This window comes from Pararhizobium sp. PWRC1-1 (assembly GCF_049897905.1).
Taxonomy (GTDB): Bacteria; Pseudomonadota; Alphaproteobacteria; order Rhizobiales; family Rhizobiaceae; genus Pararhizobium.
In genome coordinates, this window is sequence record NZ_JAFCXE010000003.1 from 226,087 (window position 1) to 340,550 (window position 114,464).

Annotated in this window: 105 protein-coding genes, 1 tRNA gene, 1 pseudogene and 1 riboswitch (2 of these 108 only partly in view); of the genes and pseudogenes, 59 read left to right on the plus strand and 48 right to left on the minus strand. The window is 59.8% G+C overall.

The window, feature by feature from the left end:
• Positions 1–104: the 3' portion of a capsular biosynthesis protein gene (locus tag ACP7E0_RS07045; RefSeq protein WP_426124127.1), read on the plus strand. It extends 871 nt beyond the left edge of the window; 104 of the gene's 975 nt are visible here — the last part of the coding sequence; its start codon lies beyond the left edge, outside the window; the stop codon is at positions 102–104.
• 26 nt (positions 105–130) lie between these two features.
• Here the strand turns inward: ACP7E0_RS07045 and ACP7E0_RS07050 are convergent, their stop codons facing one another.
• Positions 131–1,210, minus strand: a complete 1,080-nt coding sequence (locus tag ACP7E0_RS07050; RefSeq protein ID WP_426123874.1) for a hypothetical protein — start codon at positions 1,208–1,210, stop codon at positions 131–133.
• A gap of 267 nt (positions 1,211–1,477) precedes the next feature.
• Between ACP7E0_RS07050 and rfbB the strand changes: the two genes are divergently transcribed.
• Positions 1,478–2,539 carry a dTDP-glucose 4,6-dehydratase gene (rfbB, locus tag ACP7E0_RS07055; protein WP_426123875.1) on the plus strand — a complete coding sequence of 354 codons (1,062 nt, stop codon included), beginning with the start codon at positions 1,478–1,480 and terminating at the stop codon, positions 2,537–2,539.
• 74 nt (positions 2,540–2,613) lie between these two features.
• On the opposite strand, the gene ACP7E0_RS07060 is transcribed toward rfbB, so the two are convergent.
• Positions 2,614–4,626, minus strand: coding sequence for a glycosyltransferase family 2 protein (locus ACP7E0_RS07060; protein WP_426123876.1), 2,013 nt, complete (start codon positions 4,624–4,626; stop codon positions 2,614–2,616).
• 115 nt (positions 4,627–4,741) lie between these two features.
• Here ACP7E0_RS07060 and rfbC point away from each other — a divergent pair, with 115 nt between their 5' ends.
• Genes rfbC through rfbA form a run of 3 tightly spaced genes read left to right on the plus strand, consistent with a single transcriptional unit; the run spans position 4,742 to position 7,100 of the window.
• Complete coding sequence (gene rfbC / locus ACP7E0_RS07065; RefSeq protein ID WP_426123877.1) at positions 4,742–5,314, plus strand: dTDP-4-dehydrorhamnose 3,5-epimerase; 573 nt, start codon at positions 4,742–4,744, stop codon at positions 5,312–5,314.
• A gap of 17 nt (positions 5,315–5,331) precedes the next feature.
• Positions 5,332–6,237, plus strand: coding sequence for a dTDP-4-dehydrorhamnose reductase (rfbD, locus tag ACP7E0_RS07070; protein WP_426123878.1), 906 nt, complete (start codon positions 5,332–5,334; stop codon positions 6,235–6,237).
• On the plus strand, positions 6,234–7,100 hold the full coding sequence (rfbA, locus tag ACP7E0_RS07075) for a glucose-1-phosphate thymidylyltransferase RfbA (RefSeq protein WP_426123879.1): 867 nt from the start codon (positions 6,234–6,236) through the stop codon (positions 7,098–7,100). Before rfbD ends, rfbA begins: the two co-directional genes overlap by 4 nt.
• 375 nt (positions 7,101–7,475) lie before the next feature.
• On the opposite strand, the gene ACP7E0_RS07080 is transcribed toward rfbA, so the two are convergent.
• Complete coding sequence (locus ACP7E0_RS07080) at positions 7,476–8,456, minus strand: polysaccharide biosynthesis/export family protein (protein WP_426123880.1); 981 nt, start codon at positions 8,454–8,456, stop codon at positions 7,476–7,478.
• 1,032 nt (positions 8,457–9,488) lie between these two features.
• On the opposite strand from ACP7E0_RS07080, the gene ACP7E0_RS07085 reads away from it, so the two are divergent.
• The 5 genes from ACP7E0_RS07085 to ACP7E0_RS07105 all read left to right on the plus strand — a co-directional run bounded on the left by ACP7E0_RS07085 (position 9,489) and on the right by ACP7E0_RS07105 (position 22,383).
• Positions 9,489–17,075: a type I polyketide synthase gene (locus ACP7E0_RS07085; protein WP_426123881.1), complete on the plus strand. Its 7,587-nt coding sequence runs from the start codon at positions 9,489–9,491 to the stop codon at positions 17,073–17,075.
• Complete coding sequence (locus ACP7E0_RS07090; protein ID WP_426123882.1) at positions 17,072–18,487, plus strand: aminotransferase class I/II-fold pyridoxal phosphate-dependent enzyme; 1,416 nt, start codon at positions 17,072–17,074, stop codon at positions 18,485–18,487. The genes ACP7E0_RS07085 and ACP7E0_RS07090 overlap by 4 nt, the downstream gene beginning before the upstream one ends.
• A 57-nt stretch (positions 18,488–18,544) precedes the next feature.
• Complete coding sequence (locus tag ACP7E0_RS07095; protein ID WP_426123883.1) at positions 18,545–19,345, plus strand: SDR family oxidoreductase; 801 nt, start codon at positions 18,545–18,547, stop codon at positions 19,343–19,345.
• A gap of 82 nt (positions 19,346–19,427) precedes the next feature.
• Positions 19,428–21,053, plus strand: coding sequence for an LTA synthase family protein (locus tag ACP7E0_RS07100; protein ID WP_426123884.1), 1,626 nt, complete (start codon positions 19,428–19,430; stop codon positions 21,051–21,053).
• A 31-nt stretch (positions 21,054–21,084) separates the two neighbouring features.
• Positions 21,085–22,383 (plus strand): capsule biosynthesis protein, encoded by a 1,299-nt coding sequence (locus ACP7E0_RS07105; RefSeq protein WP_426123885.1) that lies wholly within the window; start codon positions 21,085–21,087, stop codon positions 22,381–22,383.
• Positions 22,384–22,450: 67 nt separating this feature from the next.
• Here ACP7E0_RS07105 and ACP7E0_RS07110 read toward each other — a convergent pair whose 3' ends face one another.
• From ACP7E0_RS07110 to ACP7E0_RS07150, 9 genes are all read right to left on the minus strand, one after another.
• Positions 22,451–23,461, minus strand: coding sequence for a KpsF/GutQ family sugar-phosphate isomerase (locus tag ACP7E0_RS07110; RefSeq protein WP_426123887.1), 1,011 nt, complete (start codon positions 23,459–23,461; stop codon positions 22,451–22,453).
• Between the two features lie 144 nt (positions 23,462–23,605).
• Complete coding sequence (locus ACP7E0_RS07115; RefSeq protein WP_426123888.1) at positions 23,606–24,070, minus strand: RrF2 family transcriptional regulator; 465 nt, start codon at positions 24,068–24,070, stop codon at positions 23,606–23,608.
• Positions 24,071–24,222: 152 nt separating this feature from the next.
• Positions 24,223–24,453 (minus strand): hypothetical protein, encoded by a 231-nt coding sequence (locus ACP7E0_RS07120; protein ID WP_426123889.1) that lies wholly within the window; start codon positions 24,451–24,453, stop codon positions 24,223–24,225.
• 497 nt (positions 24,454–24,950) lie between these two features.
• Entirely contained in the window at positions 24,951–27,482 is a 2,532-nt protein-coding gene (gene secD, locus ACP7E0_RS07125) for a protein translocase subunit SecD (RefSeq protein WP_426123890.1), read from the minus strand.
• A gap of 106 nt (positions 27,483–27,588) precedes the next feature.
• A complete protein-coding gene (locus tag ACP7E0_RS07130; protein WP_426123892.1) occupies positions 27,589–28,017 on the minus strand; it encodes a hypothetical protein in 429 nt (142 codons plus the stop codon).
• A gap of 147 nt (positions 28,018–28,164) precedes the next feature.
• Positions 28,165–29,775, minus strand: a complete 1,611-nt coding sequence (locus ACP7E0_RS07135) for a 5-guanidino-2-oxopentanoate decarboxylase (protein WP_426123893.1) — start codon at positions 29,773–29,775, stop codon at positions 28,165–28,167.
• Positions 29,772–30,962: a pyridoxal phosphate-dependent aminotransferase gene (locus tag ACP7E0_RS07140; RefSeq protein ID WP_426123894.1), complete on the minus strand. Its 1,191-nt coding sequence runs from the start codon at positions 30,960–30,962 to the stop codon at positions 29,772–29,774. Before ACP7E0_RS07140 ends, ACP7E0_RS07135 begins: the two co-directional genes overlap by 4 nt.
• A gap of 156 nt (positions 30,963–31,118) precedes the next feature.
• Positions 31,119–31,754: a TetR family transcriptional regulator C-terminal domain-containing protein gene (locus ACP7E0_RS07145; protein WP_426123896.1), complete on the minus strand. Its 636-nt coding sequence runs from the start codon at positions 31,752–31,754 to the stop codon at positions 31,119–31,121.
• Entirely contained in the window at positions 31,751–32,629 is an 879-nt protein-coding gene (locus tag ACP7E0_RS07150; protein WP_426123897.1) for a dimethylarginine dimethylaminohydrolase family protein, read from the minus strand. Before ACP7E0_RS07150 ends, ACP7E0_RS07145 begins: the two co-directional genes overlap by 4 nt.
• 210 nt (positions 32,630–32,839) lie before the next feature.
• Between ACP7E0_RS07150 and ACP7E0_RS07155 the strand changes: the two genes are divergently transcribed.
• The 5 genes from ACP7E0_RS07155 to ACP7E0_RS07175 all read left to right on the plus strand — a co-directional run bounded on the left by ACP7E0_RS07155 (position 32,840) and on the right by ACP7E0_RS07175 (position 37,336).
• Positions 32,840–33,613, plus strand: coding sequence for an ABC transporter ATP-binding protein (locus ACP7E0_RS07155; RefSeq protein WP_426123899.1), 774 nt, complete (start codon positions 32,840–32,842; stop codon positions 33,611–33,613).
• Positions 33,614–33,648: 35 nt separating this feature from the next.
• Positions 33,649–34,431 carry a transporter substrate-binding domain-containing protein gene (locus ACP7E0_RS07160; RefSeq protein ID WP_426123900.1) on the plus strand — a complete coding sequence of 261 codons (783 nt, stop codon included), beginning with the start codon at positions 33,649–33,651 and terminating at the stop codon, positions 34,429–34,431.
• Positions 34,432–34,600: 169 nt separating this feature from the next.
• Positions 34,601–35,329, plus strand: coding sequence for an ABC transporter permease (locus tag ACP7E0_RS07165; protein ID WP_426123902.1), 729 nt, complete (start codon positions 34,601–34,603; stop codon positions 35,327–35,329).
• The gene (locus ACP7E0_RS07170) at positions 35,326–36,165 is read left to right on the plus strand and encodes an ABC transporter permease (protein ID WP_426123904.1); all 840 of its coding nucleotides are present in this window, start codon (positions 35,326–35,328) and stop codon (positions 36,163–36,165) included. The genes ACP7E0_RS07165 and ACP7E0_RS07170 overlap by 4 nt, the downstream gene beginning before the upstream one ends.
• A 1-nt stretch (position 36,166) precedes the next feature.
• Positions 36,167–37,336, plus strand: a complete 1,170-nt coding sequence (locus ACP7E0_RS07175; protein WP_426123905.1) for a M20 aminoacylase family protein — start codon at positions 36,167–36,169, stop codon at positions 37,334–37,336.
• Positions 37,337–37,512: 176 nt separating this feature from the next.
• Here the strand turns inward: ACP7E0_RS07175 and ACP7E0_RS07180 are convergent, their stop codons facing one another.
• Positions 37,513–37,737 carry a hypothetical protein gene (locus tag ACP7E0_RS07180; protein WP_426123906.1) on the minus strand — a complete coding sequence of 75 codons (225 nt, stop codon included), beginning with the start codon at positions 37,735–37,737 and terminating at the stop codon, positions 37,513–37,515.
• Between the two features lie 116 nt (positions 37,738–37,853).
• Here ACP7E0_RS07180 and ACP7E0_RS07185 point away from each other — a divergent pair, with 116 nt between their 5' ends.
• The 8 genes from ACP7E0_RS07185 to ACP7E0_RS07220 all read left to right on the plus strand — a co-directional run bounded on the left by ACP7E0_RS07185 (position 37,854) and on the right by ACP7E0_RS07220 (position 46,459).
• Entirely contained in the window at positions 37,854–39,272 is a 1,419-nt protein-coding gene (locus ACP7E0_RS07185; RefSeq protein ID WP_426123907.1) for a cytochrome ubiquinol oxidase subunit I, read from the plus strand.
• A complete protein-coding gene (cydB, locus tag ACP7E0_RS07190) occupies positions 39,262–40,266 on the plus strand; it encodes a cytochrome d ubiquinol oxidase subunit II (RefSeq protein WP_426123908.1) in 1,005 nt (334 codons plus the stop codon). The genes ACP7E0_RS07185 and cydB overlap by 11 nt, the downstream gene beginning before the upstream one ends.
• A 322-nt stretch (positions 40,267–40,588) precedes the next feature.
• Positions 40,589–41,716, plus strand: coding sequence for a hypothetical protein (locus ACP7E0_RS07195; RefSeq protein ID WP_426123909.1), 1,128 nt, complete (start codon positions 40,589–40,591; stop codon positions 41,714–41,716).
• The gene (locus ACP7E0_RS07200) at positions 41,713–42,867 is read left to right on the plus strand and encodes a DegT/DnrJ/EryC1/StrS family aminotransferase (protein WP_426123910.1); all 1,155 of its coding nucleotides are present in this window, start codon (positions 41,713–41,715) and stop codon (positions 42,865–42,867) included. Before ACP7E0_RS07195 ends, ACP7E0_RS07200 begins: the two co-directional genes overlap by 4 nt.
• Positions 42,868–42,938: 71 nt before the next feature.
• A complete protein-coding gene (locus ACP7E0_RS07205) occupies positions 42,939–43,691 on the plus strand; it encodes a cephalosporin hydroxylase family protein (protein ID WP_426123911.1) in 753 nt (250 codons plus the stop codon).
• A gap of 31 nt (positions 43,692–43,722) precedes the next feature.
• Positions 43,723–44,448: a WbqC family protein gene (locus tag ACP7E0_RS07210; protein ID WP_426123912.1), complete on the plus strand. Its 726-nt coding sequence runs from the start codon at positions 43,723–43,725 to the stop codon at positions 44,446–44,448.
• The gene (locus ACP7E0_RS07215) at positions 44,445–45,305 is read left to right on the plus strand and encodes a phytanoyl-CoA dioxygenase family protein (RefSeq protein WP_426123913.1); all 861 of its coding nucleotides are present in this window, start codon (positions 44,445–44,447) and stop codon (positions 45,303–45,305) included. The genes ACP7E0_RS07210 and ACP7E0_RS07215 overlap by 4 nt, the downstream gene beginning before the upstream one ends.
• Positions 45,302–46,459, plus strand: coding sequence for a methyltransferase domain-containing protein (locus tag ACP7E0_RS07220; protein ID WP_426123914.1), 1,158 nt, complete (start codon positions 45,302–45,304; stop codon positions 46,457–46,459). The genes ACP7E0_RS07215 and ACP7E0_RS07220 overlap by 4 nt, the downstream gene beginning before the upstream one ends.
• 62 nt (positions 46,460–46,521) lie before the next feature.
• Here the strand turns inward: ACP7E0_RS07220 and ACP7E0_RS07225 are convergent, their stop codons facing one another.
• Both ACP7E0_RS07225 and ACP7E0_RS07230 read right to left on the minus strand, forming a co-directional pair.
• Entirely contained in the window at positions 46,522–47,157 is a 636-nt protein-coding gene (locus tag ACP7E0_RS07225; protein WP_426123916.1) for a formyltransferase family protein, read from the minus strand.
• 29 nt (positions 47,158–47,186) lie between these two features.
• Positions 47,187–48,404, minus strand: coding sequence for a glycosyltransferase (locus ACP7E0_RS07230; protein WP_426123918.1), 1,218 nt, complete (start codon positions 48,402–48,404; stop codon positions 47,187–47,189).
• Between the two features lie 172 nt (positions 48,405–48,576).
• Here ACP7E0_RS07230 and ACP7E0_RS07235 point away from each other — a divergent pair, with 172 nt between their 5' ends.
• The gene (locus ACP7E0_RS07235) at positions 48,577–48,882 is read left to right on the plus strand and encodes a chorismate mutase family protein (protein ID WP_426123919.1); all 306 of its coding nucleotides are present in this window, start codon (positions 48,577–48,579) and stop codon (positions 48,880–48,882) included.
• 100 nt (positions 48,883–48,982) lie between these two features.
• Here ACP7E0_RS07235 and ACP7E0_RS07240 read toward each other — a convergent pair whose 3' ends face one another.
• The 7 genes from ACP7E0_RS07240 to mscL form a co-directional block, all read right to left on the minus strand.
• Positions 48,983–50,212, minus strand: coding sequence for a methyltransferase domain-containing protein (locus ACP7E0_RS07240; protein ID WP_426123920.1), 1,230 nt, complete (start codon positions 50,210–50,212; stop codon positions 48,983–48,985).
• The gene (locus ACP7E0_RS07245) at positions 50,209–50,772 is read right to left on the minus strand and encodes a dTDP-4-dehydrorhamnose 3,5-epimerase family protein (RefSeq protein WP_426123922.1); all 564 of its coding nucleotides are present in this window, start codon (positions 50,770–50,772) and stop codon (positions 50,209–50,211) included. The genes ACP7E0_RS07240 and ACP7E0_RS07245 overlap by 4 nt, the downstream gene beginning before the upstream one ends.
• Positions 50,769–51,854 carry a CDP-glucose 4,6-dehydratase gene (gene rfbG, locus ACP7E0_RS07250; protein ID WP_426123924.1) on the minus strand — a complete coding sequence of 362 codons (1,086 nt, stop codon included), beginning with the start codon at positions 51,852–51,854 and terminating at the stop codon, positions 50,769–50,771. The genes ACP7E0_RS07245 and rfbG overlap by 4 nt, the downstream gene beginning before the upstream one ends.
• A complete protein-coding gene (gene rfbF / locus ACP7E0_RS07255; RefSeq protein ID WP_426123925.1) occupies positions 51,854–52,624 on the minus strand; it encodes a glucose-1-phosphate cytidylyltransferase in 771 nt (256 codons plus the stop codon). The genes rfbG and rfbF overlap by 1 nt, the downstream gene beginning before the upstream one ends.
• A 309-nt stretch (positions 52,625–52,933) precedes the next feature.
• Positions 52,934–53,926 (minus strand): UDP-glucose 4-epimerase GalE, encoded by a 993-nt coding sequence (gene galE, locus ACP7E0_RS07260; RefSeq protein WP_426123927.1) that lies wholly within the window; start codon positions 53,924–53,926, stop codon positions 52,934–52,936.
• 94 nt (positions 53,927–54,020) lie between these two features.
• Positions 54,021–55,187, minus strand: coding sequence for a pyridoxal phosphate-dependent aminotransferase (locus tag ACP7E0_RS07265; RefSeq protein ID WP_426123929.1), 1,167 nt, complete (start codon positions 55,185–55,187; stop codon positions 54,021–54,023).
• 223 nt (positions 55,188–55,410) lie between these two features.
• Positions 55,411–55,839, minus strand: a complete 429-nt coding sequence (gene mscL / locus ACP7E0_RS07270; protein WP_426123931.1) for a large conductance mechanosensitive channel protein MscL — start codon at positions 55,837–55,839, stop codon at positions 55,411–55,413.
• Between the two features lie 240 nt (positions 55,840–56,079).
• Between mscL and ACP7E0_RS07275 the strand changes: the two genes are divergently transcribed.
• From ACP7E0_RS07275 to ACP7E0_RS07285, 3 genes are read left to right on the plus strand one after another with little or no spacing between them, the layout of a single operon-like run.
• Positions 56,080–59,580: a PAS domain-containing hybrid sensor histidine kinase/response regulator gene (locus ACP7E0_RS07275; protein WP_426123933.1), complete on the plus strand. Its 3,501-nt coding sequence runs from the start codon at positions 56,080–56,082 to the stop codon at positions 59,578–59,580.
• Between the two features lie 51 nt (positions 59,581–59,631).
• On the plus strand, positions 59,632–60,060 hold the full coding sequence (locus tag ACP7E0_RS07280) for a type II toxin-antitoxin system RelE/ParE family toxin (RefSeq protein ID WP_426123935.1): 429 nt from the start codon (positions 59,632–59,634) through the stop codon (positions 60,058–60,060).
• 9 nt (positions 60,061–60,069) lie between these two features.
• Positions 60,070–60,423, plus strand: coding sequence for a helix-turn-helix domain-containing protein (locus ACP7E0_RS07285; RefSeq protein WP_426123937.1), 354 nt, complete (start codon positions 60,070–60,072; stop codon positions 60,421–60,423).
• 7 nt (positions 60,424–60,430) lie between these two features.
• Here ACP7E0_RS07285 and ACP7E0_RS07290 read toward each other — a convergent pair whose 3' ends face one another.
• Both ACP7E0_RS07290 and ACP7E0_RS07295 read right to left on the minus strand, forming a co-directional pair.
• Positions 60,431–61,078, minus strand: a complete 648-nt coding sequence (locus ACP7E0_RS07290; protein ID WP_426123939.1) for a response regulator transcription factor — start codon at positions 61,076–61,078, stop codon at positions 60,431–60,433.
• Between the two features lie 84 nt (positions 61,079–61,162).
• Entirely contained in the window at positions 61,163–61,600 is a 438-nt protein-coding gene (locus ACP7E0_RS07295; RefSeq protein ID WP_426123941.1) for a hypothetical protein, read from the minus strand.
• Between the two features lie 133 nt (positions 61,601–61,733).
• On the opposite strand from ACP7E0_RS07295, the gene ACP7E0_RS07300 reads away from it, so the two are divergent.
• Together ACP7E0_RS07300 and ACP7E0_RS07305 are read left to right on the plus strand one after the other, a co-directional pair.
• Positions 61,734–62,081: a DUF952 domain-containing protein gene (locus tag ACP7E0_RS07300; protein ID WP_426123943.1), complete on the plus strand. Its 348-nt coding sequence runs from the start codon at positions 61,734–61,736 to the stop codon at positions 62,079–62,081.
• On the plus strand, positions 62,078–63,163 hold the full coding sequence (locus ACP7E0_RS07305; RefSeq protein WP_426123945.1) for a quinone-dependent dihydroorotate dehydrogenase: 1,086 nt from the start codon (positions 62,078–62,080) through the stop codon (positions 63,161–63,163). Before ACP7E0_RS07300 ends, ACP7E0_RS07305 begins: the two co-directional genes overlap by 4 nt.
• A 178-nt stretch (positions 63,164–63,341) precedes the next feature.
• Here ACP7E0_RS07305 and ACP7E0_RS07310 read toward each other — a convergent pair whose 3' ends face one another.
• Together ACP7E0_RS07310 and ACP7E0_RS07315 are read right to left on the minus strand one after the other, a co-directional pair.
• On the minus strand, positions 63,342–63,845 hold the full coding sequence (locus tag ACP7E0_RS07310) for a CAP domain-containing protein (RefSeq protein WP_426123947.1): 504 nt from the start codon (positions 63,843–63,845) through the stop codon (positions 63,342–63,344).
• Between the two features lies 1 nt (position 63,846).
• Positions 63,847–64,113, minus strand: coding sequence for a DUF6460 domain-containing protein (locus ACP7E0_RS07315; RefSeq protein ID WP_426123949.1), 267 nt, complete (start codon positions 64,111–64,113; stop codon positions 63,847–63,849).
• Between the two features lie 162 nt (positions 64,114–64,275).
• Between ACP7E0_RS07315 and ACP7E0_RS07320 the strand changes: the two genes are divergently transcribed.
• Together ACP7E0_RS07320 and ACP7E0_RS07325 are read left to right on the plus strand one after the other, a co-directional pair.
• Positions 64,276–65,214, plus strand: coding sequence for a tetratricopeptide repeat protein (locus ACP7E0_RS07320; RefSeq protein ID WP_426124128.1), 939 nt, complete (start codon positions 64,276–64,278; stop codon positions 65,212–65,214).
• 204 nt (positions 65,215–65,418) lie between these two features.
• Complete coding sequence (locus tag ACP7E0_RS07325; RefSeq protein ID WP_426123950.1) at positions 65,419–66,051, plus strand: YitT family protein; 633 nt, start codon at positions 65,419–65,421, stop codon at positions 66,049–66,051.
• 209 nt (positions 66,052–66,260) lie between these two features.
• Here ACP7E0_RS07325 and ACP7E0_RS07330 read toward each other — a convergent pair whose 3' ends face one another.
• Positions 66,261–66,722 carry a carboxymuconolactone decarboxylase family protein gene (locus ACP7E0_RS07330; RefSeq protein ID WP_113317503.1) on the minus strand — a complete coding sequence of 154 codons (462 nt, stop codon included), beginning with the start codon at positions 66,720–66,722 and terminating at the stop codon, positions 66,261–66,263.
• Positions 66,723–66,745: 23 nt separating this feature from the next.
• Complete coding sequence (locus ACP7E0_RS07335) at positions 66,746–67,246, minus strand: RrF2 family transcriptional regulator (protein WP_426123953.1); 501 nt, start codon at positions 67,244–67,246, stop codon at positions 66,746–66,748.
• Positions 67,247–67,389: 143 nt separating this feature from the next.
• Between ACP7E0_RS07335 and ACP7E0_RS07340 the strand changes: the two genes are divergently transcribed.
• Entirely contained in the window at positions 67,390–68,031 is a 642-nt protein-coding gene (locus ACP7E0_RS07340; protein WP_426124130.1) for a YitT family protein, read from the plus strand.
• Between the two features lie 13 nt (positions 68,032–68,044).
• Here ACP7E0_RS07340 and ACP7E0_RS07345 read toward each other — a convergent pair whose 3' ends face one another.
• Complete coding sequence (locus ACP7E0_RS07345; RefSeq protein WP_426123955.1) at positions 68,045–68,647, minus strand: TetR/AcrR family transcriptional regulator; 603 nt, start codon at positions 68,645–68,647, stop codon at positions 68,045–68,047.
• Positions 68,648–68,699: 52 nt separating this feature from the next.
• On the opposite strand from ACP7E0_RS07345, the gene ACP7E0_RS07350 reads away from it, so the two are divergent.
• From ACP7E0_RS07350 to ACP7E0_RS07370, 5 genes are all read left to right on the plus strand, one after another.
• Entirely contained in the window at positions 68,700–69,149 is a 450-nt protein-coding gene (locus tag ACP7E0_RS07350) for a VOC family protein (RefSeq protein ID WP_426123957.1), read from the plus strand.
• Between the two features lie 137 nt (positions 69,150–69,286).
• The gene (locus ACP7E0_RS07355; protein WP_426123958.1) at positions 69,287–70,489 is read left to right on the plus strand and encodes a GGDEF domain-containing protein; all 1,203 of its coding nucleotides are present in this window, start codon (positions 69,287–69,289) and stop codon (positions 70,487–70,489) included.
• 94 nt (positions 70,490–70,583) lie between these two features.
• A complete protein-coding gene (locus tag ACP7E0_RS07360; protein WP_426123959.1) occupies positions 70,584–73,118 on the plus strand; it encodes a ligase-associated DNA damage response DEXH box helicase in 2,535 nt (844 codons plus the stop codon).
• Between the two features lie 42 nt (positions 73,119–73,160).
• Complete coding sequence (pdeM, locus tag ACP7E0_RS07365) at positions 73,161–73,886, plus strand: ligase-associated DNA damage response endonuclease PdeM (RefSeq protein WP_426123961.1); 726 nt, start codon at positions 73,161–73,163, stop codon at positions 73,884–73,886.
• A gap of 278 nt (positions 73,887–74,164) precedes the next feature.
• Positions 74,165–74,416: a PilZ domain-containing protein gene (locus ACP7E0_RS07370; RefSeq protein WP_426123963.1), complete on the plus strand. Its 252-nt coding sequence runs from the start codon at positions 74,165–74,167 to the stop codon at positions 74,414–74,416.
• A 1-nt stretch (position 74,417) separates the two neighbouring features.
• Here ACP7E0_RS07370 and ACP7E0_RS07375 read toward each other — a convergent pair whose 3' ends face one another.
• Positions 74,418–74,981, minus strand: a complete 564-nt coding sequence (locus tag ACP7E0_RS07375; protein WP_426123965.1) for a dihydrofolate reductase family protein — start codon at positions 74,979–74,981, stop codon at positions 74,418–74,420.
• A 154-nt stretch (positions 74,982–75,135) separates the two neighbouring features.
• On the opposite strand from ACP7E0_RS07375, the pseudogene ACP7E0_RS07380 reads away from it, so the two are divergent.
• The 3 genes and pseudogenes from ACP7E0_RS07380 to ACP7E0_RS07390 all read left to right on the plus strand — a co-directional run.
• Positions 75,136–75,286, plus strand: a pseudogene (locus tag ACP7E0_RS07380) (ligase-associated DNA damage response endonuclease PdeM); the annotation flags it as partial.
• A gap of 74 nt (positions 75,287–75,360) precedes the next feature.
• Positions 75,361–75,627 (plus strand): type II toxin-antitoxin system ParD family antitoxin, encoded by a 267-nt coding sequence (locus ACP7E0_RS07385; RefSeq protein ID WP_113318498.1) that lies wholly within the window; start codon positions 75,361–75,363, stop codon positions 75,625–75,627.
• Between the two features lie 2 nt (positions 75,628–75,629).
• On the plus strand, positions 75,630–75,941 hold the full coding sequence (locus ACP7E0_RS07390) for a type II toxin-antitoxin system RelE/ParE family toxin (protein ID WP_426123967.1): 312 nt from the start codon (positions 75,630–75,632) through the stop codon (positions 75,939–75,941).
• Positions 75,942–75,977: 36 nt separating this feature from the next.
• Here ACP7E0_RS07390 and ACP7E0_RS07395 read toward each other — a convergent pair whose 3' ends face one another.
• Both ACP7E0_RS07395 and ACP7E0_RS07400 read right to left on the minus strand, forming a co-directional pair.
• Positions 75,978–77,039 (minus strand): type I restriction endonuclease, encoded by a 1,062-nt coding sequence (locus tag ACP7E0_RS07395; protein ID WP_426123969.1) that lies wholly within the window; start codon positions 77,037–77,039, stop codon positions 75,978–75,980.
• A gap of 212 nt (positions 77,040–77,251) precedes the next feature.
• Entirely contained in the window at positions 77,252–77,692 is a 441-nt protein-coding gene (locus ACP7E0_RS07400; protein WP_426123971.1) for a winged helix-turn-helix transcriptional regulator, read from the minus strand.
• Positions 77,693–77,788: 96 nt separating this feature from the next.
• Here ACP7E0_RS07400 and ACP7E0_RS07405 point away from each other — a divergent pair, with 96 nt between their 5' ends.
• A complete protein-coding gene (locus ACP7E0_RS07405) occupies positions 77,789–79,027 on the plus strand; it encodes an MFS transporter (protein WP_426123973.1) in 1,239 nt (412 codons plus the stop codon).
• Here the strand turns inward: ACP7E0_RS07405 and ACP7E0_RS07410 are convergent.
• The 4 genes from ACP7E0_RS07410 to ACP7E0_RS07425 all read right to left on the minus strand — a co-directional run bounded on the left by ACP7E0_RS07410 (position 79,024) and on the right by ACP7E0_RS07425 (position 85,329).
• The gene (locus ACP7E0_RS07410; RefSeq protein ID WP_037104964.1) at positions 79,024–79,260 is read right to left on the minus strand and encodes an Lrp/AsnC ligand binding domain-containing protein; all 237 of its coding nucleotides are present in this window, start codon (positions 79,258–79,260) and stop codon (positions 79,024–79,026) included. The genes ACP7E0_RS07405 and ACP7E0_RS07410 overlap by 4 nt on opposite strands.
• A 66-nt stretch (positions 79,261–79,326) precedes the next feature.
• Positions 79,327–80,115, minus strand: coding sequence for a TIGR02186 family protein (locus tag ACP7E0_RS07415; RefSeq protein ID WP_426123974.1), 789 nt, complete (start codon positions 80,113–80,115; stop codon positions 79,327–79,329).
• Positions 80,115–81,041: a sulfite exporter TauE/SafE family protein gene (locus ACP7E0_RS07420; RefSeq protein WP_426123975.1), complete on the minus strand. Its 927-nt coding sequence runs from the start codon at positions 81,039–81,041 to the stop codon at positions 80,115–80,117. Before ACP7E0_RS07420 ends, ACP7E0_RS07415 begins: the two co-directional genes overlap by 1 nt.
• Positions 81,042–81,297: 256 nt before the next feature.
• Complete coding sequence (locus ACP7E0_RS07425; protein ID WP_426123977.1) at positions 81,298–85,329, minus strand: peptidoglycan-binding protein; 4,032 nt, start codon at positions 85,327–85,329, stop codon at positions 81,298–81,300.
• A gap of 406 nt (positions 85,330–85,735) precedes the next feature.
• On the opposite strand from ACP7E0_RS07425, the gene ACP7E0_RS07430 reads away from it, so the two are divergent.
• The 10 genes from ACP7E0_RS07430 (at position 85,736) to ACP7E0_RS07475 (ending at position 96,005) form a co-directional block, all read left to right on the plus strand.
• The gene (locus ACP7E0_RS07430) at positions 85,736–87,532 is read left to right on the plus strand and encodes an acyl-CoA dehydrogenase C-terminal domain-containing protein (protein ID WP_426123978.1); all 1,797 of its coding nucleotides are present in this window, start codon (positions 85,736–85,738) and stop codon (positions 87,530–87,532) included.
• A 60-nt stretch (positions 87,533–87,592) separates the two neighbouring features.
• A complete protein-coding gene (locus ACP7E0_RS07435; RefSeq protein ID WP_162743601.1) occupies positions 87,593–87,853 on the plus strand; it encodes an AbrB/MazE/SpoVT family DNA-binding domain-containing protein in 261 nt (86 codons plus the stop codon).
• The gene (locus tag ACP7E0_RS07440) at positions 87,811–88,182 is read left to right on the plus strand and encodes a type II toxin-antitoxin system PemK/MazF family toxin (RefSeq protein ID WP_426123980.1); all 372 of its coding nucleotides are present in this window, start codon (positions 87,811–87,813) and stop codon (positions 88,180–88,182) included. The genes ACP7E0_RS07435 and ACP7E0_RS07440 overlap by 43 nt, the downstream gene beginning before the upstream one ends.
• 46 nt (positions 88,183–88,228) lie before the next feature.
• Complete coding sequence (locus tag ACP7E0_RS07445) at positions 88,229–89,437, plus strand: acetyl-CoA C-acetyltransferase (protein ID WP_426123982.1); 1,209 nt, start codon at positions 88,229–88,231, stop codon at positions 89,435–89,437.
• A gap of 183 nt (positions 89,438–89,620) precedes the next feature.
• On the plus strand, positions 89,621–91,834 hold the full coding sequence (locus tag ACP7E0_RS07450) for an FAD-dependent oxidoreductase (RefSeq protein WP_426123984.1): 2,214 nt from the start codon (positions 89,621–89,623) through the stop codon (positions 91,832–91,834).
• Positions 91,835–91,944: 110 nt separating this feature from the next.
• The gene (locus ACP7E0_RS07455; protein ID WP_426123985.1) at positions 91,945–92,484 is read left to right on the plus strand and encodes a hypothetical protein; all 540 of its coding nucleotides are present in this window, start codon (positions 91,945–91,947) and stop codon (positions 92,482–92,484) included.
• 66 nt (positions 92,485–92,550) lie between these two features.
• Positions 92,551–93,591 (plus strand): hypothetical protein, encoded by a 1,041-nt coding sequence (locus ACP7E0_RS07460; protein WP_426123987.1) that lies wholly within the window; start codon positions 92,551–92,553, stop codon positions 93,589–93,591.
• Between the two features lie 319 nt (positions 93,592–93,910).
• Entirely contained in the window at positions 93,911–94,201 is a 291-nt protein-coding gene (locus ACP7E0_RS07465; protein ID WP_426124131.1) for a GIY-YIG nuclease family protein, read from the plus strand.
• A gap of 359 nt (positions 94,202–94,560) precedes the next feature.
• On the plus strand, positions 94,561–95,124 hold the full coding sequence (locus tag ACP7E0_RS07470) for a YdeI/OmpD-associated family protein (protein ID WP_426123989.1): 564 nt from the start codon (positions 94,561–94,563) through the stop codon (positions 95,122–95,124).
• Positions 95,125–95,630: 506 nt separating this feature from the next.
• The gene (locus tag ACP7E0_RS07475; RefSeq protein ID WP_426123991.1) at positions 95,631–96,005 is read left to right on the plus strand and encodes a hypothetical protein; all 375 of its coding nucleotides are present in this window, start codon (positions 95,631–95,633) and stop codon (positions 96,003–96,005) included.
• Positions 96,006–96,086: 81 nt separating this feature from the next.
• Here ACP7E0_RS07475 and ACP7E0_RS07480 read toward each other — a convergent pair whose 3' ends face one another.
• Together ACP7E0_RS07480 and ACP7E0_RS07485 are read right to left on the minus strand one after the other, a co-directional pair.
• A complete protein-coding gene (locus ACP7E0_RS07480) occupies positions 96,087–97,163 on the minus strand; it encodes a Tim44 domain-containing protein (RefSeq protein ID WP_426123993.1) in 1,077 nt (358 codons plus the stop codon).
• 239 nt (positions 97,164–97,402) lie between these two features.
• Positions 97,403–98,761 carry an Nramp family divalent metal transporter gene (locus tag ACP7E0_RS07485; RefSeq protein ID WP_426123995.1) on the minus strand — a complete coding sequence of 453 codons (1,359 nt, stop codon included), beginning with the start codon at positions 98,759–98,761 and terminating at the stop codon, positions 97,403–97,405.
• A gap of 223 nt (positions 98,762–98,984) precedes the next feature.
• Here ACP7E0_RS07485 and mntR point away from each other — a divergent pair, with 223 nt between their 5' ends.
• The gene (gene mntR, locus ACP7E0_RS07490) at positions 98,985–99,434 is read left to right on the plus strand and encodes a manganese-binding transcriptional regulator MntR (protein WP_113313703.1); all 450 of its coding nucleotides are present in this window, start codon (positions 98,985–98,987) and stop codon (positions 99,432–99,434) included.
• On the opposite strand, the gene ACP7E0_RS07495 is transcribed toward mntR, so the two are convergent.
• Entirely contained in the window at positions 99,431–100,309 is an 879-nt protein-coding gene (locus ACP7E0_RS07495; RefSeq protein WP_426123997.1) for a DMT family transporter, read from the minus strand. The genes mntR and ACP7E0_RS07495 overlap by 4 nt on opposite strands.
• 169 nt (positions 100,310–100,478) lie before the next feature.
• Complete coding sequence (locus tag ACP7E0_RS07500) at positions 100,479–101,516, minus strand: calcium:proton antiporter (protein ID WP_426124132.1); 1,038 nt, start codon at positions 101,514–101,516, stop codon at positions 100,479–100,481.
• 273 nt (positions 101,517–101,789) lie between these two features.
• On the opposite strand from ACP7E0_RS07500, the gene ACP7E0_RS07505 reads away from it, so the two are divergent.
• The 4 genes from ACP7E0_RS07505 to ACP7E0_RS07520 all read left to right on the plus strand — a co-directional run bounded on the left by ACP7E0_RS07505 (position 101,790) and on the right by ACP7E0_RS07520 (position 104,679).
• Positions 101,790–102,455: a S24 family peptidase gene (locus ACP7E0_RS07505; protein ID WP_426124134.1), complete on the plus strand. Its 666-nt coding sequence runs from the start codon at positions 101,790–101,792 to the stop codon at positions 102,453–102,455.
• 13 nt (positions 102,456–102,468) lie between these two features.
• Positions 102,469–103,305 (plus strand): thermonuclease family protein, encoded by an 837-nt coding sequence (locus tag ACP7E0_RS07510; protein WP_426123998.1) that lies wholly within the window; start codon positions 102,469–102,471, stop codon positions 103,303–103,305.
• 53 nt (positions 103,306–103,358) lie between these two features.
• Positions 103,359–103,769: a tellurite resistance TerB family protein gene (locus ACP7E0_RS07515; RefSeq protein WP_426124000.1), complete on the plus strand. Its 411-nt coding sequence runs from the start codon at positions 103,359–103,361 to the stop codon at positions 103,767–103,769.
• A 91-nt stretch (positions 103,770–103,860) separates the two neighbouring features.
• The gene (locus ACP7E0_RS07520) at positions 103,861–104,679 is read left to right on the plus strand and encodes a sterol desaturase family protein (protein ID WP_426124002.1); all 819 of its coding nucleotides are present in this window, start codon (positions 103,861–103,863) and stop codon (positions 104,677–104,679) included.
• 10 nt (positions 104,680–104,689) lie between these two features.
• Here the strand turns inward: ACP7E0_RS07520 and ACP7E0_RS07525 are convergent, their stop codons facing one another.
• The gene (locus tag ACP7E0_RS07525; RefSeq protein WP_426124004.1) at positions 104,690–105,562 is read right to left on the minus strand and encodes a transporter substrate-binding domain-containing protein; all 873 of its coding nucleotides are present in this window, start codon (positions 105,560–105,562) and stop codon (positions 104,690–104,692) included.
• A gap of 92 nt (positions 105,563–105,654) precedes the next feature.
• On the opposite strand from ACP7E0_RS07525, the gene ACP7E0_RS07530 reads away from it, so the two are divergent.
• Positions 105,655–107,616: a glycosyltransferase family 2 protein gene (locus ACP7E0_RS07530; RefSeq protein ID WP_426124005.1), complete on the plus strand. Its 1,962-nt coding sequence runs from the start codon at positions 105,655–105,657 to the stop codon at positions 107,614–107,616.
• Here ACP7E0_RS07530 and ACP7E0_RS07535 read toward each other — a convergent pair.
• From ACP7E0_RS07535 to ACP7E0_RS07545, 3 genes are all read right to left on the minus strand, one after another.
• Entirely contained in the window at positions 107,583–107,894 is a 312-nt protein-coding gene (locus ACP7E0_RS07535; protein ID WP_426124006.1) for a hypothetical protein, read from the minus strand. The two genes, ACP7E0_RS07530 and ACP7E0_RS07535, sit on opposite strands and share 34 nt — an antisense overlap.
• A 31-nt stretch (positions 107,895–107,925) precedes the next feature.
• A tRNA-Gly gene (locus ACP7E0_RS07540) sits at positions 107,926–107,999 on the minus strand.
• Positions 108,000–108,066: 67 nt separating this feature from the next.
• Positions 108,067–109,164 carry a 2'-deoxycytidine 5'-triphosphate deaminase gene (locus tag ACP7E0_RS07545; RefSeq protein ID WP_426124007.1) on the minus strand — a complete coding sequence of 366 codons (1,098 nt, stop codon included), beginning with the start codon at positions 109,162–109,164 and terminating at the stop codon, positions 108,067–108,069.
• A gap of 108 nt (positions 109,165–109,272) precedes the next feature.
• Positions 109,273–109,351, plus strand: a riboswitch (SAM riboswitch).
• 44 nt (positions 109,352–109,395) lie between these two features.
• On the opposite strand from ACP7E0_RS07545, the gene ACP7E0_RS07550 reads away from it, so the two are divergent.
• Positions 109,396–110,580 (plus strand): O-succinylhomoserine sulfhydrylase, encoded by a 1,185-nt coding sequence (locus ACP7E0_RS07550; protein ID WP_426124009.1) that lies wholly within the window; start codon positions 109,396–109,398, stop codon positions 110,578–110,580.
• A 49-nt stretch (positions 110,581–110,629) separates the two neighbouring features.
• Here ACP7E0_RS07550 and ACP7E0_RS07555 read toward each other — a convergent pair whose 3' ends face one another.
• The gene (locus ACP7E0_RS07555) at positions 110,630–111,250 is read right to left on the minus strand and encodes a CDP-alcohol phosphatidyltransferase family protein (RefSeq protein ID WP_426124010.1); all 621 of its coding nucleotides are present in this window, start codon (positions 111,248–111,250) and stop codon (positions 110,630–110,632) included.
• Between the two features lie 95 nt (positions 111,251–111,345).
• Between ACP7E0_RS07555 and apaG the strand changes: the two genes are divergently transcribed.
• Positions 111,346–111,738, plus strand: coding sequence for a Co2+/Mg2+ efflux protein ApaG (apaG, locus tag ACP7E0_RS07560; RefSeq protein WP_426124011.1), 393 nt, complete (start codon positions 111,346–111,348; stop codon positions 111,736–111,738).
• 13 nt (positions 111,739–111,751) lie between these two features.
• Here apaG and ACP7E0_RS07565 read toward each other — a convergent pair whose 3' ends face one another.
• The 3 genes from ACP7E0_RS07565 to ACP7E0_RS07575 all read right to left on the minus strand — a co-directional run.
• Positions 111,752–112,735 carry an Hsp33 family molecular chaperone gene (locus tag ACP7E0_RS07565; protein WP_426124012.1) on the minus strand — a complete coding sequence of 328 codons (984 nt, stop codon included), beginning with the start codon at positions 112,733–112,735 and terminating at the stop codon, positions 111,752–111,754.
• Positions 112,736–113,108: 373 nt separating this feature from the next.
• Positions 113,109–114,026 carry an ornithine carbamoyltransferase gene (argF, locus tag ACP7E0_RS07570; RefSeq protein WP_426124013.1) on the minus strand — a complete coding sequence of 306 codons (918 nt, stop codon included), beginning with the start codon at positions 114,024–114,026 and terminating at the stop codon, positions 113,109–113,111.
• 46 nt (positions 114,027–114,072) lie between these two features.
• A protein-coding gene (locus ACP7E0_RS07575) for an aspartate aminotransferase family protein (RefSeq protein ID WP_426124015.1) crosses the window boundary here: on the minus strand, positions 114,073–114,464 show its final stretch. The gene runs 808 nt beyond the window's last position; the window shows 392 of its 1,200 coding nt (coding positions 809–1,200); the start codon falls outside the window, past its right edge — the gene reads right to left on this strand; it ends in the stop codon at positions 114,073–114,075.

A 114,464-nucleotide genomic window follows, 5' to 3' on the forward strand; every position in this document is an offset into this window, starting at 1 on the left:
TCTTCTCGGTCTATCCCTCCTACAGGAATCCGGCGACCTGGCAACCGATCCACGTGCTGCAGGCGATCGATCTGCTTGTCGAGGAAATGACATCCCGGAAATAGACGAGCCGCTTGGACAACGCTGTCGCTTACGATGGATTGAGCCCGAGCCCCGCTTGGGCTTGCAGTGACATACGCGCCACGATATCGCGTGTTGCCTGCGCTGCCGCCCGTCTCTTTGCTGGTTCATCGATCAGGGTGATAAGTGTATTCCGCCACACCGTTGCATCGAGCGGAAGCCTGATTTCGCCGCTATCGTCTGCGGATCCGTAGGCTTCGGATATCGAAAATATCCCCGCTGCGCCCGCCCGCGCCACATCTATTCTTTTGGTTGCAGAACGGCAGTCATTAACGCGTGAGGAGCCGAGTGGCACCAGCATGATGTCAATCCGCCGCGTCAATGCTTCGGCAAGGTAGTCAGACCAGGAGACCTGCTGGCGGAATACGACACGGTCCATTCCCTGCCAGAGATATGCGGAAGCCTTACCGGCGAAGACCTCGAAGCGAGCGTGCGGCCGGGCCGCTAGTACGTCCTTGATAATCGGTTGGAGGAAACGGTGTTCATCCACGTGAATGGCCGTGGCGTGATAGGCGATCAGCAACTGATCCTCGTGGCCGGAGGCGTTCGGGTGAGGACCATTCCACAGGCTTGCGGGGGGAGCAGGCGGCAGAACGCGCGCATTCGCGCTCTTCAAGCGGTCAGCGAGCTTCGGCGTCGAGGCCCATACGATATCGAGATGCCGGTTGAGACGCCGCAACGGCATAAGTCCCAGCAACAGAAGCGACAATCGATAACCGATAGCTGCTTCCCGGCCGGTTACGATACCGGGGATATCGTCATCCAGAAACAAACCGACTCCGGCAAGCTTTGAACGCTCCTGCTCGATCCATTTCAACGCAGTGGCTGAAGCATACCGGCAGAGAATGACGAAGGCTCCCTCTGCATCAAGACTGCTGAAATCATTGCTCTTGATATCCACCATTTGGTGTGGAGGCATGCCGGGGGCTGCAAGGCGAGCGGCAAAATAGTAGTCGGATGTCGGGTTGGGATGACGTCCGATAAGGATGATGCGACGAACAGCCGTGCGGGGGCCGCCGGTCGCACCTGCGCGAAGCTGCGGCGTCGGCAAGGCCTGCGCGAATATCCGTCTCAACCAGCCGTCACGCATTCTTGCAGGCCCTTGCTTTCGCTCATTGCCGCACGGCTGATATCGGCCGTACGCTCGCATGGTCCTTGCAATAGGATGCACCCGTACCTGTGTCAAAGCTGACGACGTCCGAACTGAGCGGCTGTGGCCAAAACATTCCCCCTCACAGTTGCAGGAAGCTCAACCTCCGGGCTACAGCAATGTTGCCGGATGGGGACCTGACGAATATTACTGTCCATCATATCGAATCAGTGTCCGTTATTGACGGACGCAAGTGGAGGATTACCGATGCGCGTATTGGTGACTGGTGGTGCCGGCTTCATCGGGTCTGCTGTGGTGCGTTACCTCATTCTCGAAAAGGGATATGAGGTCCTCAACGTCGACAAGCTGACCTACGCAGGAACGCTGACATCGCTGCAGGCCGTGGAAGGAAATCCGCTTTACCGGTTCCTGAAGGCCGACATTTGCGATGGGCAGGCAATTTCGCAGGCGCTTGCCAGCTTTAAGCCGGACCGCATCATGCATCTCGCCGCGGAAAGTCACGTGGACCGCTCGATTACCGGTGCCCGTGATTTCGTCGAGACCAACGTGCTGGGTACATTCACCATGCTGGAATGCGCCCGTGCCTATTGGCAGTCGCTTGCGGCGGCCGAGAAGGAGGCCTTTCGCTTTCTGCACGTCTCGACGGACGAGGTTTACGGTTCGCTCGGAGATGACGGACTTTTCGAAGAAACCACGCCTTACGACCCGAGCTCGCCTTATTCCGCCTCCAAGGCTGCGTCCGATCATCTGGCCAAGGCCTGGACACGCACCTATGGCATGCCGATCGTGGTCTCGAACTGCTCGAACAATTACGGGCCGTTCCACTTTCCCGAAAAACTCATTCCGCTGGTCATCATCAGCGCACTCGAAGGCAAACCGCTGCCGGTTTACGGCACTGGCGCCAATGTCCGCGATTGGCTGTTCGTCGAAGACCATGCGCGCGCGCTGGATATCGTTACCGAGCGCGGCCGGATCGGCGAGACTTACAATGTCGGCGGACGCAACGAGCGCCGCAATATCGACGTGGTCAATCGCATTTGCGCGCTGATGAACGAACTGCATCCTTCAGGCCGTCCGCATGAGAGCCTGATTACCTATGTGCAGGACCGTCCGGGACATGATGCGCGCTATGCCATCGATGCGACGAAACTTGAAACCGAACTCGGCTGGAAAGCGCAGGAAAATTTCGATACGGGCATCGAAAAGACGGTGAAATGGTATCTCGAAAACGAATGGTGGTGGGCCCCCTTGCGCAAGGGCTACGATGGCAGCCGCCTCGGGCTGCTAAAGTCCAGTAAATCAGGATAGACCGCGCTCCGACTTGTAGTCATTGTTTTCTTCGATGGGTCGGCGAATGGTGTTCGCCGCCCCTGATATCTGCGTCAGCCCGCTGCGTTGTTCGGGAACGATGACTGCAGGCTTGGTAGTCTCGCAGAGAGATTGGATGGCACAGCACTGAGCGTCCAATCAGCTGCGGTCAGCGACAGATTGGGATTGTAGAACGGGTCGTTGCGCAGGGCATCGCCCCACCGTTCGTGCATGTACCGCTCCTCGTTTGCGAAACGGGCGAGTTTTTCCGGCGTGTTATCGCCACCGCGCGACACGGATTCGCGATGGATCAGCCGGGCATGCGGGGTCCACAGGATGGCTTTGCCGATTTCCCGCAGTCTCAGACAGTAATCAACATCGTTGAAAGCGACGGCGAGTTGCTCTTCGTTCATCCCCCCCACCCGCTGCCATAGGCTTTGGCGTGTGAGCAGGCAGGCGCCCGTGACCGCGCTCATTTCCTGCCGCTGGGCCATCAGGCCGCAATCTTCTCCAGCGCGGGGATGACGGAAATGAAAACTGTGGCGCGCGACCGACCCGGAGCCGAGCGTGACGCCCGCGTGCTGGGCATAGCCGTCCGGGAAAAGCAGAAAGGCTCCCGCCGCTCCCGCGCGCGGATCGTTGAGTTCCGCCACCATCTGATCCAGCCATCCCGGCTCGATCGGGTTGACATCATTGTTCAACAGCAGGGTCAACTCATAACGGGCCTGAGCGACACCCAGATTGCAGGCCTTGGAGAAGTTGAAGGGACCGGGCATGGGAATTCGCCGCAAGCGGCGATCGGCGGCGTATCGCTCAAAAAGAGCCTCGGTTTCGGGTTCCCGGCTCTCATTGTCAATCACGATTACGTCGAGATCGTCGGCGCGCGTTTCGTTGAAAAGCCCATGGAGGCAGACCGAAAGCAGGTCAGCGCGGTCACGAGTCGGAATAATGACGCTGACCTTGGTCTCCAGCCGAGGAGTTTTCGGCCGGGAAGGTTGGGCGGGCAGCCTTGCAACGGAGCGGTGCAGGAGCACGCGCGGCACATGCGCGATTTGGCCATGCCGCGAAGCTTCAATCAAGAGCAGGCCCGATGCGGTTCCAGCAAGATCGGTGAGATCTTTCAAAGCGTCCAATCGAATGAGCGCCCCGTCCGGCGCCAGCCAACCGGTTTCTGCAAGTGGTGGGTTCCATGCCGGCTTGAAGAAAGGCTGGAAATGCCAGCCGCGTGTATCAATTCGGTCTTCGTCGCAATAAGCGGCTGCAAGCATCGGATCGGCGATGAGAGGCTGCATCAGATGCGCGATCGCAGCTTTATCAAGCAGCATCCCGGCCGGGAGCCGCATCCAGTAGGCGGCCTCCTTCGTTTTCACGCCGGACGCATACGCTTCTTCGGCCGGAACCTCCTGAACATGTGGATAGGTTTGCTGCGTGACAGACCGGCGCGTTGAAGCGACTTGCGAAGGATCGGCCCCGACAATCGTGACCAAGACGCGCGGCCCCACGTCGCGCGCCGGGGGAAACGCTGGACCGGATGGCGCCGTCTCTGACATAGCCTTGATCCACGCCGGATAGGATGGCGCGTTGAGGGCATCGTAAAAACGGGCGAAGCGGTATTCGAAGCCCTTGACATTTCCGACGAGAAGCAGCCGTAGCGCACGAAACGCAGCAAGCGGTGCGTTGATTGCAATAATTGCTGCCAGCCTGGCGTAGGATATCCGGCGGACGCGAATAACCGGCAGCGCTCCCGTTGTCAGGGCAGGCCGATTTGGCTGAACCGAAAGTTTGTGTAAGCTGACCGGCATCCACCCATAAAAGCGCCCTCGTCCCCTGTCATCCAGGAGCATGGGACGCGTAAGAAGGGCCGGAAACCGATCTCGTCTATGCAGGCAAACAGTAGCGGTGAGCCCCAGAACTCTACCCGGGTCGGCTACATCCATTATGATCGGGTAGCCAGCAACATGGCCAGCATCATCGCCATCAAGAACAACAAAATGGCCGTTCGCTTCCTGTGTCATGCCGCCATATTCCAACCTTCCGTTGCCGGTCATTTCAATATATACGCTTCCCGGTACGAGGCTGCCGGTCACGATGAAGTGCGGGCTCGGGTAGGTGCATGTCTGGCACAGGCAGATGCGCGCCGCAATCAAGCATCGACGGGTTCGCAACCTAATCCAGCGAAAGCATTTTAAACAGGGTTTGCATATGTCATCGAAAGTTACGCTGATCAATCCGAAGCGATTCGGCGATGATCGTGGATGGTTTACCGAGGTTTACAGCACGAAGAAATTTTCGGATATCGGCATTGCTGATGAATTCGTACAGGACAATCACTCGCTTTCCGTTCCCGTGGGGACCTTGAGAGGGTTACACTTCCAGACACCTCCCTATGGTCAGGCAAAGCTTGTCCGCTGTATCCGCGGAAAGATATTCGATGTAGCCGTTGATCTACGACGCGGATCGCCAAGCTATGGGAAATGGGTCGGAGCCGAACTGTCGGCGGAAAACGGCCGGCAACTCTATATTCCGGTTGGTTTTGCGCACGGGTTTCTGACGCTGGAGCCATCGACGGAAGTGACCTACAAGGTGACGGATTTCTACGCGCCGGCCAACGACGGCGGGATTGCTTGGAACGACCAGCAGGTCAATATCGATTGGCCTCTTGCGGATGGCGTCGAGCCGCTCCTCAGCCCCAAGGACGAAAACCAGCCTCTGCTCTCCGCGTTCGACAGTCCGTTCGCCTATGATGGCGAGCCGCTCCAGCTGCACGAAATATGAGAGAGGGAGCTCGCAGTATGCGGATTCTGGTGACGGGCGGGACTGGACAGGTCGGAAGGGCGCTTTCTTTGTTCCCCTGGCCCGCCGGCGTTGAGATTGTGTGCCCCTCGCGGCACATGCTGGATCTTACCGATCCGGCTGCGGTCGAGGCTTTCATTGTTGATGGCGGGTTTGATGCTGTCATCAATCCTGCAGCCTATACCGCTGTCGACAAGGCCGAGAGCGATTGGCTGGCAGCCTGGACGGTCAATGTGCTTGGCCCCGCTGCCATCGCCGCCGCGACCCGGAAGGCAGGCATTCCCATGCTGCATGTTTCCACGGATTATGTGTTCGACGGTTCGAAGGCCGGCGCGTATCACGAGGACGATCCAATCCATCCGGCCGGTGCCTATGGCGCTTCAAAAGCCGCAGGTGAGCTGGCCGTTCGCACTGGAAACCCGCGTCATGTCATCCTGCGGACATCCTGGGTCTTCTCCTCGCACGGCAACAATTTTGTCAAGACGATGTTACGGCTGGCAGCGGACCGGCCGCTGCTACGCGTCGTTGACGACCAGTATGGTTGCCCTACTGCAGCTGGCGATATCGCCGCCACGCTGGCGACGATCGCGCTGCGCATGATCGGGGACCCGAACGCGCCTACAGGGACCTATCATTTTTCAAATGAGGGACCGGTGACATGGTGCGGTTTCGCACGCGAAATCTTCCGTCAGCGCTCATCGGCCGGTCTTACTGCGCCGAATGTCGAAGGCATCACCACAGCGGATTACCCCACCCCGGCCAAGCGCCCTGCCAATTCCGTATTGAGTACTAAGAAACTCGTGGAAGACTACGCCATCCGCCCCCGCCCTTGGACAACCGCACTTGCGGAAACACTGGCCGAGATTGACCAGAGAGAAAACAATTCTGCGGAGACAATTCTATGAAGGGTATTATCCTTGCCGGCGGTTCCGGAACTCGACTTCATCCGGCAACGCTGGCCGTCAACAAGCAGCTGATCCCGATCTACGACAAGCCGATGATATACTACCCGCTGTCGGTTCTGATGCTGGCGAATATCCGCGATATCCTGATCATCTCCTCTCCGGAGTACATTGAAAGCTACCGGCGCCTTTTTGAGGACGGCTCACGCTGGGGGCTGAACATCTCCTACGCCGAACAGCCAAGCCCCGATGGCCTGGCGCAAGCCTTTACAATCGGAGCAGAATTCATCGGCAGTGACCATGTCGCGCTGGTTCTCGGTGATAACATTTTCTTTGGCGCCGGGATCAGCGAGCTTCTGGCCAATGCGCGCGAGCGCAAGACCGGCGCAACGGTGTTTGCCTATGAGGTAACGGACCCGGAGCGCTATGGTGTTGTGGAGCTCGATGCGACTGGCAAAGCGCTGTCGCTTGAGGAAAAACCGGTAAAGCCGAAATCCAGCATGGCCGTCACTGGTCTCTACTTCTATGACAACAAAGTCGTAGAATATGCCCGCAATCTGAAGCCATCCGCACGTGGCGAATATGAAATCACCGATATCAATCGCATCTACATGGAATCGGGAAGTCTCTTCGTCGAACGCATGTCTCGCGGCTACGCCTGGCTCGATACCGGAACACACGACAGCCTGCTTGAGGCAGCGGAGTTCGTTCGCACAATCCAGCACCGCCAGGGCACCAGCGTGGCCTGCATCGAAGAGATCGCTTATCTCAACGACTGGATTTCACGCGACAAGTTGATCGAGTATGGCAAGCTGTATTCTAAAACGGCTTATGGCAAATATCTGCTGAGGCTGGCGGAAGATTGAGTTCACTTAAAGATCGGCTGCCGATCCCGGCGGAATAGAAGCGCTATTATCACTTTTAGAGGTGAGATTCTGCCGGTTTAGTTGGTCCGGGCAATGACAAAGTCTACCAGTGACCTTCGTCATTTGCCTGGTTGGGCGGAGGAAAATCCACCCAGCAGGCAGGCTGCTTTCCTTTTGAAAACGGGCTGGGATGTTTGTCGTCGAGATTTGCGCCACCGTTCGCCGACTTGTTTTTGTCGAGGGTCAGAGCCTTTGGGAGGCGTGTCGGGGCTTCGGCTTAAACCGGCAGACGGTTTCCAAGATTTGCCGTTTGCCGCTCCCGTCGGGGGATACGCGCACCAAACGAGTTGATAAGCCGCTTCACGACTACTGAGCCTAATTACCCAAATCGTTAATATTCGCAGCGAACGATGCACCCTGTGCGACCGGAGCCACGGTCGTGCTCACGAGTGTCGAGAATTTCCTGATTTCGGCGAGGGACGAGTTGGCGATGTAGATCAGGTCGCGGTTCTTGATTCTGAAGTTCTTCAGGATGAAGAATCCGCTCGGGTCCTTCAAATCCACCTGATAGATGACATTGACCGTACCGTCGGCATGCATGGAACGCGCATTCGGCGCGAAAGGGCGAACGAGCTCGACTGGCTCCTGACGATAGACGAAAACGCCCTTGGCGTTTGCTCTCTCGTCATTGAGGCCGCCCACCTTAGCCAACCCCTGATTGAGATACAGCTGCGACTCATCGAACTGCAGGGAGGCATTGGCCATTGACGCACCAAAAACTGTGAAACTCCGCGGCTGCCGGATCAGCGTGACAACGTCGTTGGATTGAACGTAGATGTTCTCACGCGGGTCCGAAATCAGCTGTTCCATCGGGATGGTTTCAGTTTTCATGCCGCGCGTGATCTGCACGGCCAGCTGATGCAATTCCATCCGCGGACCGCCTGCGGTCGCAATGATATCGAGCAGACGCTCGCCACCAGGCGTCAGCGGAATACGGCCGCTTGCCGCAACCTCGCCGGTTACGGTCACCGTGTTCGAGTTGTTCTTGACGACATTGACGAGCACCTGGGGCTCGACGGCCATCCTGCTCAACGCCTTCTCGATCGTTACCTTTACATCTTCCGGGCTTTGGCCAGCAACCTTGATGGTGCCTGCATACGGAACCGAGATCGTTCCCCTCTCCGATACAAGCTGCACAGGAATTTGCGCGCCGCCTTGCTGACTCGTCCCAGCCGAAAACAACCCATTTTCAGAGGCTTCCCATATCGACACGGTCACCGCATCGCCGACGCCGATACGCGAGGAACTCTGCTTGCGCGCACCACCGAATGCCGCCGATAGCGGCCGCTCCTGCACGCGCGCAAGCGAATCTGCGACGGCCTGCGTTACCGGAATCAGGACATATGGGGTTTCAGCGGCCTTAGAGCCCGATTGAATGGTCCCCGCACTTGGCCCAGAACTGGGCAGACCGGTGCAAGAGGATAACACCAAAAGCGATGATGCTGCGCCGGACAGGAGTAAAAATCGGATAGAAGGTCGCATTCAATTCAACTTTCAGCCTTGATCATCAAGGTGTCTCACGGGATTTCGCCAGCATGACTAGCTTAGCAAGGGCTGCCGATCAAGAGCGCATCCCCGTTCCTTTCTGGATCAGAATTATGTCAAAGAGTTTAAGGAATTCACTAATGCTAATCGGCAACACTTCCGCCGATATCCATCACCTGAGACCAGGTCTGCAACGGCCGGCGTTCAGATTTGACAATGATGATAGCCGTGATCGATGGTTGAAAACGTTCGGAATCAATGCCTCATCGCTCTTGAGATTTCCTTTATCCGATAAATGATCTCGGCGTCATCCCGGATGAGCTCTTTGCCCCAAAAGGATCGGCTCCCCTTTTTGATCCGCAAGAATTTTGGCTTTCGACAGCGACAGCTTGGCCATCGCACCGGCCTGCTACGGTACAATTTAGAACTTTCTCCAAAAAAACACTCTTAAATTGACCATGTGGATGATATTTGAAATACTTTGCTACCGTAGCATTCCAAACAGTCGGATTTTCAGGTCCGCATAAAGCGCTATCACGCCTCAATAATAGACGGTCAACACTCGTATCAGCCTTGAATATTCGCAGCTGCCTTCCGCTAATAGTTTGCTCACAATGGTTATCGTGTGTTTCTATAATTGTATTGGAGTGCGGACTACCCTGTGTATGGTCGCATATGGGGGTTGAAAGCCGGTGAACATGGGGTAAAAGGGCCGCAATATAGCTGGCATTGAAGTCATGACGAGACGATCCGACTGATCGGGGAAGAAGTTCCAATTGCTTTTTCGCGTATCACGTGCAATCAGCGAAACAACTCACAGCAGTTTAGAGCGTTCGATAAAATATGACAGTTGAAATCATAGGGCGCGCTTGTCTCGCCCCGGGGGCAAATTCACCACAGGCGTTGTTTCGTGTTTTGCGCCAAGGCAAATGCACCGTCACGCGCATACCGTCGGATCGTTGGGATCTTGCTCGCTTCTGGCATCCCGTCATTGGCAATCCGGGCAAGACCTATTCCTTCGCCGCCGGCGTGCTCGACAGTATCTATGATTTCGATCCGGCTGCCTTCGGCATGTCGCAGCGCGAAGCCATGTATATGGACCCGCAGCAGCGGGTGCTTTTGCAGTTGGCCTGGCGGGCGCTTGAGGATGCCAATATTTCCGTGCCGTCGCTGCATGGTGAAAATGTCGGCGTCTATATCGGTGCATCAAGCCTCGATCATGCCAACCTGACCGTCGAGGATCCAGCTGCCGCCGGCCCGTATTTCATGACCGGAAACACGCTTTCGATCGTTTCCAATCGTATTTCCCACATTTTCGGTCTGAGCGGCCCGAGCATGACGGTCGATACCGCGTGTTCTTCGTCGCTGGTTGCGCTCGATCAGGCGATGCGCGCGTTGAACGCGGGCGAAATCGATACGGCTATCGTTGGCGGCATCAACATCCTTGCCCACCCGCTGCCGTTCGTCGGATTTGCGCAGGCGCGCATGCTGTCGCCGGAAGGGCTTTGCCGCGCCTATGACAATGACGGTGCGGGCTATGTACGCGCCGAGGGCGGCGTCGTGTTCGTTCTGCGCCGTTCCGACAGGGCACGGCAGGAAAAGGACCGCAGCTACGCCAAGATCGTCGCTACAGGCGTCAATTCGGCCGGTCGAACCAACGGCATTTCCCTGCCGTCGCGCGAAGCTCAGGCCAACCTGCTGCGCGCTATCTATGAAGGCAACAATATCGATTCCAACCAGGTTGCCTTCGTCGAAGGTCATGGAACGGGTACCAAGGTCGGCGACCCGTCCGAAGTCTGGTCGATCGGCACGGTGATCGGCGCCAACCGGCGTGCGCCGGTACCGATCGGCTCGATCAAATCGAATATCGGTCATACGGAGCCGGCATCCGGCCTGTTCGGCATGCTCAAGGCCGTCATGGCGCTTGAAAACAACTACCTTCCAGCATCGCTGCATTTCGAAACCCCGAACGAAAATATCGATTTCGACGGGTTGAACGTCCGCGTTACAGCAAATCCGATCGAACTGCTGCGGGGCAAGCGAGCGCGCTTGGCCGGCATCAACTCCTTCGGCTTTGGCGGCGCCAATGCCCACGTCGTCATCAGCGATCCGGATCCCGTTCAGGACGAACGTAGCCGCAACAACGCCACCGGCCATGTTTTCATGGCAAGCGCCCATACGGTCGGCAGCCTTGAGGAATTGCTGAAGTCGTACAAATCGACGTTTGCCAAAACCTCCAGGGACGAAGCGCGGGCCGTTATCGCCGCGTCCGGTGCCAACCGTACGCAGATGCGCCACCGCTTTGCAGCGCGCAGCGACCATCCCGAAGACATTATTCGCGCCATTGCCAGCCACCTTGAAAAGCCGGCATCCGATATCGGCGAAACCGGCGAAGCAGTGACGAAGGACGCGAAGGTAGCCTTCGTCTTCTCCGGCAACGGCTCGCAATGGGCCGGCATGGGTGTCGAGGCCTTCCGCGAAAACCTGCATTTCCGCCAGTGTTTCACCTCGGTGAGTGCGCTGTTTAAGTTCCATTCCGACATCGTGCTGACCGATCTGCTGACAGATCCGGATCTGGACAAGAAGCTGTCCGACACCAAGTACGCCCAGCCGCTCTTATTTGCGGTCCAGGCGGCACTGTCGGATTCGCTTGTTGCCATGGGCATCAAGCCCACGGCCGTGTTCGGTCATTCGGTCGGTGAAATCGCTGCCGCCTATGCGGCCGGCGCGCTTTCCCTCGTCGATGCTGTCGCGATCGTTGCCAAGCGTTCGCTGCACCAGGATCCCCTGGCTGGTCAGGGCACGATGGCGGCAGCAATGCTGGGCGAAGACGCAGCCAAAGCCTTTGCCAAGTCACGCGGACTTGAGCACATCTGTGTTGCGGCCATCAACGCCCACAATTCGGTGACGATTTCCGGCCCTGCACACGAGGTTTCCGCCTTCCGCGACGCCGCCCGCAAGGCGAAGATTCCCGTCCAGATTCTCGATATCAACTATCCGTTCCACCACCCGATCATCGATCGGGCCAAGAAAGCCTTCCTCGCCGATATTCCGGACATCGCGCCACGCAAATCGGAGCTTGCCTATCTGTCTACCGTCACCGGCGCGCGCATGGACGGTACGCAGCTTGATCCGGATTACTGGTGGAAGAACGTTCGTGAGCCGGTCCGCTTCCAGGCAGCGACCGAAGCAGCCATCGCACTCGGCTGCAGTCTGTTCATCGAAATTTCGCCACGCCCGATCCTTTCGTCCTATCTGAAGGAAACGGTTAAGCAGGCTTCCATTCCCGGGACCGTCGTTCCGACACTGTTGCGCGATGTCGGCGAAAAGGGTCAAGACCCTATTTCGCGGGCGATGGCGCGGGCAATTGCCCATGGCGCTGCCTTCGATGAGACGCGCCTGTTCGGCAAGCGCAACGCCTTCGTCCGTCTGCCGAACCTGCCGTTCGAGCCAGCGGAATTGCGCCCACCATCGACAAGCGATGCAGCCGATCTGTTCGGCCGCGGCTCCAAGACACCGTATACGCTTGCAGGCTGGCGCGCCGATCTCAACAGCGGTAGTTGGAAGAACCATGTCGATGCGCATCTGTTCCCCGATCTCGCGGAACACATTGTCGACGGCAAGGCTATCCTGCCGGGCAGCGGCTTCATCGAGATCGCCATCTCGGCAGCGCAGCAATATTACGGCACGTCAGAGGTCGATATTACCAATCTGGAGATCGTGCGGCCGCTGGAGCTTGCCGACACCCGGATGATGGAGCTCTCGACCATCCTGTCGCCGGAAACAGGAGATATCGAAATCCGCTCGCGTGAGCGCCTTTCCGAAGACGATTGGGCTGTTCATGCGGTGGCGAGAAGCCGCAAACCGATCCCATCGGATGCGGTGGTCTCCGCAAACCATTTCGCCAATCTGGAAAAGACAGCAACGGTAACGCCTGCGAAGGCTTACGAAACTGCGCGGCAGTTCGGCCTCGACTACGGTCCGCGTTTCCAGCTGATGGCCAAGGCCGTTTCCTATGGCGACCGCTTCATCGATGTGGAACTGAAGGAACCTGAGCAGGCAGGAAACCCGTTCGTCACGTACAGCCTTAATCCGATTTCCGTGGACGCCACGTTCCACGGGCTCGTTGCCCTGTTTGATCGCTTCACAGGCGAAGCAGGCGGCGCACCTTACATTCCGGTGCGGTTTGGCACGGTGCGGTTGACCAACTCGGGGATGACCGTCAAGCGGGCTGTGGTCGAGATCGAGCGTATCAGCGCCAATTCGATCAAGGCGAAATTCCGTTTCTTCGGCAAGGGCGGCGAGATTATTGCAGCCTTCGACGATTGCCGGTTCCGCCGAACTTACCTGCGCCAGCACAAGACGCTGGACATGCTGTCGTTCCACTACGAAGCCGTGCCCTCCGATCGCGCTGCCCCGCACGTGGGGCTAGAGCGCACACATCTGCTGCCCATGCCATTAATTGCAGCGACGGACGACAGCGGTATCGATAACGCGACGCTTCTGTTCAACGCGGCGATCTATCGCGCCTGCCATGAAATCGCGCTCAAGCTTAGCAAGGGAACCGCCAAGATCGATACGCGGTCGCTGCCCGGCGATTTCGCGTTCCGCTGCTTCCTGGCCAACTGTCTCTATGTTCTCGAAGATGCTGGCCTGTGCGAACACAAGGGTGGCAGCTGGAAAATCGCCGCGGAATACTCGCTGCCTCCGGTGGGCGATATTCTCAAGGAACTCTATGGCGAACGCTCCGAGCGCGCCGTCGAGGCTGTGCTGATCAACAATTCCTACGCTGAAACGCTCGACCGGATCGACAGTCTTTTTGCCTCCGAGATATCGGGCACCGAGATTGACGCAGCAGGCAAGCCGCAAGGCTTCATCAGCGATGCGACCCTCGACCACCAGACCGTCCATTCCGAATCCACTCGCCAGCGCATGAATCTGGTTCTGGCGGCGGTCGAAAAGGTGCTTACCTGCGAAAACGGCAAGACCGGCTTGCGGATCGTCGAAGCCGGCACCGTTTCGGCCGGCTTCACCCGCAAGCTCGCGACACTGGCTGCAAGACACGATGCCAGCCTGATCGTGGTCGAGCCACGTGAAAATTCCCAGCGCAATCTGGAAATCGCCTTCGAGGAGGACGCTCATGTTCGCGTCTTGAAAAAGGATGCGTTCGCAACGCTTCCGGCCTTCGATCTCGTTGTCAGCGCTTCGGATACGATTTTCACGCTGATCGACGAAGACGGTGCGATCCGCAACGCCTTGCGGGTCTGCCTGCGGGAAAATGGCGCCCTAATCGCGGCGACCAACGCGCCGACGGTGTTCAGCGACTTCGCTTTCGGGTTGACCGAGAGCTGGTTTGCCCGGACCCAGGCCGTCGAGTTCCCGATCGGCAAGCTGGCCACGGTGACGCAATGGCAGAAGGACCTGACAGATCTGGGACTGCGCAATATCACTGTTGAAGACCGCGAATTGCCTTACGGCAACATCATCACCGTTGAAGCGCAAGGCGGCCTGTTTACGGATACGGTGCAGCCTGCTGATGCGCAGTCTGCGGATGTCGTCAATCCGGTACTTGTCCTGCACGACGGCAGTGTTTCGAGCCTGCACAATACGCTGCCTTCCGGCAAGGAAGCCATTCAGGCTCCCCTCGTGCAGGTTCAGCTGACGGGTGATTTCAATGCAGACAAAGACAAAATCACTGAAGCCCTCGCAGGGCTGAACGAAAAGCCTGTACGGGCAGTCTATCTCTCGTCGGCAACCGCGTCAGACCGCAGCCAGGACTCGGCCGCTCTGCAAAATCGCGTGCTCTCGCTCAGCGCTTTTGCCGAAGCGTTGCGCCAGCATTATGCGCATGCTGAACCATCGGCCGATCAGCGCCCTCACCTCGTGATCGCAGCTCCCGGCGGAGCGCCCGTCACGCTGGCTGCGCGCAATCAGGATGCGCCGGGTTCAAGCGTTAACAGTGGCCTGTGGGCATTCGCCCGCGTGCTTCAAAACGAATATGATTTCCTCGATATTCATTCGCTCGATTTCACCGGCCCCAAGACCGGGACCGGCAATCAGCTTGCCGCCGCCCTCTCGATACTCAGTGAGACCGGCGCAAACCGCGAATGGCTGCTCGATGCAGCAAGCGGCATCCTTTCGGAAATCCGTGCTGTTCCCGGCCCGGTCGATCAAGGCCTGCGCAAGACGACCGATTTCATGGCCGCGACTATCCGCCAGCGGGTCAGCTCGCAGGTCGGCAGCATTGCCTGGGAACAATCAGAAATCCCGCAGGCGGGCCCGGACGATGTTGTCGTTGCCGTTGCGGCCACCGGCCTCAACTTCCGTGACGTCATGTGGGCGATGGGACTTCTGCCGGAAGAAGCGCTGGAAGACGGCTTTGCCGGCGCGACGATTGGCATGGAACTGTCCGGCCATGTTGTCGCCATTGGCAGCAGCGTCAGGGATCTTTCAGTCGGCGATGCCGTGATGGCGATCGCGCCCGCAGCCTTTTCCACCCATGTCGTTGTTTCCCGGTCGGGTGTCGCCAGACTGCCGGAAACCGTCAGCCCCGTGGCGGCCGCCACCGTGCCGGTTGCGTTCCTCACAGCCTATTACGCAATGATCGAGCTTGGCCGCATCCGCGCCGGCGAAACGATCCTGATCCACGGTGCCGCTGGCGGTGTTGGCCTCGCAGCCCTGCAGGTTGCCAAGCTTGCCGGTGCCAAGGTGATCGCCACGGCAGGTACGCGCGAGAAGCGCCGCTTCCTGAAGATGCTCGGCGCCGACCACGTCTTTGACTCGCGCTCGCTAGCCTTCGTCAACGACATTCTCGGTGTCACCGGCGGCGAAGGGGTCGATCTCGTTCTGAACTCGCTGTTTGCCGAGGCCATGGAGCAGAGCTTGTCGCTGGTAAAGCCATTCGGCCGTTTCCTGGAACTGGGCAAGCGCGACTATTACGCCGACAGCAAGATCGGCCTGCGGCCGTTCCGCCGCAACATCAGCTATTTCGGCATCGATGCCGACCAGCTCTTGGTCAACGCACCGGATCTGACAAAACGGATTTTTACCGAGATCGGTGCGCTGTTCGAAGAGGGCAAGCTTGTGCCCCTGCCCTACCGCGCCTTCGGTTTCGACGAAATCGGCAATGCTTTCCGCTTGATGCAGAATGCCGGCCATATCGGCAAGATCGTCGTGCTGCCACCTGTCGCTGGGCAGGATGAAGTCGCCAAGCGACCGGCCCGCCGCATGGTGGTCGATAGCCAGGGCGTCCATCTGGTCGTTGGCGGCATCGGTGGGTTCGGCCTTGCTGCAGCCAACTGGCTGGTCGACAAGGGTGCACGCAACATTGCGCTTGCTACACGCCGCGGCATCGCCGACGCCGAAACCCTCGAAATGATCAAGCGGTGGGAAAGCAAGGGCGTTTCTGCAAGCGTTCACGCCTGCGACGTCACCGATGAGGCTGCAGCGGATACATTGTTGACGACGCTGCGCCAGATTGGGCCTTTGAAGACCGTTGTTCATGCAGCCATGGTCCTTGACGATGCGTTGATCAACAATCTCAGCCGCGAGCGCAACCGTCCGGTCATCGACGTGAAGGTACAGGGCGCTGCCGTTCTCGACCGGCTGACGCGGTCCGATGCGCTCGACCATTTCATCATGTTCTCATCAGCGACAACGCTGGTCGGCAATCCCGGCCAAGCCAACTATGTGGCGGCGAACGGTTACCTCGAGGGCCTTGCACGCGCACGGCGGCTTGAAGGCCTGCCGGGTCTGGCGATCGGCTTCGGCGCGATCGCTGACAAGGGCTACTTGGCGCAGAACACCGACGTTAACGATCTGCTCTCCAAGCGCATCGGTAAGACCGCGCTGAAGGCACAGTCTGCCCTCGATCAGGTCGAGAGCTATATCCGATCCGATCCGGGCACGGTCGATGCGGCGGTGGCGATGATCTCGGAACTCGATTGGGCGGCTGCGCGCAATCTTCCGGTGGTTCGCAACGCGCTGTTCGAGGTTATCCTGCGGACAGCCGACCAGCACACGTCCGGGAGTGACGGCAAGACCATGGATCTCGTGGCGATGATCGAAGGAAAATCGCCGCAGGAGGCCGAAGATATTCTCTATGATCTGGTCGCCAACGAGATTGCCGCTATCCTGCGCGTGTCGAAGGACACGATCTCACGTAACAAGATCCTGAAGGAAATCGGCCTCGACAGTTTGATGGCCGTGGAACTTGGTATCAGCTTCCAGCAGAATACCGGCTTTGATATGCCGTTGAGCGGCGTTGCCGACAACACGACTGTCGGCGACGTGGCGCGCAAGCTTTATGACAAGGTCAGCAAGCGGGATCACGGCAGCGACGAGGACAGCGAGCCGGCGGACAACAAGATCGTCAACGAGCTCACCCAGCGCCATACCGGCACGGGTACAGAAAAGGCAGCGAGCCAATGAGCAAGGACGAGGAACGCAAAAACGTTTCGAAGATGAACAGCAGCGTGAAGGAAAACCTGCTGGACAAGATGCGCAACGCGCATCAATCTTCGGAGCGTAACCGCATGGCCCGCTCCGAGCGGGACGTTCCGCCGCCGGTCAGACGCAAGCACACAAAGTTTGAAGACTTGCCGGAATACAAGCAGGTACAGACCCAGAAGATTGCCAGCGCGCAGCTGGGCATCGACAACCCCTTCTACCGGGCGCACCAGACGGCCGCGGGGGCGACGACCATCATCGACGGCCGCAAGCTGATCAACTTCGCGTCTTATGACTATCTCGGCCTCAATCGCCACCCGCATGTCCTGGCCCAGGCCCGCGACACCATCAACACCTTCGGTATTTCCGCATCCGCCAGCCGGCTGGTCGCAGGCGAGCGCCCGGCGCATGCCGAACTGGAAGAGCGCATCGCCGCCTTCTACGGCGTCGAGGCTTCCGTCTGCTTCGTCAGCGGCTACCTCACCAATGTCGCGGCGATCAGCTGCCTGATGGGGCCTAAAGACCTGGTCGTGCATGACGAGTTCATTCACAACAGCGCGCTGGCCGGTATCAAGCTCTCGGGCGCCACACGCCGTTTGTTCAAGCACAATGATGCGAACGACTTGGAACACGTGCTGCGCACTGTCGCAGGCGATTATCGCCGTATCCTGGTGATTGTCGAAGGCGTCTATTCGATGGACGGCGACATCGCCAACCTGCCCGCCATCATGAAGCTCAAAGCCGAATATGGCTTCTGGCTGATGGTGGACGAAGCCCACTCGCTGGGCATTCTCGGCAAGCGCGGTAAAGGCACGTTCGAACATTTCGGCATCGATCCCCGCCAGGTTGACATCTGGATGGGAACGCTTTCCAAGACGACATCAAGCTGCGGCGGCTATATCGCCGGCAGCGCTGCGCTGGCAGCCGTGCTGAAGGCGACGGCGGGCGGTTTCGTCTACAGCGTCGGCCTTGCGCCGGTTCTCACCGCATCGGCCATCGCAAGCCTCGATATCCTGGAAAGCGAGCCCGAACGGGTCGCGGCCTTGAGGCGGAATGGCTCACTGTTCCTCAAGCTCGCCCAGGAGGCAGGTCTCGACATTGGTTTGAGCGCCGGTTTCTCCGTGGTTCCCGTTCTGGTTGGCGATTCGCTTCGTGCGGTACAGCTGTCGAACGATCTTCTCGCAGCCGGTATCAATGCCCTGCCGATCATTCACCCGGCGGTGCCCGAAGGCATGGCGCGTCTGCGGTTCTTTATCACCAGCGAACACACGGAGGAGCAGATCCGCCGGACCGTGACGATGACCGCGGAAAAGCTCAAGGATCTCACCGAGCGCAATTTCGGTCTCGCATCGATCGACGTCCAGCAGATGATGAAGATGCTTGCCTCCAGATAAGATTGGCCGCTCCTGGACAGCCGGGCGCACTCTGATGAACCGAACCGGTCTTACTGCATGACTCATGTGATCATTACGGGTGGTTCGAGCGGGATTGGTCTGGCGCTTGCGCGGATTTATGCCGCGCGCGGCGCTCGTATTTCGCTGCTTGCGCGCACGGTTTCCGCCCTTGAGATGGCGCGAGACGAGCTGTCGAACATTCACGGCCACGGCACGATCAGGATCGAACGTGCGGATGTAAATGACGAAGAGCAGACGGTTGCGGCAATTGCCCGATGCGAGGAAGACTATGGCCCTTGCGATATTCTGATCACATCAGCCGGCATCGTCGAGCCCGGATTGTTTGAGACGTTGCCGCCTAACGCCTTCAACCGCCAAATCCAGACAAACCTTTTCGGCAGCATCCACGCGGTGCGCGCGGTCTATTCCGGCATGAAGGCGCGGCGATCCGGCAGGATCATGCTTGTCTCTTCCGGTGCCGGGCTGATCGGCATTCACGGCTACGCGGCCTATTCCACCTCGAAATTTGCCCTGCACGGTTTTGCGGAAGCCTTGCGCTCCGAAGCGAAGCCTTACAGTGTCCGGGTTTCCGTCTGCTTCCCGCCGGATACCGAAACACCGCAGTTTTCCCGCGAACTGGCGGATCGACCGCTCGAGGCCGCAGTGATTATGGGACGCGTCGCGCCGTGGCCCGTGGAGGCGGTTGCAGGCCGGATTGTCCGCGCCGTCGATAGAGGTGAATTCGAGGTGTTTTTCGGGTGGACCCTGTGGGCACTCGGCCGCTTTGGCTCAACGGTAAAACCCTTTCTCAACTGGTGGTTCGATCGTGCCATTCAGCGGATTAATGGACGGCCCTGAACCGGGACAGTCTGCTTGTATCTGCTGACAATAGGATTTAAGTGTCGCTTTCCCGCAGCAATGCATGACAGGCTGGCGGCGGATGAAAGATCGCGAAGGTAATCATTTGGCGCTGACGTCACTCCACATGCACTACCATCCCGTAACGCTGACTGTTTTCTGTTACGCTCTGGCCTGCGCGGTCATCCTGTTCACGGACAAATTCGCTTTGCCCAAACGGGAACGCCGGAAGCACCGGCCTGTATTCAGCCGCAGACGGGCGGCCGTGGATATTCTCGCGCGGCTTCCGATCATCGCCCTGGTCTTTGCCGGCTTCTTTTCGATTTCCTGGCGTCCGCTCTATGCCGGTGCTGGGACCATGAGCTTTTTTGTCATCTTCACCGGCATATCGCGCGCGAAGTATAAGTTCATTCGCGAACCGCTGGTCTTTTCCGATATCGCTCTCGTCGCCGATGTCTTCAAATACAAGTCGATCTTCTACGCAAATTCTCTCAACATTGCCTTCTGGACGGTCGCCTTCCTGTATGTTTTTGGCGTCTCCGGCCTCTACATGTATTTCGAACCGCATATCCTGCCGCAAAGCCATAAGTTTGGCTGGATCATCGCTGCGATCCTGGTCGCCGACCTGCCCTGGGTTCTGTTGTTCTACGGCCCGGTCAACCGGCCAGTGGCGGATTTCGTGCAGCATCTCGTCGGGGTGCCGAACGTAAAGGTGAGTACGATCCGCTTCGGCACCTTTGGTTCCGTGATCTTCCATTTCATCCTCTGGCTTGGCCGCCGGCGTGAGAAGATCATTGCCGAACTGTCCGAACGTTTTTTCGCTGCGGTACAGGACCTGATTGGCCACGATGCCGACAACAAGGCGCCTCTGGTTATCGTCTGGCAGTCAGAATCGTTCATTGACATGCGCCATTGCGGTGTCGACAGCGTCAAGCTGCCAAACATCGACCGGCTACAGAAGCTCGCTATCCAATGGGGACGCCTCGCCACGGTTTTCGAGGGCGGCTATACGCTGCGAACGGAGTTTGCCGTGTTAAGTGGCCTGGTTCCGGACGATCTGCATATCGACGCGACCTATCCCTATCTGCGCGCGAGCCACTATACAGACGTGGTGTGGCCAACGAAGCTGAAGAACGCTGGCTGGAGCACGCATTTCATGCATCCATATGACCGGACATTCTTTCTCCGGCACAAAGCCATGCCACAGCTCGGCTTTGAGAAGATGACCATGCTCAACGATTTCGACCATGATCCGGCGCGGGACGGTCTATATGTCTCCGATGCTGCATTGACCCGCAAGGTCATTGCCGACATCGACAAGCAGACAGACGCCAAGGGCAGCTTTCTGTTTGTCGCCTCGATGGCCAATCATGGGCCGTGGGAGCCCAACCGTGTGCCGGAGCTGACCGACCCTCTTGATATCTATCTCGACATCCTGCAGCAGTCCGACAAAGCTCTTGGCGAACTGATCGATCACTTGAGCAAACTCGACCGGCCTGTCTGGCTGGTTTTCTACGGTGACCACGCGCCATTGCTGAAATCTTTCGCCGACCCGTTCCCCGATCCGCGCACTGACTATTTCATCGTGCCGCTCGCAGGCGCGCGTACACCGCAGAACGCACCGTCATTTCCGCGCAACGAGGAACCCTGGAAGCTGCTGGAAACCATGCTCAAACATGCAAACCTGCGCAAAGACGATCTGCAATAATGCAGGCCGTGTTCGTTGAGAGCCTGTGGTAATGGATTTGAAGCCTATGACGGAGCGGCGCGTCTTCCTTTTCCTGCAGGGACCATCCTCACCGATCTTTGCGAAGATCGCAGACCGGCTGTCAGAGAAGGGTCACGACTGCTTCAGGATCAATCTCAATCCAGGCGATCAGATTTTCTGGCGGCGCAAGGGTGGCTACAATTATCGCGGCCGCGGTGGCGATGAGTGGCGCACTTACATTGGCAGCTTCATCGACCGGCACGGCGTCACCGATATCGTTCTGTTAGGCGAAGAGCGCCCTTACCATCAGATAGCGATTGGCGTTGCCAGAGAGCACGCCGTCGAGATTTCGGTTGTCGAGATGGGGTATCTACGGCCGGATTGGCTGACCCTCGAACGGGGCGGAATGAGTTCGAATTCGCACTTTCCCGCCAGCCCGGAAGAGATCATCGAAGCCGCCCGGGCGCTTGCCGAGCCTGATTGGACCAGACGGTATACTCAGAGCTTTGCGGCCGAAGCAGGATACGATCTTCTCTACAATCTACCGAATGTCTTCCTGTGGTTCCTGTTTCCCCACTATCGCCGCCACGCGCTGTCCCATCCTCTGGCTGAATATGCCGGATGGGTGGTGCGTCTGGCAGGGGGCAAGAACAGAAAGCTGACGGCAGCCGCTCTCATCGACGACCTTCTGGTCGCCAAGGCCCCTTTTTTTGTTTTCCCGTTGCAACTGCAAACCGACTTTCAGCTGCGCGCGCACTCTCCCTATAATGATCAGCGCGAGGCAATTACCGAGGTCCTCACATCTTTCGCGAACCATGCACCACGCGAGGCGCTTCTCGTCGTGAAGGTCCACCCTCTCGACAACGGGCTTATCGGCTGGAAGGCCTATGTGGAGGAATTGGCAACCAGGCTGGGGATCAATCGGCGCGTGCAGTTCCTGGACGGCGGTGATCTGGCGGCACTCTTGGGTCAAGGGGCAGGCACCGTCACTGTCAATTCAACGGTGGGGCTTCATGCCCTGCAAATGGGCAAACCTGTCAAGGTTTTAGGCGCGGCCGTCTTTGACATTGCCAAGCTCAGCGATCAGGCGGAACTTAATCAGTTCTGGAGCGCGCCCACGCCGCCGGAGGACGCGATCCGCAGTGCCTTTTTCCGCCTGCTCGCAGCGGCAATCCAGGTCAGGGGAAATTTCTATTCGGCCGCCGGGACGGATGGCGGTGCCGAAGCGATTGCGCAGAGGCTACACGACCGCTCCGTCAACAAGCCCGGCGCTTTTATCGATCCGCCGCCGAGACGGAGGCCCAAGAAACACACAGCAGGTCGTTTCTGACCTGTGTTATCGTCGTCCTAGCTCTGACGAGCACCCGCACGGTTCGCGCTTTATCGTTCCAGTCAGCTCACGCCACGCCGGCGCGCAACAGGTCGTGAATATGCAGGATACCGCTGGGATGCCCAGCATCATCGACCAGAAACAGCACAGTAACCTTCTGCGCCTGCATGGTTTCCAATGCCGCACTTGCCAGCACGCTACCCTTGATTACCCGCGGGTTGTGCGACATGACGGTATCGACGGTTTCAAGCAGCAGGTCATGTGACATATGCCGGCGCAAGTCGCCGTCGGTGATCACGCCTGCGAGCTTATATTCCCCGTTGGTAATGCCGACGACACCAAAGCCCTTGGACGACATCTGGATAACCGCGTCGCCCATCGGGCTGCCCAGCGGCAGCAAGGGAATGGCCTCGCCATGATGGGCCAGCTCATGGGCGAGCAGAAGCTGTGAGCCGAGTTTGCCTCCAGGGTGGAATGTCTTGAAGTCCTGCGCGGAAAATCCCCGCCGCTCCAAAAGCGCAATAGCGAGTGCATCGCCGACGGCCAGCTGCAACATTGCCGAAGTCGTTGGCGCCAAACCGTGCGGACAGGCTTCCTGAACTTTGGGCAAGGTGATGGCGACAGTGGAATTGCGGGCGAGCAGGCTGTCACTATTGGAGGTGACGGAAACAACCGGAACATTGAAGCGCTTGGCATAAGCCAGCATGTTTCCGAGCTCGACGGTCTCTCCCGACCACGACAAGAGAATGAGCAGGTCTTCCGAGGTGATCATGCCGAGATCGCCGTGGCTGGCTTCCGTCGGATGCACGAAATAGGCTGATGTCCCCGTCGAGGCCAAGGTTGCGGCGATCTTTCGGCCGATATGGCCGCTCTTACCCACGCCGGACACAACCACGCGGCCACGGCCGCGAGCGATCAGTTCAACGGCATCGACAAGGCTGCGGGCAAGCGCCTTATCGGCGGCGAAACAGGTGGCGAGTGCATTGATGCCATCAACGGCGGTCGCGATGGACCGCCCGATCGATTCGATCACAGCTTTTTCTTCCGGGGTGTTCATATCGATTTGCCTGAGACCCATTATCGCCACTCCAAGACCGTGTAGGTCAGTATCCGGTATAGCCGGAGTGGACGCAGATCAAACTAAAAGGGCCAAAACCTACGCTTTTTCGGCAACTGCGCCAAAATCACCAGGGGAAATCATAGGAAAATAGGTTTTTTGATCTCAGCTCGCGCGTTTTGCAACAATTTCGTCGTCCGCAAGGATCCGCTGGCCGGGGTTGCTCACGAAAGCTTCCAGCGTCATCGTATCGAGAATGTCTGCGATGGCATCGCGGACTGTCGTCATAGACCGGCGAACTTCACAGGTATCCGGATCGTTGCAATCGTCACAGACTTCGTAAGCCGTCCGGCTGGCACAGCGGATCGGCGCCAGAGGGCCGTCCAGCGTACGCACGACCTGACCGATGCGGATTTCGGATGCGGGCCGCGACAGCGAATAGCCGCCGCCTGGCCCTTTTTTCGAGCGCAGGATGCCGGCATTTCGGAGTTCCAGCAGAATAGTATCGAGAAACTTCTTCGGGATATTGTTCCGGCTGGCGATCTCGGTAATGAAAGCGGTCTCACCCGGATCAAGCCGAGCCAGATCGACCAGCGCCTTCAATCCGTATTTTCCCTTTTTGGTCAGCATCGCAGTTCGCTCTTTTCACAAACAGGCAAAGAAAACGGCGCCTATCTGCTGATTGCCATCACATAACCCGGCATATCACATGGGAAGCCGTGCCAATATACCGATTTAGTGAAAAGATGGCCAAACTGCGGTTTCTACGGAATATTTATGCTTCACGCCGCTGCGTAGGTCGCAGGTGTGACCGGAGATGCCGGTATCGACAGCGGAGAGCGCTGCGAAACCATCAACTGACGTACAGCCGCCCTCGCCTCGTCGGCTGAACGAAAGTGCCGTGAGTCGAGATCCCAGACATGATACTTCACCGCGACAAACTTCAGCCGGCCTGCATCCGGGACGACGACACCGACAGCTTCTCCAGCGAATTCTATAACCTGCTTGCTCATGGGATAGTGCTCCTACCGCGCCTTGGCGCGGATCATTCAAATCGTGCAACATTCAAAGAAAAGACTGCGTGGAATTCACATTCGCCAGGAGGTGAGAATGCAAAGGTCTTTCGTTGTGCGACAATGGGAATGCGCGCCTCGGAAAGTGGCGATGCGGGCAGTGTCAGACATGGCTCTCTCCTTCGGCAAGGCCCGGCTGGATGCTCTCCGGGCGCGTTACAGGTCTCCGCTGCGGCTCTTGGCATCAGCGAACAGTCACAAGATAAGATAGACCATAAATTTAGTCAATTAAATTTGTCTATCTGCGCAAAAACTACTTCATTCGTCATTTCAGTCGAATGCAGCAAGGCTTGTTCACGAAACGAGATGTCTTGGAATGAAAATCTACTTTTCAGGAACAAACCGAATCGTGTTCACGGGCATTATGTAGGCGCTTCATGAGACGAAAAAAGGGCAGCCGAAGCTGCCCTTTCGATTTTTCTCCATTGAGAAACCGATCAGCTCTTGGCGAGCTCGGTCCCCGGCGCGCGGGTTGCCTCGCGGTCCTTCCACCAGCGGCTGAGGAACAGCAGGATCGGACCACCGATATAGATCGACGAGGTCGTTGCGACGATGACGCCGAAGATCATCGGCCAGGCGAAGCTCTTCACCGCATCGCCACCCCAGATCGCCATTGGCACCAGCGAAAACGCTGTGGCCATCGAGGTGAAGATGCATCGTGCCAGAACCTGGTTGATCGACATGTCGATCAGGTCGGAGAATGGCATCGACTTGTACTTGCGCAGGTTTTCTCGCATGCGGTCGTAGACCACCACCTTGTCGTTCACCGAATAGCCGATCATCGTCAACAGTGCCGCGATGGCCGTCAGATTGAAGTCGATGCCGGTCAGCGCGAAGAAGCCGATCGTCTTGGTGATGTCGAGCAGAAGTACCGCAATGGCGCCGACGGCAAAGTGCCATTCGAACCGCCACCAGATGTAGAACAGGATCGCCAGCATCGCGAGAACGACGGCGAGGAAGCCGGAACGGGCCAGTTCGGCCGAGATCGTCGGGCCGACGACTTCGGTCCGTTCGAAGCTTACATCCGGAATGACCTGGACCACGCCTTCCTTGATCTTGTTCAAGGCAACGGTCTGCTCCTGTTCACTGCCCGGCTGACGCTGGACGCGAATCAGCACCGACTGGTTCTGACCGAATTCCTGCAGTGCCACCTCGCCGAGGCTCAGCCCTTCCAGCTTTTCGCGCAGCTTGGGCAGGTCGAGCACGGATTTCGAGGTCGCTTCCACCTGGATACCACCGACAAAATCGATGCCGTAGTTGAGGCCCGGATGGAAGAACAGAACCACGGAGCTGACCGACAGGAAGGCCGACATGCCGATGGCGATGAAGCGGCCCTTCATGAAGGAGATCTTCGGTATATGCGGCACGCCGCCGAACAGCGACGGGATTTCCAGCTTCTTCATCTTGCGGCGTAGGACGACTTCGCGCATCGCCAGGCGGACGACGGTGATCGAGGTGAACATCGAGATGACGATGCCGAGCATCATGGTGATCGCGAAACCGCGGACCGGACCCGTGCCGAACATGAACAGTAGGATGGTGCCGGAGAGCGTCGTGACGTTACTGTCGATGATGGTCGCATAGGCCTTGTTGAAGCCGATATCGAGCGCCTTCATCGCCCCTGCCCCACCTTCCGTTTCCTCTCGGATACGGGCGTTGATCAGGATGTTGGCATCCACCGCCATGCCGATACCGAGAATGATACCGGCGATACCCGGCAGCGTCAGTGTCGAGCCGAGCATGCCGAGCACACCGATGGTAAGGATCGTGTGCAGCAACAGGCCGAGATTGGCGATCATACCCCAGGCGCCGTAGAGCACGACCATGAGCACGACGACGAGGGCAAAGCCGGCAAGACCGGTATAGATGCCCATGCGGATAGAGTCGGAGCCGAGGTTTGGACCGACCGAACGTTCTTCGATGATGGTCAGCGGTGCCGGCAGGGCGCCGGAACGCAGCAGTGCCGAAAGAACGGTTGCTTCCTGCGCGGTAAAATTACCGCTGATCTGGCCCTGGCCGCCGGGGATCGGTTCGTTGATGCGCGGCGCCGTCAGGACCTTGCCGTCGAGCACGATGGCGAAAGGCAGGCCGACATTGTCGCGGGTGATTTCAGCGAACTGACGCGCACCTTGGCTGTCGAAGGTGAAGGAAACGATCGGTTCGTTGGTCTGCTGGTTGAAGCCGGCCTTGGCGTCGGCGAGACGTTCACCGGAAATCGCCACGCGGCTTTCGACCGCATATTTGGCGCCGTCATTGGTTCCTGGCAGGATGTCAACGCCGCGCGGCGGCGTGGTCGTGTTCGGATCAACCGAGCTATCGACCATGTGGAAGCTCATCTGCGCGGTGGAGCCGAGCAACTGACGCAGGCGCGTCGGGTCCTGCAAGCCCGGCAACTGAACGAGAATACGGTCGGAACCAACGCGCTGGATCAGCGGTTCGGCAACGCCGACCTGGTCGACGCGGCGGCGGATGATTTCAAGGCTCTGGTCGACGGCCGCCGTCATGCGTTCGCTGAGACCGGCTTCCGTGAGCTTGATCGTGATCGTGTCGTCTGCCGCCGCGACTTCGATATCTGAGCTCGCCGTACCGAAACCGAGGGTGCCGGTCGGTGTCGCCAGCTCCCGGATTTTCGGCATCACCTTGTCGCGATCCGCCTGATCGGCGATCTTGACGGCGATGGAATCGCCGGCGATGCGGGCAGAGGATGTCGGGATCCGCTCGGTGCGAAGCGCACCACGAATATCATCGAGCAGCGTGTTGAGACGCGCCTGACGCAGGCCGGCGGCATCGACCTCCAGAACCAGATGGGAACCGCCCTTCAGGTCAAGGCCGAGCGTGACCGGCTTGACCGGCAGGAAGGAGGCGTATTGCTGCTGGACGGACGCCGGCAGGATGTTGGGCAGCGCCGCGAGTATCCCAAAGAGGGTAATCGCGACATAGGCCAGAACGGCCCATTTCGAAGTGCGCATGTTGAGGTTCCATTATAGCCCGCGCCCATCCGGCAGAGCCTGGGACGGCGGGTGTGATGCGTCAAGGAAAGTTGCGCCGATGCGCAAAAGACCGCCCTGGGCAGTCTCAGGCGTAAAACGCCGGAGGTCCGCGAGCGCGGGTCGTGTAACCCTTCACTCCCGTTATCGCAGCATGCAAAGGACCGGTAGATGGCATGCTGCCGTAAGAGATGGATGCGACGAAAACCGGAGCAGGCAGCACAAATGGCCCCGGCCCGCCCGGCGAAGACTTGCCGTCGGTTCGATCAGCCAGAAAACGCAGATCAGCAACCGGAAAAGCACGAACGACATGACGCGCGAGTGTCGTGTCGGAGGTTCCGCCTTCCGGAACGGCGACGTTCCCGGCGCTTGCCTCCGTCAAAAACCGCGATGAAAGCCCTTGCGCCGACGCGACGAACTGCATGGCAAGAGCCGCCGCCAGAATCCACAGCACGGCAAAAAGCTTGCCTGCCTGGTTCCGGTCGATGCTGTTGCCGTTCATGCCCATAGAGGACATCGTCCTTCCCTTGGCGCGCCATTTCATAGCAAATCGCCGAACTGCACGCCGATTCAGCGTACAAGCGCGCCTAAAAACCATCGCGCGCTACCAAAGTCAAATCTTACCATCACATGGCGCCGTTGAACATCCTTGACGCCGCAGCGTTTATGCCGTCACGCCTGCCGTCCGCGTTTGGTGGATCTCGATCAACGACGGACCGCCGCGTTTGCGCGCTTCCGCCAGCGCCGTCCCCAGGTCGCCGGCCTTCGACAGCCGCACCGCAGGCACGCCGTACGCACTGGCGGCGAGCAGGAAATCCGGGGCCGATGGCTTGACGCCTTCCGGTGTGATCCCGGATTCGACCATGAAGCTCTCGATTTCCTGGTAACCGTCATTGTTCCAGACGACGAAGATGACATTGGCGTTGATATCGGCTGCCGATCCCAGTTCGGCCAGCGAAAACTGGATGCCGCCATCGCCGACAAGGCAGATGACCGGCTTGTCCGGATCGGCCACGGCAGCGCCTACGGCCGCCGGTGGCGCATACCCGAGCGCGCCAAAACCGGTCGCCGAGTTGAACCAGCTCTTTGCCCGCGGCGCATCGCAATAGAGGTTGCCGGCATAGACGGCCTGGGTGCTGTCACCGACGATCACGCAGTCGGGCAGCGCCTGGTAGATCGCATCGATCACGGCGATTTCGGCCCGCATCTTTGCCGTCAGCTCGGCCATGGCCGACTTGCGCGTTGCTGCCGCACGCTCGGCACCCCGTGCCGCCGGTTTTGCGGTGAGGAACACAAGGATGCCGGATATCGCCGCTTTGGCACCCGACAGGATGGAAAGAGCTGCATGCGGCCCGCGCGCCAGCTGGGCTGCGTCGATATCGGTACGGATCAAATTGCCGAGGATCGGAAAGCCGCCATCGGCATACATGTCATAGTCGGTCTGGCCCATTTCCGTGCCGAGCGCGATGACCAGATCGGCATCCGAAATCAGCGAACGCACAGCCTTGAGGCTGGGGCTGGCAGGCACCCGGAGCTGATGACCGGCCACCATGCCGCGCGCATTGACGGTCATGACAACAGGCGCGCCGATACGTTCGGCCAACTCCTGGATTTCCGCTTCTGCCGTGATCGCACCGCCGCCGCAGAGGATCACCGGGCGCTGTGCGTCACCGCAAAGGATGGCGGCCTTCTGAAGTGTCTCGGCATCAGCCCTTGGCCGTGTTGCCGTGGCTTTTCGCAGCGGGGGTGCCGCGATACGGGCCGTCATCACATCGGTTGGGATCTCGATATGCACCGGGCCCGGCCTGCCGGAGGTGAGGATGGCAAAGGCCCGCTCCACCACGGGTCCGAGGTCGGCCGGGTTGAGCAGCGTCTGCGAATAGAGCGCCAGCGTCTTGATCATGCCGTGCTGGTCCGGCAGCTCGTGCAGCAGTCCACGGCCGTGACCGAGCGAATCGCGCCGGTTGACGCCGGAAATGACCAGCATCGGGATCGAATCCTGCCGCGCCTGCGCCATTGCCGTGATCGTATTGGTGAGCCCCGGCCCGGTGATCACCAAGGCTACGCCCGGCTTGCCGCTGACGCGGGCATAACCGTCAGCCATGAAGCCAGCACCCTGCTCATGGCGTGGCGTCACGTGGCGGATCTTCGAGGCGGCAAGGCCGCGATAGAGCTCGACCGTATGCACGCCGGGAATGCCGAACACGACCTCGACGCCATTGGCCTCGAGCAGATCGACCAGCACCTCGCCGACGGTTTTCAGGGCTTCGCTCATGCGCGGCGCTCCTTCGGCGTCAGAAGGCGGATCGCCAGCTTGGTGATCCGGGCGCAGGCTTCCTGAATGACCGTGTCCGGTACCGTCAGGCTGACGCGCACGAAGGAAGTGGCTTCGTTGCCGAACGATGCACCCGGCATCACCGCAACATGCTCCTGCTCCAGCAGCATCCAGGCAAAGGCTTCGCCGGTCAGGCCAGTACCCGCTACGTCGATCAGCGTGAACATGCCGGCTTCCGGCGGCAGCGGCACGATGCCCGGCACATTCGAAAGCCCCTCAACGATCAGGCCGGCGCGGGTCTTGTAGGCTGTGCGCATGGCGGCGGATGTGCCGATATCATGGGTCAGCGCATAGGCCGTCATATCGGCGATGAAGGGCTGGACGCCGAACAGCATGGTCTCGGACACCGGCAGCAGGCGGCTGGCGAACTCGACAGGACCGACAGCCCATCCGCTGCGGAAGCCGGGGGCGGCGTGCGACTTGGAGATCGACGATACCACGATCGTGCGCTCGGCCAGTTCCGGATCGTCAAAGGGCGAGGCGAAGGGGCCATTGAAGATCAGCTCTTCATAGACCTCGTCGCAGACGATCCAGAGATCGTGTTTGCGGCAGATGTCGCCGATGGCCTTGATCTCGTCTGCCGTCAGCACGGCGCCGGTCGGATTGTGCGGCGTGTTGAGCAACAGAACCCGGCATTTCGGCGTGATCGCCTTTTCGAGATCGGCGGCCTGCATGTGAAACCCATGCTCCGGCTTCAACGGCACGGTAACGCGATGCGCACCGGTCGACTGGATCACCCCGTCATAAGTGGCATAGAGCGGATCGCCGACCAAAACGCCGTCACCGGCCTCGACCAGCCCCAGCATGACCGAAAACAGCGCCGTCTGCGTGCCGGGGAAGCAGAGAACGTTCTCGGCGGTCACATCCGCGCGGCGTTTGGCGTAGCGGGCGGTCAGCGCGTTGACCACCGAAGGCTCGCCGCGACCGTTGGAATAGCGGTAGCGCCCGGCATTCATCGCCCGCTGCGCCTCGGCGATCAGCGAGGGATCGGCCGGCATGTCCGGTTCACCGATGGTCAGTTGGATGACCTCCGTTCCGCTCGCCTGCATCTGGCGCGCGCGGATGTGCAGCGCCCATTTTTCCGATCCGAGATCGGCCAGACGGTCGGTGATCGATGAATAGCGCATAGGGGTCTCCTACCCTCAGTCAGAATGTTGCGGCATCCTTGCCGCGCTCGCTGCATAATTCCTTAAATCGGAATCGATCTAGGGAAAAATTATGCAGCAAATGTAAAATGTACAGCCACCTTTGCGCGTCATGAATGACGCACGGCGCTGTAGCCGCTACGAGGCGGCCGCGTGTTTGTCCCTACCGAACGGCAATCCCAACAAGGCCTCGCTCGATGACAATGCGATTGCCACCAGCTCGGCCTCTTCGAAAAGCTCGCCTGCAAGGCAGGCCTCCAGCCACAGCCCGTCTATCATGCCATTGATGGCAATCGCATGGCGGCGGCAATCCGCTTCTCCCGAAGGCCTGCCTTCTGCCTTCAGAAAATCGCCGATCAAGCCCTGCAAATCATTACGGAAACCGAGATAACCTTCACGGTGGATGGCGGCAAGCTCCGGATCCAGCCGGACCTGGCTGATGAACGACGCCCAGAGCGACAGACTGCGATCATTGGCGACGGGTGCCGTCAGGTTGAGCGTGATGAAGCGCTTCAGCCGTGTCCCCGGATCGCCGGTGACATCGGATGCCTTGGCAGCGAAGGTGGCGAGAACCGAGCGATAGGCCTCCTCCACCATCTGATCCTTGGACGCGAAGTAATGCCGCACGAGACCGGCGGTGACGCCGGCCCGGATGGCAATCTGGCGGACGGTCGCACCGCGCAGGCCAAGCTCGGCAATCGTATCGAGGGTCGCCTCGATCAGTTCCTGCCGCCGCTCCCCCTCCGGCGCGCGGTGGAACGTCCGGCGGTTCATGCGGCCCGCCGCAGGACCGGCCGGGTCAGGCAGGTCGGGCCACCCTCGCAGGCGATGCATAGCGCGTCGGCTTCGAAGGTCTCGACCTTGCAGCCCGCCGCTTCCATCGCCGCCTTGGTCTTGGGGAAGCCCGCAACCATGATGACTTCGTTCGGCCGGACCGGCAGGACGTTGAGGCTCAGACCATTGCTGGCATGGAACTCGTCGGCCGGCGCCTCGATCAGGGTAATGCCCCATTCTTTCAGCAACTGGTAGAAGGATGCCGGAAGCAGCGGCGCAAACACCAGCGCCAGATCGCGCGACAGCGGGCTCATCACCGACATCAGATGCAGGCAGGCTTCCTCGCCATGCCAGAGCGGCAGGTCATAGCCTAGCACGGTGATACCGTGCGGATCGAGCATCTCGGTGAGCTGGGAAATGCCCTCCTCGTTGGTGCGCACGCCGCGGCCGACGACCAGCGTTTCGGCGTCGAGCCAGATACAGTCGCCGCCTTCGACCGTTCCCGGCGCGACGATGCGGCCGAGAATCGGGATACCGGCCGCCTTGTAGGCCGCCTCATGCAGCGCCGTTTCCTTTTCGCGCAGCGGCTTGCCCATGCGCAGGAGGATGGCGCCGTGGTCGGACATCAGCGACGGATCATGGGTGAACATGGCGTCTGCAAGTCCGTCGCCCTTGTCTTCCAGCCAGAGGATTTCGGCACCGGACTTCTCCACCAGGCGCGCGAATTCCTTATATTGGTGCACGGCCTTTTCACCGTCGAAGGTTGGCCCATAATGCCATTTCGCAGGGTCGGCGGTAGCAAGGCTGGCGCCCGGCCGGCGCATCAGCACGCGTGTCAGATTGGCCGACATCTCTTGCGAACCATAAGCCGTCATCGTCTACTCCTGTTGGAAAATTGTTCATTTGGCGGGGCTGCCAAAAAAAGCAGCGTCGAAATTATTATACGGTTGAATAATTTCTACACAAGTGCCACGATGCGTTTCATGGAACAGCGTGACAGGCAAAAATGCCGCACGACAGACAAACAGGGGAACTGTTTTCATGCGTTCAGATTTGGCGACCTGTCTCGACAGGACTGACTTTTCATGACGAAACCAGCCCAGGCGATTGCGGTCACAAACCTCCACAAACGTTTCGGGCCGCTCGAAGTGCTCAAGGGCGTTTCACTGACCGCGAATGAAGGCGACGTGATCGCCATCATCGGCGGCAGCGGTTCGGGCAAATCGACCTTCCTGCGCTGTATCAACATGCTGGAACTGCCGACCTCCGGCTCGGTCACGGTGCATGGCGAGACGATCGCCATGAAGAAAGATGGTCACGGCGGCCTGATGCCTTCGGACCGCAAACAGGTGCAGCGCCTGCGCACCCAGCTCGGCATGGTGTTCCAGAGTTTTAATCTCTGGCAGCACATGACCATTCTCCAGAACGTCATCGAAGTTCCGGTCCATGTGCTCGGCAAAACCAAGGACGAGGCCACGGCCACCGGCGAAGCGCTCTTGCGCCGCGTCGGCCTGTTCGAGAAACGCGACGCCTATCCGGCCTTTCTCTCAGGCGGCCAGCAGCAGCGGGCCGCGATTGCCCGGGCGCTCGCGATCCAGCCGCTGGTCATGCTGTTCGACGAACCGACCTCGGCGCTCGATCCACAGCTGGTCGGCGAGGTGCTGACCGTCATCGGCGACCTTGCCAAGGAAAAGCGCACGATGATCCTCGTCACCCACGAGATGAAATTTGCCCGCAACGTCGCCAACCACATCGTCTTTCTGGCCGATGGCGTCATCGACGAACAGGGAACACCGGACGAGATTTTCGGCAATCCGAGGTCCGAACGCCTGAAGAAATTCATCAGCTCCATCCACTAAAACCAAAAACCACGAAAACCAAAAAAGGGAACAGCATGAAAAAGACGCTCAAAACCATCGCCTTTTCGCTCGCTCTGGGCATTGCCGCCGCCGGTGCCGTTGCGGCCGAACCCCTCAAGGTCGGCTTTGCGGCCGAGCCCTATCCGCCCTTCACCTCGCCGGACGCCTCGGGCAACTGGGAAGGCTGGGAAGTGGAGTTCGAGAAGGCCATATGCGCCGAAGCCAAGCTCGAATGCGTCATCACCCCTGTCGCCTGGGACGGCATCATTCCGGCGCTGACCTCCAAGAAGATCGACATGATCATCGGCTCGATGTCGATCACCGAGGAACGCCTGAAGACCATCGATTTCTCCGACAAGTATTACAACACCCCGACCGGTGTCATCGGCCCGAAGAGCGAAACCTTCGAAGCCACGCCGGAAGGCCTGAAGGGCAAGACGATCGGCGTTCAGGTTTCGACCATCCACCAGGTCTATGCCTCGAAGTATTTCGGTGAAAATGGCGCGACCGTGAAGGAATACCAGACGCAGGACGAGGCCAACAACGACCTCGCCGCTGGCCGTCTCGATGCGGTGCAGGCCGATTCCATCGCGCTCGGCGCTTTCCTGAAGAGCGACCAGGGCAAGGAATGCTGCGACCTGAAGGGCATGGTCAAGGACGATCCGGCCATCCTTGGCGCCGGCGTCGGCATCGGCATCCGCAAGGGTGAGGACGAGCTGAAGGGCAAGCTGAACGCTGCCATCAAGGCGATCCGCGCCAACGGCACCTACGACACGTTCTCGAAGAAGTATTTCGACTTCAACATCTACGGCGAGTGATCCGGTCCGATGAGGTGGCCGGCGTTGGCCCCTCATCCGCCCTATCGGGCACCTTCTCCCCGTCTCGACGGGGAGAAGGAACAAGCGGCAATCTCCGTCATCCCCTCGCCCCGCCTGCGGGGAGAGGGCTTAAGGTGAGGGGCCAACGCAAAGATAAAGATCGAGGTTCATGGCCGATCCTGTATCCTTCATAAACTGGAGCCTTCTGGCTCTTGAGCCGCCCGGCTGGGGCGGCGTGCTGTTGCGCGGCCTGATGAATTCCATAGAGATCGCCATCGGCGGCTATGCCTTCGGCTTGATGCTCGGCATCGGCGGCGCATGCGGCAAGCTCTATGGCGGCCCGATCACCCGCGACCTGATGGAATGCTACACGACGATCGTGCGCGCCGTACCTGAACTGGTTCTGATCCTGCTTCTCTATTATGCCGGCACCGACGCACTGAATTACGTGCTTGGACTTGTCGGCATCGGCCAGGTCGATATCAGCGGGCTGGTTGCCGGCATCTTCGTCATCGGCGTGGTGCAGGGCGCCTATACGACCGAGGTGCTGCGCGGCGCGATCAAGGCCGTGCCGGCCGGGCAGATCGAGGCGGCGCGCGCCTACGGCATGTCGCCCTATAAGGTGATGACCCGGGTAACCCTGCCTGCCATGCTGCCCTATGCCATTCCCGGACTTTCCAATCTCTGGCTGATCGCTACCAAGGATACCGCGCTGCTTGCCGTCGTCGGCTTCTCCGAACTGACGCTGGTCACCCGCCAGGCGGCAGGGTCTACCAAGGCCTATCTCTTGTTCTTCTGTGCGGCTGGCGTTCTCTATCTGATGCTGACGCTTGTTTCAGACTTCGTCATCAGGATCATCGAGCGCCGGGCCCGGCGCGGCTTCGTGGAGCAGTCATGAGCGAGGCGCCCACCACCGACGTTACCACCCATGCCATGGCGATCACGCCGCAAGACCTGCCGACGGCCGAAAGTTTCTTCAAGCCGCACCGCATCGTTCTTTTGGCAATCGCCGCCGGGCTTGTCTTCTGCATCGTCTGGTTCATGCGCTGGGACTGGCTGCCGCAATATCTGCCGCGCCTCGGCTATGGCATTCTGGTTACGCTTGCCATGCTGTTCAGCACCGCGATCCTCGGCTTTCTTCTGGCCGTGCCACTCGGCCTCGTCCAGGTGACTGGCCCCTGGCCGCTAAAGGCGCTGGCGAAAGGTTTTTGCACCGTCGTTCGCGGCACGCCGTTGCTGCTGCAGCTCTGGCTTCTCTATTATGGCCTCGGCTCGCTGTTTCCGCAGTTTCCGGCCATCCGCCAGTCCTTCCTCTGGCCGTACCTGCGTGAATCCTGGCCGTATGGTGTCGCAGCGCTGACGATCTCCTTTGCAGCCTATGAAGGCGAAGTCATGCGCGGCGCCTTTGCCGGCGTTCCAGCCGGCGAGATCGAGGCGGCGCGTGCCTATGGCATGAGCCGCTGGACGCTGTTTCGCCGCATCTGGCTGCCGCGCGCCATTCACCGGGCACTGCCGACACTCAACGGCGAAACCGTGCTGCAGCTGAAGGCGACGCCGCTGGTTGCTACCATCACCGTGATCGACGTCTATGCCGTCATCTCCAAGGTGCGGCAGGATACCTACATCACCTACGAGCCGCTGCTGCTGCTCGCACTGATCTATATGTGCCTGACAGCAATTCTTGTCTTCGCTTTCCGCTATCTCGAAAATCGCATACCAACCCGTGGTGCCTGACATGACCTTGAACGTGAACCTGACCAACTCCATGCCCGAATTGGTGGCCATCCGCCGTGACCTGCATGCCCATCCGGAACTGGGGCTCGAAGAGGTCCGCACCTCCAATTTCGTTGCCACCTGCCTTGAAGGCCTCGGCTACACCGTCACCCGCGGGCTGGCGAAAACCGGTCTCGTCGCCACGCTGAAGAACGGCACCAGCAACCGCTCGATCGGCATCCGCGCCGATATGGACGCGCTGCCGATCTTCGAGGAAACCGGCCTCGACTACGCCTCGAAAACCCCCGGCCTGATGCACGCCTGCGGCCATGACGGCCACACGACCATGCTTTTGGGCGCTGCCCGCGCCATCGCCGAGCGCAAGAATTTCGACGGTACCGTGCATCTCATCTTCCAGCCGGCCGAAGAGAATTTCGGCGGAGCCAAGATCATGATGGACGAAGGCCTGTTCGACAAATTCCCATGCGACGCCGTGTTTGCGCTCCACAACGAACCCGGCCTGCCCTTCGGCCAGTTCGCGCTGCGCGAAGGCCCGATCATGGCTGCAGTGGATGAGGCGAAGATCACCGTTCATGGCCTTGGCGGCCACGGCGCCGAACCGCAGGAAACCGCCGACCCGATCGTCTGCGGCGCTTCGATCGTCATGGCGCTGCAATCGATCGTATCGCGCAACATCCATCCGATGGACCCGACCGTCATCACCGTCGGTTCGTTTCACAGCGGCTCGGCCAGCAACATCATTCCGGAACGCGCCGAAATCGTCGTCGGCATCCGTTCGTTCGATCCGAAGGTGCGTGACGAGTTGGAACGCCGCATCCGGCTGATCGCCGAAAACCAGGCGGTAAGTTACGGCATGCGGGCCACTATCGACTATCACCGCAGCTATGACGCGACGATCAACCACAAGGCGGAAACCGATTTCGTCCGCGATCTCGCCATACGCTTTGCCGGGGCCGACAAGGTCGTCGATCTCGAACGCGCCTTCATGGGCAGCGAGGACTTCGCCTATATGATCAAGGACCGGCCGGGCACCTACTTTTTCCTTGGCTCCAGCGTCACCGGAAATGAGAAATCGCTGCATCACCCCGGCTACAATTTCAACGACGACCTGCTGCCGATCGGCGCCGCGTTCTGGACCGAGCTGGCGGAAGCTTATCTCGCCCGGCCATAACGGCTTCCAGAAAAGAAAAAGCCGCAGGAAGGGACATTCCTGCGGCAAGTCGGGACAGTGTAGGCAAGTCGATCGCGACGTGCGATCAGTCGAATGTTCGGGCCTGCACGCGCGGCAAAGCTTTGACCGGCGGTGCAGCCCATCAAGATCGAAGCCTGGCAAAGGTGCGGTTGTCATCATGCAACACGACCGCTCGACGGGTTTCGTTCTTCGATAAAACCGACCATAGACGGTAGGGTTTGCGGGCCGCTTAAGCCAATAATTAAAATTTTACCGATGTCGCCTTTCGGGACGATGCCGCTCAAATCAGAACCTCGTGCGGCCGGATGCAACTTTGCCGCAGGTGGGCGATTGTCGCAGTGTGACATCATGGTTGCAGCGATGTCATTGACCTTTTGCACCAATAGCGCAGATTATAGCGCACGGGTTCAGGCGCCGGACACACCGCAAAGGCAGGGGACCGCCGGAGCGAAATCGGACACACCGACGGCTGCCAAACCTTCGAAAGGATTGTACCGTGTTCGAGAGTTTTGACGCGACGTTGCTTGCCCGCATCCAGTTTGCCTTCACCGTATCGTTTCACATCATCTTTCCAGCCTTCTCCATCGGTCTTGCGAGTTTTCTTGCCGTGCTCGAGGCGCTGTGGCTGTGGAAGAAGGATCAGGTCTACATGGACCTGTTCAATTTCTGGAAGACGATCTTTGCCGTTGCCTTCGGCATGGGCGTCGTCTCGGGCATCGTCATGTCCTACCAGTTCGGCACCAACTGGAGCGTCTTTTCCGACAAGGCCGGGCCGATCATCGGGCCGTTGATGGGTTACGAGGTGCTGACGGCCTTCTTCCTCGAGGCCGGCTTCCTCGGCGTCATGCTGTTCGGTCTGCACCGCGTCGGTCCGAAGCTGCATTTCCTCGCCACGTTCATGGTCGCCTTCGGAACGCTGATCTCGGCCACCTGGATCCTCGCCGTGAACTCCTGGATGCAGACGCCGGCCGGCTTCGGCATCAATGAAGTCGGGCAGTTCATTCCGCTCGACTGGTGGAAAGTGGTCTTCAATCCGTCCTTCCCCTACCGCCTCGTACACATGGTACTTGCCGCCTATCTCACCACCGCCTTCGTGGTCGGTGCCGTCGGCGCATGGCATCTCCTGAAAAATACCGCCCCCCGGCGTTCGCGCACCATGTTCTCTATGGCCATGTGGATGGCGACGATCGTCGCGCCGATCCAGATCATGGCCGGCGACTTCCATGGCCTCAACACGCTGGAACATCAGCCGGTCAAGGTCATGGCGATGGAAGGCCACTTCGATAGCCACCCGAACGGCGCGCCGCTGATCCTGTTCGGCATTCCGAACACGGCGGAAAAGCGTATCGACTACGCGATCGAAATCCCGAAATTTTCCAGCCTGATCCTCAAGCATGACCTGAACGCGCCGCTTGCCGGCCTCGACACCATCCCAGACAATCTCGAGCCGCCTGTCGCAGTCGTCTTCTGGTCCTTCCGCGTCATGGTTGGCATCGGCTTTGCCATGCTCGGTATCGGCCTGTGGAGCCTGTGGTGTCGGTTCAGGGGCACGCTCGATAGCGCCGACTGGCTGCATAGGGCGGCCGTGCTGATGGGGCCTGCTGGTTTCGTCGCCGTGCTTGCCGGCTGGATCACCACCGAGGTCGGCCGCCAGCCCTATACGATCTATGGCCAGCTACTGACGGCGGACTCGATCTCGCCGATCGCCGCCCCCGCCGTCGCCGCCTCGCTGATCGCCTTCATCGTCGTCTACTTCTTCGTCTTCGGCTCCGGCACCTTCTACATCCTGCGGCTGATGAAACGCCTGCCGCGCGATCCGATGCCCGATCTCGACGACGGACCGATCAGAACCTCGGGCATCATGCCTGGGCCTGCGACCGGACACACCCATGGGAGCACACATCATGGTCATTGACCTTCCCTTCATCTGGGCTGCCATCATTGCCTTTGCGGTGCTTGCCTATGTCATCCTTGACGGCTTCGATCTCGGTATTGGCATCCTCTTCCCGTTCTTTCCGGAAAAGCGCGACCGCGACGTGATGATGAATTCCGTCGCCCCGGTCTGGGACGGCAACGAGACCTGGCTGGTGCTCGGCGGCGGCGGTCTGCTCGCAGTCTTTCCACTGGCCTACTCGGTCATCCTGTCGGCCCTCTACGCTCCGATCATCGCCATGGTGCTTGGACTGGTCTTCCGCGGCGTCGCCTTTGAATATCGCTGGCGCACCAGGCGCGGCGAGTTCCTGTGGAACTGGGCCTTTGCCGGTGGCTCGATGGTCGCGGCGTTCACGCAAGGGGTGGCACTCGGCGCCCTCGTCCAGGGCATCCCGGTGGCCAACCGTGCCTATGCCGGCGCCTGGTGGGATTGGCTGACACCGTTTTCCATCGCCACCGGCTTTGCCATCCTGATCGGCTATGCGCTTCTCGGCTCGACCTGGCTGGTGATGAAGACGACCGGAGAGCTGGCTGAAAGGGCCCGCAAGATCGCGCTGCGCACGTGCTTTGCCACCATTGCTGCCATGGGTATCGTCAGTCTGTGGACGCCGTTCCTCAGACCGCAATATCTGGAGCGCTGGTTCAGCTGGCCAACTGCAGTCTTCAGCATCATTGTACCGGTACTTGTACTCGGCTGCTTCGCACTGCTGCTCATGGGGATCCGCGGCAAGCGTGATGTCCAGCCGTTTCTGGCGGCACTCGGCCTTTTCGTCCTCGGCTTTGCCGGCATCGGCATCAGCTTCTATCCCTACATGGTGCCGCCATCGGTGACCATCTGGGATGCAGCAGCGCCGGATTCGAGCCTGGCCTTCCTGCTGTGGGGTGCCGCATTCCTCGTACCGATCATCCTGATCTACACCGGCTACGCCTACTGGGTGTTCCGGGGCAAGATGGACCCTGAGGAGGGCTATCACTGATGCCAGACGAGAACAGCGTTTCCAAAAAGCTCCTGTGGTTCGTCGGCCTGTGGTTTCTGGGGGTGCTGACCGTCACCGTCATCGGCTTCGCCATCAAACTCTCGCTCGGCGCTTAAAGCGCCGGGCAGCCGTCATGCAAAGCTTCGCTCAAGTTTCCCGCGCTACCTCTAAAGCACACATCAGCAGGCAATGGCTTCCGCTGAGAGACAGGACCGCACCCTCCTCTGTTGCAGAAGGTACTTGCCTGCTGATGTGACCAGCTTCCGGAACCGCCGCTCGCGGTGGCGGCCCGGCAGCGACCGCGACACGCACGAGGCAAGCCATGACCAAACTCTCGATCTGCATTCCCGTGGAAACTGCCGCGCAGAACGCCCTGCCGCTTGTGACAATGCTTCTGGAGAACCAAAGCGCGGACTTTGAGATCGTCATCGCAAAACCTGCCGATGTATCGCTCACCGACGCGCTCACCGGCCTTGCCACCAGCGAGACACGCGTCATGACAACAGACGCACCCGCCGGAATCACCCGTCAACTCCTGTGGCGCCACGCCGTCTCAGCCGCCAAGGGCGACTGGGTGACACTGGTCAACCCCGGCGATGTCATCGAAAGCGAACTGGCGACGATGGTCGCCTATCTCGAAACCAGCTCTCCAGACGTTGATGCACTCGCGTGGAATGTCCTGCAGATCGACCGTCATGCCGAGCCCGGCAAGGCAAGCTCCGTCGCCATCCCTGCCCGCTATCACATCGACAAACTCGACAAGACCGGAATGCTGAAAGCCTTCTTCTACTGGGAAAACAGCCTCAACGTGCCGAAGATGCCTTACGGCCTCCATCATGCTGCCATCCGCCGTTCTCTGGTAGACGCGCTGCTGCAATTGCCGCAGCCAAGCGACTGGTCGACACCGGTGCCACAATATGAATGGGCAGCCAAGGTCCTACTGTTTTCCAACGAACTCGCCTTCAGCGCCCGGCCGATGTCGGCTGTCAGTACCTCGCCTTTTGCGGCAGCTCCGCCGGTTCATCCCTGGAATTTCCCCTTCCACTCAGGCCTTGGCCTCACCGGAGCGGTCGCCGAAGTGCAGTTCCACGTACTGCGTGAACTCGATACGCCCTGGTCCGGCGGCAGCGAGGCGTTCGTGCGCGCAACCGTGATCGACTGCATGATGGAAACCGGCCGGGAAACCTACAAAAACAAGGGCAACGCTTATTTCGCCGCTTTGAAGGGATTCGAAGGCGGTCATCTTGCGCCGTTCTTTCGCCCGGAATTCCATGAGATCCGGCCAAAGGATACGCGGCGCGGCTTGCATGACGGCGCGCTGCTGATCGACCGTTTCATCGGCGGGGCCCGCGACGCCGCGGAGTTTTACACGATGATCAAGCCGATCCTGACGCCGGTCGGGCTGATCTGCGGCGGCACCCTGCTTGGCAAGGACGGCAAAGCCATATGAGTGAGAAGACGCCGCGAATTTCCTACACCAAGCCCTCGATCACCGAGCTGGAAGTCGCCTATGCCACCGATGCCGCCGCCAATGGCTGGGGCGAGCGTTGCTACGACTACATCGTCCGGTTCGAGAACGGCTTCCGCCAGCATCTTGGCGTTACCCATGCGATTGCCACATCGAGCTGCACCGGCGCCTTGCATATGGGCCTTGCAGCGCTTGGCATCGGTGACGGCGACGAAATCATCCTCGCCGAAACCAACTGGATCGCCACGGCTGCACCTATCGTCCATCTCGGTGCTACCCCGGTTTTCGTCGATATCCTGCCCGACAGCTGGTGCATCGATCCGGCCGAGGTCGAGCGCCATATCACGCCGAAGACCAAAGCGATCATCGCCACGCATATCTATGGCAATCTATGCGACATGGACCGCCTTCTCGATATCGGCCGCCGCCACGGCATTCCGGTCATCGAGGATGCGGCCGAGGCGATCGGCTCCGAATGGCACGGCCGGCGCGCCGGATCGATGGGCACGTTCGGCACTTTCTCCTTCCACGGCACCAAGACACTGACGACCGGCGAAGGCGGCATGTTCGTCACCAGCGACGACGCGCTGTTCGAGAAAGTGCTGACGCTCAGCAATCACGGCCGCGCCCGCAACCAGAAAAAGCAGTTCTGGCCGGATGATGTCGGCTTCAAGTACAAGATGTCGAACATTCAGGCCGCGCTCGGCTGCGCCCAGCTTGAGCGCATCGGGAGCCTGATTGCCCGCAAGCGCGAAATTCTCTCAAGCTATGCCGAAAGACTGAAAGCCTATCAGAGCATCAGCCTCAATCCAGAAAATGCCGGTACCGTCAACGGCGCCTGGATGCCGACCGCCGTGTTCGACCGCGATATCGGCATCACCCGCGAAATGCTGCAGCAGGCGTTCAGCTCAGCCAATATCGACGCGCGCGTGTTCTTCCATCCGCTGACCAGCCTGCCGATGTTTTCCGAGCGGCGCGAAAACCGGCATGCCTGGGATATCCCCGAACGCGCCATCAACCTGCCGAGCTACCATGACATGACCGAGGAAGAGATCGAACGCGTGACCGGCGTCATCGTCAGCCTGATCGACAGCCGGGCAGCCGGCGAACTACCTCTGGCAAAATCCGCTTGAAACACCGGCGCATTGCTCGCCGCCCTCCACAGGCTTAACAAGCCATTTTGAACGACAAGGCGCCACATCACATGACCATCAAAGACGATCGCCAGGAATTCGAAGCGCACAAGAAGGACATGTGCCTGGCGCTTGGCCAGGACAACGACGCTTTTCGCCAGTCCGTCGATGCACTCGTGGCTCTCGACAGATACGATTATTCCTATCTCTGGTCGTTCCTCGGCGTACCGATTATCCAGATGCCGGCAGACGTCATGGCGACACAGGAAGTCATCTGGGCAGCCAAGCCGGACGTCATCATCGAAACCGGCGTGGCGCGGGGCGGCTCGATGATCATGATGGCAGCGATACTGAAGCTGATCGGCAAGGGCAAGGTGGTCGGCGTCGATATCGACATCCGCGCCCACAATCGCGAAGCCATCGAAATTCACCCGATGTCTCCTCTGATCGAACTGATCGAGGGTCCATCGACCTCGGCCGAAACGCTTGCCAAGGTCAAAGCCGCTATCCCCGCAGGCGCCTCCGTCATGGTGGTGCTGGACAGCGATCATAGCCGTGATCACGTTCTCGACGAACTACGGCATTACGGACCGTTGGTCACCGAGGGGCAGTTTCTCGTCGTTGCCGACACGCTGCTTGGACGGACCGAGGCAGCCCAGACGCCGACGAAACGCTCCAAGATCTGGTATCCGGGCGACGAACCGCTAGCCGCCCTTAACATCTATATGGGCGAGACCGATCGCTTCGAAGCGGACGACGTGATCAACGGCAAGTTGGTATTGTCCAGCTCCCCGGGGGGATATCTGCGATGCATCCGCGACTGACGTTCGGGCGTGCCGGCAAGGATCAAAAATCATGACAGCCGTGGTGATTTCGCAGCCGATGCTCTTTCCGTGGCCAGGTTTCTTCGAGCAATTGATGCTCGCGGATGTCTACATCTATCTCGACGACGCGCAGTTTTCCAAGGGGAGTTTCACCAATCGTATTCAGCTAAAATATGGCAATGATATCCGCTGGATGACAATCCCTCTTGCTGGCAAGGGAAGCTTCACAAAGATCGCTGATCTTCGCGCCTCCGACGACAGCTGGAAGGCCAGCCATCGCGCATTACTGCGTCAATCCCTGCAAGCGGCCCCTTATCTAAACGATGCACTGGTGATCTTCGATCGGGTCTACAGTCACGCGTCGCTCTGTGACCTGCTGATTGCCAGCATTGAGGAACCGGCACGCTACCTTGGCATCGGAGCAAGACGGCAAACTGCGATCGCCAGCAAAATGGCCGTCGAGGGACGTTCCTGGCAGCGGGTGCTCGACATGGTCACGCATTTCGGCGGCACGCGCTACGTTACCGGGCATGGCGCTTTGAACTATCTTGACCACGAAGCCTTCGAGGTTTCGGGCGTTGTGGTAGATTATATGGCTTACAGCCGCACGCCATGGGCGCAGAACGGCGAGACCTTCACACCCTATGTATCCATTCTCGATCTCATTGCTCATATGGGTCCTCGCGCCGCGCAGTGTCTTGTGCCGGCGACAACCCCGTGGCAGGCGCTCCTCAAACAGGAAACGGTGACATCATGACCGAAGACCAGACGACAATCTCATCCGCCGCTCGCGAGGAATTCGCGCAGAAGGGCTATACAATCCTACCAAATTTCTACGATGCTGATCGAGATATCGCCCCCATCCTTGAGGATATCCGCATCATTATCGCCCTGATTTGCAAGAAATACGGCGTCGAGGCATCAACAGAAACATCCTATGAGGCCATGACAACGGCCTATCGGGCGCTGATTGCCAAAAACCGCTCATGGGGCGGCGAAATCTATGACGCGATCAAGCAGATACCGTCGTTCATGCGACTGGTGAGCTACGGTGCAAATGACGATGTGTTCAGGGCGCTTCGGCCCGGCAGTATCCCCGGCATCGCCGCCGGCGGGTATGGCATGCGCATCGACAATCCGGGCGAAGAGAAATTCCGTGCACAGTGGCATCAGGAATTCCCGTCGCAGTTGCGTAGCCTCGATGGTGTGGTGTTCTGGACTCCACTTCTTCCTGTTACCGCGGATATGGGCCCGGTGCAGATCGCCGAAGGTTCACACGCGGAAGGATTAATTCCCGTCTATAGCGACGACGCCGGCGTCGGCAAGTTCGGCGCTTACGCATTGCATCTGGACAACGCCGAAGAACGCCTTTCCCGATACAAGCACGTCGCTCCTCTCAGCAAGCCCGGCGACCTGGTCCTCATGGACTTCCTGACAATGCATCAATCCGGCCATAACATTTCCTCTATTCCACGCTGGAGCATCCAGTTCCGCTATTTCAATTATGCGGAGCCCGTCGGCGTGCGGATCGGCTGGCAAGGCTCGTTTGCCGCTGGTGTCGATTTCGCGCAGGTTCTTCCGGAGCTCGTCGTCGCGAGGGAGAAGCAGATATGAATCACTGCCGAGTTTGCGCAAGCGACATTGCCACGACAGCATACGAAGCTTCGGCTCCGGCCCTGACATCGGTGATGACGATACTCGACATGCCCACGCAGGTGTTCGTCTGCGATACATGCGGGCATGCGCAATGCGCCGATCTTCCAGATATTCAGACTTTCTATGACACCGGCTACAAAATCTCGCTCGGCAGCGAAGATCACGATCAGATCTTTGCCGTTGCCACGGACGGAACGCCGATCTTCCGCACCGATCATCAGGCTGCTCTTGCGCTGCGTCTTTTTGATCTGCCGGAAGGTGCCTCGCTGCTCGACTATGGCGCCGCAAAGGCGACCACACTAAGGAAGATATTTGCTACCCGGCCTGACCTACAGCCACATGTCTTCGACGTCAGTTCGGACTATGCTTCGGCCTGGCAGGGATGGATCGAACCGGAAAATCAGGCGATCTACAGCACACCGTCTCAATGGGCAGGCCGCTTTGACGCCATCATGACCCATTTCGTGCTCGAACATGTCGCTGAACCCGTCGCCTTCCTCAGCAGCTTGCATGACATGTTGAAAGTCGATGGACGACTACTGGTGTCCATTCCCGACGTCGCCGCCAATCCGGGTGACATGGCTGTGGTCGACCACCTCAATCACTTCAGCGATGCTTCGCTCCGATATGCTTTCGCAAAATCCGGCCTCATTGTAGAGACCATGGATCGCACGTCCTTTCCTGGCGCATTCTTCGTGGTTGCCACGCGTCCACAAGCGCCGGTAATTGCTGAAAGGGATCAAGCTTCAGCATTACAAGCTGCCGACCGCAGCAGGGGGATATGTGATTTCTGGACAAAAGCAGCTCAGAACCTTGATGATGCGGTTTCAAAGGCTGCCGGCCGGTCGGCCGCCATCTACGGCGCAGGCTTCTACGGCAGTTGGATCTTCAGCCGCATGGAAAAGCATATTGAGCTGAGAAATTTCCTCGATCAAAACCCGAAGCTGCACGGCACCGAGCACTTTGGACGGCCGGTCATTGCACCGGCGCAGCTGCCTATAGATATCGAAATCGTTTTCATCGGGCTCAATCCGTTGAAAGCCCGCGAAGCGATAGCCGCCTTGCCAGCACTTCACCGCGAAGGCCTGGAGCTTGTCTGGATCGACGCTTAGGCGTCAGGAATCGCTTACAACAGTCCGGCGGCGTTGTCTGTCGCTGGGCTGCATCCATCTTATCAAGCGATCACGGCCTCACCTTCACGCTTCTGAAGTTCCCGGAAGGAATGCATCCATGCGTCCGGCAGTCCATGCGACGCGTTGAGTGGCGGTAGACTGGCTTTCAGGGAAGCAGAGGTCGAAACCCAGACAAGACCACAATAGACCTTCATCAGGAAGGCCATTTTCTGCCACCGTGCTAACGGCCAATCGGGTTCAACCCCGCGTGCCAACTGGCAGATAAGCGGTCCGCCATCCATGGTTTCATCGACTACATGCAAGCTGCACCCAAGAAGTCGCACGCGCGCTGCGTGGGCGTCCTCAACACCAGTCAATCCTTTGAATGCTGGCAAAGCAGCCGGATGCACATTCGCAGTTGGAATGGCGTGAAATAGCTCGCTGGTGACAAGACGATCGAAAAACAGGAGAATCCGTTCGACCTGACATGCGCGAGCAGCCTGGGCAACCTCGCGCGAGAAATCCCGTCGTTTTTTTTCCTCAATACGCAGCAGCCGGGCACCAGCCTTCTCAGCAACCGCCTCTGCCCCGCAAACGCGATCGGAAATCACAGTAAAGCCAATGCCTGCATCTCCGGATATCCTGAGAATTTCTGCAAGCGCTGCTCCGCCAGATGAGACGACAATACCAAGTTCCACCGCAAACAGCCTATTCTCTCGACCGCAAATCAAGCGACCTTGAAATACTCGTTGAAGTTCAGTGTCAAATCTTGCTGTGGAGCGAGCATCTGGTCGACAAAATCATAGAGTTCTGCGGGTGTCTGAACACCACCAATCTCTTCATCGATGTAGAGTTGGTTGTCGCTAACACCGGTAAAAAAATGGCCCCCTGCCGCATCAGGGAAATCGGCGGGTTGGAAGTGTTTCAAATATTTTCCACCCTTCCAGTTCGCAAAGGCTTGGCGGAAACCCTCGACAGCTCTATCGCGATCCTCCTGGGTCGACATTATGCTGCAACTGTTACCACATGCTTCCGCGAAATTGGCTTCCCAGCCCGTCATCGGGCTATAGCCGTACTGGGCCAGGAACCAATGCTGAGTCTGCGCTATAACGGCAGTAAGCCCGAGAGTAGAACGGAAGGGGAAATCCTTCATATGCGCATCTTCGTCGATATTACGTTGGGTCTCGATCATAAATGCCGCAAGTTGCTCCTTGAGCTTATCAGTCGTCTTGATTTTCGCTGAATTGCTTTTTGCGCAAGAGCCAAGAACAGAGAAGGACCGTCCCGAGTAGACCATTTGCTCCGCAGTCACGAGGACCTTGCAAATATTCTCAAAATCGACGACCGGATATTCGCAGTATTTTCCGCCAAACTTCGCCTTAATCTTGTTCATCACGCGCATCGACACCGCGCCGTGATAGAAACCGAAAGCCATGTTGGGGCTCGCCTTCCCTCCCCTCCACCCAAAAAATTCCTGATAGGCCAACGCCCGTGAAATCCGGTAAACACCGGTGTCGAGATGCGCCGCTATATTGCAATGCTGAGGACGATTGCAGGGCCAATTGAAAGTTAGGCGATTCCAAATGAGAACGTCTAGCGTGGACTGCTCTGCCTGGCAGCGGCGGATCAGGTCGGCCACATCGACATCGACGTAATCATCATCGCCGATCATGCAGACAAACTCGCCGGTGGTAGCCTCGACGCATCGATCCCAATTCTCGACCATCGGCAAGACCCTGCCCACCGAAGGCAGATATTTCACGCGCGGATCGGCAAGCACGTCCTTCATGAAATCGTTCATGATGGAGGCATCATCGGAATTGTCGGCGAAGATATATTCGACATCCATGCGCATGTTCGCCAGAAGACTTCTGATCGTTTCCTGGAAATAGGGCTGGCGGTTACGCGAGGGTACACAAATCGTCAGTTTCGGCTGCGCGAACATGAAATTTCTCCGTTTGCCGTACATTAGCGGCAGCGCCTTTCGCGAGGCTTGCCCGCGACCCTTTGACTTCCGTTCGGCTTTTCGGCTTCTCAGCCGGTACGTGGGTTGATAAGCACCGTCGCATGCGGTCCTGCGATGCAGCAGTGCCGTGGTGAAGCATCCGGAGAGCCTTATGCAGAAAAACCCGGCAGACTGTGCCTCGATGGCAGAGATCCGTGTCGAGATCGACCGCATCGATCAAGCCCTGATGGCGCTCTTTCAGGAACGCTGGGGCTATATCGGGCGGGCGGCCGAGATCAAGAAACCGGCCGGGTTGAAGGCGGACATTCCGTCGCGCGTGGATCAAGTCCGGCAAAATGCACGCCGCAACGCAGAAAAGGCCGGGCTTGAACCCGATTTCTACGAGGATATCTGGGCGCGCCTGATCCAACATTCGATCGAGCATGAACTGGACATCCTCGGCGATAGCGGGAAATAGGCGGCGACTTTTGCTCAGCCGATCTTGATGCCAGGCGTATCGGTTTTCTTCACCGGCGCCTCGACGGCGACTTCCGGCAGATCGCCGGTAGCGCCTTCGGCTAAGGATGCACCGTCAGCGTCGGCACCGCTGTGACGAACTTGCCACCCCAATCGCTGATATACGAAAGCTGATGTCTGATTTCGGCTTGAAGGTTCCATGGCAGTATCACAACTCTTTCCGGTTTTTCGGCTTTGAGAAATTCTTCCGTGACAACGGGGATACGGCTGCCGGGAAGCAGGAGGCCTTGCTTGGCCGGGTTCTTGTCGACAACGAAGGACAGGAGATCAGGCTTGACGCCGGAGAAGTTGATCAGCGTGTTGCCCTTGGCCGCAGCGCCATAGGCTGCGACCTTCAGACCCTGGCGCCGGCACTCGATCAGAAATGTCAGGAATCCATCACGTACAGACTGCGCGGCCTCCTGGAAGTCCGTGTAGAAGCTGTCGTTCAGCATGCCGGCCGCGCGCTCTTCAGCAAGCACGGCAGCGACGGCGGGCGTCACCTCGTGCGTTCCGGTATCGCTACGCTGTCCGAACACCCGCAGGCTGCCGCCATGCCAGGGCGTCGTCTCGACATCAAAGACGGACAGCCCGTTGGCTTCGAAAACGCGGCTCACCGCTGTCAGCGACAGGTAGGAATAGTGCTCGTGATAGGCGGTATCGAACTGCGCCTCGCGCACCATATTCAGCAGGTGCGGAAACTCGAAGGTAGCAACGCCGTTTTCCTTCAGCAGACGTGCGAAACCGGCGACGAAATCGTTGATATCAGGCACATGGGCCAGAACATTGTTGGCGGCCGTCAGGTCAGCGGAACGGCCCTCTGCTGCGAGCCTTTCCCCAAGTTCCGCACCGAAGAATTCCTCGACGATCTCGATGCCCTTGGCGCGCGCGGCCGCAGCCGTGCTTGCGGTCGGCTCGATACCGAGGCAGCCGATGCCGCGCTCCCTGGCATATTGCAGCAGATAGCCGTCATTGGCGGCGGCCTCGACGATATGGGAAGCTTCGGTCAGGCCGAAACGGGCCTGCATGTCGGCGACATAACGCTTGGCGTGATTAAGCCACGAGGTCGAAAACGAGCTGAAATAGGCATAGCTCGAGGAAAAGAACGTCTCGCGTTCGGCAAAATCCTCGGTCTGCACGAGGCGGCATTCCTGGCAGCAGCGGATCACCAGCGGATACCACAGCTCCGGCAAGTGCCGCTCATCGGCATTGACGTAGGAATTGGAGGGTGGCGCGGTGCCGAGATCGAGGAAGGGCACCATATGCGTCGATCCGCAGTGACGGCATTTCATGCGGCTACTCCACGATAGTCCGGCGACAGCAAGGGATGCGCCGCATCACGCGGCGACAGGTTGGCGACCGGCAACGGCCAGTCGATGCCGAGTGCGGGGTCTTGCGGATTGAGCCCCCCCTCGGAAGAAGCCGCATAGGGCTCTGAATGGGCATAGATCATCCGCACATCATCGGTCAGTGCCTGGAAGCCATGCGCGAAACCCATGGGAATCAGCAGCGAGCAGGCATTGTCTTCGGACAGCTCGACGGCGAAATGCTGCAGAAACGTCGGCGATTGCGCGCGGATATCGACGGCAATGTCGAGCACCCGGCCGCGGGTGCACGTGACGAGCTTGATCTCGGCATGGGGCGGGCGCTGGAAGTGCATGCCGCGAACCGTGCCCTTGTGGAGCGTACCGGTCTCGTTCAGTTGTGCGATGCGCCCCTGCCAGCCGAAGGCCGCAAGATCTTCTTCGCAGAACAGCCGAGACAGAAAGCCGCGATCGTCCGACATGGTTCTGCGGCTGATGACCGAAAGCCCCTGAAGCGGCGTCGCGCGGGCCGTGAACCGCGCGCTCATCCGGCCGCCCGCAAAGGTTCGTCCTTGGTGGCAAGTCCGGCAAAATCGCGGATATCGCCAAGGCAGAGGTCAAGTGCTGCTTGTCCCTGCCCTTGCGCCCTATACCATTCCATCGTCCGCTTGACGGTTTCCGCCAGACGCCAGCGCGGCTGGTAGCCGAGATCGGCGCGTGCCTTGGCACTGTCAAGCACCAGGTAGCCCGCTTCGTGCGGACCATCCGTGCCATCACCAAGCACCATCGCGCCGCCACCAAAGTGGCGTTCGGCCATTTTGAGGACCGCCCCAACGGAGGCCGCTTCGCCGTGATCCGGTCCAAAATTGTAGCTCTCGATCCCGTCAGGCATAAGCCACAGACGCTGCGCCAATCCCATATATCCGCCGAGTGGCTCAAGCACATGCTGCCAGGGACGCACGGCGCGTGGACGGCGTACCTGCAACGTCTCGCCACCCTGCCAGGCTCTTACGGCATCCGGGATCAGCCGGTCTTCGGCCCAGTCACCGCCGCCGATGACATTGCCGGCGCGTGCCGTGGCAAGGCCGATCTTGCGGGCTGCAAAGAACGAGGCGCGGTAGCTTGCGGCGACGATCTCCGCGGCCGCTTTGCTGGCGCTGTAGGGATCGTGGCCGCCGAGCGGATCGCTCTCCATGAAGGCAAGGCCGGTCTCGGCGTTGTGGTAGACCTTGTCGGTGGTCACGACGACGATCGAGCGCACATCCTCCGACATCCGCAGGGCGTCCAGCAGATTAGCCGTGCCGATGACGTTGATATCGTAAGTCTCGGCCGGATTACGATAACCGGCGCGCACCAAAGCCTGCGCCGCCAGATGGAAGACGATCTGTGGCTTGGTTTTCAACACATGATGGGTAACGGCATCACGATCGCGGATATCGATGATGCCTGAGCCATCCATGCCGCCGCCGAGCAGCAGATGCAGCGAGGGGTCGGTCTGCGGCGCCAGCGACAGGCCGGAGACATCGGCTCCCAGTTCGCGCAGCCATAGCGTCAGCCAGCTGCCCTTGAAGCCGGTATGCCCGGTGACGAGCACCCGTTTTCCGCGCCAGAATTCATTTGTCATTGTCATCACCAGCTCTTCCAGGGTGGGGTGCCGCTCTGCCACAGGCTTTCAAGGTGGTTCTTGTCGCGCAGCGTATCCATCGGTTGCCAGAAGCCGTCGTGGAAATAGGCCTGCAACTCGCCCTCTCTGGCCAGTCCCATCAATGGATCGCCTTCCCAGCTTGAATGATCCGCGTCGATCCGGTCGATGACGCGAGGCGAAAGCACGAAGAAGCCGCCGTTGATGAAGCCACCTTCGCCTTCCGGTTTTTCGATGAAACCCTGGACTTCGGTGCCTTCCAGCTGCAGCGCGCCATAGCGTGCCGGCGGCCGCACGGCCGTCACGGTCGCCTGCTTGCCGTGGCTCTTGTGGAAGGCAATGGTCTTGCCAATATCGACATTGCTGACGCCGTCGCCATAGGTGAAGCAGAACGCTTCCTCGTCCTTGAGGTAGGACGCGACCCGCTTGAGGCGGCCGCCGGTCATCGAGTTTTCACCCGTATCGACCAGCGTGACGCGCCAGTTCTCGGCGCTCTGACGGTGAAATTCGATCGAGTTCTGCGACAGGTCAAACGTGATGTCCGACATGTGCAGGCCGTAATTGGCGAAATATTCCTTGATCATGTAGCCTTTGAAGCCACAGCAGATGATGAAGTCGCGCACGCCATGGGCGTAGTAGAGCTTCATGATATGCCAGAGGATCGGCCGCCCGCCGATCTCGATCATCGGCTTTGGCCGCAGATGTGTTTCTTCGGCAATGCGTGAGCCCAGGCCACCGGCAAGAATGACAGCTTTCATCCGCCCCTCCCGTTAAACGCAAAGACGATCGCAGGCGGTACCGGCGATGGCTTGGTGAGAGGAAGCAGAATTGCAATTGCCCAGCGATCCAGCAGAACTGGTGCCGTGCGGCGCCTTCGACTGCAGGGGCTCAGCCCTTGCGGTCATATGGTTTTTGAGGCGCGAAAACTCCATCATGCTCCGGGTCCAGTCAGTCTATTCTGACCGGTACCCTAGAGGGTGAAACTGTCGTCAAACTGGAGAGGCCGCCCGGCCTTGCGCTTGGCGACCCTACGTCAGCGTCAGAAAAGTACGGAACCGACTGTATTCTTAGAACGAATTTTTCCGCATCAGATGCAATTCCCAATCCAGCGCGCTGCGGATGATGCCGTTCAGATCGTCATATTGCGGCACCCATCCAAGCTCCTGCTTGGCCAGCGCCGGATTGGCGACGATCATCGCAGGGTCTCCTGCGCGCCGCTCGGAGAACGTCACTGGGAAATCCTCACCGTGCACCTTGCGAACGGCATCGAGCACTTCGAGCACGGAAAATCCGTGGCCATAGCCACAGTTGGCCGCTAGCGATCCGCCACCGGCGCGCATGCGCTGCAGGGCTTTCAGATGGGCCTGAACGAGGTCCCAGACATGGATATAGTCGCGCACGCAGGTTCCGTCCGGGGTGGGATAGTCGGTGCCGAACACACTCATCGACGAACGTTTGCCGAGTGCGGTGGCGCAGGCAACCTTTATCAGATGGGTCGCCGTTGCCGTCGATTGGCCGCTGCGTCCCTTCGGATCGGCACCAGCGACATTGAAATAGCGCAAAGCCGTGTAGGTGAAAGCATGCGCATTGGCGGTGTCGCGCAGCATGATCTCGGTCATCAGCTTCGACGAACCGTAAGGCGATTCCGGCTTGAGATTGACGCTCTCCGTCACCGGTTCCAGCACATCGGGTGTGCCATAGACCGCAGCCGTCGAGGAAAACACGAAATAGGGAATACCCGCTTCGACAGCGCTGGCGATCAGGCTGCGGGATTTGACCGTGTTGTTTTCGTAGTAACCGAGCGGATCGGCGACCGATTCCGGCACAACGATAGAGCCGGCGAAATGGATGATGGAATCGATGTCGTTGTCGGCAAAGATTTGCTGCATCAGGGCCGTGTCGGCAATATCGCCTTCATAGAAACGCGCTTCGGGTGCGATTGCCCAGCGGAAGCCGGTCGACAGGCGGTCGATGACGACGACCTGTTCGCCCGCATCGAGCAATGCCCAGACCATGTGGCTGCCGATATATCCGCCGCCGCCCGTTACCAATACCGCCATTGCCTGCTCCTGCGCTGTTCAAGTGAGCGGGATAAAACCCGTTCGCGACGCGATTCACAAGACTTATGTGCGATGCAATGCAGCCGAAGCTGCTTCAGAGCGCGGCGATATAGCCCGCCAGCCGTTCGGCCGCGATGGCGATCTGCCTGGGATCACGCAGAAAACAGGCACGCATGAACAGCGATCCGCCCTCGCCGAAGGCGGTTCCGGGTGCGAGACCGACACCGGTCTTGTCGACGATATCCAGCGCTGCGCGCCGGGCATCGGTGACGCCATCGATCTTCAGGAAGGCGTAGATCGCGCCGTCCGGCTTCAACGTCTGCACCCGGTTGGTGGCGATCAGCGCGTCGCAGAGCAGGTCGCGTGAACGGGTGGCCTTGGCAACGTTTTCCGCGACGAACGCATCGCCCTGGTCAAGCGCCACCAAGGCCCCCGCCTGGATGAACTGAGCCACGCCCGATGTCGAATACTGGATCAGGTTTTCCAGCACCTGGCCGATCGCCGGCGGCGCCACGATCCAGCCGGCCCGCCAGCCGGTCATCGACCAGTTCTTCGAAAACGAATTGACGAACAGGATGCGCTCGTCCTCTTCCATCACGTCGAGGAAGGACGGGGCGCGGGCGCCATTGTAGGAATAGAGCGCATAGATCTCGTCGGCGATGATCCACAGGCCGTGTTTGCGCGCCAGTGCCAGAATGGCTTTCAGGTCGTCATGCGTGGCCGTCCAGCCGGTTGGATTGGAGGGCGTATTGACGAACAGAGCCCGCGTCTTTTCCGTTATCGCGGCTTCCAGCCTGCCGATGTCGAGCTGCCATTTGCCGTCCTCGAAGCTCAGCGGCACGGCGACGGCGCGCACGCCGGACAATTCGGCGCTGGCGGCAAAGTTCGGCCAGGCCGGGGTCAGGAACACCATCTCGTCGCCCGGCGAGGTCACGGCCTCGATGGCAAGCTTGATGGCCTGCATGCCGGAACCGGTCACATAGAAATTGTCCGGCGACAGCGTTTTGGCGAAATGCCGCTGGTAATAGCGCGACAGCGCCTCGCGTAATGTCGGGATTCCGCGCTGCCAGGTGTAGAAGGTCTCGCCGGCTTTCAGCGAATCCTGGGCCGCTTGCGAGATGAAATCCGGCGTCGGCAGATCACCCTCGCCCACCCAGAGCGGAATGAGCCCGTCGCGCCCGCGCGCATAATTCACCAGTTCGACAATGCCGCTTTCAGGGGCAGAAAGCGATCGGGGGCTGAGGCTGGCAAGTATGGTCATCGGCGGGCTCCTCGCGCATAACCCCGAAAATTGGAACCGATTTTCGGGGTTATGCGCAGCTAAAAAATACTAGAGCACCTTTTGCGCGCCCAATTGGGCGCGCGGCGCTCTAGTTGCCCGCCGCTTCTAGCTGTTTTTCACATCACGATCACGCGATATTCGGTGACTGATTTATCGATTCTGGTGATGTATCGACACCGGCCTGACGATCGCGAAACGCGTCTTATACGCGCTGTGTTTTCAGGAGATCGCGGATTTCGGTCAGAAGTTGAACATCCACCGGTGGCGGTGCTGCCGGCTCTTCGTTCTTCTGCTTTTCCAACGAAACGCGCATCTTGTTGACGGCCTTGACCATCAGGAAAATGATCCAGGCGAGAATGAGGAAGTTGATCACCACGGTCAGAAAGTTGCCATAGGCAAAGACTGCGCCCTGCTCGCGTGCCGCAGCAAGCGAGGTCGCCGTTACTGTGCTGGAGAGCGGGAAGAAGAAATTGGAGAAATCGAGGCCGCCCGTGATGGCGCCGATGACCGGCATGATGATGTCGCCGACCAGCGAATTGACGATCAGCGTGAACGCGCCGCCAATGATAATACCGACCGCGAGGTCCATGACATTGCCCCGGGCAATAAACGCCTTGAATTCATTTATCATTACTCTCTCCTTGTCTAAGACCGAAACCAGCTGCGTCTGCCTGTTCCTACGCAACCGGGTACAGGCTGGATGCTAACCGAAATCAAAATCATGTAAATCACGCAATCAAAATTAGCCTTGCATATATCGATCGCGGTTCCCTGAAAAAGAGTTGCCGTTTCTTTGACTTAAGGCTTAGAGCGGCCCGATTTTCTTCGCCTCCGTCTTGTCCTATGCTCTGGTGGAGGACAAGGAGGGGCCATGCTCTCGGGCTCGATCATTTTCGCCGCGGCCTTCGGCTACCTGTTGCTGCTGTTTGCAGTGGCAAGCTACGGCGATCGCAAGGCGCGCAAGACCGATCCTGCCGGAAGAGGCAGGCCGCTGGTCTATGCCTTGAGCCTGGCGATCTATTGCACCTCCTGGACTTACTTCGGCGGTGTCGGTCTTGCTGCCGAACGCGGATTGGAATTCACCGGCATTTATATTGGCCCGATCCTGATGTTCACCATCGGCCTGCCGGTCATCCGCCGGATCATCGCGCTCGCCAAGGCTGAAAAACTGACCTCGGTTGCCGATTTCATCGCCGCGCGCTACGGCAAGAACCCGATGGTTGCCGCCATCGTCGCGCTGATCTCGCTGATCGGCGCTATCCCGTATATCGCATTGCAGTTGAAGGCGGTCTCAAGCTCGGTATCGGCGATGGTCGATACCAGCGGCTATGGCATTGGTTCCGGCCAGGATTTCATCGACCTGCCGCTTTTGGTGACGCTGTTCCTTGCCTGCTTCGCCATCGTTTTCGGCACGCGCCATACCGATGCAACCGAGCATCAGGACGGGTTGATCCTGGCGATCGCCATGGAATCAGTGGTCAAGCTTTTGGCTCTGGTCACCGCCGGGATCTATGTCGTGTTCTTCCTGTTCGACGGCCCGAGCGACCTGTGGGCCAAGGCCCTTGCCAACCAGCAGGTGATGACGGCGCTGCACTATCAGACACCGCTGCCGCGCTGGATCCTGCTCATCGTCCTCTCCGCCTTTGCCATCATCATGCTGCCCCGGCAGTTCCATGTGACGGTGGTCGAGAACCGAACGGAAAAGGACCTGCGCACCGCAGGCATCCTGTTTCCGATCTACCTCGTCGCCATCAACCTGTTCGTGCTGCCTGTGGCAATCGCCGGCGTGCTGACCTTTGCCGGCAGCGGCGATGCCGACCTCTATCTTCTGACGCTGCCGCTTGCCGCCGACATGCCGGTACTGACCATGATCACCTTCATCGGCGGATTTTCCGCAGCGACGGCCATGGTCATCGTCGCGTCCGTGGCGCTGTCGATCATGATTTCCAACGACATCATCATGCCGGTGTTCCTGCGGCGCAACCTGATGGGCCGTGGTGGCTCGCAGGATGTGGCCGGCACCTTGCTCAACGTCCGGCGCACGGCGATCTTCGTGGTTCTGCTGCTCGGTTACGCCTATTATCGCTCCGCCGACATGAGTGCCGGTCTGGCCTCGCTTGGCCTCCTCGCCTTCGCCGCCATCTCGCAGATGGCACCGGCCTTGTTCGGCGGTCTTGTCTGGCGGCAGGCCAATGCCCGGGGTGCCATTGCCGGCATGACGCTCGGCTTTATCGTCTGGGCCTATTTGCTGTTTCTGCCGAGCCTTGGCGGACCGGACAATTCGCATGTCGCGACAACCGTGCTCGGTTTCCTTTTCCCCTTCACCTCCGTGTTTTCCGGTCCCGAGGCCGATCCACTGGTCAATGCCTCGGCGCTGAGCTTGTTGGTCAATGTGATGGCTTATGTCATCGGCTCCCTCACCCGGGCGCCAAAACCGCTGGAGAGGCTGCAGGCCGGCGTGTTCATCCGCCGCAAATCGCGCACCGAAAAGGCGTTTCGCGGCCGCAAGACCAAGATTACCGTGCTTGACCTCAAAACCACGATTGCCCGCTATCTCGGTCAGGAACGGATGCAACGCTCCTTCCAGACCTATGAGCGTCAGTCGGGCCGCTGGCTGGAGGATCACCTGCCAGCCGATATGGGGCTGATCCATTTTTCCGAACAGCTGCTCGGCAGCGCGATCGGCTCTTCCTCGGCCCGGCTTGTCTTGTCGCTGGTGCTGCAACGGCTGGACGACACCTCGTCGGATACCGCCTGGCTGCTCGATCAGGCATCGGAGGCGCTGCAATACAATCAGGATATGCTGCAGACGGCGCTGTCGCAGATGGATCAGGGCATCGCCGTCTTCGACAGTTCCAACAACCTGATCATCTGGAACCGCCGTTTCCGCCAGCTGCTCGACCTGCCGGAAACGGCCGGCCAAGTCGGCTTCCCCTTAGCGGATATCGTCTCGATGCTGACCCAGCGCGGCGATATCCGCAGGGGAGATGGCAAGCGGCTGATTGCCAACTTCCTGACGCTCGACAAACCCTTTCTGCTCGAACTGTCGGGCGGCGCGCGGATCATCGAGGTGCGCACCAATGCCATGCCCGACAAGGGCATCGTCACCACCTATACCGACATTACCCAGCGCGTTGCGGCCGACATGGCGCTGAAACAGGCGAACGAGACGCTGGAACTGCGCGTTGCCGAGCGCACCGGCGAACTCACCCGCGTCAACAAGGAAGTTGCCGAAGCGCGTGCTGCTGCCGAAGAGGCCAATATCGGCAAGACGCGCTTCTTCGCCGCCGCCGGCCACGATATCCTGCAGCCGCTGAATGCCGCCCGCCTCTACTCGTCGTCACTGGTCGAACGTCTGGGGGAATCGGAAAACAGCATGCTGGTGCAGAACATCGATTCGTCGCTGGAATCGGTCGAAACCATTCTCGGCGCCGTTCTCGACATCTCCCGGCTCGATACCGGCGCAATGAAGCCGCGCCTGCAATCCGTACCGCTCAACGACCTGCTGCGCCGCATCGAGACCGATTTTGCGCCCGTCGCCCGCGCTGCAAACCTCAAGCTTACCGTCATGCCGACCTCGTTGACGGTGCGCACCGACCCCAACCTCTTGCGCCGCCTGGTGCAGAACCTCGTCTCCAACGCCATCAAATATACGCTGACCGGCAAGGTCCTCGTCGGTGTGCGCCGCGAGGGCGGCGATGCGGTCATCCAGGTGCTCGATTCCGGCATCGGCATCCCGGCATCCAAGTTCCGCACGGTTTTCAAGGAGTTCGCCCGCCTCGACGAAGGCGCCAAGACCGCTGCAGGCCTCGGGCTCGGCTTGTCGATCGTCGACCGCATCTCGCGTGTCCTCAACCACAGTGTCGATCTTCAATCCAAACCCGGCAAGGGCACGCGCTTCCGCGTCCGGATGCCGATCGACCGCACGGCCGCCGGCGGCGTCAAGGTCACCGCATCCGAACCCATTCGCACCGCCGAGCCGCTGCACGGTCTGCGCGTACTCTGCATCGACAATGAACCGCTGATCCTGGAGGGTATGAAGCTGCTGCTGGAGGGCTGGGGCTGCAATGTGACCATCACTCCCTCTCTCGACATCTGGCAGCAGAGCCTGACAGACCATGACCTGCGCCCGGACGCGATCATTGCCGACTATCACCTGGATGATGGTACCGGCATCGACATGATCCAGGCCATCCGGCTCTATTTCGGCACCGACATCCCGTCGCTGCTGGTCACGGCCGACCGCTCTCCGGAAGTGCGTGCCAGCGCAGAACGCGACGGTATCACCCTGCAAAACAAACCCGTCCGGCCGGCCTCGATGCGCGCTTGGCTGACGCAGCTGTCGGTCTCGATGAAGGCGGCGGCGGAGTGATGAAATTAGAGATTTCTTTTTATAGCAATAACACTATAATTGGGTAGTGAAATGACGTCTGATGATGCCGTCGATATCAAAGAAGTCGTTTTCCTGTCGCGGCGTGTTGAAGAAGACTACTTGTCTCAACCGCTCGACGTGGTGGAAGCATTCGATGCCCGGATAACCGCCGTGCAGAACCTTCCGCGCTTGCCCGCAAGGCATCATCAGGCGCTATCGGGGAATGCGAAGGGGATCGAAGAACTTCGCTTATTCCACGACAGCAACACCTACCGAACATACTATCTTGCGAATTACGACGAGGTGGTGATCCTGATCGATGCAGGTATGAAGAAGTTAAAAAAGGGCAGTGAAATTCCGGCGGAACAGGTTGCTCGTCTCTTGGAGAGAAAACGTCAGGCAGACCAGTTTTATGCCGAAAATCGGACATTGCTACGCGAACGTTACAATGCGCGGCGAAAACGAAGAGAATTGGAATAGGCAAAGACAATGACGGACCCTGCAGCTGGACCGACCAAATTGGGAAGCGGGAACTATCTCAAGGACCGCGGCTATAGCGACCCTGCAGAAATGCGGGTCAAGTTTCTGCTTTCAAATGAGATTGCTCTCGCTATCGAGGACAAGGTTCTGAGCCAGAAAGCCGCTGCGGAACTGACCAACCTGAAGCAGCCGGATATCTCAAGAATCGTCAACGGCAACGTCGGTGACTACTCTGTTTGGAGGCTCATGCGCGCGCTGTCCCTGCTCGGCAGGGACATCGTCATCGACATCCAACAATCGGGCCAAGAGCGAGGCGATATAAACACAAATATCGCCCCCGCAAAGCAGGCGGCGGGACGTTAGGCTGCTCCTACGCCACCACAGCCGAAATCTTGCCCAGTTGAATGACCGCCTGCGTGCGGCTATCGACGTTGAGCTTCAAGAGAATGGCCGAGACATGCGCCTTGATGGTCGCCTCGGAGACGCCGAGTTCGTAGGCGATCTGCTTGTTGAGCAGGCCTTCGGCAAGCATGCCGAGCACGCGCGACTGTTGCGGGGTGAGCGTTTGTAGCCGGTGCAGCAGTGCCGCCACTTCCGGCTCGTGCTCCATGCCGCGCTGGAAGCCCGGCGGCGTGAAGATATCGCCGGCCATGACGGTATCGATTCCCTGGCGGATTTCGTCGATGCCGGCGGATTTGGACAGGAAGCCGGAAGCGCCGAGTTCAAGCGCGCGCTGGATGGTTGCCGGATCGTCGTGGGCCGAGACGATCATGACAGGCAGGCTCTGGAATTCGGCCCGAAGCGCAATCAATCCCGAAAGCCCGCTGACACCCGGCATCGTCAGGTCGAGCAGCATCAGGTCTGCCGACGCATTGTCGATCGCCGCCTGCCGCGCCGAGGTGAAATCGCCGGCCTCGATGATCGCCGGGTTGCCGGGCATGCCGCTCAAGGCTTGGCGCATGGCGCCGCGAAACAGCGGGTGATCGTCCGCAATGATGATGGTCAATCCTGACGTCATGACGCTCCCTCCCAAGAGTACGGCCGCAAGGCCCGTCACGGCGGAAAAATCCTCCAATTCGTCCGCTGTGCCGTCCAGATCCGGTCAGGTCTTCTGAGGCACGTCCTCCGTCTTGTCAGACGGCGGCTTTTCCTCGCTTTCCAGATCTTTTACAATTCCCATGAAACTGCGCATCATTCTTTCCATGACGCCCATCGTCTGGTCAATCTCTTCCTTCGTCGGAAGCCTTGGTTTGATGCCTAACGGGCCTTCCGACGCTGCCTTTTCCAGAGTTTCCACCCGCTTGGTCAGCAAATCGAGTTCCAGCTCGAAGGCCGTGCGCTCGTCGGCCGCCATCCGGCAGACGATGTCGCCGTTCTTTTCCTGGCAGAGCGAGACCTCGCCGGTCTGCGTATCCAGCCGCGCTATGCCGCTGTCGGTCTTCTGCATGGCATAACGCCCGGGCGCCGGCTCCTGCGCCAAGGCGGCAAACGCCGCAAACACGCCGCCAAGGGTTACCACCGGCATCAGCATCCTGTTCATCGCATTCTCCTTGCTCAACAAAAATCCGTCGATCGCCAAAAATCAGGCTTCCGCCCCGCTTGCCGGTGGACATTCGCAGAAGATTGCGGCAATCCCGCAAAGGATATCATCCACGCTTTCAGGAAACGGCGGCATGCGTAGCATTATCTATAAAATCGTTCCGGCAACTCTATGGCAGGATGCGCGCGAAAGCGGAGAATTCAAGGGCGCTCCGATCGATCTGACCGATGGTTTCATGCATTTTTCGACCGCGGATCAGGTAAAGCAGACCGCCGCCCTGTATTTCGCCGGTCAGGACGGCCTGCTGCTTGTCGCCGTCGATGGCGAAAAGCTGGGCCAAGCGCTGGTGTACGAGACATCGCGCGGTGGCGCTTTGTTTCCGCATCTCTACGCCGCCTTGCCGCTCGATACGGCCATCTGGGAAAAGCCGCTGCCGCGCGGCGCTGATGGCAACCATGTCTTTCCGGAGCTTGACCAATGATCGACGTCTTCCAGTCGCTGGCCCGTCATGGCCTTTTCCTGCTTGATCCGGAGGCTGCCCACGGCCTGTCGATCAAGGGGCTGAAGACCGGTCTCGTTCCGGCCTGCGCCGCCCCCGCAGACCCCCGCCTGGCGCAGACCGTCGCCGGCCTCACCTTTGCCAACCCAATCGGCCTTGCCGCCGGTTACGACAAGAATGCCGACGTGCCTGAAGCGCTGCTGAGACTTGGCTTCGGCTTTACCGAGATCGGCACCGTCACGCCGAAGCCGCAGGCCGGCAACGACAAACCGCGCATCTTCCGGCTGGTCGAGGACGAAGCCATCATCAATCGCCTCGGCTTCAACAATGAGGGTCATCAGGCCGCACTCCAGCGCCTCAAGGCCTGTGATCGCAAGGCGATGATCGGCGTCAATATCGGCGCCAACAAGGACAGCATCGATCGCATAGCCGATTACGTCACCGGCATCCGCACCTTCTACGGTGTCGCCCGCTATTTCACCGCCAACATCTCCTCGCCGAACACACCGGGCCTGCGCGACCTGCAGGCGCGCGAAAGCCTCTCGGCGCTGCTCTCCGCCGTCCTCGCCGCCCGCGATAACGAAGCCCAAAAAGCTGGTATCCACGTGCCGGTGTTCCTGAAGATCGCGCCCGATCTGACCGAAGAAGGCATGGACGATATCGCCGCCGTGGCGCTGGCGCATCATCTCGACGGCCTGATCGTCTCCAACACGACACTGTCGCGCGACGGGCTCCGCGACCAGCGGCAGGCCAAGGAGAGCGGCGGCCTTTCCGGCAAGCCGCTGTTTGAAAAATCCACCATCGTGCTCGCCAAGATGCGCAAGCGCGTCGGCCCCGATCTGCCAATCATCGGTGTCGGCGGCGTCTTCTCCGCCGAAACCGCGGCGGAAAAAATCCGCGCCGGTGCCAATCTCGTCCAGCTCTATTCCTGCATGGTCTATGAAGGGCCACTACTGCCGGGCAAGATCGTCCGCGGCCTGTCGGCGCTTTGCGACCGCGAAGCGCTGACCTCGATCAGCGACATCCGCGGCAGCCGCACGGATTATTGGGCGTCCAAAGCGTAACTTCGATCCGGGGACCTGCAACTTAGCTTCAGCTCTGGCACCTACTCCCCTCCGTCATGTCAGCCCTTGTGGCGGGAATCCAGTGCGTTCAAGTCCTTGAACGCAAAAGACTCCTTTCACGCGACAGACGTCGCGTGGCTGGATTCCTGTGACAGGCACAGGAATGACGAAATCCTGATCAGCCGGTCGAGAGCACCATGGCCCAATAGGGCCGGTTTCCGGAAGCGGGGTTGCGCATCACGGCGACGCCGAGGCCACTATAGTTCGGGCCCAGCATGTTCTCCAGGTGCTTGGGCGAATGGAACCAGGCGGCATAAGCCTTTTCGGCGCTGTCCTGGCCCATGGCGATGTTTTCGGCTGCAGGCAGCGCCACGCCGCCGCCCTTCATGCGCGACAGGAAACTGTCGCCCATGCCGATCAGGTGCGACATCTTGCCGGCCTTGGCCATGCGGGAGGCCTGCGACAGGGCTGCCTGCGCTGCCGCCGGATCGCGGGCCAGCGGCTTCAGGCCCTTTTGTTTTCTAAGCGCGTTGATATAGCCGAGCGTGGCATCGGTCTGGTCGCTGCCATTGCCGCTCGGTTTCACCTTGGGCGTGCCGCAGCTGGCGAGCACACCGATCGAAAGCAGGGCACCGGCCCGCAGGAACGTCCGCCGGGAGGCCGTGAAATTCTGATCGTGCATGTTACCGCCGGTAGCTCAGGACGCGCAGGATGATGAAGACCGGGATCACCACGGCCGCACCGAGCAGCAGGTAATCGCCGACGCGGCCAAGGGCTGCGAAGCCGGAATGCCAGAGATCGAGGATGAAATCCCGAACCGTGTAGAAGATGCCATAGGGTGTCCAGCCGAAAACGGCCATGACAAAGCCGACGATGACCGAGACCACCAACAGCTTGACGAGCACCCGAAGGGGCGAATCGCCCAGAAACCTGTTCACTCCATCGGCCATGGCCCATGATTCTCCTGTTTTTCTTCACATAGGCCGCCATGGCCCCTGCCGCAAGCCGTCAACATTGCCGTCAAATCGCCGCTTGCCATTTCTACAGTCGCACGCGACAAGCGCGTGAAGCCCAGACCGCCGATCGGCGGCGCGCAATCGAGACCCGGAACCATGTCGCTCAACCAGCTTTCCTCCGGCGATCTCATCGCCGACCGCCGCGCCGAATATGCCCATATGCTTGCCGATAGCGGCGATCATGCGGATGCAGCCGATCTGATGACCCAGGCGCTGGAGCTTGTGCCCGATTGGGCGGCCGGCTGGTTCCGCCTTGCCGACTATGAGGAGAAATCCGGCCGCAAAGAGGCGGCGATCGCGGCCTTGCGCAAAGTTCTTACCCTCAACCCGGACGATATCTTTGGCGCCGGCCTGAAACTTGCCCTTCTCGGCGGCGCCGAAACACCCGATCAGCCATCGAGCCTCTACGTCGCGCAACTGTTCGACGACTATGCCGACCGCTTCGACAAGGCACTGGTCGAAAAGCTGGATTATACCGTTCCGGAAAAGCTGGCGGGGCTGATTACCGGCCACACCGGCGAAGCGCGGTTTGCCAATGTCATCGACCTTGGCTGCGGCACCGGCCTGTTCGGCGAGCGCATCCGGCATAAGGCAGATCGGCTGGAAGGTTTCGACCTGTCCGGCAACATGCTGGCTAAGGCAGAGGTCAAGGGCCATTATGACCATCTGGCACAGGCGGATCTTTCGCTACCGCCGGAAACATCCGGGCTATTCTCCGAGATGCCAGACCACCGCGCCGATCTCGTCAGTGCCGCCGATGTGCTGATGTATCTCGGCAATCTCGACAGCGTCTTCGTCATTGCTTCACAGCTCGTGACCAGCAAGGGCCTGTTTGCCTTTTCCGTCGAGGATTCGGACGCCGGGGGCGATTTTATTCTGCGGCCGTCGCTGCGCTACGCCCATTCGGAAACCTATATACAGGGCCTCTGCAAGCGCTTTGGCTTTGATATTCTCGCGGTCAGCAAAACCGCCATTCGCAATGATGGCGGTAAACCGGTCTTCGGCATTCTGTTCCTTACGCGCACATCGGCTTAAGCGCAGTTTTCTTGCGAAGTTGAAATAGGTCAGCATTGCTTACATATTTCGCTTGATTGCAACAGGCGGATTCCCGATAATTGCTGCACCGCACACAGGCGCCACGGTCGAAAGACTGACGGCGCACATGCACCTTCATTCATTCCTTTCACGGCCGTTCGGGGTTTACTCGGGCGCCGCCTGGCCGTCTTCGGAGATCGCGACATGAGCATCGTCAATGCCCTTGGCTTCTTGAACACAAGCGCGACGCGTCACACACCCGTCGAGGACGTGCAGGGCATCTTTTCAGGCAGCCTCGTCGCGGCCCTTGGTCTCTATGTTCTTGCCAGCGCAGGCCTTTTGACCGGCAGCACCGCCGGTGTCGCATTCCTCTTGCATTATGCGCTCGGCATCAATTTCGGTCTTGCCTTCTTCGTGCTCAACCTGCCGTTCTTCTATCTGTCGTGGAAGCGCCTCGGCATGGCCTTCACCGTGAAGACCTTCATCGCCATCGCCATTACCTCAGCTCTGACCAACGTTCAGGGTCAGGTGTTCCAGATCGCCAGCATTCATCCTGCCTGGGCGGCCCTGCTCGGCGGTCTGCTTTTGGGTTACGGCGTTCTGGCGCTCTATCGCCACCGCGCCAGCCTTGGCGGCGTCGGCATTCTCGGCATCTACATGCAGGAGCGTTTCGGCATCCGCGCCGGCCTGGTGCAGCTTGCCATCGATCTTTGCGTGTTGGCCGCCGCCTTCTTCGTCACCACACCACCGGTCGTGTTCTATTCGGTGCTCGGCGCCGTCGTGCTCAATCTGTTCTTGACGATCAACCACCGCGCCGACCGCTATATCGCTTTGTGACGACATCGGTCTCTCAGGCGGGGAGACTGATCGAGCAAGGCAAGGTAGCGAGGGGCATGCAGGTTTGGCAACGAACCTGCCGGCCGCAGCATGGGCAGCACTGGCTGCCCCTCGCCCAACCTTTTCATGGTCTGCAGGTGGTGAGAGCGGGTGTCGATCCCGCACTCTGGCGCCGCACCCTCACCGGGCGCGGCGCCATTTTTATGTGATCAGGCGGCCTTGGCGGGCTTGTCGATCGGATGTTGCGCGCGGAAGGCGACCATCAGCCGGTTCCAGACATTGATGGTACCGATGGCAACCGTGATCTTGACGATCTCTTCGGCAGAGAAATGTGCCTGCAGTGTCTCATAGGCATCATCCGGCGCACCGGTCTGGGCAAGATTGGTGACGGCCTCGACCCAGCCGAGCAGCGCCCGTTCGCGGGCATCATAGACCGGCGATTCGCGCCAGACACACAACAGGTTGATCCATTGCTCGCTCAATCCTGAATGGCGCGATTCCTTGACGTGCATATCGACGCAGTAGCCGCAGCCATTGATCTGGGAGGCGCGCAGCTTGATCAGGTGAATGAAGCGGGGCTCAAGTCCAGATTTCTGGACGTGAGTTTCGAGCGCCAGCACAGCCTTGAAGGCTTCCGGCGACACTTTCGGCATATCGAGACGAGTTTGCATGGGTCTTCTCCTGTGTTGGTGGCTCAGCGAGCCGCTTTGCGTTCATGAATTTCAAGGAAGGCGCAGCCTCTTGCTACGATCGATCCATCGTCAATTTCGGCCAGCTGCACGCCAAGGTCGGCAATTGTGGTCTTGGCCAGCTCTGCCCGGTAAACACGCTCGGCCTTCAACATGACGGCCGAGATACCGCAGGGCTTTAAAAAGAAATGGCTGGGCAGAGGATTGGGACCCCGCTGACGGATTTCGCCGCAGCGGAAGGCAGGCGCCGGACCTTCGACGGCAAGCACGATATCGAGTAGCGTGATCTTTTCCGCTTGCCGCGCCAGCCGGTATCCGCCCTTCGGGCCGGGCACCGTATCGAGAATGCCGGCACCCGACAGCGACTGCAGATGCTTGAGCAGATAGCTGGTCGATACGCCATGAAACTCGGCGATCGCAGCGGCGGAAAGCACTCCACCTGCGGAAAGGCCGGACAGCATGGCGACGCTGTGAATAGCCTGCTCGACCCCCTCACCCATCTTCATCGCCTTGCCTCCGTTTTCTATCGTGGATAATTTATATCCACGATTATTTGAGCCGTCAAGCGGAGAAATTCATCACAAAGCTTGCGTTCGCAAAACCGGAGGATAGAACGGCAGGATACAGCCGACGGGAAACAGTGACGATGATGGCAACACCTGAAAAATCGGCCTTTGCGGCATTGATGAATTCGAGCGCCGAGCGGCATTCGGTTGTCGATGACGCACAGGGCGTGATCTCCGGCAGCATGCTCGCCGTTCTCGGCATCACGCTGTTCTCCAGCGCCGGGCTTTTGACGGGCGGCACGCCCGGCATCGCCTTTTTGGTCCATTACGCGACCGGCTTCAGCTTCGGCGCCTGCTTCTTTGCGGTGAACCTGCCGTTCTATTATCTGGCCTTCCGCCGCATGGGCCTTGCCTTCACGGTGAAGACCTTCATCGCGGTTGCCATGACATCGGCCATGTCCGAGGTCCTTCCGCGCGCGCTGGGGATCACAAATGTCGATCCGCTGATCGGCGCGCTGTTTGCAGGCCTTGTCGTTGGTGCCGGCCTGCTCGCTCTGTTCCGCCACCGCGCCAGCCTTGGCGGCATCGGCATTCTGGCGCTTTATCTGCAGGATCGTTTCGGCTGGCGCGCCGGCCTTGTCCAGCTCGGCTTCGACGGCGCGATCGTCGCCTGCTCGTTCTTCCTCGCCAGCCCCTATATCATCGCCTGCTCGATCGCCGGCGCCGTCGTCATGAACATCACGCTGGCAATGAACCACCGCAAGGACCGCTATATCGCGATGTGAGGAAGCCGGAGCGCTACGCCCCTGACGGGGTAACGGCGCGCAGGGCGGTCGCCACTACCGCATCGCCGAATTCCGGCGAGACCGGACGATGCCCGACCAGCAGCCGGAAGAACACCGGCCCGTAGATCATGTCGAGCAGGGCCTCCAGATCAATCGGTTGGGTGATCTCGCCCCGGGCCAGCGCCTGCTCGAGGATGCCGCGGCCGGCATTGCGGCTCGACAGGATCACCTGATTGCGGAATGCCTTGGTGAATTCGCTTTCAGGGTCTGCCGCCGCCAGCGCCATGGTGATCTGGCGCCCGCGAGTGCAGGCGAATGCCGTCACAAGACCGCGCATCTGCGCACTGAGCGCGACTTCCGCCGTCGCCCCCTTTGCCTCGGCTTGCGGCATCGGATTGACCAGCAACGCAGCCATCGCCAGTTCCTGCGCGTTCGCCCAGGAGCGATAGATCGTCGGCTTGCCGACGCCGGAGCGCGCCGCCACGGCCTCGATGGTCAGGCGGCCGAACCCTTCGGCCATCAGGATATCATGAGCAACCTCAAGCGCTCGCCTTTGTGCGGCTTCACTCGGTGGGCGGCCACGTTTCTTCGGTTCTGTATTTGTGTCTTGACTCATATCATTACGATACGTAACGTTAATATACGAACCAGTCAAGGAGGAGCATCCGATGTTTACTGTTACCCGCAAAGTCAGCGCCTATTTCGTCGTGAAGAATGCAGCCCAAGCCATCGAGTTCTACAGCCAAGCGTTTGGTGCGGAAGAGATATTCCGGATGACCGACCCTTCCGACGGCCGCATCGGCCATGCCGAACTGAGGTTCGGCGAAACCTTGATGATGCTTGCCGATGAGTATCCCGACTTCGGCGCCCTGTCGCCGGACACGATTGGCGGATCGCCCGTCACCTTCCACATCGACACGGCATCGACCGATGCCGCCGTGGCGCAGGCCGTTTCCGCCGGAGCAACGCTGCTGCGCCCGGCCGCAGACCAGAGCTTTGGCGAGCGCGTGGCGCAGGTTCTCGACCCCTACGGCCATCGCTGGATGCTGTCGCAGACCATCGAACAGGTGACGCCGGAGGAGATGCAGAAGCGCTGGAACGAAGGGGCCTCGGCATAAGCGCTGCCATGCTGCCGGTGACCATGACAGCAGGGCGCTCAAGCCTCGCCAGGGCTTTGCGGGTGTGTTTCAGAATTCGGTAATCGAAGACTGTTATACGGCACCTCAAATGCCCTAACCTGCGGATGATACCAGCCTTGGACCTCGCGACCGTATTGCTTCTTCACAAGTCGTCATTCTTCATCGGTGCGCTCTGCTTCCTGTATGTTCGCTGGCAATCGCCGAGCAGTCACGGGCTCGGCATCCTCGCCGTCGCCTTCACCCTCCAGGCCGTTGCCTCGACATTTGCAGGTCTCGGTGAAAAGCATGCCCTGCCGCTTTCCGTGTGGGCATTGTCGAGCTTTTCGCTGGGCACCCTTGGCTATGCCGTCTTCTGGATTGGAATGAGGAGGCTTAGCGGTAACAACAACCGGCGTTCACTGGACTGGTTTGCGCTGGCGATTCCCGCAAGCCTTATCGTGACAGCGCTCCTTACCGGATTTCACCTCGATAACCTTTGGCGCGCGAGCATCTTTCAAGGCAGTTCTATCCTGTTCCTGGGTGCCTCGGCCGTGACGCTTATGCAGGACGACCGGCATGAAAAACTGTCGGCCAGATATGCGCTGGCGGCAGCGATTGCCGTGGCGGTCATCCTGTCGGTGTTCGTCGTTGCTGGCCTAATGGCGCCGAATACAGCACCTCTTCATCCACGCGACGCCTTCTTCCTGCTCATCCTTTGCCATTTCGCCATAGCTCTGTTTTCGCTGGTTTTCGTAAAGGAACGAGTAGAAGCCATGCTGACGACGCTGCTCGACACCGATGCGCTGACGCAGATCCACAATCGCCGCTGGTTCTTCCTGTCGCTGCCCGCCGCGCCACTTGCGGGCGACGCTTTCATCATCATCGACATCGATCACTTCAAGCGCGTCAACGACACTTTTGGCCATGCCGCAGGCGATATCGTGCTTGCCTCCGCCGCCAGGGAAATGGCGCTGAACCTGCGCCACGGTGAAATCTTCGCACGCCTCGGCGGTGAGGAATTCGGCCTCTATCTGCCCGCTTCATCCAATCTCGATCCGCAGGACGTTGCCGAAAGACTGCGCAGTGCGATCCAGTCGCTGAAAATCACAGTGGGCGAGACCTGTATCCCGGTCACGATCAGCGCCGGTACGGCTGTGGCCTGCGCCGGCCTGCCGCTGCACGAGCTTATGAGCCGCGCCGACACGGCACTGTATGGGGCCAAGAGCCGCGGCAGGAACCGCATCGAAGCGTATCGGGCCGATACGCCATCCGTGCTCGCCTCCGACCCCCGGCAAAAGACACGTCCGGCACAGACGACGAAGGCCGGGCAGGCAGCGTAACGGGACTTCCCTTCATACGGTTCCGCCGGCGACCGGCCAAACTGCGTGTCTTGCCCCGCTTCTTTTCCCCCGCGATTGCACTACATTCACCGATGTGAACCAGATCGATTCCATCCCGCGCGCCAAGACGCAAATTCTCCTGCCGCCGCCCTTCCTGCGCTGGTTCGAAGAAAAGGGCTGGCAGCCGCGTGCGCATCAGCTGGAGCTTCTCTCCCGCGTCCAGGGCGGCGAAAGCATGCTTCTGATCGCCCCGACCGGCGCCGGCAAGACGCTGGCCGGGTTCCTGCCTTCGCTGGTATCGCTCACCGAGCGCGGAAAAATCCCGCCGGGCTCGGCCTTCACTGGCATCCACACGCTCTACATCTCACCGCTCAAGGCACTCGCCGTCGATATCGAACGCAACCTGATGAAGCCGGTTGGCGGCATGGGCCTGCCGATCCGCATCGAAAACCGCACCGGCGATACCCCCGCCGCCAAGCGTCAGCGCCAGAAGCTCAATCCGCCGGATATTCTTCTGACCACGCCGGAACAGGTGGCGCTGCTCCTGGCCAATGGCGAGGCCGAGCGCTTCTTCAAAGACCTGAAATATGTGGTGCTCGACGAGTTGCACTCGCTGGTCACCTCCAAGCGCGGCCATCTTCTCTCGCTCGGCCTTGCCCGCCTGCGCCAGCTCGCGCCTGCCATGCAGGCGATCGGCCTGTCGGCCACCGTCGCCGATCCGATGGACCTGCAGCGCTGGCTGGCGCCGCAGAGAGAGGGTGAAAACAATCATGCCGGCCTGATCACCGTCACCGGAGGCGCCCGGCCGGAAATCTCCATCCTGTCCACCGAGGAGCGCGTGCCCTGGGCCGGGCATTCCGCAGTCTACGCCATCGGCGATATCTACAAGGCGATCGGCGAAACCAAGACCACGCTTTTGTTCGTCAACACCCGCAGCCAGGCCGAGCGGGTCTTCCAGGATCTCTGGACCATCAACGACGACAACCTGCCGATTGCGCTGCATCACGGCTCCCTGGATGTCGGCCAACGGCGCAAGGTCGAGGCGGCCATGTCCGAAAACAAGCTGCGCGCCGTCGTCGCCACCTCGACGCTCGATCTCGGCATCGACTGGGGCGACGTCGACATGGTCATCCATGTCGGCGCCCCGAAGGGGGCATCACGCCTTGCCCAGCGCATCGGCCGCGCCAATCACCGCATGGACGAACCGAGCCGCGCCATCCTGGTGCCGGCCAACCGCTTCGAGGTGATGGAATGCCAGGCCGCCCTCGACGCCAACTATATCGGCGCGCAGGACACGCCCGCGGTCGGCAAGGGCGCGCTCGATGTGCTTGCCCAGCATGTACTCGGCATGGCCTGCGCTGCGCCCTTCGACCCGCTGGCGCTCTATGCCGAGATCACCAGTGCCGCACCCTATGCGTATCTGACCTGGGAAACCTTCGAGCGCATCGTCGATTTCGTCGCCACCGGCGGTTATGCGCTGCGCGCCTACGAACGCTACGCCAAGATCCGCAAGACGCCGGAAGGTTTTTGGCGCGTGTCCAATCCGATGATTGCGCAGCAATACCGCCTCAATGTCGGCACCATCATCGAATCGCCGATGCTCAACGTGCGGATGGTCAAGCACAATGCCCGTGGCGCTCGCGGTCGTGGCGGCATGCCGCTCGGTAAGATGGAGGAAAATTTCGTCGAAATGCTGTCGCCGGGCGATACGTTCCTGTTTTCCGGCAAGGTGCTGCGCTTTGAGGGTATCCGCGAAAACGAATGCCTGGTCAGCCAGGGCTTCAAGCTCGACCCGAAGGTACCCTCCTACAATGGCGGCAAGTTTCCGCTGTCGACCTATCTTGCCCAGCAGGTCCGCAAGATGCTTGCCGATCCCAGCCGGCACGCGACGCTGCCCGATCAGGTGCGCGACTGGCTTTCCCTGCAAAAAGACCTGTCGATGCTGCCGAAGGAAGACGAGCTTCTGATCGAAACCTTCCCGCGCGGCAGCCGGCATTACATGGTGATCTACGCCTTCGAGGGCAGGCTGGCCCATCAGACGCTGGGCATGCTTTTGACGCGGCGGCTCGACCGCGCCGGATTGAAGCCGCTCGGCTTCGTTGCCACCGATTATTCGCTGGCAGTCTGGGGACTTGAGGATCTGAGCGACGCCTTCACGTCCGGCCGGCCGTGGCTTGCCGACCTGTTCGACGAGGACATGCTGGGCGATGATCTCGAAGCCTGGCTGAACGAAAGTTTTCTGCTCAAACGCACTTTTCGCAACTGTGCCGTCATCGCCGGACTGATCGACCAGCGCCATCCCGGCAAGGAAAAGAGCGGGCGGCAGGTGACGGTTTCCGCCGATCTCATCTATGACGTCCTGCGCAGCCATGAGCCGGATCACATCCTGCTTGAGGCCACCCGCAATGATGCATCCACCGGACTTTTGGAAATCGAGCGGCTTGGCGATATGCTGTCGCGAATCAAGGGGCATATCACCCATCGGCCGCTCGACCGTATTTCGCCGCTGGCCGTGCCGGTCATGCTCGAAATCGGCCGGGAATCAGTCAATGGCGACGCGCAGGACTTTCTGCTCGCCGAAGCCGCCGACGAACTGTTTGCGGACGTGCTGGCCACGGCATCGCCATAAACCTTGGTCAGAGACTGAACACAACGCCGCGCCGGAAATCCTATGCACCGCATCGCCCATGCCATCTCCGCTCTACCGGACAATCCGGCGCAATCGGCCCGCATCGTCGTCAACGGCGTCATCGGCGTCTGCGATCCGCTCGGCGGTCTTTATCTGCCCGATCTCGGCACACTCGTCGTTTCCGATCTGCACCTGGAAAAAGGCTCGGCCTTTGCCCGCCGCGGCATGATGCTGCCGCCCTATGATACGCTGGCGACACTGCGCATTCTGGATGCGGTGATCTCCCGTCACAATCCGAAGACCGTCATCAGCCTCGGCGATAATTTTCACGACCGGGTCGGCTCGGCGCTGATGCCCGAGCTGTTTCGCGGCATGATCGAAACCATGGCGCGCGGCCGCGAATGGATCTGGATCAACGGCAACCACGATCCCGACGGCACCACTGCCCTGCCCGGTGCATCGATGGACGAACTCATCCATTGCGGATTGGTCTTCCGCCACGAACCGGGGCTCAACGCCACCGCAGGCGAGATCGCCGGCCATCTCCATCCGTCCGCCACCGTCCGCCGCCGTGAAAAATACATGCGCCGCGCCTGCTTCGCCACCGACGGCCGCCGCCTGATCATGCCCGCCTTCGGCGTCACCACCGGCGGCCTCGACCTGCGCCACCAAGCCATGCGCGGCCTGTTCGACCACCAGAGCCTCATCGCCCACATGTTGGGACGGGACCGGATCTATTCGGTACGGTTTGCAAATTTGCTGGGGTGAGTGCGGAGGTTCTTTTAGTCAAGAACCTGGACATAGACACGGTCAATACGAGAGACCGCATTCTTTATGACCAGTCTGCAGGCGATCTGCTCTATGATGCCGATGGTTTGAGAGCGGGAGCAAGCATCAAATTTGCACAAGTCACGGACAACACATCACTGAGTTACCTCGGTTTCGTGGTGGTTTGAGTACTCGAAGGGTATCAGTTTTCGGCGCAGAATCGTCGCGAGTGGAATAGCCGGGAGCGAAAACTGTAACGGAAATCGGAGATCCTGAACATGACGGAGAAACGCGATTCACCGAGGACACGGGCTCTCAAGAGCGGGCGCATCATGTTCAATCACGGATCTTCATCGATCGACTGCACGATCCGCAACCTCTCAGCAAACGGTGCCAAGCTTCTCATCGAGAACGCCCTGGGTCTCCCCGATGAATTCGTTTTGATGTGTGCAGACGACAGGAATTACAGATGCACCGTCAGATGGCGGAAGCTCAATGAAATAGGCGTCAGTTTCGACGCTGCCATCTAGTCTAGCGCCCTTTTTTCTCCGCCCCATATCGCAGGATAACTCCGCCGGATCCCAGCGGCCGGGATTCCAGCAGTTTGAGCGACATGCGCCGGTCTGCAGGTTTAAACAGCGGTGTCCCCTGCCCAAGCAGGACCGGCACGACGCAAAGCATGATCTCGTCGATCACATCGTCCTGCAGAAGCGAGGCGACGAGGTCGGCGCTGCCGAAAATATAGATGTTCTTGTCGGTCGTCTGCTTCAATTGCGTAAGCTCGCCCGCAATGTCCTTGACGATACGGGTGTTGTTCCAGTCCGATTTTTCCAGGGTATGCGAGGCGACGATCTTCGGAAGCGCGTTCATGTAGGCCTTAACTTCGGTGTCGTCGTCCGCGGTCGTCCAATAGACCTTCATGCCCTCATAAGTGACGCGACCAAAGACGAGCGCTTCGGCCTTCTTGCCGAATTCCTTGCTCAGCACCTCGAGTTCCGGCCCCCAGGCCTGCATGTGAAAATCGAGGTCCCATTTCTTCACCCCTTCGAAATAGCCGTCGAGGGTGACGAGATTCCAGACGATGACCTTACCCATATCAATCTCCTCCGATCAAAACAGATTGGAATTCGCAAGCGGCCTGATGCTAATCAAACAGATTGCAAAATGCAATCGGTCATCGTGAAGGCGTCCGAAAGACGGAGTTACAGCTTCTCGACCCTCGTATCGCCCCACCCCAGCACTTTGCCACCGCCTGATCGTGCCCGCCTTTGGCGTTACCACCGGCGGCCTCGACCTCAGACACCAGGCCATGCGCGGCTCTTCGACCACCAGAGCCTTGTCGCACGTATGCTGGGACGGGATCGGTTTATTCGGTACGGTTTGCCAATTTGCTGGGGTGAGGCCGATGGCACTTTTAGGATCACACGCATTATGATAACTATTGTTCATAATTATTATTTTGTGAGGTCGGACGATGGCGAGTTTCGCATTGAACGAGCACTACGAACGCTTCATCCAGGCACAGCTTGAATCCGGCCGCTACAACAATGCCAGCGAAGTCGTGCGGGCGGGATTGCGGATGCTGGAAGATTTCGAGGCGGCACGCGAGCGCTGGCTACGTGACGAAATCCCGTCACGGCTGGAGGATATCCGCCAAAATCCGCAGACAGCCATTTCGCTCGAAGACGCCTTTTCCAGATTGGAAGGGCGGCATCAAGCTCGGCTTGCCAAGTCAAAATGACCATGCGCTACAAAGTTCTTCTCCATCAGAAGGCGGAGGAAGAGCTGAATGCGCTCTACGATACAATTGCAGAAAGTGCCGGCCCAACAACTGCTTGGAACTTCGTGTCGGGCATCCGCACATTCTGCACACAATTGTCGGATTTCCCGGAGCGCGGCACGGAGCGTGTCGAACTGATGCCGGGATTACGCATCATCGGATATCGGCGCAGTGTCAGCATCGCATTTGCGGTCGAGACCGACACCGTCATCATTCTCGGCATTTTCTACGGCGGCCGGAATTTCACCGCCGGGATGTTTCAGGAGCGGCGTTAATCGCACGGCTTATCGGCATCCGCTTCTGGTCTCCTCTCAAGAAGGTATTGCTGCGTATTTCTTCACAGTGGCGCGTAGCCGATCGGTGTGATCATAAATCTGATCAAGAGAGTCGATGATCAGCCGCTCCTCACTCTCGCCGTCGAACAATCCGATATATTTGACCGACCGGTTAAACCAGAGGCGCGCCAGTGGCTTTCTATTGTTGTTGTCCAGCAAAATCCCGCAATAGGTCTTCTGATCTCGCATGACCACACGCTTCGAACTGATCGTATCGCGCACGATGGCTTTCACAATCATGTAGCCTTCGCGCTCTTCCTCTGTGGTTACGACCTCTGGATCATCCGCCACCGGCTCATCGATTTTCTCGATCACTTCTTCTGTATCAGCAAGAGCGCTTGAGAGACGGCTTTTCACCGTGTCCATGATCACTTCGCGAAAAGCCGTGCGGACCACACCGGTGAACATTTCGCGTATCGGCGCCGTCATGCGCCCTTCGTAGATACTCCCTGCAATCATGCGGACAAACTCTTCGGAGGGTTCTTCGACGAGCTTGGAAATGACCTGTTTAACCCCGGACGTATATTTTAATCGCTCGGCGGTCGCGAGAATTGCGGAGACGTCAAAAGAGGCCTTCTCGAACTTCCGCAATTCAGAGACGATGCCCACGTTAAAATCCGTGACATCGAAAACGAAGAAGGGACGTGTGTCGAGTTTATTGGGCGCTTCCAGATCTGTGTAGAAATTGAATGTGCGGCCATTTGTGAGAATAGCGAATTTCGCGTTGGTCACGCTGAAATATCGATAGAGCTGATCCAGATGCTTCTTCTCAAGTGCAACCGAAATCGGCTTGCATTCGATAAGAATTCGAATCTCACTATCGATCTTTATCGCATAGTCGACCTTCTCCCCCTTTTTACCAACTGCATCCGCGGTGAATTCGGGAATGACCTCGCTTGGATCGAAGACGTCATACCCAAGGGTCCGCAGAAAAGGCAAAACGACGGCGGTTTTGACCGCTTCCTCCGTTACCATTGTGCTTGAATGAGACTTCACGCGCTCAGAAATCGCGCGAAGATTTTCTTCGATCGTGCTCATAAATCCCCCACCCGTTATTCGGGTAGAGTTGCCGAACTACAAGCGAACGTCAAGCTATTAAAACTTAAAAGAGAAAGCCCGTTACCCCTGCGATTTTTACGGGATCTTACCGGCGAAAATGCCTTGAATGTGAGTAACGGCATCAGACCGGCATAGTGCGAGTCGTCATTGTCCGGCTCACATTGCAGACACGAAAAGCGGCCGGGCCGCCGCTAAACCTTCCTAACCCTCGTATCGCTCCACCCCAGCGGCTTGCCATCGGCCGAGCGTAATTCCAGTTTCTCCACCGGGCTCCCGGTGGCCACGTCCACCAGCACGGAATGCTGTTCGCCGGGCGCGTAAAGATGCTCCTGGCCCCATTGCCGCAGGGCGACGACGACGGGGAAGAGCGCGCGTCCCTTTTCCGTCAGCAGATAGTCCTGATAGGCGCTGCCATCCGATGCCGGCGCCGTTTCCAGGACGCCGCAATCGACCAGGTCCCGCAGCCGCGCCGTCAGCATTCCCTTGGCGATGCCGAGGCTGCGGCGGAATTCGCCGAAACGGCTGATGCCGTCGAATGCGTCGCGAACGATCAGCAGCGACCACCAGTCGCCGATCGCATCCAGCGAGCGGGCAACCGGACATTCTGCCTGCGTCAGGCTTGTGCGTTTCAAAATCGTCTCTCCGCATTCGATGCTGGTCTTAAAATAAGACTAGACTCGCATCGGCGCAACTGGTCTTATTATAAGACCAAACTGAAAGGAAAATTGATGCGCGGCGCAATGACAGATACTGCGAGACATGGCCCGGCCAGGCTTTCCGGCGCAATGACCATGATGTTTGCCGTGGCGGGCGGCCTGAGCGTGGCGAATGTTTATTATGCCCAGCCCTTGCTCGGGGCGATGGCCGGGGATTTCGGCATCAGCCCGGCCTCCATCGGCATCGTCGTAACGGTGACGCAGATCGGCTATGGGCTCGGGCTGATCTTCATCACGCCGCTTGGAGACATTCTCGACCGGCGCCGGCTGATCGCGGTGCAATCGCTCCTGCTCTGCTTGGCACTGGCGGCGGCCGCTCTGGCACCGACCGGCGGCCTGTTCATGGCGGCCATGGTCGCCGTCGGACTATTGTCCGTGCTGGTTCAGACGCTGATCGCCTTTGCCGCCGTTCTCGCTGCGCCGGCAGCGCGCGGCAGGACCCTCGGCATCGTCACCAGCGGCGTGGTCATCGGCATCCTCTGTGCCCGCTTCATCGCGGGTCTGCTGTCGGACATGGGCGGGTGGCGGTCGGTCTATCTGACCTCGGCAATGCTGACGCTGCTGATGGCGATCGCGCTCCACCGCATTCTGCCGGATCATCGCGAAAGCCAGCCGACGCCATCTTATTGGAGCCTGCTGCGCTCCATCCCCGTGCTGTTCATCGAAGAGCCGGTGCTGCGCAGAAAGGCCGTCATGGCCTTCCTGATCTTTGCCGTTTTCAGTATTTTCTGGACATCGCTGGCACTGCCGCTCCGTGCAGAACCGCATTCGATGTCCCACACGGCCATTGGCCTGTTCGGACTTGCGGGCGTCGCCGGCGCACTCGCCGCAAGCTGGGCCGGACGGTTGGCGGACCGGGGACTGGGCAACTGGACGACGGGCATTTCGCTCGGTCTGCTGCTCGTCTCCTGGGCGCTGATCTCCATGCTTCACACGTCCATACTCGCCCTGATCGCTGGCACGGTGCTTCTGGATCTGGCGATCCAGGCCGTCCATGTCACCAATCAGAGTGCGATCCTGTCCATTCGGCCGGAAGCCAAAAGCCGGATCATCGGCGGCTACATGGTGTTCTACTCGGCAGGTAGCGCCAGCGGCGCCATCGCATCGACGGCAATCTACGCCCATGCCGGCTGGGCCGGCGTCTGTCTTCTGGGCAGTGCCGTCAGCCTCGCGGCCGTGATCTACTGGGCCGCCACGCTTCCGCGCCGCAAAAGCCTGCCCCGGTCGGTGCAGACCTGCCCGGTGTGTTAGAATGCGTTGAAGGTCAGCGTCGTCAGCGACCGGTTGATGCCGGGCACGGTGGCGATGTTGTCGTTGATGAACTTGCCGATATCCTGCTCTTCATCAACATAGACCTTGATCAGGAGATCGTAATCGCCGCTGGTCGAATACATCTCCGAGACGATCTCCTTCTTGTAGATCACGTCGGCGACCTCGTAGGTCTTGCCGGGGGCGCATTGCAGCTGGACGAAAATCGGCTTCATGGCTCAGTCTCCTGATATTTCCTTCGCAAATAGCCTGTTTTCATCACGAGGCAAAGCGGGATCCGGTTAATCCCTGCGGAAGACGATACTCGCCAGCCAGCCGGTGATGACGGCGAGAAGAACCGCTACCAGACCGTACAGGAACGGCTGTTGATGCGCTGCCGTGGTGATCGCCTGCTCCAGGCCGGTCTTGACGACGCGGAGCGGCAAGGCCTTGGCGGCGACGAAGAGGCCCTCACGGAAAAGGTAGGCGCGCACGACATGGACACCGTTCGGCACATCGGCCGGCAGGCGCACCGAGGCCTTGAACAGGCTGGAGCTGATGAACTGCACGCCGCCTGGATCGCGCTGATAGACTCCGCTGCTTTCCCGCAGCCGCCGGAAGGCATCGCGGAATTCGGTGAGGTTGCTGCCATCCCCGACAAAACCGATCGGGGTCAGCGGCATATGCGCAACGCCGATACCCATGTTGTTCATGTCGCCCGGCGGTGCGATGGTATCGATGTCGCGCGTGCTCGACAGGGAATAGGATTCGGGAACCAGTTCGAAGGTCATCGAATGGGTGTTGATCCAGATGCCGAAGATGCGCTCCTTCTTGCGCACCGTGGTGTTTTCCTTCGGCCCTTCCAGTGCCACGACAATGTTGTATTTGCCCTGAGCCAGAAGATTGGCGTTGAAGCCGTCGATGGCACCGAAGATCGTCAGGTCAGCGCCGCGGAAATCAGAGGTGATCGAGATTTCGTCGGTGGAGATGCCGATATCCAGCTTCTCGCTGAAATCGATCGGCTCCGCCTTCACGGCAAGCGGTGCGGCGAAGAGGAGAGCGGCAAAGAGGACGTGCGAGAAAATCCGCATTAGAAACCGAGCCCCGCGGACACGACCGAATAGATTTCCTTCGGGGGGATTACCAGCTCGATGGCAAGACGGATGCCCACGGCGAGGACCAGAAGCGCCAGAAGTGCCCGCAACTGCTCGCCGCGCAGCCTCTGCCCCACCCGTACGCCATATTGTGCGCCGATGACGCCGGCGATCATCAGCACGAAGGCAAGCACGATATCGACGGTATAGTTGGCCGACGCCTGGACGATGACGGTGTAGGCAGACACGAAGATGATCTGGAACAGCGACGTTCCAACGACGACATTGGTCGGGATGCGCAAGAGATAGATCATCGCCGGCACCATGATGAAGCCGCCGCCGACGCCCATCACCGATGTCAGGATGCCGATGCAAAAGCCCAGCACTGCGATCGGGATGACGCTGAGATAGATCTTGGATTTCTTGAACCGCATCTTCAGCGGCAGGCGGTGCACCCAGTTGTGATGACCCGGCCTTTTCAAAGTGACGGTTTCGTTCTTGGCAGCCCGGCGCAGAGCATTGATGCTCTCCCACAGCATCAGCGAGCCGACGGTGCCGAGCAAAAGCACATAGGCGAGCGAAATCACCAGATCGAGCTGGCCGATGCGGCGCAGCAGCGAAAAGATCCAGAGACCGACCGTCGCCCCCGCGAGACCGCCGCAGAGCAGCACGGTTCCCAGCTTGATATCGATGGTGCCGCGCCGGAAATGGGTGATGGCCCCGGAGATCGAGGAAGCAACAACCTGGTTTGCACCGGTGGCGACAGCAACGACGGGCGGGATATTGTAGAAGATTAGAAGCGGCGTGATCAGGAAGCCGCCGCCGACACCAAACATGCCGGACAAAAAGCCGACGGCCGCGCCCATTCCGAGGATGATGAAAATGTTCACCGACAACTCTGCAATGGGCAGATACACCGTCACGGCCAGACCTCTAAATATGCCAATAGCCCGCAAGGCGGGCGGAAAACATCACAGTGGCAAGTGATCCACCACGGGAGATAAGGAATGAAACAGTCTTGAAAACCAATTGTTAAAATCGTGAATTCAACGTCGTTCCGTCATGCGCCCCGGGGTCCGGCCTGTCAACCTTTTGCAAGATTTGAGCTTAACGCGGAGCAGTACCCTTTGTCCGGCCGATCTGCGGCATTATTGGGGCCGCAGACGCCGCTCTGAAACCTCAGCTGTTCCGCTTCAAGAGTTCCTTGACGAGGGCATCGGTGATCTGGCCCGTCGGTTCCTGGCCGATCGATTTCTGGAACGCCTTGATCGCGGAGACAGTCTTCTGGCCCATCTCGCCATCCGGCGTGCCGGCGTCGAAGCCGTTATTATTGAGGATCGCCTGAATGTTGCGCAGCGCCTTCTTCATATCGACCGATGCGGTCTTGGTGCCCTTGCCGACCCAGGTATCCGGCACATCGACCGAATTGGCCTTGGGGTCGAGCGGCGTCAGCTTCCAGGTATCGAATTTCGCCTTGGCGCTTTTCAGCTGGTCGGGCTTCAGGGCCTTGCCGACTTCATCGCGCTTCTGGGCCGCATCCGTATCGCCGTCACGGGCAGCGACGGAGAACCACTTGTAGGATTCTTCCAGGTCCTGCGTCACGCCATTGCCGCGAGCATAGAGGATGGCGAGATTGAACTGGCTGTCGCGAATGCCGCGGTCGGCCGCCATCGAAAACCACTTGCCGGCACCGGCAAAGTCCGGAGCCGTATCGCCGCCGCTCGCCAGCATGACGGCGAGGTTATGCATGGCGCTGGCATTGCCCTTTTCGGCAGCCTGAAGATAGAGCGTGCGGGCTTTCGCCAGGTCGCGGCTAACGCCGGTGCCCTTTTCGTAGAGGCTGGCAAGACGATATTCGGCAGGAGTAACGCCGGCATCGGCAGCGCGCTGATACCATTTCGCCGCCTGGGCGAGATCGGCCTTGATGCCGCGGCCTTCGGTATAGACGGCACCGATTTCGAACATGGCGAGGGGATCGCCCTTCCGGGCAGCCTCGGCCAGCGCCTCCGGCTTGATTTCGGCAGGAACGGTCAGGGCAGCTTCGCCTGCCGCAGGCGCAGCCGCTGCCGTATCGGCGGCATCCTTTACCGTCGCCAGGCCTGTTGCAGTTTCCGGTGTTGAGCCTTCGATGACGGGCGACAGCATCCGGCTGTTGACCGCGCCGGTTCCCGGCAGGGCCTGCGCAGCATCGGGCAGTTCGGCATCCGGCTGCGTGGTTTCGGACAATGACGTTTCCGGCGGCATCACCTGCGTCGCAGCGGCCTCCGGCTGTCCGGCTGTCTGATCTTCGGCCTGCGGCTGCAATGAGGTGAGCGGCTCGACGTCGTTATCGGCGGCCTCCGTCGCCGGAGCCACATTCGCCATTGCCGGCGTTTCGGTTGCCACCGGCATTTCCTCGGTCACCGGCTGTTCGATGGCAGACACCGGCGCCTCGACGGGCGCCTGTTCGCCGCGGATCAGCGTGTTGACCAGCGGATAGGACATGATCGCCAGAAGCACGGCGCCGACCGCCATGAGGATCGGACGGCGATGACGGGAAAAGACGCCGATCGGCGAGGCGCTGGCGCCGCTCTTGCCACGGTTCATCGTATCGACTTCTTCGGCCGCCTGCTGGGCGGCACGGCGGGCGGCGGCGATGAAGTCAGCCTTGTCCGATTCGCTCGGCGGCGCGGTGCGCCCGGTCTGGCCAGCACGAACACGCTCAAGGATCTTTTTTACATCCGGAACGCCGGAGCCCGGCTCCAGCAGCTGGTTGGCGACATCAGGTTCGATGGCGTCAGCCGCATCGATCGATGGAGTCGGGTCGATGATCTGGCGTTCAACGGCGCGAGCAGGCTCTGCCCGCTTGCTGGTAAACCGCTTGGCGATCCCGGCAAGAAGACTGGGCTTGCCGGCGGGCACCGGCGCGGTCTTGATATCGCTCTGATGCACGGCGGCTTGCTCGGTGACGACGGCAACGGCTTCCGCGACCTCTTCACGCGATGGGCCGGCAGGTTCCGCCTCGGCGGCCAGCCCGTGCATATCGCGCTTCAGTTCCTCGTAGCGGCGCCCGAAATCGGCTTCAGCGAAAGTGAAGGCATCGTCATTCGCCTCAAAATCCGGCTGTGCCGCTCTTGGCATCTGCGGTTGGGGGTTCAGCCCACGCGAACCAAAGGCACGTGGTGCGTCCTGTTCCTGACCGCGTTCCTCCAGCCGCTCCAGCTTTTCGGCGATATGGACGAGCGTTTCGTGCAGCGCTTCGAACGTGCGCGCCGTGCGCTCCTCGCTCGAGCGGCTCATGTCTTCCAGAACCTTGAGATCGTCGGCCAGCGCCGAGATCGCAGCCATGTCCGAACCGCCGGAAGCGGAATGGCCCATGCCGTTCTTCGAATAGGCTTCCATCACCGCTTCGGCCGCCTGGCGGGCGGCCTCGATGATATATTCGTCACTGGTCGCCAGATATTCCTCAAGCGCGCTCATCCGGCCTTCGAACTCGACGGGAACCGCAGCCATTTCGCGCGGCTGGCTGACGAGGCTCGACAGGTTGGCGATCTGGTCCTGCAGGCTGCGCAGGATCTCGCTATCGTCGTAAGGCGCCGCGCGGGTTTCTTCCAGGCGGGTGGCGATATCGGACAGCTGGCCTTCGAGCCGGTCGAACCGGGCATCGCCGACATAAGACGTGGCCGGCATGTCCAGCTGGTCAATCCGCCGGGCGAGATCGTCGAGACGTTCGGCGAGCGCATCATTGACCGAACCCTGGTCGAGGGCATCGATCTTGCGGGAAATATCGGAGAGATATCCGGTCAGGTCCGGCTGGGAGGAAACCTTCTGCGAGCGCTCCAGCATCTGCGACAGCTGTTCGAGGCGCTCTTCAAGACGAACCGCGGCTTCTTCGTTGGCCAATTCCTCGACACGGGCAGTCAGAGCCTCGATGCGGGAACCGACGCCATTGTCGACTGGCCGCTGCAGGCCGTCGATCTGGCGGGAAAGGTCGGCAAGGCGGCCTTCGACGCGGGTGACGCCGGCGCTGTCTGGAACGGCAGCACGGCCGCTGGCAACGATGGCGCGGCTGATCTCGTCGAGACGCGCGTCCAGGTCGGCAAATTGCGATGCCATCTGGCGATCGTCCGGCTGCAAATGGCGGCCGATCATTTCGATCGCCTGGGCAACCGCAACTAGCTTGTCTTCCAAAGCGTGAATGGCAGGGCCGCTGTTCATCGAGCCGATCTGCGACTTGATTTCGTCAAGCCGGTAGGCAAGCGCCACCAGTTCGTCGTCGCGATTGGAATCGAACGCATTCATCCGGTCTTCAACGCCGGTCCAGCGCGCTTCCATACGGTGCACGCTGTCCTCACGGGCAAGGCCATCGATCATGACGCGCAGTTCGTCGAACTCAAGCTTCAGCGCATCGGCCTGCGACGGCGATGCCTGCCGGCCGAGCTGGTTGATACTGTCGGACAGGCGCTGCAGATCGCCGCGGATATCTTCCGCCATCGTCTGGTCCTGGGCCGCATCGGCGGTGATACCGCGGATCTCGGCGCGCAGCGTCGTCATCTCCCGCGACAGTCCGTCGGCAATGTCCTTCTTCAATTCCTGACGCAGGCCGACCAGCGCCTGGGCAATCTCGGCCATGGCCGGGTCCTGGCGTTGCGCTTCGCTGCGGTATTGCTCCGAGCGCAGCGGCTCGCTGCGAACGGGCTCCGGGCGCTGGGCCGGCTGATGGCGGATGGTTTCCGGGCGCAGGTTTTCTGGGCGCAGGTTTTCTGGGCGTAGGCTTTCCTGGCGGATCGGCTCACGACGGAACGGCTCGCTGCGATAGGTCTCGCTGCGCAGCTGCTCGCTCAGCGGCGGTGCCACCGGCACCTCGCGACGGGGCTGCACGGGGGCCTGGAATGCGGGAGGCTGGAATGAAGGAACGCCGCGCTCGTCATAGGCGCGCGGCTCCGGACGGGGCTGGATACGATCGCGAACGGTATCGCGCTCCCGGACAGCATCGCGTTCCCGCGTGGCCGTCAGTGTCCGCTGCCGCTGCATGATTTCCGTGATCGGGTCGGCAACAGCCACTGGACCATCGGCCGGGACACGGCCTCGCTGATCACGCCCAGCTGTTCCCATCAATCCTTCGATACGCGCTTCCAAGCCTTCGATCGTGCGGTTCAGCGCGTCGAGGGACGACCTGTCGCCATAAGGCTGGGCGCCGGGACGTGGAGTGTTTGATCGCGATCCGTTCATCGTTCTTCGCCTCTTTCATCGGCCTTGATCGGAATCCGGGCTTCTGAAAGGCAAATCCCCGCCTTCCTGGAGTTCCGGTACCGATCCGGACAGAGCTGCAACGACGCGAAGACAAAACTAATGCAGCTGTGACCATCTCAACACGCACTTTCACGAAACGTAGTAAATAAGCCGTTAACCTGACTGAAAATTTTTCAACGATTTGGGCGCATGCTGGCATCGGGAGGCTTCCACACGACATTTCGGCACACCCAATCTGCTGGATCCGGTGACCGATCAAATTTTGCTGCCTCCACAAACTTTGACGTTTACGCGCACGTCAAAGTTTTGTAGCATGATGGAAATCACATGGAGCGACCCAGGAGACGCCGCCCCGTGACACGGTTACAGGTGAGGAACACGAGACATGCCCAGCTATAAGGCCCCGGTCGAAGACACGCTTTTCATTCTCAACGACGTTCTCGGTATCGAGCGCTACAACAACCTGCCCGGCTTTGCCGATGCTACACCGGACATGATCGAGGCGATCGTTGGCGAAGCAGCCAAGCTTGCCGAAGAAGTGCTGTTCCCGGTCAATCTGTCCGGCGATCAGGAAGGCTGCAAGCGCAACGATGATGCGACGGTCACCACACCGAAGGGCTTCAAGCAGGCCTTCGACCAGTACCGCGAGGGCGGCTGGCTCGGGCTGTCGGTTCCCGAAGAATTCGGCGGCCAGGGCCTGCCCTACACACTGCACACCGCAATCGGCGAATACATGTCCTCGGCCAACATGGCGCTGACCATGTATCCGGGCCTCACCCAGGGCGCCATCGCCGCAATCCTCGTCCACGGCACCGACGCGCAGAAGGCGACCTATCTGCCGAAGATGGTAGCCGGCGACTGGACCGGAACGATGAACCTGACGGAGCCCCATTGTGGCACCGATCTCGGCCTGCTCCGTTCCAAGGCCGTGCCGCAGGGCGATGGCTCCTACAAGATTTCCGGCCAGAAGATCTTCATCTCCGCCGGCGAACACGACATGGCCGACAATATCATCCATCTGGTGATTGCCCGTATCGAGGGCGCGCCGGAAGGCGTGAAGGGCATTTCGCTGTTCATCGTGCCGAAACTCCATGTCGAGGCCGACGGCTCGATCGGCGCCCGCAACACCGTTTCCTGTGGCGCGATCGAACACAAGATGGGCATCCACGGCAATTCGACCTGCGTCATGAACTATGACGACGCAGTCGGCTATCTCATCGGCACGGAAAACAAAGGCCTCAACGCCATGTTCGTGATGATGAACGAGGCCCGCCTCGGCGTCGGCCTGCAAGGTCTTTCGGTCAGCGAAGTCGCCTACCAGAACGCCGCCAACTATGCCCGCGACCGCATCCAGGGCCGTTCGCTCTCCGGCGTCAAATCGCCGGACAAGAAGGCCGACCCGATCATCGTTCATCCCGACGTGCGCCGCACGTTGATGACCATCAAGGCCTTCAACGAAGCCGGCCGTGCCTTCACGCTCTGGACGGCGCTCAAGTCCGACATCGCCCATCGCGGCGACAATGATGCGGATCGCCAGGCAGCCGACGATATCCTCGGCTTGATGACGCCGATCCTCAAGGGCGTGCTCACCGACAAGGGCTTTGACCACGCCGTCATGGCCCAGCAGGTCTTCGGCGGCCACGGCTATATCGAAGAACACGGCATGAGCCAGTATGTCCGCGATGCCCGCATCGCGATGATCTACGAAGGCGCCAACGGCATCCAGGCACTCGATCTCGTCGGCCGCAAGCTGGCGCTGAACGGTGGCCGGGCGATCACCGCCCTGTTCAAGGAGATCGGCGATTTCTGCGAGGAAAACCGGTCCGACGAGAAGCTGGCCGTCTACACCAAGGGCCTGAAGAAAGGCTTGAACGACCTGCAGGCGGCCACCATGTGGTTCATGGGCAACGCCATGGCAAAACCCGACAATGCCGGCGCCGGCTCGACCGACTACATGCACCTCTTCGGCCTCGTCGTGCTCGGCTATATGTGGGCGAAGATCGCCAAGACGGCAGAGGAAAAACTGGCGGAGGGTGCGGGCGATCGCGAAGCCTACCTGAAGAACAAGCTCATCACCGCCAAATTCTTCATGGAACGCATCATGCCGGAAACCGCGCTGCGCAAAGCCCGCATCGAAACCGGCGCCGACACGATGATGGCACTCGATGCGGCGGCGTTTTGAGGTCTTGGACAAAACCCGAGGAAAGTTATATATTGATATAACTTTCCGATGGAGATGAAAATGGCTGTATCGACATTACGCAACGTGGGCGGATCGGTGATGATGACGGTTCCCAAGCCGGTCCTCGAAGAGCTCGGGCTTCAGGCCAATACAAAGCTGGAAGTGACCGCTCAGGACGGCAAGATCGTCGCTGTTGCCCGGGCGCGGCCCAAGTACACACTGGAGGAGTTGATTGCCGAATGGACCCCTTGGCCTGAAAGAACGGCCGAAGAACAAGAATGGCTGGATATGCCGTCAGTTGGCAACGAGATCATAGACTGATGGACAGGGGCGATATCTGGTTTGTAGATCTGGAGCCGACACGCGGGCGAGAGCAGGCCAAAGCGCGTTATGCTTTGGTCCTCACGCCGAGGCTTATAAACCAAAATGGCACCCAAATCGTCGCACCCATTACGAGTGGCGGCCAGTTCGCCCGAACGTCCGGATTTGCCGTTTCGCTGACAGGAGCAGGCACTGAGGCCACAGGTGTGATTCTTTGTCATCAGATTAGAGCCGTCGATATGAAAGCACGGGGCGGCCGGTTTTTTGAAAGGGCACCGGACTTCATCACGGATGAAGTTCTGGCCCGGGTTTCGGCACTGTTCGAATAGAGTTGACGAATAAAGAGCGCCTTGAGCGCTATAGGGAGATGAAACAATGACCGACGTCTTCATTTACGACCACGTGCGCACGCCGCGCGGCCGGGGCAAGAAGGATGGAGCGCTGCACGAAGTGCCGACGCCGCGTCTGGCCGCAAAAGTACTGCAGGCGCTGCGCGACCGCAACGGGCTTGATACGTCCACCGTCGACGACATCATCATGGGCTGCGTCGATCCGGTGTTCGAGGCCGGTGCCGTGATCCCCAAGGCAGCCGCCTTCGAGGCCGGTTATTCCAACAAGGCGCCGGGCATGCAGATCTCGCGCTTCTGCGCCTCGGGCCTCGATGCCGTCAATTTCGCCGCCGGCAAGATCGCCGCCGGTGCCGATGACATCGTCATTGCCGGTGGCGTGGAATCGATGTCGCGCGTCGGCATGGGCATGTCCGGCGGTGCCTGGTACATGGACCCATCGGTCAATTTCCCCGGCTATTTCATGCCGCAGGGCGTTTCCGCCGACCTGATCGCCACCAAATATGGCTTCTCCCGCGACGACGTCGATGCCTATGCCGTCGAGAGCCAGAAGCGCGCCGGTCATTCCTGGGACAGCGGCTATTTCGACAAGTCGGTCATCCCGGTAAAAGACCAGAACGGCATCACCATCCTTGCCAGGGACGAGCATATGCGTCCGGCAACGACGATGCAGAACCTCGCGTCACTCAATCCGTCCTTCCAGATGCCCGGCGAGATGGGCGGTTTCGATGCCGTCGGCATCCAGGCGCATCCGGAAATCGAACGTATCAACTACGTCCACCATGCCGGCAATTCCTCCGGGATCGTCGATGGCTCGGCGGCCGTGCTGGTCGGTTCCAAGGCCGGCGGCGAGAGCATGGGGCTAAAACCCCGCGCCCGTATCAAGCATTTCGCCAATATCGGCTCCGATCCGGCGCTGATGCTGACCGGCCCGGTCGATGTCACCGAAAAGCTGTTGAAGCGGGCCGGCATGACCATTGCCGATATCGACCTGTTCGAGCTCAACGAGGCCTTCGCCGCCGTCGTGCTGCGCTACATGCAGGCCTTCGACATCAGCCATGACAGGATCAACGTCAATGGCGGCGCCATCGCCATGGGCCACCCGCTCGGGGCCACCGGCGCGATGATCCTCGGCACCGTGCTCGACGAACTGGAACGCCGCGGCCTGCAGACCGCGCTGGTGACGCTCTGCATCGGCGCCGGCATGGGTACCGCGACGATCATCGAGCGGGTGTGAGGCCTTTCCCTCCCCCTTGTGGGGAGGGTGGCCCGAAGGGCCGGGAGGGGTTTTCGCCGCACGGCAGGAAGCCCCTCCCCAACCCCTCCCCACAAGGGGGAGGGGCTCAACCCGGCCGGATCGCCCCAATTTCAGGCGGCGGCATCGAGCGAAGCCAAGATTTCAAGGGAGAGGAATCCCATCATGACCACCTATACCAATTTCACCATCGAAACCGATGCCGACGGCATTGCGCTGGTTACCTGGAACATGCCCGACAAGTCGATGAACGTCTTCACCGTCGAGGTGATGAAGGAACTCGACGCCATCGTCGACCAGACCGTCGCCGACGAAGCCGTCAAGGGCGTCGTCTTCACCTCCGGCAAGTCGACCTTTTCCGGCGGCGCCGATCTGTCGATGATCAAGGGCATGTTCACCTTCCAGACCGAGCAGAAGAAGCTCGACCCCGATAACGCCGCGCAAAAACTGTTCGAGCTGACCGGCCAGATGACCGGCCTGTTCCGCAAGCTCGAAACCTCCGGTAAGCCGTGGGTGTCCGCCATCAACGGCACCTGCATGGGCGGCGCGTTTGAACTGTCGCTCGCCTGCCACGGCCGCGTCGCTGCCAATTCCAAATCGGTGAAGCTTGCCCTTCCCGAGGTCAAGGTCGGCATCTTTCCGGGTGCCGGCGGCACGCAGCGCGTTCCGCGGCTGACCAATGCGCAGGACGCCCTGCAGATGATGACGACCGGCTCGTCGCTCACCCCGCAGCGCGCCAAGGCGATGGGCCTGATCCACGAGATCGCCGAGCCCGCCGAGCTGATCAATGCCGCCAAGGCGATGATCAAGAACGGCCTCAAACCCGTCCAGCCCTGGGACGAAAAGGGCTACAAGGTTCCCGGCGGCGGCATCTGGACGCCGGCTGCAGCCCAGCTCTGGCCGGCAGCCTCCGCCATCCTGCGCCGCGAGACCGCAGGCAACTATCCGGGCGGCCTTGCCATCCTCAAATGCGTCTATGAAGGCCTGCAGGTTCCCTTCGATACCGGGCTTAAGATCGAGCAGCGCTATTTCACCGAGATCCTGCAGACCACCGAGGCCTTCTCGATGATCCGCTCGCTGTTCATCTCGATGCAGGAACTCGGCAAGGGCGCCCGCCGCCCGGCCGGTATTCCGAAGTCGGACCTCAAGCAGATCGGCGTCGTCGGCGCCGGCTTCATGGGCGCCTCGATCGCCTATGTCGCCGCCGCCGCCGGCATCGAGGTCACCCTGATCGACCGCGACATCGAAGCCGCAACGAAGGGCAAGGCCCATTCGGAAGGCCTGGTCAAGGATTCCATCGGTAAGGGACGACTGACGCAAGACGAGGCGACAGCGCTGCTTGCCCGCATCACCCCGTCGGCCGATTACAACGACCTGAAAAACGTCAAGCTCGTCGTCGAGGCCGTGTTCGAAGACCGCCAGGTGAAGAAGGACGTCATCGAAAAGGTCGAGGCCGTGCTTGCCGACGACGCCATCTTCGCTTCCAACACCTCGACCCTTCCGATCACCGGCTTGGCCAAAAACTCCAGGCGCCCGGCCCAGTTCATCGGCATCCATTTCTTCTCGCCGGTCGAAAAGATGATGCTGACGGAAGTGATCCTCGGCAAGGAAACCGGCGATGTGGCGCTCGCCACCGCGCTCGATTTCGTCGCCGCGATCAAGAAGACCCCGATCGTCGTCAACGACACGCGGGGCTTCTATGTCAACCGCTGCGTCTTCCGCTATATCCACGAAGCCTATGACATGCTGATCGAAGGCGTGCCGGCGGCGATGATCGAGAACATCGCCAAGATGGCCGGCATGCCGGTCGGTCCGCTGTCGCTCAACGACGAAGTGGCAATCGACCTGTCGCAGAAGATCCTGAAAGCCTCGATCGCCGATCTCGGCGAAGCCTCGGTCGATCCACGCCACATGACCCTGATCAACACACTCGTCGACGATCTCGACCGCCGCGGCCGCAAGAATGGCAAGGGCTTTTACGATTATCCGGCCAAGCCCGCCAAGAAGTCGCTCTGGCCGGGCCTGAAAGACCTCTACCCGCAAAAGCCGGCCGAAAGCTTCGACGTCGAAACGATCAAGCAGCGCTTCCTCGTCACCATCGCCTTGGAAGCCGCCCGCACCATCGAAGAAGGCATCGTCACCGACCCCCGCGAAGCCGACGTCGGCTCCATCCTCGGCTTCGGTTTCGCGCCCTATACCGGCGGCACGCTGAGCTATATCGACGGCATGGGCGTCAAAACCTTCGTGGCGCTCTGCGAAAAGCTGGCCGCGACTTACGGCGACCATTTCCAGCCGACGCCGCTGCTCAAGGACATGGCGGCGAAGGGCGAAACGTTCTACGGCCGGTTCGAACCCTATGGGAAGAGGGAGGCGGCTTAGGCTGCCTTAACTTAAACGGGAAAGCAGTATTTTCACCCCTGTAGGATTGCAGTGATGTACATCATGTTGCTATGCCTTTGCGATACACACATGCACTATGCGGGGTGAAAATGTCCGAGCTAAATTTCTTGGATTTGAGTGAAAGACATATCGGAGTAACTAAAGCGATCGCTGATGGGTATGGAGAAGCGGCTCGTGTTTGCTTGGACCGTCATCACTCCTCGCCGGTAACATTTCAACTCATCGATAGATCCGAGTCTACGGAAGCCAAGGCAATGTGGCCTGCGGTGGATGCGCGAACTAAGAGCGCGTGGAACAATACGACAGATGCTACCGAAGACGGTGCGTACGCGCTCGCATTGGCTGCAGTTGAGCATTCTCGAGGACTGGTTGCGGTTAGGCGTGCAGAAACCAGGACCGGAGCCGATTACTACATCGACTCTCCGGATGCACAAATAATAGATTTGGAAGAGAGCTTTAGATTGGAGGTATCCGGTGTTGATACCGGCAATATTAGCATGCTTAAGACTCGTCTAAAACAAAAATTGACTCAGGCCGTTGCAGGCAACTCTAACTTACCAGCAATTGCATGTGTCGTCGGTTTCGCATCCCTCCAGATCATGGCCGATGATGTGAGTGAGACATCATGAACTGGGTAGAATCTCATCGTCAGAGTGAACAATTTGCGGTCGCTGCTCACGAGGCTCTGAGAAGAGGTGACAATAATTTGGCCGTTAGTCTTTTCGGTGAGGCAGCAGAACAAGAAGCCATCGCGTTTTCTGCCCTATCCGAAGACAAGCCACGCACTCTGGGCATCACTGCGATTAGTGCAACAGCACTTTGGTACAAGGCTCGTTGCTTTTCAAACGGAACAATTTGCTCACAAAGCACTATCGATGCAATCTTTACCTCCCTTTGCACAGATTGAACTTAGAGGCCTCCTGCAGGCAATCTGGAATGAGAAAGCTCAAGAAGATGCCGGCATTGCATTTGCTCCCGGGCAAGTTGTCGTGTCCGTTCGCGGTGGTGAAGTCGTTACGGGTGGAGCGCCGCTGGATCTCATTCTGGGCAGAGTTCAAATAGTACAGAATCTTTTCTATCGAACTGCCGAATTTCTAAAATCGGTACCCTTGCGCATAAAAGGACCGCCATCAAAGGAAATTCAAGAAAAATACCGACCTTGGCTTTTTCAATCGGTACCCGGAAGCTATCAGTTTATTGTAGCCGTCCAAAGACCACAGCAGCACGAAATGTTTTCAACAGATGATCCCGAACCTGAAATTCTGACGGAAACTTTTTTATCAATTTTGCGCGGGGCAGCCAACGAGTCGGCAGAAGTTTTGGAAAGTGTCGTTCCATCTTCAGACTATAGAAAAACTTTTCTTAAACTGACGAGGAACTTAGCGCCCACAGGAAAGTCCTTCAAGGAACTGGAGATAAGGGGAACGACGGAAGCGACGTCAGTGTTACTTTCTGCCAGTTCCCGAAAGCAAATTTCGGATACGCTGCGGCCAGTTGCCGCCTCTAATGGAAAAGTTGGCGAGCAGGAGACAACAATTAGAGGCACATTGCGTGCACTTCATCTTGAGAACGATTGGCTTGAAGTAATTGTCGATGGGCAAAATATTCGGGTCTCTGGAGTTGGAGAGACGGTGGACGACTTAATCGGCCCCATGGTCAATCAACAAGTTGTCGTCCGGGCAAAATCCGGAAAAGGAGACAAGCTTTCATTTATCGATATCGAGCAGGATGAATAGCAATTGTGATGGCAAGTGCGGCTCCCACCCCTCCTCCGTCATTCTTGTTCCTGTCACAGGAATCCAGTGCGCCGCGTCTGCGGCGCGAAAGACTCTCCTTTCCACGGAGTAACAGCCCCCTCACCGCGCGGACGCGCGGTGGCTGGAAGCCTGTGACAGGCACAGGCATGACGGAGGGGGGGAGGCTACCGCGTGCAAACCACAGCCTTCGAAAGCGGCCCGCAGCCTCTCGATGATGCCGCCGCCAACCACCATCCCTCCAAACAACGACCACCCAGCCCCCTTGCCAGCCCGCCGCCCATGCCGCACCTTTCCCGTCATGAAAGGCTACGTCTACATCCTCGCCTCAAAGCGCAACGGCACGCTCTATACCGGCGTGACGAGCGATCTGCCGGGCCGGTTGTTCGAGCATCAGAACGAACTCACCAAGGGCTTTACCAGCCGCTACGGCGTCAAGACGCTGGTGTGGTTCGAGGAATATGATCTGGTAACGACGGCCATCACCCGCGAAAAGACCATCAAGAAATGGCCGCGCCCGTGGAAGCTCAACCTGATCGAGGCGATGAACCCGGAATGGGAGGATATCGCGCATTATCTGCATGGGCTGTGAGAGGGCGGTGGCGCTTCTTGAATGCGCCGCCCCAGACTGCACAGCGCGTCTCATAGGCTCCTCACACTCGGCTCTTTCGGTCGAGGCACCTCCCTCTCCTCCGTCATTCCTGTGCTCGTCACAGGAATCCAGTGCGCCGCGTCTGCGGCGCGCAAGACTCACTTCTCTTGAGGCGTTCTCTCGCCGCGCAGACGCGCAGCGGCTGGATGCCTGTGACAAGCACAGGCATGACGGAGCTTGGGGTGTCGTCCATGCCAAACAATTGGCTCCGAAGACGCAGTCTGCAACCGACAATGACGCCCCTAGCCAGACGCCGCACACGCGATACACTCGCCGCCACCCCCAACCCGGACCACCCCATGGACTCCCCCACCTCCCCCCACGCCTTCACCACATCAGCCGAATGGGACGCCTGGCTTGCCGCCAACCACGCCCAATCCCCCGGTATCTGGCTGCTGATCGCCAAGAAGAACGCCAAAAAGCCGCTGATCACCATTGGCGAGGCGCTGGATGTTGCCCTTTGTTATGGCTGGATCGACAGTCAGCGGAAGGGGTTTGACGCACAGTCCTATCTGCAGCGCTATTCGCCCCGGCGGGGCAAAAGTCCGTGGTCGCGGTTGAATGTCGATCGGGTGGCGGCGTTGACTCAAGGTGGACGGATGCAGGCGGGCGGCCTTGCGGAAGTGGCGGCTGCCAAGGCAGACGGACGCTGGGCGGTGGCCTATGAGCCGCAGCGCCATGCCGGGCTGCCGGAGGAGCTGGCAGCGGCGCTGAGCGCCAATGCAAAAGCTGCCGCCACGTTTGCAGCGCTCGACAAGACCGGCCAATATGCCCTGATCCTGCCACTCCTGAAAGCCACCACGCCAAAAATCCGTCTGGCCCGCGTCGAGAAAGCCATCGCCCGGCTCAGCGGGGACGAATAAAATCTGCCGCTGCCGCCAAATGCCGCTGCGCCCGGCTTTTCGGATAAAAAATCATCCCCGTTCACCCCCGGCCTGAAAAATGCGGCCATACTTCTTCCCGTCTCCGCCGCCGGAGTGTTTCGCGAGACGGTCGCGGGCAGGTGGAGGCCGGCGCCCTGGTTTGACCCGTAACGTGCGGCAATGGCCAGGGAGGTGACAGCCATGGTGGTGCTGCCTTCGGGCAGTCCCGCCTATCAAGCCTCCCCCGGGCCGCCAGGTCCGGTTCGGTTGAGCCGTGCAAGTGGCAAGCCCGTCCCGAAAGGATGGCCGCAAATCAAGCTGCGCAGCGAGGCAAGGCAATCACCTGTAGGGGCCGGACACCCCGAACGAACGCCGAAGGCCACGCGAGTGCGGAGCCACAGACTAAAACTCTAAATGAGGTTCCGCACTCGTGTGGGCTCTCCAAGGATCAAAACACGGGCAAAACTGCCGCGTGACCGCAGAACCGTGCGCAAAGGAAAGGCGAGATGACAATCAGGAGCAGGCAGGAGCAGCTGCGCATCCAGGCGGAAGAAGATGCACAACCCTATCTGGCCGGCTTCACCTGGGGCGAATTCAACCGGCTGCCCGAGCGCCAGCAGGAGCGGGAGGCACAGCGGCTCTTCCAGGAATTCACCAGTGCGCTCGGCTATTTCAGGACCTGTGATCTCGCGTCCTGCCGTCGTGCCAAGGCCTGCAAGGGTTTTCTCTCGGAGGCGCAATACAGATCGGGCCGCTACCACCCGCGCTTTCCGCCCTGTATCGGAGAACGCGGTCGCTTTCAGGGCGCGGTGCTGACCTATGCCAGGCGCGTGGCCAACGAGCTTGAAGGGCACGGTCCGGATGCCCCCGATATGCTATGAGAGGCATATCTGGAGAAAACCAAATCATAGCGTGGAAAAATGCCCCGCCGGAAAAACCGCCGGGGCATCGATTGGAGACGCTTAGGCCGCCGCGCCCTGGATGGCCGAGACCTGCCAGTCGCCGCCGCGCTTGCGCAGGAACGTCCAGAGTTCGACGGTCTCCGTCAGGTTGTCCGGATCGCCCTCGACGACGCGGCCGGTGGCGCGGTCGCGGGTGACGTCGATGCTCTCGTAGCGCATGGCAACGGTGGCGTAGTCATCGCCGCCCTCGTTCCAGGCTTCGGCGACATCGCCCTGCACCAGATGCACGTCGCTGACCTCGTTCTTCAGGCCCTTGGTGGCATTGTCGCTCAGCTCTTCGGCGAGCCACGACATCGCTTCCGGCGTCGTCAGCTTGCGCAGCGTGGCGTAGTCCTCGGCGGCGTAGGCAGCCTGAACCTCTTTCAGCATCGTCTCGAACTGGCCGAGATCCTCTTCGCCGACACCGATCTCGTCGGTCGTATCATCGGCGACGCGCGGCTGCGCCGGGCGGGCGGCGGCGGTCGCGCCTCCACCGAGAGCACCTCCACCAAGCGCCCCGCCGCCAATGGACGGGATTTTGAAGGACGGCATGCCGGAACCCAAGCCGGAGCCCTGGCCCTGCGTGCCAAAACCCTGCATCGGCGAGCTACCCGCTCCACGCGGTGCGTAGCCGGCCGGTGCTGCCGTCTGGCGGCTGCGGAAGAAGCGCAGGGCAAGCATCACGGCGCCACCGATCAGCGCGATCTGCAAGAGCATGCCGAGCATGCCGGCCATACCGCCGAAACCATTGCCCATCATCATGCCGATCAGGCCGCCAAGGGCCAGACCACCGAGCATCGAGCCTGCGAAACCGCCGAAGAAGCCGCCCGGGCGCTGGGCGCCGGGACGGGCCGCCTGGCCCATGTTCTGCTGGCCGGCAGCGCCGGGCGTCGTCGCCTGGTTCTGCGGGGTCATCGTCCGGTTGATCGGTGTCGCATCCGCCGGCGCCGTGCGAGTGACCGGCGGTGCGGAGAATGTGCGGGTGCCGCGGCTGCCGAAGCTGCTGCCGCCGCGCCGGGCCTCAGCCAGATCAACCACCGTCAGCATCACCATGGAAGCGACCGCAAAGGTCGCAAGAACGCGTCCAACTCTAAACATGAAACCCAATCCTGTTGCCCGGCCCGCCAGCGCGCGCCTCTTGGCACACATATGGGGGCAATGGTTGCCGAATTGAAGGGTTTTGCGGCGCAGTTCACGGTAAAGCGGCCATCTAATGCGGCTGACACTGCAGAAAAAACCTCGGAAATTATCCCCGCGAGTTGAATCCGGATGATAATGCCCAAAGAAAAAGGCGGCACACAAGCCGCCTTTCCCCGTCCCGGTTTGGAAGATCCGCCTTAGCCGATAAAGGTGTCGTAGAGCAGCTTGAGATTGAGGACGACGATGATCGAGGCGACGATCCAGGCGAGGGCCGCGACATATTTCGGGATGACGAAGGTGCCCATCTTCTTTTTGTCGGAGACGAAGCGCACCAGCGGGATGACCGCGAAGGGCAGTTGCATCGACAGGATGACCTGGCTGAACACCAGCAGTTCGGCCGTGCCCTTCTCGCCATAGATCCAGGTGACGACGACGACCGGGACGATGGCGATACCGCGGGTGATCAGGCGGCGGGCCCATTGCGGAATGCGCAGCCGCAAAAAGCCTTCCATGACGATCTGGCCGGCCAGCGTTGCCGTCACCGTCGAGTTGAGGCCCGAGGCGAGCAGCGCCACGGCAAACAGCGTCGAGGCGATGCCGAGACCCAACAGCGGCGACAGCAGTTCGTAGGCCTGGCCAATCTCGGCAACGTCGGTGCGGCCATTGGCGTGGAAGACGGAAGCGGCGATGATCAGGATGGAGGCGTTAATGAACAGAGCCAGCATCAGCGCAATCGTGCTGTCGGTGGTCGCCCATTTGATCGCATCGCGCTTGCCCTCGTCGGTGCGCTTGTAGTTGCGGGTCTGGACGATCGAGGAATGCAGGTAAAGATTATGCGGCATGACGGTGGCGCCGATGATGCCGATGGCGATGTAGAGCATGGCCGGGTTGGTGACCACTTCGGTCGATGGCAGGAAGCCGTTGAGAACGGCAGCGATCGGCGGGGCGGCGGCGGCGATCTGGACGACGAAGCAGCCGGCGATGACGATCAGCAGCGCAATGACGAAGGCCTCAAGATAGCGGAAGCCCTTGTTCATCAGGAGCAACAGCAGGAAGGCATCGGCCGCCGTGATCAGCGCGCCGCCGATCAGCGGAATGCCAAACAAAAGCTGCAAGGCGATTGCCGTGCCGATCACTTCGGCAAGGTCGCAGGCGATGATCGCCGCTTCGCAGGCAAGCCAGAGCATGAAATTGACGGGTCTGGAATAGGTATCGCGGCACGCCTGCGCCAGATCGCGGCCGGTGGCGATGCCAAGACGGGCGGCCAGCGCCTGCAAGAGGATCGCCATCAGGTTGGACAGCAGGATGACCGTCAGCAGCGTATAGCCGAACTGCGAACCGCCAGCGATATCGGTCGCCCAGTTGCCGGGGTCCATGTAGCCGACTGAGACCATGTAGCCCGGCCCCATGAAGGCGAGCATTCGGCGGAACCAGACGCCACCGGAGGGCACGGCGATGCTGGCATTGACTTCGGGGAGGCTTGGCCGCGCGTCCTCCTTGGGGCTGGAAAAGGTCCAGCTTTTTTGCGGTGGAAGGACGGCTTCGGAATTGGACATGCACGGTCTCCGGATGCGGAATGGGCTGAGTTATCCGAAAAGCTATGCCAAGGCAAAACATTATGCAATAGGCTATATTTCATCGATCATGCTTTTTTCAGCAAATGAAAAGGCTCATGGGACGGGAATGTGGAGGACGGGATAAATCATTATGAAAAATCCAAGCCCGTGTTATGAAACTTAAAAACGCAACCTTGAAGAAACTTGAGAGGATACCGCCCCCTTGCCGCGCCGCCCTGTTCCCCGCACGGACCCGCTCCCAGACGCGGACATTCATTCCGAGGGCTTTCGGCAGACCCGCGAAGCACGGCGGGGTGCGCTGATCGAGGATTATGTCGAGCTGATCGCCGACCTGATCGAGGATGGCAACGAGGCGCGGCAGGTGGATATCGCCGCCCGTCTCGGCGTGGCGCAACCGACAGTTGCCAAGATGCTGGCAAGGCTTGCCTCCGAAGGACTGGTGTCGCGCAAGCCTTATCGCGGCGTGTTTCTGACCGAGGCCGGCCAGAAGATGGCGCTCGAAAGCCGGTTACGCCATCAGACGGTCGAAGCTTTCCTGCGCTGCCTCGGCGTCAGCCCGGAAACCGCCCGCATCGATGCCGAGGGTATCGAGCATCATGTCAGCGGCGAAACGCTGGAAGCCTTCCGCCGGTTTATCGACAAGAAAGCCTAGCCGGGCCGCAGCCGCCGACCGAAGCGTTCGCCCAGAATGATGATGATGCCGGCGGAAAAGATCAGTGCTGCGCCGGCAAAAACCTGGGTTGCGGGAATATCGCCCCAGATCAGGAACCCGAGCCCGAAAGCCCAGATCAGCGACGAATATTCGAACGGCGCCAGGATGGAGACCGGTGCCCGGCGCATGCCCTCGAACAACGCATATTGCGCAATGCCGGCGATCAGGCCGGTGCCGACCATCAGCGCAACATCCAGAAGGCTTGGCGGAACCCAGGTGACGATGACGGCAATGCCAGTGAACAGGATGAAGAAGCCGCTCGACAGCGTCATCTGCACCAGCGTCACCTCCTGCATCGCGGTCTTGCGCAAAAGCACCGTCGAAAACGCCCAGAACACTGCCGCCTGTAAAGCGAGCCAGACGGGCAAGGACAGTTTCATGCCTGATCCCAATGGATCGGTTGCCACCAGCACCCCAATGAACCCGACGATGACCGCGATCCAGCGAAGCGGCGGCACATCTTCTTTCAGGATCGGCACGGCGAGAATGGTGATCAGGATCGGCGCTGCGTAATAGATCGTCGTCAACTCGGCCAGGCCCAGATCGCGGGCGGCGGTATAGTAGGATAGCCAGGCGGCCAGCAGCAGCAGGTTGCGCAGGATCATTGGCTTGAGGACCGGTGAGCGCAGCGAGCGGGCAAGCAGCGGACCACGGCCGATGGCGGCGCAGATCGCAAAGATCGTCACGCTGCGCACGAACAGGATCTGCCAGACCGGCAGCGCCACGACCAGCCATTTGACCGTGGCATCCTGCAACGTGAACAGGAAATAGGAAAAGATCGTCAGCAGAATGCCAGAAAGCACGGAGGTATTCACGCAAGGCTCCCGGGCGCAAATCGCGCGCGGTCTGTGATATCGCGAGGTCCGCCCACAAGGAAGAGGCATGCCAGTGAGACGTGTGGCGAAAAATGGGGGCGCGACAGAAAATAGTGCCCGGTGATATCCGGATGCAGACCATTATGCCTTGAGCCTCACGGCCGCCCTGTCAAAGCCCGATCACCGACAGCATGACAAAGGTGGCGAACAGCACGAAATGTGTCATGCCCTCGATGGCATTGGTTTCGCCGTCATTGAGGTTGATGGCCGCGACGATCAGGGTGATCGTCACCATAACCGTCTGCACCGGCGTCATCGCCATGATGAAGGGCTGGCCGGTATAGAGCGCAATCGCCTCCATCACCGGCACCGTCAGGATGACGGTGGAGAGCGAGGCACCGAGCGCAATGTTAACGACGGCCTGCATGCGGTTGGCAAGCGCTGCCCGCATCGCCGTCATGATTTCCGGCGAAGCTGAAATGGCAGCGACAACGATCGCCGCCAGAACCGGCGGGGCGCCGCTCCCCTTCAGGCCAGCACTCAAAAGGCCCGACATGATTTCGGCCAGCGCGCCAATGATGACGACACCGATGATCAGGACGGTTATCGACATCGCCACCGGTTCGTCTTCGGACGGGTGCTTTTCCCCGCCTTCACGCTTGGGATAGCTGTAGCTGAAAAAATAGCTGTGTACGCCCACCTGCATCTTCAGGAACACCGCATAGAGCGTCACCATCGCGACGATGGTGAAGGCGGAGTAGAGGTGCCATTTGGCCTGCGGAATGAATTCCGGCACGATCATCGAAATGCCCATCGCCGTCAGGATCATCACGCAGTAAGTGCGGCTGGAATCGTCGTTATAGGATTGCTCGCCGTGTTTCAGGCCGCCCAGCAGGGCTGCGAGCCCGAGAATGCCGTTGATGTCGAGCATGACGGCAGAATAGATCGTGTCGCGCACCAGGGTCGGCGATATCTCTTCACCGCTCATCATGATCGCAAGGATGATCACCTCGACAAGCACCGCCGACAGCGTCAAGATCATCGTTCCATAGGGGTCGCCGACCTTGGCGGCCAGGACTTCGGCGTGGTGGGCAACCCGCACCGAGGCGAGCACAATGGCAAAGACCAGCACGACCGCACCGATTAGCGCCGCCACCTGTCCGGCATCAAGCAGAGCATGTTCGAACAGGAAGCCGGCAACGGCCATTACGACCGAAACACCAAGCAGGACTTCGGACTTGAAGATGGAGAACAAACGGGCGCCTCGCGAGCAGCGGAAGGGGTTCAACGAAGTATAGGCGGCAGGCGGCGCTTTTCAATCGGACGTGCGGGACCGGGCAGAGAACAAAACAGGATTATTTTCCTCATACGCTTTACTATAGACCGCATTTTGGCTAATCTCAGGGGAGAAATAAGGTGGCGGCAAAAAGCCCCAACGCACAGAAAGCATAACGCTTCACCGCCTGCAGGATGCGCAATGATGTTGTCACATGACCGGATCTGGAGTGCCATCGATGCACTCGCCGAGCGGCATCAGCTGTCGCCCTCGGGTCTTGCCCGGCGGGCGGGACTTGATCCGACGTCCTTCAACAAATCCAAGCGGCATTCCGCCGACGGGCGCGAACGTTGGCCGTCGACAGAATCACTTGCCAAAGTGCTCGACGCCACCGGCTCGACCATCAGTCAATTCATGGAATTCCTGCGGCCCGAGCCTGCTTCCGGATCCATGCCGGAAGGCGCCTTTCCACCGCAGATAGGCTCCATACCGCTGCTCGGTTTTGCCCAGGCGGGCGCTGGTGGCTTTTTCGACGATGGCGGCTTCCCTGCCGGACAGGGCTGGGATGTCGTCGATTTCCCCGCCCCACCGGCTGCCAAGGCCGGCGTCTATGCATTGGAAATCCAGGGTGACAGCATGTTGCCGCTTTATCGCGACGGCGACGTACTGATCGTCGAACCCGGCGCGCAGATCCGCCGTGGCGACCGCGTGGTGGTCAAGACGGCCGGTGGCGAGGTGATGGCCAAGGTTCTGGTGCGCCAGACCCCGCGCAGCATCGAGTTGCTCTCGCTTAATCCCGAGCATCCGAACCGTACATTCGAACTCAACGAGGTCGAATGGATAGCCCGTATCATCTGGGCAAGCCAATAGGACAGTTTTCCTGATGACGCGGCATCTGCTTACCATCGGCGGCGGCGTTGCCGGAATTGCCCTGACCGTCGCCCTGCTGGTAACGGGCGCTTCGGTCATCCAGGGACGGCAGAGTGCCGATGCCCCTGATTTCGCACTGGAAACGCCCGATCTGGCTGATGTGCCCGATCTTGGTAACGACGCGACGAGCACGGACGATGCGCAGGTGCCGCTCAACGCCACCGACAGTTCCGGCGATGATGGCACAGGCACAGTGGAGCCGCAGGAAAAATCCGTGCGCGATATTGCCCCTGAACAATTTGGCCTTCCAGCAGAGGTGACAACACAGCCGCTGGAACGCATCGAACCGCGCATGCCGTTGTCCCAGACCATTGCGAGGCCAGAGCCGCTCCCCACCGTCCTGCGCCATCCCGTCGCGCTGTCGGCCGGGCTGATCCAGTTCGGCGGGCGGTTGTTGCAACTGGACGGGATCCTCCCGCAAAAGGCGGATCGGGTCTGCGGCGACGCGGGAAAGACGTGGCCCTGCGGCGTGATCGCGCGAACTGCCCTTCGCAATTTCATCAGGTCTCGCGCGCTTCTGTGCAATGCACCGAAAAACGGCTGGCAGGGAACCTTGACCACGACCTGCCGCCTCAACAATGCCGACCCGGCTGCATGGCTGGCCGAAAGCGGTTGGGCGGAGGTCTCAGCGGGATCGCCGCTGGCCGCCAAGGTGGAGGCTGCCCGCAAGGCCCGGCTCGGTTTCTTCGGAGACGATCCCCGGACTTTCGACACGACCACGGCGCCGGCTGAAACGCCAACACCCGGGGATGCGGATACCGGTGTTGATATGACCGATCAGGGCTTGTAGACCACGGCGACGGTTCATACTTCACAACACCGGCACAGCAACACGGATAGGTCATGCCCGAAACAATGAGCCATCATGAAGCCCTCATCTACGTCATGGTGATGATGTCAGCCGTCGATACTGCCATGACCGATACCGAACTGGAACGCATCGGCAGGCTGAGCAGCTTCCTGCCGGTGTTTGACGGTTTCGACCATGCCCATCTGATACATGCGGCGCGCGAATGCACGGCCCTTCTCGACGGCCCGGAGGGGCTGGATATCGCACTCGAAGTCGTGCGCGAAGCTCTTCCCGCGCGTCTCTACGACACGGCTTATGCGCTGGCAGTCGAGATTGCCGCCGCCGACCTTTCGATCCGCCAGGAGGAAATCCGGCTGCTGCAATTGCTACGCGACCGGCTGGGCCTCGACAAGCTGACCTGTGCGGCAATCGAACGGGGCGCCATGGCTCGCTTTCGCAAATAAAGGCCGCTCTTTTCCGCTTCACGCCAAAGTGCATTCACGCCGATCGCCGTCCCGATAGAATGGCCGTTCGCGAGACGAGGATGGGGAAGACATGACGGTACAGATATTCGGCATCGGCGAACCGGCCTGGCGCCTGACTTTTTTTGCCGCAATCTTCCTGTCGCTTGCTGTACTCGAACTGGCTCACCCCCGGCTGGATCGCCCGGAACTGATGCGCGCCTTGAAAGCACGGCGCTGGTTCACCAATCTGTCCATCCTGGTCCTGTCGTCTCTGATGCTGCGGGTGATCTTTCCGGCAGCCGCCACCGGTGTTGCCCTGTACGCAGACGCGCACGGATATGGAATTTTGCCGATGCTCGGGCTGCCACCGTTCGTCAGCGGTGTCCTCGCTTTCGTCATTCTGGACTTCGCCATCTGGCTTGAGCATGTGGTCTTTCACAAGGTGCCGCTGTTCTGGCGCATCCACCGGGTGCACCATGCCGACACCGGGCTGGATCTGACAACGGGACTGCGCTTCCACCCGCTGGAAATCCTCCTGTCGATCCTGTGGAAATCGGCAGTCATTATGGCGATCGGCGCACCGCCGGTCAGCGTGCTGATCTTCGAGATCGTGCTGAATGGTGCCGCGATGTTCAACCACGCCAACATCAGGCTGCCCGCACGCGCCGACTGCATGCTGCGGCGGGTCATCGTTACGCCGGACATGCACAGCGTCCATCACTCGGCCGAGCCATCGGAGACAGATACGAACTACGGCTTCAACCTTTCCATCTGGGACCGGCTATTTTCAACCTATCTGGCCCGCTCGAAGCATCCCCCGGAAACCATGCAGATCGGACTTCAGCCCTATCACAGTCCTGTTCCCGCCAAGCTGTTTTGGTCGTTGCTGATGCCGTTTCGAAAGATCTAGCGGCAAAGCGTCAATAGATGCTGTCGGGAAAATACCGCAGGTAAATCTCGTTGAGACGGCCCTTGCGGGACAGTTCCAGCAGGGCGTGATCGATCGCCTGGGTCAGCGCTGAATCGCCCTTGCGGTTCATGATCGCCAATCCCTCGCCGAGAAAACGTTGCGAGAAATAGGCGCCGTCGATGAGCGCACAACAATTGGCGGCATCGCTTCCGGCGACCCAGAAGGACAGTTGCATACCGTCGGAAAAAACAGCGGCGACGGCTCCCTGTTTGAGCGCGGCCAGCATCGCCTCGCGGCTTGGGAAAGACTGCGTTTGGAGTTTGGGGAAAAACGCCTTCAGCATCGCCTCGTGCGTGGTGCCGGCAACTGCGCCTACCGGCTTTGCAGCCAGCGCCGCAACGGAAACATCGCGGCCGATGGCCTGGCGATTGGCTGCGAACCGGGCCGGGAGCTTCATGAACGCCCGGGAAAAGGCAAACCGCTGCCGCAATTCCGTACTGATGCCAATGCCGGCGATAACCGCCTCTCCTTGTCCGTCGACCAGGGCCGGCTGGAGTTCGGGAAAGGTCACCGCCTGGATCTGGCATTTGGCCTCGATCTCGAGTTCGCGGCAGATCTCGCGCACCAGATCCACGTGAAAGCCGGCGAGCTTGCCGGATTGGTCGACGAAATTGAACGGCGGGAAATCAACAGTGGTGAGGAACCGCAGGCGCGCCAATCCGCTCAGGTCAGGCTTGGCAATGCGTTCGCGCGCATCAAACAACAGCGGTAGATCATGAACACCATTTGCCGCACGGGACGGAGTTGTAAATTGTGCAACCAGAAACAAGCAAAACGCGAATGCCCCATAGAATTTTAGAGATGCACGGAAGGCACGTATCATTATGATCATTCCCGGGATGAGGTAAGGGATATTGCCGCTGGCGCGGCAACGGGGATTGCATGCGTCTGGCAGGATATCCGGACAATTCCGGCATGGCTACCGCGAATGACCTGCCGGTGGGGCGATCAAGGCCTGATACCGCTGCGGGACGGTTTTCGGCGGCGCTCAAACAGGAAGGTTCCCTGCTGCTGCAGATGGGCATCGGCAAGCCTTCGATCGCCCGGGCGATGCTGCTCGCCGACAGCCACGGCACAACCGTCGAGGAGGAGCTGCTGGCCTCCGGCGAGATCGACGAAACCATCTATTTCGAGGCGCTTGCCGAGAAGCTGGGGCTTGAGTTCATGCCCGTGATCGACGCTGACCGGGTCCACGACCTGTCCACCCTGGACTGCCAGATCGCAAGCCCGAATGTGCTGCGCGTTTATCATGCAAGCCGTCCTCCAGTCACGGTGATCGTTCCCTCGTTATCCAGGCTTGCCGAGATCGCCGACCGCTTGAGGTGCGCACCGCTGCTGCGCCAGTCGCTGGCTGTCTCGACCCCGTCGGCCGTACGCCAGGCAGCCTGGCAGACGGGCCGTCTGCGCCGGGTTTCAGCAACGACGCGTGCGCTTTTCGAGACGAGCCCGCTGCACAGTGCCCGCATCACATTGTGGGGAAAACAGGGATTTTACATCGGCATCGTTGTTTGCGCCATGCTTGCGGCAGCTGTCGTGTTGCCGCTCATCAGCGTGATTGTTCTGCATATGGTGCTGACGCTGTTTTTTTTCGCCAATTTCCTGACCCGGCTCTATGCGCTCGCAAGCGCCTTCCGGCGGAACCCGGTGGAGCGCACGGCGAAAGCGGATGCGCCAGCCGGACCGCTGCCGGTCTATTCCGTGCTCGTTGCGCTCTACAAGGAAGAAAGCATCGTAGCCCAGCTCGTCGGTGCCCTCGACCAGCTCGACTGGCCGCGATCCCGGCTCGATATAAAACTGATCTGCGAAGAAGATGACGTGCAGACGCTGGCAGCACTTGCCACCCTGCCGCTGGCGCCTGAATACGAGATCGTGCTGGTGCCGGTTCATCAGCCACGCACCAAGCCGAAGGCGCTCAGTTATGCGCTTCCCGGTGTTCGCGGTACTTTTGTGACGGTCTATGATGCCGAGGACCGGCCGCATCCTCGCCAGCTGCGCGAGGCCTATGCCGCCTTTGCAGCAGCACCTGAGCATGTCATCTGCCTGCAGGCGCCGCTGATCATCACCAATGCGCAGAACTCTTGGCTCAGCGCATTGTTTGCGGTGGAATATGCCGCGCTGTTCCGGGGACTGTTGCCGATGCTGTCGCTCACCGGTCTGCCATTGCCGCTTGGCGGGACATCCAACCATTTCCGGACGGCGGAGCTGAAGCAGATCGGCGGCTGGGACCCTTACAACATGACCGAGGATGCGGACCTTGGTATGAGACTGCACCGGTTTGGCTACCGTTCCCGCGTCATCTCCCTGCCGACCCTGGAAGAAGCGCCGGCGGCGCTGCCTGTCTGGCTCGGACAGCGGACCCGCTGGTTCAAGGGCTGGCTGCAGACGTGGCTGGTGCTGATGCGAAAGCCTGCGCATCTCGGCCGGGAGATGGGATGGCCGGCTTTTGCCGTTTTCCAGGTCCTCATCGCAGGCATGCTGCTTTCCTCGCTCAGCCACCCGGTTGTTCTCGGCTTTCTGGTCTATCTGACATGGCTGATGGTGCAGGGCGGCGTAACGGTGGACGGATGGATGGCCTTCTGTCTGTTCATGATCGATATCGTCAATATCTTCGGCAGCTATGCAGTCTTTGTCTGTCTTGGGCTCAACCGGATGAATGTAAGCGAAAAAAGGTCCGTCGGCTGGCGCTGGGCGTTCGTGCCGCTCTGTTGGCTGGTCATGTCGCTGGCCGCCTGGCGGGCGTTGCTGGAACTTCGCAACAATCCGTTTTCCTGGAACAAGACGCCGCATACGCCTGTCGGTACTGCGCAGACAAAAGACAGGAATATAGCCCCGCTGGCCCCACTCTATTTGGTGGATGAGCTTTCCGGCGAAAAATAAAGTGTATCCCCCTCGACCGGCGGCGCATCAATGTCGAGGGATGGCTCCAACACAGGCGTGAAGACTTCGTCCTGATAGTGTTTCAAGACGCGTTCAATTTTATCATAACGCATCATCATGGCGATGATTTCAGGAAGCATGCCGTCACGGAACTCATCTGTCGCGCTGAAGAACTGGAATTCGTTCGCCAGCTCGTCCTTCAGCCGGTCGCGTTCTTCTTCCAGCAGGATGTACTTTGTGGATTTTGCCATGATCGGAACGGCGTTTTCCTCATGCAAGGTGTATCCGCCAATATTATCCGAAATAAAGTGGAGCGGGTAGCGGGAATCGAACCCGCACGATCAGCTTGGGAAGCTGACAAGCTACCACTACATCATACCCGCCTTGCGGCCGAGGTTTCCACCAAGCACGGCTGCCTGTCAAGGCGGCAGCCGGTTTTCCGGGCGGAATTTACTCCGAGCGGAAATGCTTGGAGAGTTTCAGGCCTTGGGCCTGGTAGTTGGAACCGAGACCGAGGCCGTAAAGGCCTTCCGGACGCTCCATCATGTGTTCGTAGACCAGACGGCCGACGATCTGGCCATGTTCGAGGATGAACGGCACTTCGTGGCTGCGGACTTCGAGCACGGCGCGGCTGCCTTTGCCACCGGCCGAGACGTGGCCGAAGCCTGGGTCGAAGAAGCCGGCATAGTGGACACGGAATTCGCCGACCAGCGGATCGAACGGCGTCATTTCGGCGGCATAGAGCGGCGGCACATGCACCGCTTCGCGCGAGACGAGGATGTAGAACTCGTCGGGATCGAGGATCAGTTCGTCGCGACCGCGGCTGTAGAGCGGCTCCCAGAAATCGAAGATGCCGTGCTCGGCCTTCTTGTCGACATCGATGACGGCGGTGTGGTGCTTGCCGCGATAACCGATCAGGCCATCGGCACCGGTGCCCTTGAGATCGATCGAGAGCGCAATGCCGGCCCCGGATACGTTGGGCTTGTCGCTGGCGACCAGCACGTCGCTTTCATGCAGTGCCAGCACTTCGGTTTCGGTGAGCAGCGCATGGCCGATGCGGAAGCGGATCTGCGACAGGCGCGAGCCGCGCCGGACGATGACCGGGAAGGTGCGCGGGCTGATTTCGAGATAGAGCGGGCCGGAATAGCCGGCCGGGATCTTGTCGAATTCCTGGGCGCGATCGGTGATGACGCGGGTAAAGATGTCGAGACGGCCGGTCGAGCTTTTCGGATTGGCCGACGCGGACATTTCCGGTGAAAGATCGAGGCTTTCCATCAGCGGCACGATGTAGACGCAGCCGGTTTCCAGCACCGCCCCTTTGGAGAGATCGATGACGTGCAGCTTCAACCGGTCGAGCTTGTCGGCCACCAGATGACCGGGACCGGGCATGAAGCTGGCGCGCACACGAAAGGCGATCGAGCCCAGACGCAGGTCAAGACTGGCCGGCTGGATCTGGTCGGCATCGAGCTTTGCCTCGCTTTTCAACCGTCCCGCATCAAACAGCGCAGCAATGGCGCGATCGGCTAGAATGCCTGTGGCCCTGGTCATTTCCATCGTCCTCTTTGCCGCAACCGGCACGTCATAACCCAAATTGTCCCTGTGACATATCTTCTTGTTCACGGGAATTGACGCAAGCGCGGCTAATCAGTAAATACTGACTTATCCCGTGGTGATTTGGCCGGTCGGCTTGCAGCCACGTAAAACAAATAGCTAAAAAGGCCGGGTTTGAAACCGGCTTGCTTTACGCGGCCGGTTTTTTTGTTTTGAAAGAGACAATCGATGAGCAACAATTGGCGCCCCGCGACACAGCTCGTTCACGGCGGCACGACCCGTTCAAACCATGGTGAAACCTCCGAAGCCATCTTCATGACGCAAGGTTTCGTCTACGACAGCTCGGAAGCAGCGGAAGCGCGCTTCAAGGGCGAGACGGACGGCTTCATCTATGCCCGTTATGGCAGCCCGACCAACGACATGTTCGAAAAGCGCATGTGCATGCTGGAAGGCGCCGAAGATGCGCGCGCCACGGCATCCGGCATGGCTGCGGTTTCCGCCGCAATCCTCTGCCAGTTGAAGGCCGGCGACCATATCGTAGCGGCCCGCGCCCTGTTCGGCTCCTGCCGCTGGGTGGTCGAAACGCTGGCGCCGAAATACGGCATCGAATTCACGCTGATCGACGGGCGTTTTCTGGAAAACTGGGAAAAGGCCGTCAAGCCAAACACCAAGGTGTTCTTCCTCGAAAGCCCGACCAATCCGACGCTGGAAGTGATCGATATCGAAGGCGTCGCCAAGATCGCCAATCAGATCGGCGCCAAGGTCATCGTCGACAACGTCTTTGCAACACCGCTTCTGCAGAAGCCGCTGGAACTCGGTGCCCATATCGTCGTCTATTCCGCTACCAAGCATATCGACGGTCAGGGACGTTGCCTCGGCGGGGTGATCCTGTCCGACAAGGAATGGATCAACGAACACCTGCACGACTATTTCCGCCACACCGGCCCTGCACTCTCGCCGTTCAATGCCTGGACGCTGTTGAAGGGCATCGAGACACTGCCCTTGCGCGTGCGCCAGCAGAGCGAGAATGCATCGCGCGTCGCCGACTTCCTCGCCGAGCAGAGCCAGGTCGCTAAGGTGATCTATCCCGGCCGCAAGGACCATCCGCAGGCCGATATTATCGCCCGGCAGATGAAGGGCGGCTCGACGCTGGTTTGCTTCGAGTTGAAGGGCGGCAAGGAAGCGGCCTTTGCGCTGCAGAACGCGCTGGACGTGGTGCTGATCTCCAACAATCTCGGCGATAGCAAGAGCCTGATCACCCATCCGGCAACGACGACACACAAGAACCTTTCGGACGAAGCCCGCGCCGAACTTGGCATTTCGCCGGGCACGGTGCGCTTCTCGGCCGGGATCGAGGACAGCGAAGACCTGATCGAGGATTTCGCCCGCGCCTTGAAGTCCGTTCAGGCCTGATTTTCGGATTGTGTGAAACGCCCGTGTCCTGCCGGATGCGGGCGTTTTTCTATACCTGGGTTTCTCGCCTGAAGCTCGCCCGTGCCAGCATGATGCGCGACAGGGCTGTATAGAAACAGACGAGTGCGAAGATCACCGCGATCTCGCAAAACCATTCCGGGAATAGGCAGAAGGCCAGGAAGACGCCGATCGTCTCGGTCGCCTCGGCCAGCCCTGTAGTGAAATAGAGCGACTTTGCGCCGCGCGCATCCGTCGAAAGACCGCGTTTTTCAACCATGATCGAAAAGGCGAGGAAGCTGGCGCCGTTGACATAGAATGATAGCAGCAGGAGCCCGCCTGCAACGCCGTTCTCATAAGGGTCGGCAAGGATGAAAGCGAACGGGATAAGACCGTAGAAAGCGAAATCGAGCACGATATCGAGGAAGCCGCCGAAATCGGTTTTTTGGGTCGCACGCGCAACCGCGCCGTCAAGCCCATCGCAAATCCGGCTGGCGCCGATCAGAACGAAAGCCCAGACATAAGCATCGAGAACAATGGCGATTGCGGCCGCCAAGCCGATCACGAAACCCATAATGGTGACCGTGTTCGCCCCGATACCACGCACTGCCAATTCTTGGCCTGCACGATCCAGCCAAGGGTCGAGCCGCTTCCTGAAATGACCGTCCAGCATGCTGTGCCCTATCCAGACAGTTTACGCTGTCCATTATTCTTGACGAAACCATCTTGCTGTAGAATATCGCCTATGGACTTGAAAAGGGTTTGCATATGTACCGCGCGCTGACACGCGACATCGAGGTGACCGTCGAGCCTTATTATCTGGAGGAGCAATCCGATCCGGATGACAGCCGCTATGTCTGGGGCTACCGGATCCTGATCTCGAACCTGTCCGACCAGACCGTGAGGTTGATGACGCGCTACTGGCACATCACCGATGAAAACGGCCAAGTGGACGAGGTCAATGGACCTGGCGTCATCGGTGAGCAGCCGGTTCTCAACCCCGGCGATACCTACGAATATTCTTCCGGCTGCCCGCTCGATACACCATCAGGCGTGATGTTCGGCCATTATTCGATGGAAACCATAGAAGGCGAGTCCTTCACTGTCGATATCCCCGCCTTCTCGCTGGATTCGCCCGGCCAGAACCGGACGCTGAACTGAGGGCCGCAGCGTCTTACTGCGGCTTCACTTCCGTTGCCTCGAAGCTGTAGGTCGTCGAGCAGAACTCGCAGTTGACCGACACCATTCCGTCCTCGGCCGCATGATCGATATCATCCTGGCTGAGGCTTGCCAGCACATCGCGCAGCTTCTCCCGCGAACAACTGCATTTGTCATAGACCGCCTGGGGCGGATAGACTTTGACGCCACGCTCGTGGAACAGCCGGTAAAGCAGACGCTCGGTACCAACCGTCGGATCGGTCAATTCGTCGGCATCGATGGTCTGGACCATGACGCTGGCTTCACCCCACAGGTCATCGACTTCGAAACTATCGTCCGCGCCGTCGCCGCCGGGAAGATCGGGCTGACGCATGCGCTCCAGCGTTTCCGGCAGAAACTGCGCGACCATGCCGCCGGCCCGCCAGCGGTGACGCGGCTTGCCGTTTTCATCACGATCAAGCAGCTCGGCGACACCGAGGCGGACCTTGGTCGGGATCTGTTCCGACTGGCGGAAATAGACGCCGGCAATTTCTTCCAGCGAGGCGCCGTCCAACGGCACGATGCCCTGGTAACGCTGCATATGGGCGCCCTGATCGATGGTGAAGGCAAGGATACCCTCACCCAGCAGATGCTGCGGCTGGGTGAGGCCGTTCTCTTCCGCAATCTTCAGAGCTTCCTCGTTATAACGGGCATAGGCCCGCACCCGATCCGGCGTGGCGAAATCGGCGACGACCAGATCGACCGGGCCATTGCTCTTGGTCTGGATGATCAGCTTGCCTTCAAATTTCAGCGAGGTGCCGAGCAGCACGGTCAACACCACAGTTTCGGCAACGAGACGAGCGACCGGCAGAGGATAGTTGTGGCGTTCAAGGATCGCATCCAGCATCGGGCCGAGCTGGACAGCGCGGCCGCGTACGTCGAGGCCCTCCACCTGAAACGGCACCACATGATCGTCGCCGGCAAAATCGAACTGGCCGAGGCTAAAGTCTGCTTCCGTCATCACTCTGCTCCTAGCCCTCGGACGTCTGCCCGCCGTAAAGGCCGGGGCGCTATCCGATGCTTTATATTGATCCTGCGCAAACCGGCTTTGTCCAGATCGTTCCTGAAAAAACGGCCGTTCGCTCTGCCGCCTTCAGTCAGGACGGCGACGCGGGTGGATGGATACTTCTCAATACGAATGACCGGCGAAGGAGGACATACCACCTGCCGGTCATTCGACGTGTTGCATAGATCGTGTGCCGCCACCCGGTTTTCAATATGCCGGGCCAGACCGCTAAAGCGCCGCGATCTTTCAGATTCGCGTGCCGCGCTTTAGGTTTTTGATGGCACATGCCGTTATCGCAAAACCGCTGCGCACTTTTGCGCGACATGCGCTAGAGAGCCCCGAGGCACCAGGCAAGAACCGATTTCTGCGCGTGCAGGCGGTTTTCTGCCTCGTCGAACACCACCGACTGCTTGCCGTCGATAACCTCGTCCGTCACCTCCTCGCCACGATGGGCAGGCAGGCAGTGCATGAAAATCGCGTCCTTGTCGGCCTTCGCCATCAGCTGGGCATTGACCTGGAAGGGCTGGAAGACATTGTGGCCGCGGGCGCGGTGTTCCTGGTTCATCGACACCCAGGTGTCGGTCACCACGCAATGGGCGCCATCCACGGCCTGATCGGCATCGTGATAAAGCTTGATCTCGCCGCCATTGTTGCGCGCCCAGTTGAGAATCTTGTCGTCCGGTTCCGAGCCGAGCGGCACGGCCATGTTCATCCGGTAGCCGAAGCGCGCCGAGCCTTCGATGAAGGAGTGCAGCACATTGTTGCCGTCGCCGGTCCAGGCAATCGTCTTGCCCTTCACGGGACCTGCATGTTCCTCGAACGTCATGATATCGGCCATGATCTGGCAAGGATGCGTCGCATCCGTCAAGCCGTTGATAACAGGCACGGTGGCGTACTCGGCCAGTTCCAGCAGCCGGTTGTGATCGGTGGTGCGGATCATGATGGCATCGACATAACGGGACAGGACCTTGGCCGTATCGCCGATGGTTTCAGCGCGGCCGAGCTGCATTTCGGTACCGGACAGGAAAAGCGTCTCGCCGCCGAGCTGGCGCATGCCGACATCGAAGGACACGCGGGTACGGGTCGAAGGCTTTTCGAAGATCATCGCCAGCATCTTGCCGGCCAGCGGCTTTTCGGCAGTTCCGGCCTTAGTATCGGCTTTGCGGACGCGGGCGTCCTCGATGATCGACCGCAAGTCGGTTGTCGTCATGGCAGAAAGATCGAGAAAGTGTCTGGTACCGGCCATTCTATTCAAAGTCCTGTGTTTTTTCAGCGTGTCAGTGAAGCGTCGTTCAGGCCGATGCCTGTCGTCGCTCCGCCGTCAGCTGTTCGGCCGCGCGTTCAAGCCGCGCCAGGCCTTCACGGGCTTCCTCGGCCGTCGTCACCAGTGGCGGCAGCAGGCGGATGACATTTTCGCCCGCAGGCACCGCCAGCAGTCTTTCGGCGCGGATGGCCTTCAGGAGATCAGCAGACGGGACCTTGGCCTTGATTCCGAGCATCAGGCCTTCGCCGCGGATTTCCTCGATGACATCGGGGAAACGATCGGCCAGCGAGGCAAGCCCCTGGCGGAAGACCAGCGAGACATCACGGACGTGCTGCAGGAAATCGTCTGCAAGGATGACATCGAGAACGGCATTGCCGACGGCCATGGCCAGCGGGTTGCCGCCATAGGTCGAGCCATGGG

Coding starts and splice junctions, on each gene's coding strand:
- ACP7E0_RS07050 (WP_426123874.1), bottom strand. CDS start 1,210: ATGCGTGACGGCTGGTTGAGACGGATATTCGCGCAGGCCTTGCCGACG.
- rfbB (WP_426123875.1), top strand. CDS start 1,478: ATGCGCGTATTGGTGACTGGTGGTGCCGGCTTCATCGGGTCTGCTGTG.
- rfbC (WP_426123877.1), top strand. CDS start 4,742: ATGTCATCGAAAGTTACGCTGATCAATCCGAAGCGATTCGGCGATGAT.
- rfbD (WP_426123878.1), top strand. CDS start 5,332: ATGCGGATTCTGGTGACGGGCGGGACTGGACAGGTCGGAAGGGCGCTT.
- rfbA (WP_426123879.1), top strand. CDS start 6,234: ATGAAGGGTATTATCCTTGCCGGCGGTTCCGGAACTCGACTTCATCCG.
- ACP7E0_RS07085 (WP_426123881.1), top strand. CDS start 9,489: ATGACAGTTGAAATCATAGGGCGCGCTTGTCTCGCCCCGGGGGCAAAT.
- ACP7E0_RS07090 (WP_426123882.1), top strand. CDS start 17,072: ATGAGCAAGGACGAGGAACGCAAAAACGTTTCGAAGATGAACAGCAGC.
- ACP7E0_RS07095 (WP_426123883.1), top strand. CDS start 18,545: ATGACTCATGTGATCATTACGGGTGGTTCGAGCGGGATTGGTCTGGCG.
- ACP7E0_RS07100 (WP_426123884.1), top strand. CDS start 19,428: ATGAAAGATCGCGAAGGTAATCATTTGGCGCTGACGTCACTCCACATG.
- ACP7E0_RS07105 (WP_426123885.1), top strand. CDS start 21,085: ATGGATTTGAAGCCTATGACGGAGCGGCGCGTCTTCCTTTTCCTGCAG.
- ACP7E0_RS07110 (WP_426123887.1), bottom strand. CDS start 23,461: ATGGGTCTCAGGCAAATCGATATGAACACCCCGGAAGAAAAAGCTGTG.
- ACP7E0_RS07115 (WP_426123888.1), bottom strand. CDS start 24,070: ATGCTGACCAAAAAGGGAAAATACGGATTGAAGGCGCTGGTCGATCTG.
- ACP7E0_RS07120 (WP_426123889.1), bottom strand. CDS start 24,453: ATGAGCAAGCAGGTTATAGAATTCGCTGGAGAAGCTGTCGGTGTCGTC.
- secD (WP_426123890.1), bottom strand. CDS start 27,482: ATGCGCACTTCGAAATGGGCCGTTCTGGCCTATGTCGCGATTACCCTC.
- ACP7E0_RS07130 (WP_426123892.1), bottom strand. CDS start 28,017: ATGTCCTCTATGGGCATGAACGGCAACAGCATCGACCGGAACCAGGCA.
- ACP7E0_RS07135 (WP_426123893.1), bottom strand. CDS start 29,775: ATGAGCGAAGCCCTGAAAACCGTCGGCGAGGTGCTGGTCGATCTGCTC.
- ACP7E0_RS07140 (WP_426123894.1), bottom strand. CDS start 30,962: ATGCGCTATTCATCGATCACCGACCGTCTGGCCGATCTCGGATCGGAA.
- ACP7E0_RS07145 (WP_426123896.1), bottom strand. CDS start 31,754: ATGAACCGCCGGACGTTCCACCGCGCGCCGGAGGGGGAGCGGCGGCAG.
- ACP7E0_RS07150 (WP_426123897.1), bottom strand. CDS start 32,629: ATGACGGCTTATGGTTCGCAAGAGATGTCGGCCAATCTGACACGCGTG.
- ACP7E0_RS07155 (WP_426123899.1), top strand. CDS start 32,840: ATGACGAAACCAGCCCAGGCGATTGCGGTCACAAACCTCCACAAACGT.
- ACP7E0_RS07160 (WP_426123900.1), top strand. CDS start 33,649: ATGAAAAAGACGCTCAAAACCATCGCCTTTTCGCTCGCTCTGGGCATT.
- ACP7E0_RS07165 (WP_426123902.1), top strand. CDS start 34,601: ATGGCCGATCCTGTATCCTTCATAAACTGGAGCCTTCTGGCTCTTGAG.
- ACP7E0_RS07170 (WP_426123904.1), top strand. CDS start 35,326: ATGAGCGAGGCGCCCACCACCGACGTTACCACCCATGCCATGGCGATC.
- ACP7E0_RS07175 (WP_426123905.1), top strand. CDS start 36,167: ATGACCTTGAACGTGAACCTGACCAACTCCATGCCCGAATTGGTGGCC.
- cydB (WP_426123908.1), top strand. CDS start 39,262: ATGGTCATTGACCTTCCCTTCATCTGGGCTGCCATCATTGCCTTTGCG.
- ACP7E0_RS07195 (WP_426123909.1), top strand. CDS start 40,589: ATGACCAAACTCTCGATCTGCATTCCCGTGGAAACTGCCGCGCAGAAC.
- ACP7E0_RS07200 (WP_426123910.1), top strand. CDS start 41,713: ATGAGTGAGAAGACGCCGCGAATTTCCTACACCAAGCCCTCGATCACC.
- ACP7E0_RS07205 (WP_426123911.1), top strand. CDS start 42,939: ATGACCATCAAAGACGATCGCCAGGAATTCGAAGCGCACAAGAAGGAC.
- ACP7E0_RS07210 (WP_426123912.1), top strand. CDS start 43,723: ATGACAGCCGTGGTGATTTCGCAGCCGATGCTCTTTCCGTGGCCAGGT.
- ACP7E0_RS07215 (WP_426123913.1), top strand. CDS start 44,445: ATGACCGAAGACCAGACGACAATCTCATCCGCCGCTCGCGAGGAATTC.
- ACP7E0_RS07220 (WP_426123914.1), top strand. CDS start 45,302: ATGAATCACTGCCGAGTTTGCGCAAGCGACATTGCCACGACAGCATAC.
- ACP7E0_RS07230 (WP_426123918.1), bottom strand. CDS start 48,404: ATGTTCGCGCAGCCGAAACTGACGATTTGTGTACCCTCGCGTAACCGC.
- ACP7E0_RS07235 (WP_426123919.1), top strand. CDS start 48,577: ATGCAGAAAAACCCGGCAGACTGTGCCTCGATGGCAGAGATCCGTGTC.
- ACP7E0_RS07240 (WP_426123920.1), bottom strand. CDS start 50,212: ATGAAATGCCGTCACTGCGGATCGACGCATATGGTGCCCTTCCTCGAT.
- ACP7E0_RS07245 (WP_426123922.1), bottom strand. CDS start 50,772: ATGAGCGCGCGGTTCACGGCCCGCGCGACGCCGCTTCAGGGGCTTTCG.
- rfbG (WP_426123924.1), bottom strand. CDS start 51,854: ATGACAATGACAAATGAATTCTGGCGCGGAAAACGGGTGCTCGTCACC.
- rfbF (WP_426123925.1), bottom strand. CDS start 52,624: ATGAAAGCTGTCATTCTTGCCGGTGGCCTGGGCTCACGCATTGCCGAA.
- galE (WP_426123927.1), bottom strand. CDS start 53,926: ATGGCGGTATTGGTAACGGGCGGCGGCGGATATATCGGCAGCCACATG.
- ACP7E0_RS07265 (WP_426123929.1), bottom strand. CDS start 55,187: ATGACCATACTTGCCAGCCTCAGCCCCCGATCGCTTTCTGCCCCTGAA.
- mscL (WP_426123931.1), bottom strand. CDS start 55,839: ATGATAAATGAATTCAAGGCGTTTATTGCCCGGGGCAATGTCATGGAC.
- ACP7E0_RS07275 (WP_426123933.1), top strand. CDS start 56,080: ATGCTCTCGGGCTCGATCATTTTCGCCGCGGCCTTCGGCTACCTGTTG.
- ACP7E0_RS07280 (WP_426123935.1), top strand. CDS start 59,632: ATGACGTCTGATGATGCCGTCGATATCAAAGAAGTCGTTTTCCTGTCG.
- ACP7E0_RS07285 (WP_426123937.1), top strand. CDS start 60,070: ATGACGGACCCTGCAGCTGGACCGACCAAATTGGGAAGCGGGAACTAT.
- ACP7E0_RS07290 (WP_426123939.1), bottom strand. CDS start 61,078: ATGACGTCAGGATTGACCATCATCATTGCGGACGATCACCCGCTGTTT.
- ACP7E0_RS07295 (WP_426123941.1), bottom strand. CDS start 61,600: ATGAACAGGATGCTGATGCCGGTGGTAACCCTTGGCGGCGTGTTTGCG.
- ACP7E0_RS07300 (WP_426123943.1), top strand. CDS start 61,734: ATGCGTAGCATTATCTATAAAATCGTTCCGGCAACTCTATGGCAGGAT.
- ACP7E0_RS07305 (WP_426123945.1), top strand. CDS start 62,078: ATGATCGACGTCTTCCAGTCGCTGGCCCGTCATGGCCTTTTCCTGCTT.
- ACP7E0_RS07310 (WP_426123947.1), bottom strand. CDS start 63,845: ATGCACGATCAGAATTTCACGGCCTCCCGGCGGACGTTCCTGCGGGCC.
- ACP7E0_RS07315 (WP_426123949.1), bottom strand. CDS start 64,113: ATGGCCGATGGAGTGAACAGGTTTCTGGGCGATTCGCCCCTTCGGGTG.
- ACP7E0_RS07320 (WP_426124128.1), top strand. CDS start 64,276: ATGTCGCTCAACCAGCTTTCCTCCGGCGATCTCATCGCCGACCGCCGC.
- ACP7E0_RS07325 (WP_426123950.1), top strand. CDS start 65,419: ATGAGCATCGTCAATGCCCTTGGCTTCTTGAACACAAGCGCGACGCGT.
- ACP7E0_RS07330 (WP_113317503.1), bottom strand. CDS start 66,722: ATGCAAACTCGTCTCGATATGCCGAAAGTGTCGCCGGAAGCCTTCAAG.
- ACP7E0_RS07335 (WP_426123953.1), bottom strand. CDS start 67,246: ATGAAGATGGGTGAGGGGGTCGAGCAGGCTATTCACAGCGTCGCCATG.
- ACP7E0_RS07340 (WP_426124130.1), top strand. CDS start 67,390: ATGGCAACACCTGAAAAATCGGCCTTTGCGGCATTGATGAATTCGAGC.
- ACP7E0_RS07345 (WP_426123955.1), bottom strand. CDS start 68,647: ATGAGTCAAGACACAAATACAGAACCGAAGAAACGTGGCCGCCCACCG.
- ACP7E0_RS07350 (WP_426123957.1), top strand. CDS start 68,700: ATGTTTACTGTTACCCGCAAAGTCAGCGCCTATTTCGTCGTGAAGAAT.
- pdeM (WP_426123961.1), top strand. CDS start 73,161: ATGCACCGCATCGCCCATGCCATCTCCGCTCTACCGGACAATCCGGCG.
- ACP7E0_RS07370 (WP_426123963.1), top strand. CDS start 74,165: ATGACGGAGAAACGCGATTCACCGAGGACACGGGCTCTCAAGAGCGGG.
- ACP7E0_RS07375 (WP_426123965.1), bottom strand. CDS start 74,981: ATGGGTAAGGTCATCGTCTGGAATCTCGTCACCCTCGACGGCTATTTC.
- ACP7E0_RS07385 (WP_113318498.1), top strand. CDS start 75,361: ATGGCGAGTTTCGCATTGAACGAGCACTACGAACGCTTCATCCAGGCA.
- ACP7E0_RS07390 (WP_426123967.1), top strand. CDS start 75,630: ATGCGCTACAAAGTTCTTCTCCATCAGAAGGCGGAGGAAGAGCTGAAT.
- ACP7E0_RS07395 (WP_426123969.1), bottom strand. CDS start 77,039: ATGAGCACGATCGAAGAAAATCTTCGCGCGATTTCTGAGCGCGTGAAG.
- ACP7E0_RS07405 (WP_426123973.1), top strand. CDS start 77,789: ATGCGCGGCGCAATGACAGATACTGCGAGACATGGCCCGGCCAGGCTT.
- ACP7E0_RS07410 (WP_037104964.1), bottom strand. CDS start 79,260: ATGAAGCCGATTTTCGTCCAGCTGCAATGCGCCCCCGGCAAGACCTAC.
- ACP7E0_RS07415 (WP_426123974.1), bottom strand. CDS start 80,115: ATGCGGATTTTCTCGCACGTCCTCTTTGCCGCTCTCCTCTTCGCCGCA.
- ACP7E0_RS07425 (WP_426123977.1), bottom strand. CDS start 85,329: ATGAACGGATCGCGATCAAACACTCCACGTCCCGGCGCCCAGCCTTAT.
- ACP7E0_RS07430 (WP_426123978.1), top strand. CDS start 85,736: ATGCCCAGCTATAAGGCCCCGGTCGAAGACACGCTTTTCATTCTCAAC.
- ACP7E0_RS07435 (WP_162743601.1), top strand. CDS start 87,593: ATGGCTGTATCGACATTACGCAACGTGGGCGGATCGGTGATGATGACG.
- ACP7E0_RS07440 (WP_426123980.1), top strand. CDS start 87,811: ATGGCTGGATATGCCGTCAGTTGGCAACGAGATCATAGACTGATGGAC.
- ACP7E0_RS07445 (WP_426123982.1), top strand. CDS start 88,229: ATGACCGACGTCTTCATTTACGACCACGTGCGCACGCCGCGCGGCCGG.
- ACP7E0_RS07450 (WP_426123984.1), top strand. CDS start 89,621: ATGACCACCTATACCAATTTCACCATCGAAACCGATGCCGACGGCATT.
- ACP7E0_RS07455 (WP_426123985.1), top strand. CDS start 91,945: ATGTCCGAGCTAAATTTCTTGGATTTGAGTGAAAGACATATCGGAGTA.
- ACP7E0_RS07465 (WP_426124131.1), top strand. CDS start 93,911: ATGAAAGGCTACGTCTACATCCTCGCCTCAAAGCGCAACGGCACGCTC.
- ACP7E0_RS07470 (WP_426123989.1), top strand. CDS start 94,561: ATGGACTCCCCCACCTCCCCCCACGCCTTCACCACATCAGCCGAATGG.
- ACP7E0_RS07475 (WP_426123991.1), top strand. CDS start 95,631: ATGACAATCAGGAGCAGGCAGGAGCAGCTGCGCATCCAGGCGGAAGAA.
- ACP7E0_RS07480 (WP_426123993.1), bottom strand. CDS start 97,163: ATGTTTAGAGTTGGACGCGTTCTTGCGACCTTTGCGGTCGCTTCCATG.
- ACP7E0_RS07485 (WP_426123995.1), bottom strand. CDS start 98,761: ATGTCCAATTCCGAAGCCGTCCTTCCACCGCAAAAAAGCTGGACCTTT.
- ACP7E0_RS07500 (WP_426124132.1), bottom strand. CDS start 101,516: ATGGCCGTTGCCGGCTTCCTGTTCGAACATGCTCTGCTTGATGCCGGA.
- ACP7E0_RS07505 (WP_426124134.1), top strand. CDS start 101,790: ATGTTGTCACATGACCGGATCTGGAGTGCCATCGATGCACTCGCCGAG.
- ACP7E0_RS07510 (WP_426123998.1), top strand. CDS start 102,469: ATGACGCGGCATCTGCTTACCATCGGCGGCGGCGTTGCCGGAATTGCC.
- ACP7E0_RS07515 (WP_426124000.1), top strand. CDS start 103,359: ATGCCCGAAACAATGAGCCATCATGAAGCCCTCATCTACGTCATGGTG.
- ACP7E0_RS07520 (WP_426124002.1), top strand. CDS start 103,861: ATGACGGTACAGATATTCGGCATCGGCGAACCGGCCTGGCGCCTGACT.
- ACP7E0_RS07525 (WP_426124004.1), bottom strand. CDS start 105,562: ATGATACGTGCCTTCCGTGCATCTCTAAAATTCTATGGGGCATTCGCG.
- ACP7E0_RS07530 (WP_426124005.1), top strand. CDS start 105,655: ATGGCTACCGCGAATGACCTGCCGGTGGGGCGATCAAGGCCTGATACC.
- ACP7E0_RS07545 (WP_426124007.1), bottom strand. CDS start 109,164: ATGACCAGGGCCACAGGCATTCTAGCCGATCGCGCCATTGCTGCGCTG.
- ACP7E0_RS07550 (WP_426124009.1), top strand. CDS start 109,396: ATGAGCAACAATTGGCGCCCCGCGACACAGCTCGTTCACGGCGGCACG.
- ACP7E0_RS07555 (WP_426124010.1), bottom strand. CDS start 111,250: ATGCTGGACGGTCATTTCAGGAAGCGGCTCGACCCTTGGCTGGATCGT.
- apaG (WP_426124011.1), top strand. CDS start 111,346: ATGTACCGCGCGCTGACACGCGACATCGAGGTGACCGTCGAGCCTTAT.
- ACP7E0_RS07565 (WP_426124012.1), bottom strand. CDS start 112,735: ATGACGGAAGCAGACTTTAGCCTCGGCCAGTTCGATTTTGCCGGCGAC.
- argF (WP_426124013.1), bottom strand. CDS start 114,026: ATGGCCGGTACCAGACACTTTCTCGATCTTTCTGCCATGACGACAACC.